Annotated in this window: 102 protein-coding genes and 1 tRNA gene (2 of these 103 running past the window's edge); 43 read left to right on the forward strand and 60 right to left on the reverse strand. The window is 70.5% G+C overall.

Annotated features, from left to right (window positions below):
* Positions 1 to 97, reverse strand: the beginning of a protein-coding gene (locus R9Z33_RS00250) for a Fur family transcriptional regulator (RefSeq protein ID WP_318649285.1). 350 nt of this gene lie to the left of the window's left edge; the window shows 97 of its 447 coding nt (coding positions 1-97); the start codon lies at positions 95 to 97; its stop codon lies off the left edge, out of view.
* A gap of 82 nt (positions 98 to 179) precedes the next feature.
* A complete protein-coding gene (locus R9Z33_RS00255; RefSeq protein ID WP_318649286.1) occupies positions 180 to 599 on the reverse strand; it encodes a MucR family transcriptional regulator in 420 nt (139 codons plus the stop codon).
* 106 nt (positions 600 to 705) lie between these two features.
* Here R9Z33_RS00255 and R9Z33_RS00260 point away from each other — a divergent pair, with 106 nt between their 5' ends.
* Entirely contained in the window at positions 706 to 936 is a 231-nt protein-coding gene (locus R9Z33_RS00260; RefSeq protein WP_318649287.1) for a sulfurtransferase TusA family protein, read from the forward strand.
* 39 nt (positions 937 to 975) lie between these two features.
* On the opposite strand, the gene R9Z33_RS00265 is transcribed toward R9Z33_RS00260, so the two are convergent.
* On the reverse strand, positions 976 to 2,376 hold the full coding sequence (locus R9Z33_RS00265) for an NAD(P)H-dependent flavin oxidoreductase (protein WP_318649288.1): 1,401 nt from the start codon (positions 2,374 to 2,376) through the stop codon (positions 976 to 978).
* 112 nt (positions 2,377 to 2,488) lie between these two features.
* Positions 2,489 to 4,693 carry a polyribonucleotide nucleotidyltransferase gene (pnp, locus tag R9Z33_RS00270; RefSeq protein ID WP_318649289.1) on the reverse strand — a complete coding sequence of 735 codons (2,205 nt, stop codon included), beginning with the start codon at positions 4,691 to 4,693 and terminating at the stop codon, positions 2,489 to 2,491.
* Positions 4,694 to 5,110: 417 nt separating this feature from the next.
* On the opposite strand from pnp, the gene R9Z33_RS00275 reads away from it, so the two are divergent.
* Positions 5,111 to 6,085, forward strand: coding sequence for a Bug family tripartite tricarboxylate transporter substrate binding protein (locus tag R9Z33_RS00275; protein WP_318649290.1), 975 nt, complete (start codon positions 5,111 to 5,113; stop codon positions 6,083 to 6,085).
* A gap of 14 nt (positions 6,086 to 6,099) precedes the next feature.
* Here R9Z33_RS00275 and R9Z33_RS00280 read toward each other — a convergent pair whose 3' ends face one another.
* From R9Z33_RS00280 to R9Z33_RS00290, 3 genes are read right to left on the reverse strand one after another with little or no spacing between them, the layout of a single operon-like run.
* Entirely contained in the window at positions 6,100 to 6,402 is a 303-nt protein-coding gene (locus tag R9Z33_RS00280; RefSeq protein ID WP_318649291.1) for a DUF2312 domain-containing protein, read from the reverse strand.
* A gap of 42 nt (positions 6,403 to 6,444) precedes the next feature.
* Positions 6,445 to 6,783 (reverse strand): DUF1244 domain-containing protein, encoded by a 339-nt coding sequence (locus R9Z33_RS00285; protein WP_318649292.1) that lies wholly within the window; start codon positions 6,781 to 6,783, stop codon positions 6,445 to 6,447.
* A 58-nt stretch (positions 6,784 to 6,841) separates the two neighbouring features.
* Entirely contained in the window at positions 6,842 to 7,822 is a 981-nt protein-coding gene (locus R9Z33_RS00290) for a Bug family tripartite tricarboxylate transporter substrate binding protein (protein WP_318649293.1), read from the reverse strand.
* Between the two features lie 133 nt (positions 7,823 to 7,955).
* Here R9Z33_RS00290 and R9Z33_RS00295 point away from each other — a divergent pair, with 133 nt between their 5' ends.
* The gene (locus R9Z33_RS00295; protein WP_318649294.1) at positions 7,956 to 8,654 is read left to right on the forward strand and encodes an isochorismatase family protein; all 699 of its coding nucleotides are present in this window, start codon (positions 7,956 to 7,958) and stop codon (positions 8,652 to 8,654) included.
* 36 nt (positions 8,655 to 8,690) lie between these two features.
* Positions 8,691 to 9,068, forward strand: coding sequence for a hypothetical protein (locus R9Z33_RS00300; RefSeq protein WP_318649295.1), 378 nt, complete (start codon positions 8,691 to 8,693; stop codon positions 9,066 to 9,068).
* An 81-nt stretch (positions 9,069 to 9,149) separates the two neighbouring features.
* Here the strand turns inward: R9Z33_RS00300 and R9Z33_RS00305 are convergent, their stop codons facing one another.
* From R9Z33_RS00305 to R9Z33_RS00315, 3 genes are read right to left on the reverse strand one after another with little or no spacing between them, the layout of a single operon-like run.
* Positions 9,150 to 9,800 carry a DNA-3-methyladenine glycosylase family protein gene (locus R9Z33_RS00305; protein ID WP_318649296.1) on the reverse strand — a complete coding sequence of 217 codons (651 nt, stop codon included), beginning with the start codon at positions 9,798 to 9,800 and terminating at the stop codon, positions 9,150 to 9,152.
* Between the two features lie 4 nt (positions 9,801 to 9,804).
* Positions 9,805 to 11,196, reverse strand: coding sequence for an L-lactate permease (locus tag R9Z33_RS00310; protein ID WP_318649297.1), 1,392 nt, complete (start codon positions 11,194 to 11,196; stop codon positions 9,805 to 9,807).
* Positions 11,193 to 12,068, reverse strand: coding sequence for a DMT family transporter (locus R9Z33_RS00315; protein WP_318649298.1), 876 nt, complete (start codon positions 12,066 to 12,068; stop codon positions 11,193 to 11,195). Before R9Z33_RS00315 ends, R9Z33_RS00310 begins: the two co-directional genes overlap by 4 nt.
* Before the next feature lie 76 nt (positions 12,069 to 12,144).
* Between R9Z33_RS00315 and R9Z33_RS00320 the strand changes: the two genes are divergently transcribed.
* The 3 genes from R9Z33_RS00320 to R9Z33_RS00330 are packed head-to-tail and all read left to right on the forward strand — an operon-like array spanning position 12,145 to position 16,413.
* Entirely contained in the window at positions 12,145 to 14,022 is a 1,878-nt protein-coding gene (locus R9Z33_RS00320) for a propionyl-CoA synthetase (protein ID WP_318649299.1), read from the forward strand.
* Complete coding sequence (locus R9Z33_RS00325; RefSeq protein WP_318649300.1) at positions 14,019 to 14,789, forward strand: enoyl-CoA hydratase; 771 nt, start codon at positions 14,019 to 14,021, stop codon at positions 14,787 to 14,789. Before R9Z33_RS00320 ends, R9Z33_RS00325 begins: the two co-directional genes overlap by 4 nt.
* Before the next feature lie 4 nt (positions 14,790 to 14,793).
* Positions 14,794 to 16,413 (forward strand): acyl-CoA synthetase, encoded by a 1,620-nt coding sequence (locus tag R9Z33_RS00330; RefSeq protein WP_318649301.1) that lies wholly within the window; start codon positions 14,794 to 14,796, stop codon positions 16,411 to 16,413.
* Positions 16,414 to 16,619: 206 nt separating this feature from the next.
* On the opposite strand, the gene R9Z33_RS00335 is transcribed toward R9Z33_RS00330, so the two are convergent.
* Positions 16,620 to 17,375, reverse strand: coding sequence for a hypothetical protein (locus R9Z33_RS00335; RefSeq protein WP_318649302.1), 756 nt, complete (start codon positions 17,373 to 17,375; stop codon positions 16,620 to 16,622).
* A complete protein-coding gene (locus R9Z33_RS00340) occupies positions 17,372 to 17,782 on the reverse strand; it encodes an ABA4-like family protein (RefSeq protein WP_318649303.1) in 411 nt (136 codons plus the stop codon). Before R9Z33_RS00340 ends, R9Z33_RS00335 begins: the two co-directional genes overlap by 4 nt.
* An 84-nt stretch (positions 17,783 to 17,866) precedes the next feature.
* Between R9Z33_RS00340 and R9Z33_RS00345 the strand changes: the two genes are divergently transcribed.
* Positions 17,867 to 18,481 carry a TetR/AcrR family transcriptional regulator gene (locus R9Z33_RS00345; protein ID WP_318649304.1) on the forward strand — a complete coding sequence of 205 codons (615 nt, stop codon included), beginning with the start codon at positions 17,867 to 17,869 and terminating at the stop codon, positions 18,479 to 18,481.
* Here the strand turns inward: R9Z33_RS00345 and R9Z33_RS00350 are convergent.
* The 3 genes from R9Z33_RS00350 to R9Z33_RS00360 all read right to left on the reverse strand — a co-directional run bounded on the left by R9Z33_RS00350 (position 18,471) and on the right by R9Z33_RS00360 (position 22,935).
* On the reverse strand, positions 18,471 to 19,151 hold the full coding sequence (locus R9Z33_RS00350; RefSeq protein WP_318651592.1) for a metallophosphoesterase: 681 nt from the start codon (positions 19,149 to 19,151) through the stop codon (positions 18,471 to 18,473). The genes R9Z33_RS00345 and R9Z33_RS00350 overlap by 11 nt on opposite strands.
* An 84-nt stretch (positions 19,152 to 19,235) precedes the next feature.
* A protein-coding gene (gene prfB, locus R9Z33_RS00355; RefSeq protein ID WP_318649305.1) for a peptide chain release factor 2 occupies positions 19,236 to 20,367 on the reverse strand; the annotation gives its coding sequence in 2 pieces (ribosomal slippage) (positions 19,236 to 20,297 and positions 20,299 to 20,367; 1,131 coding nt in all).
* Positions 20,368 to 20,373: 6 nt separating this feature from the next.
* Positions 20,374 to 22,935: a penicillin-binding protein 1A gene (locus tag R9Z33_RS00360; protein WP_318649306.1), complete on the reverse strand. Its 2,562-nt coding sequence runs from the start codon at positions 22,933 to 22,935 to the stop codon at positions 20,374 to 20,376.
* Positions 22,936 to 23,099: 164 nt separating this feature from the next.
* Between R9Z33_RS00360 and R9Z33_RS00365 the strand changes: the two genes are divergently transcribed.
* From R9Z33_RS00365 to R9Z33_RS00400, 8 genes are all read left to right on the forward strand, one after another.
* Positions 23,100 to 24,689, forward strand: a complete 1,590-nt coding sequence (locus tag R9Z33_RS00365; protein WP_318649308.1) for an ABC transporter substrate-binding protein — start codon at positions 23,100 to 23,102, stop codon at positions 24,687 to 24,689.
* Complete coding sequence (locus tag R9Z33_RS00370) at positions 24,686 to 25,660, forward strand: ABC transporter permease (protein ID WP_318649309.1); 975 nt, start codon at positions 24,686 to 24,688, stop codon at positions 25,658 to 25,660. Before R9Z33_RS00365 ends, R9Z33_RS00370 begins: the two co-directional genes overlap by 4 nt.
* A complete protein-coding gene (locus R9Z33_RS00375; protein WP_318649310.1) occupies positions 25,657 to 26,568 on the forward strand; it encodes an ABC transporter permease in 912 nt (303 codons plus the stop codon). The genes R9Z33_RS00370 and R9Z33_RS00375 overlap by 4 nt, the downstream gene beginning before the upstream one ends.
* Positions 26,565 to 27,545 carry an ABC transporter ATP-binding protein gene (locus R9Z33_RS00380; RefSeq protein ID WP_318649311.1) on the forward strand — a complete coding sequence of 327 codons (981 nt, stop codon included), beginning with the start codon at positions 26,565 to 26,567 and terminating at the stop codon, positions 27,543 to 27,545. The genes R9Z33_RS00375 and R9Z33_RS00380 overlap by 4 nt, the downstream gene beginning before the upstream one ends.
* A complete protein-coding gene (locus R9Z33_RS00385) occupies positions 27,542 to 28,537 on the forward strand; it encodes an ABC transporter ATP-binding protein (protein WP_318649312.1) in 996 nt (331 codons plus the stop codon). Before R9Z33_RS00380 ends, R9Z33_RS00385 begins: the two co-directional genes overlap by 4 nt.
* 76 nt (positions 28,538 to 28,613) lie before the next feature.
* Entirely contained in the window at positions 28,614 to 29,198 is a 585-nt protein-coding gene (locus R9Z33_RS00390) for a hypothetical protein (RefSeq protein ID WP_318649313.1), read from the forward strand.
* Positions 29,195 to 30,364 carry an MFS transporter gene (locus tag R9Z33_RS00395; protein ID WP_318649314.1) on the forward strand — a complete coding sequence of 390 codons (1,170 nt, stop codon included), beginning with the start codon at positions 29,195 to 29,197 and terminating at the stop codon, positions 30,362 to 30,364. Before R9Z33_RS00390 ends, R9Z33_RS00395 begins: the two co-directional genes overlap by 4 nt.
* Positions 30,364 to 30,909, forward strand: a complete 546-nt coding sequence (locus tag R9Z33_RS00400; protein WP_318649315.1) for a hypothetical protein — start codon at positions 30,364 to 30,366, stop codon at positions 30,907 to 30,909. The genes R9Z33_RS00395 and R9Z33_RS00400 overlap by 1 nt, the downstream gene beginning before the upstream one ends.
* 18 nt (positions 30,910 to 30,927) lie before the next feature.
* Here R9Z33_RS00400 and R9Z33_RS00405 read toward each other — a convergent pair whose 3' ends face one another.
* The 7 genes from R9Z33_RS00405 to R9Z33_RS00435 all read right to left on the reverse strand — a co-directional run bounded on the left by R9Z33_RS00405 (position 30,928) and on the right by R9Z33_RS00435 (position 39,023).
* Positions 30,928 to 31,185: a hypothetical protein gene (locus tag R9Z33_RS00405; RefSeq protein ID WP_318649316.1), complete on the reverse strand. Its 258-nt coding sequence runs from the start codon at positions 31,183 to 31,185 to the stop codon at positions 30,928 to 30,930.
* Between the two features lie 118 nt (positions 31,186 to 31,303).
* Positions 31,304 to 32,275, reverse strand: a complete 972-nt coding sequence (locus R9Z33_RS00410; RefSeq protein WP_318649317.1) for an MBL fold metallo-hydrolase — start codon at positions 32,273 to 32,275, stop codon at positions 31,304 to 31,306.
* A 97-nt stretch (positions 32,276 to 32,372) separates the two neighbouring features.
* Positions 32,373 to 33,353, reverse strand: coding sequence for an MBL fold metallo-hydrolase (locus R9Z33_RS00415; RefSeq protein WP_318649318.1), 981 nt, complete (start codon positions 33,351 to 33,353; stop codon positions 32,373 to 32,375).
* 37 nt (positions 33,354 to 33,390) lie between these two features.
* Positions 33,391 to 34,650, reverse strand: coding sequence for a class I SAM-dependent RNA methyltransferase (locus R9Z33_RS00420; RefSeq protein ID WP_318649319.1), 1,260 nt, complete (start codon positions 34,648 to 34,650; stop codon positions 33,391 to 33,393).
* Positions 34,651 to 34,804: 154 nt separating this feature from the next.
* Positions 34,805 to 36,007: an acyl-CoA dehydrogenase gene (locus tag R9Z33_RS00425; protein WP_318649320.1), complete on the reverse strand. Its 1,203-nt coding sequence runs from the start codon at positions 36,005 to 36,007 to the stop codon at positions 34,805 to 34,807.
* 134 nt (positions 36,008 to 36,141) lie between these two features.
* Positions 36,142 to 36,987, reverse strand: coding sequence for a c-type cytochrome (locus R9Z33_RS00430; protein WP_318649322.1), 846 nt, complete (start codon positions 36,985 to 36,987; stop codon positions 36,142 to 36,144).
* 71 nt (positions 36,988 to 37,058) lie between these two features.
* The gene (locus R9Z33_RS00435) at positions 37,059 to 39,023 is read right to left on the reverse strand and encodes a DEAD/DEAH box helicase (RefSeq protein ID WP_318651593.1); all 1,965 of its coding nucleotides are present in this window, start codon (positions 39,021 to 39,023) and stop codon (positions 37,059 to 37,061) included.
* Between the two features lie 203 nt (positions 39,024 to 39,226).
* Here R9Z33_RS00435 and R9Z33_RS00440 point away from each other — a divergent pair, with 203 nt between their 5' ends.
* Complete coding sequence (locus R9Z33_RS00440; protein ID WP_318649323.1) at positions 39,227 to 39,928, forward strand: alpha/beta fold hydrolase; 702 nt, start codon at positions 39,227 to 39,229, stop codon at positions 39,926 to 39,928.
* On the opposite strand, the gene R9Z33_RS00445 is transcribed toward R9Z33_RS00440, so the two are convergent.
* Complete coding sequence (locus R9Z33_RS00445; RefSeq protein WP_318649324.1) at positions 39,906 to 40,313, reverse strand: hypothetical protein; 408 nt, start codon at positions 40,311 to 40,313, stop codon at positions 39,906 to 39,908. The two genes, R9Z33_RS00440 and R9Z33_RS00445, sit on opposite strands and share 23 nt — an antisense overlap.
* A gap of 112 nt (positions 40,314 to 40,425) precedes the next feature.
* Here R9Z33_RS00445 and R9Z33_RS00450 point away from each other — a divergent pair, with 112 nt between their 5' ends.
* The gene (locus R9Z33_RS00450; protein WP_318649325.1) at positions 40,426 to 41,268 is read left to right on the forward strand and encodes a DUF4189 domain-containing protein; all 843 of its coding nucleotides are present in this window, start codon (positions 40,426 to 40,428) and stop codon (positions 41,266 to 41,268) included.
* Positions 41,269 to 41,277: 9 nt separating this feature from the next.
* Here R9Z33_RS00450 and R9Z33_RS00455 read toward each other — a convergent pair whose 3' ends face one another.
* From R9Z33_RS00455 to hppD, 8 genes are all read right to left on the reverse strand, one after another.
* A complete protein-coding gene (locus R9Z33_RS00455) occupies positions 41,278 to 42,240 on the reverse strand; it encodes an alpha/beta fold hydrolase (protein WP_318649326.1) in 963 nt (320 codons plus the stop codon).
* 30 nt (positions 42,241 to 42,270) lie between these two features.
* Complete coding sequence (locus tag R9Z33_RS00460) at positions 42,271 to 43,149, reverse strand: ABC transporter permease (protein WP_318649327.1); 879 nt, start codon at positions 43,147 to 43,149, stop codon at positions 42,271 to 42,273.
* Positions 43,146 to 44,093: an ABC transporter permease gene (locus R9Z33_RS00465; protein WP_318649328.1), complete on the reverse strand. Its 948-nt coding sequence runs from the start codon at positions 44,091 to 44,093 to the stop codon at positions 43,146 to 43,148. The genes R9Z33_RS00460 and R9Z33_RS00465 overlap by 4 nt, the downstream gene beginning before the upstream one ends.
* Before the next feature lie 4 nt (positions 44,094 to 44,097).
* Positions 44,098 to 45,612 carry an ABC transporter substrate-binding protein gene (locus R9Z33_RS00470; protein WP_318649329.1) on the reverse strand — a complete coding sequence of 505 codons (1,515 nt, stop codon included), beginning with the start codon at positions 45,610 to 45,612 and terminating at the stop codon, positions 44,098 to 44,100.
* Positions 45,609 to 46,637, reverse strand: a complete 1,029-nt coding sequence (locus tag R9Z33_RS00475; protein ID WP_318649331.1) for an ABC transporter ATP-binding protein — start codon at positions 46,635 to 46,637, stop codon at positions 45,609 to 45,611. The genes R9Z33_RS00470 and R9Z33_RS00475 overlap by 4 nt, the downstream gene beginning before the upstream one ends.
* Entirely contained in the window at positions 46,634 to 47,599 is a 966-nt protein-coding gene (locus R9Z33_RS00480) for an ABC transporter ATP-binding protein (protein ID WP_318649332.1), read from the reverse strand. The genes R9Z33_RS00475 and R9Z33_RS00480 overlap by 4 nt, the downstream gene beginning before the upstream one ends.
* On the reverse strand, positions 47,596 to 48,297 hold the full coding sequence (locus R9Z33_RS00485; RefSeq protein ID WP_318649333.1) for a DUF1028 domain-containing protein: 702 nt from the start codon (positions 48,295 to 48,297) through the stop codon (positions 47,596 to 47,598). Before R9Z33_RS00485 ends, R9Z33_RS00480 begins: the two co-directional genes overlap by 4 nt.
* A 144-nt stretch (positions 48,298 to 48,441) precedes the next feature.
* A complete protein-coding gene (gene hppD, locus R9Z33_RS00490; RefSeq protein WP_318649334.1) occupies positions 48,442 to 49,542 on the reverse strand; it encodes a 4-hydroxyphenylpyruvate dioxygenase in 1,101 nt (366 codons plus the stop codon).
* A gap of 116 nt (positions 49,543 to 49,658) precedes the next feature.
* Between hppD and R9Z33_RS00495 the strand changes: the two genes are divergently transcribed.
* Positions 49,659 to 50,135: an Lrp/AsnC family transcriptional regulator gene (locus R9Z33_RS00495; protein WP_318649335.1), complete on the forward strand. Its 477-nt coding sequence runs from the start codon at positions 49,659 to 49,661 to the stop codon at positions 50,133 to 50,135.
* A 55-nt stretch (positions 50,136 to 50,190) separates the two neighbouring features.
* Complete coding sequence (locus R9Z33_RS00500; RefSeq protein WP_318649336.1) at positions 50,191 to 50,604, forward strand: globin family protein; 414 nt, start codon at positions 50,191 to 50,193, stop codon at positions 50,602 to 50,604.
* Here the strand turns inward: R9Z33_RS00500 and R9Z33_RS00505 are convergent.
* The 14 genes from R9Z33_RS00505 to R9Z33_RS00570 form a co-directional block, all read right to left on the reverse strand.
* Entirely contained in the window at positions 50,592 to 51,602 is a 1,011-nt protein-coding gene (locus tag R9Z33_RS00505) for an NAD-dependent epimerase/dehydratase family protein (protein ID WP_318649337.1), read from the reverse strand. The two genes, R9Z33_RS00500 and R9Z33_RS00505, sit on opposite strands and share 13 nt — an antisense overlap.
* A gap of 17 nt (positions 51,603 to 51,619) precedes the next feature.
* Complete coding sequence (locus R9Z33_RS00510) at positions 51,620 to 51,793, reverse strand: hypothetical protein (RefSeq protein WP_318649338.1); 174 nt, start codon at positions 51,791 to 51,793, stop codon at positions 51,620 to 51,622.
* Positions 51,794 to 52,042: 249 nt separating this feature from the next.
* A complete protein-coding gene (locus R9Z33_RS00515; protein WP_318649339.1) occupies positions 52,043 to 53,029 on the reverse strand; it encodes a branched-chain amino acid ABC transporter permease in 987 nt (328 codons plus the stop codon).
* A gap of 3 nt (positions 53,030 to 53,032) precedes the next feature.
* Positions 53,033 to 53,917 (reverse strand): branched-chain amino acid ABC transporter permease, encoded by an 885-nt coding sequence (locus tag R9Z33_RS00520; RefSeq protein WP_318649340.1) that lies wholly within the window; start codon positions 53,915 to 53,917, stop codon positions 53,033 to 53,035.
* Between the two features lie 84 nt (positions 53,918 to 54,001).
* Positions 54,002 to 55,237 carry an ABC transporter substrate-binding protein gene (locus R9Z33_RS00525; protein ID WP_318649341.1) on the reverse strand — a complete coding sequence of 412 codons (1,236 nt, stop codon included), beginning with the start codon at positions 55,235 to 55,237 and terminating at the stop codon, positions 54,002 to 54,004.
* Between the two features lie 63 nt (positions 55,238 to 55,300).
* Positions 55,301 to 56,548, reverse strand: coding sequence for an ABC transporter substrate-binding protein (locus tag R9Z33_RS00530; RefSeq protein WP_318649342.1), 1,248 nt, complete (start codon positions 56,546 to 56,548; stop codon positions 55,301 to 55,303).
* Between the two features lie 63 nt (positions 56,549 to 56,611).
* Positions 56,612 to 57,856: an ABC transporter substrate-binding protein gene (locus R9Z33_RS00535; protein ID WP_318649343.1), complete on the reverse strand. Its 1,245-nt coding sequence runs from the start codon at positions 57,854 to 57,856 to the stop codon at positions 56,612 to 56,614.
* A 22-nt stretch (positions 57,857 to 57,878) separates the two neighbouring features.
* The gene (locus tag R9Z33_RS00540; protein WP_318649344.1) at positions 57,879 to 59,114 is read right to left on the reverse strand and encodes an ABC transporter substrate-binding protein; all 1,236 of its coding nucleotides are present in this window, start codon (positions 59,112 to 59,114) and stop codon (positions 57,879 to 57,881) included.
* Between the two features lie 56 nt (positions 59,115 to 59,170).
* Complete coding sequence (locus R9Z33_RS00545) at positions 59,171 to 59,875, reverse strand: ABC transporter ATP-binding protein (RefSeq protein ID WP_318649345.1); 705 nt, start codon at positions 59,873 to 59,875, stop codon at positions 59,171 to 59,173.
* Positions 59,868 to 60,653: an ABC transporter ATP-binding protein gene (locus R9Z33_RS00550; protein WP_318649346.1), complete on the reverse strand. Its 786-nt coding sequence runs from the start codon at positions 60,651 to 60,653 to the stop codon at positions 59,868 to 59,870. Before R9Z33_RS00550 ends, R9Z33_RS00545 begins: the two co-directional genes overlap by 8 nt.
* 91 nt (positions 60,654 to 60,744) lie before the next feature.
* Positions 60,745 to 63,033 (reverse strand): xanthine dehydrogenase molybdopterin binding subunit, encoded by a 2,289-nt coding sequence (gene xdhB / locus R9Z33_RS00555; protein WP_318649347.1) that lies wholly within the window; start codon positions 63,031 to 63,033, stop codon positions 60,745 to 60,747.
* The gene (locus R9Z33_RS00560; RefSeq protein WP_318649348.1) at positions 63,033 to 64,391 is read right to left on the reverse strand and encodes an FAD binding domain-containing protein; all 1,359 of its coding nucleotides are present in this window, start codon (positions 64,389 to 64,391) and stop codon (positions 63,033 to 63,035) included. Before R9Z33_RS00560 ends, xdhB begins: the two co-directional genes overlap by 1 nt.
* Positions 64,392 to 64,431: 40 nt before the next feature.
* The gene (locus tag R9Z33_RS00565) at positions 64,432 to 65,010 is read right to left on the reverse strand and encodes an amino acid synthesis family protein (protein ID WP_318649349.1); all 579 of its coding nucleotides are present in this window, start codon (positions 65,008 to 65,010) and stop codon (positions 64,432 to 64,434) included.
* A complete protein-coding gene (locus R9Z33_RS00570) occupies positions 65,007 to 66,161 on the reverse strand; it encodes an amidohydrolase family protein (RefSeq protein WP_318649350.1) in 1,155 nt (384 codons plus the stop codon). The genes R9Z33_RS00565 and R9Z33_RS00570 overlap by 4 nt, the downstream gene beginning before the upstream one ends.
* A gap of 70 nt (positions 66,162 to 66,231) precedes the next feature.
* Here R9Z33_RS00570 and R9Z33_RS00575 point away from each other — a divergent pair, with 70 nt between their 5' ends.
* The 7 genes from R9Z33_RS00575 to R9Z33_RS00605 all read left to right on the forward strand — a co-directional run bounded on the left by R9Z33_RS00575 (position 66,232) and on the right by R9Z33_RS00605 (position 75,165).
* Positions 66,232 to 66,987: an FAD binding domain-containing protein gene (locus R9Z33_RS00575; RefSeq protein WP_318649351.1), complete on the forward strand. Its 756-nt coding sequence runs from the start codon at positions 66,232 to 66,234 to the stop codon at positions 66,985 to 66,987.
* Complete coding sequence (locus R9Z33_RS00580) at positions 66,984 to 69,662, forward strand: molybdopterin-dependent oxidoreductase (RefSeq protein WP_318649352.1); 2,679 nt, start codon at positions 66,984 to 66,986, stop codon at positions 69,660 to 69,662. Before R9Z33_RS00575 ends, R9Z33_RS00580 begins: the two co-directional genes overlap by 4 nt.
* 64 nt (positions 69,663 to 69,726) lie before the next feature.
* Positions 69,727 to 71,232 (forward strand): 6-hydroxynicotinate reductase, encoded by a 1,506-nt coding sequence (locus R9Z33_RS00585; RefSeq protein WP_318649353.1) that lies wholly within the window; start codon positions 69,727 to 69,729, stop codon positions 71,230 to 71,232.
* Positions 71,229 to 72,116 (forward strand): UPF0280 family protein, encoded by an 888-nt coding sequence (locus R9Z33_RS00590; protein ID WP_318649354.1) that lies wholly within the window; start codon positions 71,229 to 71,231, stop codon positions 72,114 to 72,116. The genes R9Z33_RS00585 and R9Z33_RS00590 overlap by 4 nt, the downstream gene beginning before the upstream one ends.
* Before the next feature lie 76 nt (positions 72,117 to 72,192).
* Complete coding sequence (locus R9Z33_RS00595; protein WP_318649355.1) at positions 72,193 to 72,930, forward strand: hypothetical protein; 738 nt, start codon at positions 72,193 to 72,195, stop codon at positions 72,928 to 72,930.
* 153 nt (positions 72,931 to 73,083) lie between these two features.
* Positions 73,084 to 74,148, forward strand: a complete 1,065-nt coding sequence (locus R9Z33_RS00600) for a hypothetical protein (RefSeq protein WP_318649356.1) — start codon at positions 73,084 to 73,086, stop codon at positions 74,146 to 74,148.
* 30 nt (positions 74,149 to 74,178) lie between these two features.
* Positions 74,179 to 75,165, forward strand: a complete 987-nt coding sequence (locus R9Z33_RS00605) for a tripartite tricarboxylate transporter substrate binding protein (protein WP_318649357.1) — start codon at positions 74,179 to 74,181, stop codon at positions 75,163 to 75,165.
* A 4-nt stretch (positions 75,166 to 75,169) separates the two neighbouring features.
* Here R9Z33_RS00605 and R9Z33_RS00610 read toward each other — a convergent pair whose 3' ends face one another.
* Complete coding sequence (locus R9Z33_RS00610; protein WP_318649358.1) at positions 75,170 to 75,787, reverse strand: DUF1194 domain-containing protein; 618 nt, start codon at positions 75,785 to 75,787, stop codon at positions 75,170 to 75,172.
* Between the two features lie 134 nt (positions 75,788 to 75,921).
* Here R9Z33_RS00610 and R9Z33_RS00615 point away from each other — a divergent pair, with 134 nt between their 5' ends.
* On the forward strand, positions 75,922 to 76,341 hold the full coding sequence (locus R9Z33_RS00615; protein WP_318649359.1) for a CBS domain-containing protein: 420 nt from the start codon (positions 75,922 to 75,924) through the stop codon (positions 76,339 to 76,341).
* 6 nt (positions 76,342 to 76,347) lie between these two features.
* Here the strand turns inward: R9Z33_RS00615 and R9Z33_RS00620 are convergent, their stop codons facing one another.
* Entirely contained in the window at positions 76,348 to 77,460 is a 1,113-nt protein-coding gene (locus tag R9Z33_RS00620; protein WP_318649360.1) for an NADH:flavin oxidoreductase/NADH oxidase, read from the reverse strand.
* Positions 77,457 to 78,293 (reverse strand): DUF2272 domain-containing protein, encoded by an 837-nt coding sequence (locus tag R9Z33_RS00625; protein WP_318649361.1) that lies wholly within the window; start codon positions 78,291 to 78,293, stop codon positions 77,457 to 77,459. The genes R9Z33_RS00620 and R9Z33_RS00625 overlap by 4 nt, the downstream gene beginning before the upstream one ends.
* A gap of 58 nt (positions 78,294 to 78,351) precedes the next feature.
* On the opposite strand from R9Z33_RS00625, the gene R9Z33_RS00630 reads away from it, so the two are divergent.
* Positions 78,352 to 79,788 carry an FAD-dependent oxidoreductase gene (locus R9Z33_RS00630; protein ID WP_318649362.1) on the forward strand — a complete coding sequence of 479 codons (1,437 nt, stop codon included), beginning with the start codon at positions 78,352 to 78,354 and terminating at the stop codon, positions 79,786 to 79,788.
* Here the strand turns inward: R9Z33_RS00630 and R9Z33_RS00635 are convergent, their stop codons facing one another.
* The 4 genes from R9Z33_RS00635 to aroA all read right to left on the reverse strand — a co-directional run bounded on the left by R9Z33_RS00635 (position 79,789) and on the right by aroA (position 84,791).
* Entirely contained in the window at positions 79,789 to 80,517 is a 729-nt protein-coding gene (locus R9Z33_RS00635; RefSeq protein ID WP_318649363.1) for a response regulator transcription factor, read from the reverse strand.
* Between the two features lie 330 nt (positions 80,518 to 80,847).
* Positions 80,848 to 82,566: a 30S ribosomal protein S1 gene (gene rpsA / locus R9Z33_RS00640; RefSeq protein ID WP_318649364.1), complete on the reverse strand. Its 1,719-nt coding sequence runs from the start codon at positions 82,564 to 82,566 to the stop codon at positions 80,848 to 80,850.
* A 231-nt stretch (positions 82,567 to 82,797) separates the two neighbouring features.
* Positions 82,798 to 83,433 carry a (d)CMP kinase gene (gene cmk, locus R9Z33_RS00645; RefSeq protein ID WP_318649365.1) on the reverse strand — a complete coding sequence of 212 codons (636 nt, stop codon included), beginning with the start codon at positions 83,431 to 83,433 and terminating at the stop codon, positions 82,798 to 82,800.
* Entirely contained in the window at positions 83,430 to 84,791 is a 1,362-nt protein-coding gene (aroA, locus tag R9Z33_RS00650) for a 3-phosphoshikimate 1-carboxyvinyltransferase (RefSeq protein ID WP_318649366.1), read from the reverse strand. The genes cmk and aroA overlap by 4 nt, the downstream gene beginning before the upstream one ends.
* Positions 84,792 to 84,876: 85 nt before the next feature.
* Between aroA and R9Z33_RS00655 the strand changes: the two genes are divergently transcribed.
* From R9Z33_RS00655 to R9Z33_RS00695, 9 genes are all read left to right on the forward strand, one after another.
* The gene (locus R9Z33_RS00655; protein WP_318649367.1) at positions 84,877 to 85,203 is read left to right on the forward strand and encodes a TIGR02300 family protein; all 327 of its coding nucleotides are present in this window, start codon (positions 84,877 to 84,879) and stop codon (positions 85,201 to 85,203) included.
* Between the two features lie 69 nt (positions 85,204 to 85,272).
* The gene (locus tag R9Z33_RS00660) at positions 85,273 to 85,815 is read left to right on the forward strand and encodes an invasion associated locus B family protein (RefSeq protein WP_318649368.1); all 543 of its coding nucleotides are present in this window, start codon (positions 85,273 to 85,275) and stop codon (positions 85,813 to 85,815) included.
* Entirely contained in the window at positions 85,812 to 87,017 is a 1,206-nt protein-coding gene (gene rlmN / locus R9Z33_RS00665) for a 23S rRNA (adenine(2503)-C(2))-methyltransferase RlmN (RefSeq protein WP_318651594.1), read from the forward strand. Before R9Z33_RS00660 ends, rlmN begins: the two co-directional genes overlap by 4 nt.
* Positions 87,014 to 88,189, forward strand: a complete 1,176-nt coding sequence (locus R9Z33_RS00670; RefSeq protein ID WP_318649369.1) for an MFS transporter — start codon at positions 87,014 to 87,016, stop codon at positions 88,187 to 88,189. Before rlmN ends, R9Z33_RS00670 begins: the two co-directional genes overlap by 4 nt.
* Before the next feature lie 190 nt (positions 88,190 to 88,379).
* Positions 88,380 to 89,015: a hypothetical protein gene (locus R9Z33_RS00675; protein ID WP_318649370.1), complete on the forward strand. Its 636-nt coding sequence runs from the start codon at positions 88,380 to 88,382 to the stop codon at positions 89,013 to 89,015.
* A 181-nt stretch (positions 89,016 to 89,196) separates the two neighbouring features.
* Entirely contained in the window at positions 89,197 to 90,432 is a 1,236-nt protein-coding gene (locus tag R9Z33_RS00680; RefSeq protein WP_318649371.1) for an argininosuccinate synthase, read from the forward strand.
* A 30-nt stretch (positions 90,433 to 90,462) separates the two neighbouring features.
* A complete protein-coding gene (locus tag R9Z33_RS00685) occupies positions 90,463 to 91,080 on the forward strand; it encodes an FMN-binding negative transcriptional regulator (protein WP_318649372.1) in 618 nt (205 codons plus the stop codon).
* A gap of 4 nt (positions 91,081 to 91,084) precedes the next feature.
* Positions 91,085 to 91,849: a short-chain dehydrogenase/reductase gene (locus R9Z33_RS00690; protein ID WP_318649373.1), complete on the forward strand. Its 765-nt coding sequence runs from the start codon at positions 91,085 to 91,087 to the stop codon at positions 91,847 to 91,849.
* 64 nt (positions 91,850 to 91,913) lie between these two features.
* Positions 91,914 to 91,989, forward strand: a tRNA-Glu gene (locus tag R9Z33_RS00695).
* 203 nt (positions 91,990 to 92,192) lie between these two features.
* On the opposite strand, the gene R9Z33_RS00700 is transcribed toward R9Z33_RS00695, so the two are convergent.
* From R9Z33_RS00700 to R9Z33_RS00730, 7 genes are all read right to left on the reverse strand, one after another.
* Positions 92,193 to 93,905, reverse strand: coding sequence for a formylglycine-generating enzyme family protein (locus R9Z33_RS00700; protein ID WP_318649374.1), 1,713 nt, complete (start codon positions 93,903 to 93,905; stop codon positions 92,193 to 92,195).
* Positions 93,898 to 95,103, reverse strand: a complete 1,206-nt coding sequence (locus R9Z33_RS00705; protein ID WP_318649375.1) for an FtsX-like permease family protein — start codon at positions 95,101 to 95,103, stop codon at positions 93,898 to 93,900. The genes R9Z33_RS00700 and R9Z33_RS00705 overlap by 8 nt, the downstream gene beginning before the upstream one ends.
* Positions 95,100 to 95,804, reverse strand: coding sequence for an ATP-binding cassette domain-containing protein (locus R9Z33_RS00710; RefSeq protein ID WP_318649376.1), 705 nt, complete (start codon positions 95,802 to 95,804; stop codon positions 95,100 to 95,102). Before R9Z33_RS00710 ends, R9Z33_RS00705 begins: the two co-directional genes overlap by 4 nt.
* A complete protein-coding gene (locus tag R9Z33_RS00715) occupies positions 95,804 to 97,762 on the reverse strand; it encodes a vWA domain-containing protein (RefSeq protein WP_318649377.1) in 1,959 nt (652 codons plus the stop codon). The genes R9Z33_RS00710 and R9Z33_RS00715 overlap by 1 nt, the downstream gene beginning before the upstream one ends.
* The gene (locus tag R9Z33_RS00720) at positions 97,762 to 98,721 is read right to left on the reverse strand and encodes an SEL1-like repeat protein (protein ID WP_318649378.1); all 960 of its coding nucleotides are present in this window, start codon (positions 98,719 to 98,721) and stop codon (positions 97,762 to 97,764) included. The genes R9Z33_RS00715 and R9Z33_RS00720 overlap by 1 nt, the downstream gene beginning before the upstream one ends.
* A gap of 93 nt (positions 98,722 to 98,814) precedes the next feature.
* Positions 98,815 to 101,454, reverse strand: coding sequence for a virulence factor SrfC family protein (locus R9Z33_RS00725; protein WP_318649379.1), 2,640 nt, complete (start codon positions 101,452 to 101,454; stop codon positions 98,815 to 98,817).
* Between the two features lie 25 nt (positions 101,455 to 101,479).
* Complete coding sequence (locus R9Z33_RS00730) at positions 101,480 to 104,440, reverse strand: virulence factor SrfB (RefSeq protein WP_318649380.1); 2,961 nt, start codon at positions 104,438 to 104,440, stop codon at positions 101,480 to 101,482.
* Between the two features lie 143 nt (positions 104,441 to 104,583).
* Between R9Z33_RS00730 and R9Z33_RS00735 the strand changes: the two genes are divergently transcribed.
* From R9Z33_RS00735 to R9Z33_RS00755, 5 genes are read left to right on the forward strand one after another with little or no spacing between them, the layout of a single operon-like run.
* The gene (locus tag R9Z33_RS00735; RefSeq protein WP_318649381.1) at positions 104,584 to 106,380 is read left to right on the forward strand and encodes a S1 family peptidase; all 1,797 of its coding nucleotides are present in this window, start codon (positions 104,584 to 104,586) and stop codon (positions 106,378 to 106,380) included.
* A 21-nt stretch (positions 106,381 to 106,401) separates the two neighbouring features.
* Positions 106,402 to 107,688: a hypothetical protein gene (locus R9Z33_RS00740; RefSeq protein WP_318649382.1), complete on the forward strand. Its 1,287-nt coding sequence runs from the start codon at positions 106,402 to 106,404 to the stop codon at positions 107,686 to 107,688.
* A gap of 37 nt (positions 107,689 to 107,725) precedes the next feature.
* Positions 107,726 to 108,883: a hypothetical protein gene (locus tag R9Z33_RS00745; protein WP_318649383.1), complete on the forward strand. Its 1,158-nt coding sequence runs from the start codon at positions 107,726 to 107,728 to the stop codon at positions 108,881 to 108,883.
* A gap of 20 nt (positions 108,884 to 108,903) precedes the next feature.
* Entirely contained in the window at positions 108,904 to 109,407 is a 504-nt protein-coding gene (locus R9Z33_RS00750; RefSeq protein WP_318649384.1) for a hypothetical protein, read from the forward strand.
* Positions 109,408 to 109,431: 24 nt separating this feature from the next.
* Complete coding sequence (locus tag R9Z33_RS00755; RefSeq protein ID WP_318649385.1) at positions 109,432 to 110,115, forward strand: glycine zipper domain-containing protein; 684 nt, start codon at positions 109,432 to 109,434, stop codon at positions 110,113 to 110,115.
* A 92-nt stretch (positions 110,116 to 110,207) separates the two neighbouring features.
* Here the strand turns inward: R9Z33_RS00755 and R9Z33_RS00760 are convergent, their stop codons facing one another.
* Positions 110,208 to 110,982, reverse strand: the 3' portion of a protein-coding gene (locus R9Z33_RS00760; RefSeq protein ID WP_318649386.1) for an NAD(P)-dependent oxidoreductase. Its footprint extends 161 nt past the window's final position; the window shows 775 of its 936 coding nt (coding positions 162-936); the start codon falls outside the window, past its right edge — the gene reads right to left on this strand; its stop codon occupies positions 110,208 to 110,210.

The raw sequence follows: 110,982 nt of genomic DNA on the forward strand, positions 1-110,982 counted from the left end.
GGCCTGTCATCTTCAGGCCGCGCTCCACGCACATCTGCTCGATCCGGGACATGCGGTCGCTGATGGTCCCGCCCTCTCTGCCTTCCTGACCCGACATCACCGGGCGCGCTTCAGCCCATAGAGCAAGTCGGCGCCTGAATGAAGCCGCCCCGGCCCGTCGGGCCGGGGGGCGGCGCGCATCAGGCGCCGGGCTTGCGGGATTGCGTGCCGAGGCCGATCTGCTTGGCGAGCGACGAACGATGCTTCGCATAGTTCGGGGCGACCATCGGGTATTCGGGCGGCAGGCCCCACTTGTCGCGATACTGATCGGGCGTCATGCCATAGGAGGTCTGCAAGTGGCGCTTCAGCATCTTGAGCTTCTTGCCGTCCTCGAGACAGATCAGGTAGTCCGGCGTGATGGATTTTTTCACCGGAACCGCGGGCATCTTCTTTTCCGCCTCAACCCGCGCCGGAACCGTGCCGAGCGATGCCAGCGTGCGGTGCACTTCGACGATCAGCGTCGGCAAATCATTCACCGAGACCGGGTTGTTCGAAACATGCGCAGATACGATTTCGGCGGTCAAACCCAAGAGATCGCCGCCGCTTGAGACATCGGACATGGTTTTTCTTTCCAGAATCAATCCCACAAGTGATTAGCGAGTTCTTCTGTCGCTTTGCAAGATGCTTTCGTAGCGTTTCCCGGCAAGAAGCCAGAAATCAGCAAGGATGAATCCCTTGGTCATCGACGTTACAGCCGACACCTGCCCCATGACCTTCGTTCGCACTCGGTTACAATTGGACAAACTACCGATCGGTGCAGTCCTCGACATTCTCTACAAGGGTGAGGAACCGCGTCAGAACCTCGCGCGCAGCCTCACCGAGCAGGGGCACGCGATCCTGGAGCAGGAGCATGGCGCGGACGGCCACGGGCGGCTGCGCGTGCGCAAGGGCGGCTGAAGCCGCCCCGCCGCTGGCCATGCGAAACGCGGACGGGCCTCAGCGGCCCGTCATGATGCGCTCGACCAGCTGCTTCACCGTCGGCACGAAGCCGTTGGAATAGAAGGGGTCGGAGCTGAAACGATAGGCGTTGTGCCCGGCGAACATCAGGTTGTTCTCCAGGCTGCCGTCATGCGCGATGTCTTGCAGCGTCTTCTGGATGCAGAAGCTGCGCGGATCGGCCTTCTTGCCCGTGCTGAAATCGGGCTCGACCTGCGTCCAGTTGCTGAAGCGGCAATGGCTGAGGCAGCCCATGCAGGCCACCTGGTCGGCCAGGATCTCCTGCGCGTTGGGCGGCGTCACGAAGATCAGCGTGGAATCCGGCGTGCGCATGGCTTCCGTGAAGCCGGCCTGGGTCCAAGCCTGGGCGCGGGCGCGGTCACCCGGCGTCAGCCAGACCAGGCGCTTGCGCGGGCCCACGCCGAATTCGGCCGTGTGCTCGCCGACCGGCTCGGAGGTATAGGCCACCTGGCGCTCGTTCCGGGCTTCCAGGTCCCGCAGGAAGTCGTTGCGGACGGCGGAGGAGTAGAAGCCGGTCGGCGAGAAGGGCTGCAGCAGCACGTCACCCGGCTGAAGCTGCGTCAGGCGCTGCTTCCAGGCCTCGCTGATCGGGCTTTCCTTGGTCAGCAGCGGGCGGGTGCCGAACTGGAAGGCGATGGGGCCAAGCTCGGGGTTGTCGATCCAATCGGACCATTCCTCGAGCCACCAGACGCCGCCCGCCATGATGATGGGCGTCTCGTCCAGGCCGAAGGCGCGCATCTGCTCCCGCAACTTGCGGACGCGCTCATAGGGCGCCTCGGGCTTCTTCGGATCCTCGCTGTTGGACAGGCCATTGTGGCCGCCGGCCAGCCAGGGATCCTCATAGACCACGCCGCCCAGCCATTCGCTGACCTTGGAGTAGCTGCGCTTCCAAAGCGCGCTGAAGGCCCGGGCGGAGGAGACGATGGGGTAGTAGTGGACGCCGAAATCCTTGGCGATCTCGGCCAGGCGATAGGGCATGCCGGCGCCGCAGGTCACGCCGTTGACGAGACCCTTGGCCCCTTCCAGCACGCCGCGGATCACACGTTCCGCGCCCCCCATCTCCCAGAGGATATTGGCATGGATGCGGGCATTCTTGCCGCCCACGTCCCGCGCCTCGCGCGCCTGGGCGATGCCGCCGGCGATGCCATAGGCCACCAGCTCCTCATGGCGGTCGCGCCGGGTCTTGCCGGAATAGACCTGCCGGATGGTTCGGCCCTCGCTGTCATAGCTGTCAGCGTTCACGGCGGAGAAGGTGCCGACGCCGCCGGCCGCCGCCCAGGCGCCCGCCGTCAGGCCATTGCTCACGGCGACGCCCTTGCCACCCTCGACGAGGGGGAGGACGTCCACGCCGCCCATGCGGATGCTGTTGATCGCCTTCACTGCTGCCGCCTCTGCCGTGCCGAATTCTTGAAATGTTAAGTTATGGCGAAACCGTCCGGCGCAAGAAAGCACCGGACGGTTTCCTTGTTCAAGTCACCTGGTGACCCCGGACTCAGTCGTCCCGGCTGCGGCGCGGGCCACGGTCACGGCCCTCGCGGCGGGGGCGGTCCTCGCCCTCACCTTCCGCACGAGGACGGCGCTCGCCCACCTGCTCGGTGATGTCCGCGCCCGTGGCCTGGTCCACCACGCGCATGGAGAGCTTCACCTTGCCGCGATCGTCGAAGCCGATGACCTTGACCTTCACCGCATCGCCTTCCTTGACCACGTCGGTCGTGCGGTTCACGCGCTCGTTGGCCAGCTCGCTGATGTGCACGAGGCCGTCCTTGGCGCCCAGGAAGTTCACGAAGGCGCCGAATTCGGCGGTCTTCACGACCTTGCCATTGTAGATCTGGCCGATCTCGGCCTCGGCCGTGATGCCCTTGATGCGGTCGATCGCGGCCTGGGTCGCCTCGGGGTTGCTGGACGCGATCTTGATCGTGCCGTCATCCTCGATGTCGATCTTCGTGCCGGTCTGCTCGACGATCTCGCGGATCACCTTGCCGCCGGTGCCGATCACGTCGCGGATCTTGTCCTTCGGCACCTGGATCACGGTGATGCGCGGCGCGGTGGCCGCCATCTCGCCGCGGGCGCCGGAGATCGCCTTGGCCATCTCGCCCAGGATGTGGAAGCGGCCATCCTTCGCCTGCTCCAGCGCGGTGCGCATGATGTCGAAGGTGATGGAGGTGATCTTGATGTCCATCTGGAGGGCGGTGATGCCCGCCTCCGTGCCGGCCACCTTGAAGTCCATGTCGCCGAGGTGATCCTCGTCGCCCAGGATGTCGGAGAGCACGGCGAAGCCGCGGTCTTCCTTGATCAGGCCCATCGCAATGCCGGCCACCGGGCGCAGCAGCGGGCAGCCCGCATCCATCAGCGAGAGCGAGGTGCCGCAGACCGTCGCCATGGAGGAGGAGCCGTTGGACTCCGTGATCTCGGACACCACGCGCATGGTGTAGGGGAACTTGTCCTTCTCCGGCAGCACCGGATGGATCGCGCGCCAGGCGAGCTTGCCATGGCCGATCTCGCGGCGGCCGGGCGAGCCCATGCGGCCCGTCTCGTTCACCGAGTAGGGGGGGAAGTTGTAGTGCAGCATGAAGTTCTCGCGGTACTCGCCCGCGAGCGCATCAATGATCTGCTCATCCTGACCGGTGCCGAGCGTGGCAACGCAGAGCGCCTGCGTCTCGCCGCGCGTGAACAGCGCGGAGCCATGGGCGCGCGGCAGCACGCCGACTTCGGCCAGGATCGGGCGGACCGTCTTGGTGTCGCGGCCGTCGATGCGCAGACCGGTGTCGAGGATGGCGTTGCGGACCACGTCCGCTTCCAGCTCCTTCATCAGGCCCTTGGCGGCGGCGACGTCGGCGCCCTCCGCTTCCAGCGCCGCGATGACGGCCTTCTTCGCCTCGCCCACGGCCTTCTGGCGCGCGAGCTTCTCGGTGATCTTGTAGGCCTCGGCCATCGGCGCGGTGCCGAGCTCGGCGATGCGGGCCTTCAGTGCGGCCGCGGCCGGATCCTCCAGCGCGACGTCCCAGGGCTCCTTCGCGGCCACCTCGGCCAGCGCGATGATGCCGTCGATGACGGGCTGGAAGCCCTCATGGCCGAACTTCACGGCGCCCAGCATGATGTCTTCCGAAAGCTCGGAGGCCTCGGACTCCACCATCAGCACGCCCTCGGCCGTGCCGGCGACGACCAGGTCGAGCTTGGAGAGCTTGCGCTGCGCGGCGGTCGGGTTCAGCACATAGGCGCCGTCGATGTAGCCGACGCGGGCGCCGCCCACCGGGCCGAAGAAGGGAATGCCCGAGAGCGTCAGCGCGGCCGAGCAGCCGACGAGGGCGACCATGTCGGGGTCGTTCTCCAGGTCATGGCTGAGGACGGTGGCGATGACCTGCACCTCGTTGCGGAAGCCCTCGGGGAAGAGCGGGCGGATCGGGCGGTCGATCAGGCGGGAGATCAGGGTCTCCGCCTCGGAGGGGCGGCCTTCGCGCTTGAAGAAGCCACCCGGGATCTTGCCGGCCGCAAAGGCCTTCTCCTGGTAATTCACCGTGAGCGGGAAGAAATCCTGGCCCGGCTTCACGCTGCGGCTGCCCACCACGGTGCAGAGCACGATGGTGTCACCCAGGCGGGCCATCACCGCGCCATCGGCCTGGCGGGCGATCTTGCCCGTCTCCAGGGTGAGGATCTGCCCACCCCAGGAAATATCCTTGCGGAAGTAGTTGTCGAACATGCGTCGTCCTTCTGCCCCCAGACCGGGGGCGTCCTTCTTGCCCCGCACAAGGGCGGGGGCTGTGATTTGCGACGCGGCAGGAAGGCAGTCCAACCACCGGGGCACCCTTGGGAAGGGAGGCTTCCGGCGTCTCGGGCGACATGGAGGCCGGGGATCTTCACCCCGCGGCGGTGCCATGTGGCCGGAAACGCCGCCAGACCCATCATCCGTTCAGGAGGGCTCGGAGGCTCTGACAACCCGCCGCAGGCGCAAGCGGTTTGAACCGCCCTGGGCCATGCCCGGGGCGGTTCCCGGCGTTATGGACCGGAAATCGCCCGGGCGCCAGCGCGATTTGCGCGCGGCGGCCGGGCAGGTTTCGCTTGGCCGATGCCCGGCCCTGGCCAATGATGGGGTCCCAACCGAAGGAGCGGCTTCCTGGTGCGACGGTTCATCCCCCTTCTCCCCCTCGGCCTCTGCCTTGGCCTCGCCGCCCTGGCTCAACCCGCCTCGGCCCAGGCCTGGCCCGACCGGCCGCTGCGCCTGCTCGTGCCCTTCGCGCCCGGCGGCGTGACCGACAGCGTGGGCCGGCTGAGCGCCGAGGCGCTCGGGGCCAGGCTCGGCCAATCGGTCGTGGTGGAGAACCGCACCGGCGCGGGCGGCGCCATCGCGGTGGAGGCGGTGGCCCGCAGCCGGCCGGATGGCTACACCCTGCTGACCGCCAGCGCCTCGCAGATGGTGATGCTGCCGGCGCTGACACGGGTGCCCTATGACGCGGCGCGGGATTTCGCGCCCATCTCGATCATCGGCGCCAATCCGCAGGTTCTGGCCGTCTCGGCGCGGATCGGGGTGAACAGCCTGCCGGAATTCATCGCCTATCTGCGCGCCAATCCGGGGCGGGTGAATTATTCCAGCGGGGGCAACGGCTCCTCCAACCACCTGGCCATGGCACTGCTGCTGCACCGCGCGGGCGTGGCCGCCGAGCATGTCCCGTATCGCGGCGGCGCGCCCGCCATGCAGGCGCTGCTGGCGGGCGATGTCGGGGCCTATTTCGGCAACCCCTCCGACATCATCCCGCACCAGGGCACCGGGGCGATCCGCGTGCTGGCGGTGGCGGGGGCGGAGCGCATGGCGGCACTGCCGGGCGTGCCGACCGTGGCCGAGCAGGGCTTCCCCGGCTTCCGCGCCGAGACCTGGAACGGCATCGCCGCACCGGCCGGCACGCCGGAGCCGGCGATCGCCCGCATGGCGCAGATCCTGGGCGCGGCCTGCGGCGAGGCCGCCTTCCGCGCGGCGCTGGAGCGGATGGGCACGGTGCCGGTCTGCTCCACCCCTGCGGAATTCCGCGCCGCGATGGAGCGCGACGGGCCGCAATGGGCGGAGCTGGTCCGGGTGGCGGGGCTGAAGCTGGAGTAGGTGTCGGCCGGCGCCTACATTCCCAACGCGCGGCGGTAGAGGTCGAGCAGCGTCTCCTGCTCCTCCACCTCGGCCGGTTCCTGCTTGCGCAGGCGGATGATCTGGCGGACGACCTTCACGTCGAATCCGGCGGATTTCGCCTCGGCGTAGATGTCCTTGATGTCGTCGGCCAGCGCCTTGCGCTCTTCCTCGAGGCGCTCGATGCGCTCGACGATGGAGCGCAGCCGGTCGGCCGCGATGCCGCCCGTATCGGGCTCGGCGGCCTGGCGGGCGCGGCTGGCCCCCGCCTTTGCCTTGTCGTCTTCGGTGTCTGACATGGTGTCTCTCGCAAGCGGGATAGGGGCCGCGTGGTAGCGCCTCTACCCGTGCTTGGCCATGGCCGCCCCGAAGGCCGCCTTCTGCTCGGCCGTCGCTTCCTTCTGGTTCGCTGCCTGCCAGGCCTTGTAGTCCATGCCGTAGATGATCTCGCGTGCCGCCGGGGTCTCCAGCACCGTGCCCGCATCGGCCGCGGCCTCCTGGTACCAGCGGCTCACGCAGTTCCGGCAAAAGCCGGTGAGGTTCATCATGTCGATGTTCTGCACGTCCGACCGCTCGCGCAGATGGGCGACCAGCTTGCGGAAGGCGGCGGCCTCGATCCGGTCGCGCGTGGCGGCGTCGGCATCGAGCTTGAGTTCGGCTTCGGGCTGCGGGATCGGCATGGCGGGGCTCCTTCGTTCGATCCTAGATGCGCCCGCGCCTGGATCCCTTCAAGCCGCCTCAGTCGGGCCGGATGTTGCCGTCGCGGATGACGCGCGCCCAGCGGGCACGGTCCTCGGCGATGCGGGCCTGGAAGGCGGCCGGCGTCATCGCCAGCGGGTCCGAGCCCTGGGCCGACATGCGCTCCTTCAGCGAGGGCTTTTCCAGCAGCGCATTCACCTCGCGGTTCATGCGGGTGACCAGCGCCTCTGGCGTGCCGGCGGGCGCGGCCATGCCGTACCAGCCCACCGCCTCGTAGCCGGGCACGCCCGACTCGGCGACGGTCGGCACATCGGGCAGGGCGGGGTGGCGCTGCGCCGTGGTGACACCGACCGCGCGCACCCGCCCCTCGCGGATATGCGGGAGCGCCAGCGGCAGCGTGTCGCACAGGATCTGCACGCGGCCGGCGATGGTGTCGGTCAGCGCCGGCCCGCCGCCGCGATAGGGCACGTGCTGGATGTCGAGGCCCGCCATCTGCTTCAGCATCTCGCCGAACAGGTGCTGCGCCGTGCCATTGCCGCCCGAGGCGTAAGAGAGCTGGCCCGGCCGGGCGCGGGCCAGCGCGATCAGCTCGGCCATGTTGTTGGCCGGCACGGCCGGGTTCACCACGAAGATCGAGGGCACGATCGAAACCATCGCCACGGGAGCCAGGTCCCGCGCCGGGTCAAAGTTCAGCCGCACCAGCTCGGGCGTGATGGCGAAGGGGCCGGTGCTGGCCAGGAGCCAAGTGTAGCCATCGGGCGTGGCGCGGGCCACGAACTCGCTGCCCACGGCGCCGCCCACGCCGGTGCGGTTCTCCACCACCACGCTCTGGCGCAGCACGCCGGTCAGCTCCTCCGCCATGATGCGGGCGGTGAGGTCGGCGGCACCGCCCGGCGGGAAGGGCGAGACGAGGCGGATCGGCCGGTTCGGCCAGTCGGCGACCTGGGCGCGCGCGGAGAGAGACGGGGCCGTGAGGGGCAGGGCGGCGGCGGCAAGGGCAAGGTGGCGGCGGCGGATCATGGCGTTCTCTCCCGGCTTCGCGCTGGCGGCGGCGCCACCTATCCTGAGACCGGCCGCGACGGGCGGTCAATCAGCGAGGCGCCGCATGACCGAGAGACCCCCCACGGAGAGACCCGCCATGGAGAGACCCGCCATGGAGAGACCCTGGGATCACTTCCTCACCGAGCAGGACCGCGCCGTGCTGGCCAAGGGGCGCTTCGGCCGCCGCATGGGATTCGGCCGCCGCCCCGCCGTGCTGGTCATCGATGCCCAGCGCTACATGGTCGGCGCGGAGGGGCAGGATCATCTCTTTCCGTCGAGCTGCGGCGCCATCGGCCGCGCGGCGCTGGCCGCTGCCGCCACCATCGTGCGCGCCGCCCAGGCGGCGGGCGTGCCCTGCGTCTTCACCCGCTTCGCGCTCGACCCCTCGGGCGCGGATATCGGCGTCTATGGCCGCAAGCGCGACCTGCTGGAGAGCCCCAACTGGTGCCTCGAGGGCACGCATGGCGCGGAACTGGCCGAGGGCATGGCGCCCGGACCGAACGACCTGGTGCTCGTCAAGAAGAAGCCCAGCGCCTTCCACGGCACGCCCGTGCTCGGCCACCTGCTGGATCGCGGCGTGGACAGCGTGATCGTGCTGGGCGGCGCCACCAGCAACTGCGTGCAGGCGACGGTCTTCGACGCCTCCTCCTTCAACCTGCGCGTCTGCGTGCCGCAGGAGGCGGTGTTCGACCGCATCCCCATCAGCCACGCCATCGCCCTCTTCGACATGGACCGCCAATTCGCCGATGTGGTGCCGATGGCCGAGGTGCTGGACTTCCTGGGCGGATTGCGCGACGGCGGCGCGCGATAGACATTCGCCCGACAAGAACGGATCGAGGATACCTCCATGCGGCACCTGCTCCTGCTCTCCCTGGTCCTGGCCCCGCTCGGCGCCGCGGCGCAGAACCGCCCGGCGGCCACGCCCGCGCCCGACACCACGGGAGTGCCGAGCTGCAACGAGCAGGTGCGCGACTGGCGCGCCTGCATCGCCGCCTCGAACAAGTCCACGCCCGAGAAGAACACGGCCTATGCCGAGGTGAACCGCTTCATCAATGATGTGCGGAACGCCACGGGCCAGAACCGTGCCGGCCTCGCGCGCGCCTGCGGGCCGGCCAGCGCCGGCTATCGCCGCATGCTCGCGGAAGGCGCCTGCGCCCGGGGCCAGACCGGGCTCTATGACGACCTGCGGCAGTCCAGCACGCCGGCGCCCGCCCTCCGGCGGTGAGGAGTTCTTCCAACCTTCAGGCGGCGGGCGCGGCCTCGGCCGTTCGGACCGCGATGGGCCTCCCCGGCGCCATGCGCGCCCTCACACGGCGCTGACCTTCACCTTCTTGCCCTCATCCGCCGCGCGCCAGAGATACCAGGCGGCGATGCTGCGCCAGGGCGCCCAGGCCTCACCGATCGCGGCGAGTTCCTTCGGCTTGGGCTGCGCCTCCAGCCCGTTCAGCAGCTTCCACCCCTCGCGCACACCGAAATCATCCACCGGCAGGATGTCGGGGCGCCCGAGGGTGAAGATCAGCAGCATCTCCACCGTCCAGCGACCGACGCCGCGGATGGCGACCAGCCGCTCGATCAACTCGGCGTCGCTGAGACTGCCCGCCTCCTCCAGCGTGGGGACGAGCCCCTCACGCGCCTTGGCCGCGATGTCCTGGATGGCGAGCACCTTGGAGCCGGAGAAGCCGCAGCCGCGCAGCGCCTCCGGCGGCAGGGCGAGCACGAAATCGGCGTTGGGGAATTCCTCGCCCTCATGCAGCGCGCGGAAGCGGTTCAGCATCGCCTCCGCCGCGCGGCCATGCACCTGCTGGTGCGCGATGGCGCGGACCAGCGCCTCATAGGGCTCGCGCTGAAGCGGCACGAGGGTGCAGGGGCCGATGCGCTTCACCAGCGGCTTCAGGATGGGGTCCCGTGCCAGCTTGCGTTCGGCCTTGGCCCAGCCGGATTTCATCTCTTCGGACATGGCGCTACCTCATGAGAATCAGCGCCAGCGTGCCGCAGAGCAGCACCAGCGCGATGGATGGCAGCATCAGCCGCCAGACTTGAACCGGCCGCGTGCCATCGGCGAGCAGGGCGCAGAGCATGGCGGTGCCGGCGATGCTCATGCCCGCGCCGGCTGCGCCCGCGAAATTGTGCAGGGCAGGCGCCAGCAGCACGGGCAGCCCCAGCACCTGGCCAAGCGCGGCCTGCACCGGCATCAGCGCGGCATTGGCGCCGACATTGCTGCCGGTGATGAAGCCCGAGGCGAAGCCGAGCGGCACCATGGCATAGGCGGCGAGATCCCCCTTCCCCGCGGTCAGCGCCGTCGCCAGCGCGAGTGCGACGCCGCTGCCCGCCAGCCAGCGGCCGAGCGTGACATAGAGCAGCATGGCCAGCGCCGGCTTCTGCGCCCGCTTCAGCGCCGCCCCGGCCCGCGCCCAGGCATCGCCCCGCGCCAGCAGCAGCCCGGCCGAGACCAGCCAGAGCACGACGGCCACATGCGTCATCGGGAAGGCGGGGAGTTCCGCGAAGGGGCGCAGGGCCGGCGGGTCCGGCACCAGGCGCGCGCCGAGAAGCGCGATCGTCAGCAGCAGATAGGGCCAGCTCATCCCGAAGGCCGCCTTCAGGTCGCGCGGCGGATCGGCCCGCCAGAGCGCCCAGATGGTGACGAGGCCCGAGGCGACGACGCCGATCACCTCGAAGGGCAGGATGGGGTGCAGCGCCACCAGCAGCACGCCCAGCACGGCCAGCATCAGCGCCTGCATCGCCTTCTCGCGCCCGCTCACCGTGACGCCGGCGCGGGCCTGCAGCCACCACATCACGGGCGTGAGCGCGAAGATCCAGGCGGCATTGGGCCAGGCGGTCAGCGCCACGGCATCCTGGGCGGGCACGCCCGCCAGCACGGCGCCCAGCGCGGTGCCGGGGCCGAGCCCGCCCCAGGGCACCATCACCAGCGCCTGGAGCGAGAGTGCCACGGCGACCGCCCCGCCAATGCCCATGGCGCGCAGCGCGGCCAGCGCGAAGACGGCGCCGACGGCGAAGCCCGTGACCGATTCCAGGAAGCAGCCCATGGGCAGGGTGACGGCGAAGATGCGCGCCGCATTGGCCTGCCGCGCCGCGCCATCGGCCGATTGCTGGACCGCCGCGTGGAAGAGCAGCCCGCCCGCCACCACCGCCATGGGCTGCAGCGCGAGGAAGGCAGCGCGCAGCGTGGCATCGCCGAGGAAACCCAAGAGGTTCGCGCCCTCGGGCAGGCTCACCGCGATGGCGGGCACGGCGAGAGCCAGCGCCACGCCGCAGGCGGCGAGCGGGCCCATGCGCCCGGTGGCGAGCAGGAGCAGCAGCGCCAGGAGCGGCGCGGCCTGGAGAAGCAGCGTCACCGCCGGCGCGCCTCGCTGATGGTGATGATCACGGCGCCGCTCAGGATGACCAGCGCGCCGAGCCAGGTCCAGCCATCCGGCACCTCGCCGAAGAGCACCCAGCCGAAGGCCGCGATGACGACGAGGCGCAGGTATTGGAAGGGCGCGACGGCGCTCGCCTCGCCCGCGCGCAGCGCCTCGGTCACCAGCCAGATGATGCCGGGCGTGACCAGGCCGAAGACAGCGAGGATCAGCACGTCCACCATCCCGATCGGCGCCCAGAAGGCGATGGCGAAGGGCGCGACGCAGGCGCTGGTGATGATGCCGACCCAGGCCAGCACCGTCTGCGTGCTCTCGGTGCGGGAGAGGCTGCGCGAGGTCAGCGTGATGCCGCACCAGGAAAGGGCCGCGGCCAATGCGACCAGCGCGCCGAGCAGCGGGATGTCGGTGCCGGGCCGCAGCATGACGGCGATGCCGATGAAGCCCAGCACCGTGCCCGCCCAGCGCGCCGCATCCACACGTTCGCCCAGCACGGGCTTCGCCAGCAGGGTGGTGAACATGACGTTGGTGAAGGAGAGGACGGTGGCGGTGGTGAGGTCCAGGAAGGCGAAGGAGAGGAAGTAGAACCCCCAGGTGGCCGCCGAGCAGCCGCCGCGCAGCAGGTGCATCCCCGGCCGCGTGGTGCGGAACACGGCCAGGCCACCAGCGAGGATCAGCGGCAACACCCAGATGAGCTGGCCGATGGAGCGCGCGAAGAGCTGGGTGGTGACTGGGATGCCGCGGTCGCTCATCCAGCGGATGAACAGCGCCTCAATGGCGAAGAGCACGCCGCCGAGCGACATGAGGATCGCACCCCTGAGATTGCCGGGCAGGGCCGCGAAACGGGTTCTCATGCTGGGATGGTGCGGCGGTCCCGCTTGCGAGGCAACGCCCATGGGCGCATTTTCGGGGCAAAGAGGGAGACCAGGGATGACGGCCTACGATGCCGCTGTGGCGCAATGGCGCAATGACCCCGAGGGATATTGGCTGAAAGCCGCCGCGGGCCTGGCCTGGAGTCGGCCGCCGAGCCGTGCGCTGGACGCATCCCAGGGCCTCTTCGGCCGCTGGTTCGCCGATGGGGTGCTGAACACCTGCCACAACGCGCTGGACCGCCATGTGGAGGCCGGGCGCGGCGCGCAGACCGCCATCCTCTACGACAGCCCGATCACCGGGGCGCAGCTGAAGATCTCCTACGCCGAGATGCGTGACCGCACGGCGCGGCTGGCCGGCGCGCTGGCGGCACGCGGCGTCACCAAGGGCGACCGCGTGATCATCTACATGCCGATGGTGCCGGAAGCGGCCATCGCGATGCTGGCCTGTGCCCGTCTGGGCGCGATCCATTCGGTGGTGTTCGGCGGCTTCGCGGCGGCGGAGCTGGCGGCGCGCATCACGGACGCCACGCCCAAGGCCGTCATCACCGCAAGCTGCGGGCTCGAGCCGGGGCGCGTCATCGCCTACAAGCCGCTGCTGGATGCCGCCATCGGCATGTCAGCGCACAAGCCCGATTTCTGCCTCGTGCTGCAACGTCCGCAGGCAGAAGCCGCAATGACCGCCGGGCGCGATTTCGACTATGCGGCGGAGGAAGCCGCGGGCGCGCCACACGCTTGCGTGGATGTGGCGGCGACCGATCCGCTCTACATCCTCTACACCAGCGGCACGACGGGAAAGCCCAAGGGCATCGTGCGCGACAATGGCGGGCATGCGGTCGCACTCCACCACTCCATGTCCATGATCTACGGCATGACGGCGGGGGACGTGTATTGGGCGGCCAGCGATGTCGGCTGGGTCGTCGGCCATTCCTACATCGTCTACGCGCCGCTCCTGGCGGGCTGCACCTCGATCCTGTTCGAGGGCAAGCCGGTGGGCACGCCCGATGCGGGCACCTTCTGGCGTGTCTGTGCGGAACATGGCGTGAAGCTGCTCTTCACCGCACCCACCGCCATCCGCGCCATCCGCAAGGAGGATCCCGAGGCCGCGCTGATGCGGAAGCATGACCTCTCCAAGCTGGAGGCGCTCTATCTGGCGGGCGAGCGCTGCGATCCGCCGACCGCGCTTTGGGCGGCGGAGCAACTCGGCATCCCCGTGGTGGATCATTGGTGGCAGACCGAAACGGGCTGGCCGATCACGGCGGGCTTCCGCGGCTTCGGCCTGTTCGAGCCGCGCCCGGGTTCCGGCGGCAAGCCCACGCCGGGCTTCGACGTGCGCGCGCTGGATTCCGAAGGGAATGAGGTGCCGCGCGGCGAGAACGGCGCGCTGGTGGTGAAGCTGCCGCTGCCACCTGGCTGCGCGCCCACGCTGTGGAATGCGGAGCAGCGCTACCGCGAGGCCTATCTCTCCACCTTCCCCGGCTTCTACGACAGTTCCGACGCCGGGATGGTGGATGCGGAAGGCTTCGTCTGGGTGATGGGCCGCACGGATGACATCATCAATGTCGCCGGTCATCGTCTTTCCACGGGTGCGATGGAGGAGGTGCTGGCCGCGCACCCCGATGTGGCGGAATGCGCCGTGGTGGGCATCGCCGATGCGCTGAAGGGCCAGGCACCGCTCGGCCTCGTCGTGCTCAAGGCGGGTGCCGCGCGCGATGCGGATGAGGTGGCGAAGGAGCTGGTGAAGCTGGTGCGGGACCGCATCGGCCCCGTCGCCGCGTTCAAGGAGGCCCGCGTGGTGCAGCGCCTGCCCAAGACTCGCTCGGGCAAGATCCTGCGCGCCACCATTCGCAAGATCGCCGATGGCGAGACCTACGCCGTGCCGCCCACGATTGATGATCCGCTCATTCTCGACGAGATCGCGGGAGTGCTCGGCCGATGATCGTCACCGAACGCCACAACAACGGCGTGGCGTTGATCACGCTGGACCGGCCGGCGGCGCGCAACGCGCTGAGCTTCGCGCTGCTGGAAGCGCTGCGCGAGGCGCTGCACGCCGCCGAGGATGCGCGCTGCGTGGTGCTGGCGGCGAACGGGCCCGCTTTCTCCGCCGGGCATGACCTGCGCGAACTCACGGCCGCGCGCGCCGAGGCCGATGGCGGGCGCGCCTTCTACGCCCGCACCATGGCGCTGTGCAGCCAGGTGATGCAGCGGGTGGTGAACCACCCCGTCCCCGTGATTGCCGCCGTCGAGGGCATCGCCACCGCGGCGGGCTGCCAGCTCGTGGCGAGCTGCGACCTCGCCGTCGCCACGCCCCAGAGCCGCTTCTGCACGCCGGGCGTGGACATTGCGCTCTTCTGCTCCACGCCCGCCGTGGCCGTGGCCCGTGCCATCCCGCGCAAGGCGGCGATGGAGATGCTGCTGACCGGCCGCTGGGTGCATGCCGAAGAGGCGCGCGCGCTGGGTCTCATCAACCGCATCGCCGAGGATGCGCGGGCCGAGGCACTCACGCTCGCTGGTAGCATCGCCGCGCGCTCGGCCGTGACGGTGCGGATGGGCAAGCGCGGCTTCAACGCCCAATGCGGATTGCCGTTGGCAGAAGCCTATGACGCGGCGAGCGCGGTGATGGTCGAGAACATGATGGCGGCCGACGCGGAGGAGGGCATCGGGGCCTTCCTCGGCAAGCGCGCGCCGGTTTGGCAGGACAGGTAAGAACATGGCCGCTTCCGACTACGATGCGCTTCCCCGCGTCGCCGCCAACCACCAGCCGCTGACGCCGCTGCTGTTCCTGGAACGCACGGCCGAGGTGTTTCCCGGCCATGTCGCGGTGATCCATGGCGCGCTGCGCCGCTCCTATGCCGAGCTGCGGATGCGCTGCGTGAAGCTGGCGCATGCGCTGCACAAGCGCGGCCTCGGGCGCGGCGATACGGTGGCGGCGCTGCTGCCCAACACGCCCGCGATGCTGGAATGCCATTACGGCGTGCCCATGGCCGGCTGTGTGCTGAACACCATCAACACGCGCCTCGATGCCGCGACGATCGCCTATATCCTCGACCACGGCGAGGCGAAGATCCTCATCGTGGATCGCGAATTCATCCCCGTGCTGCGCGCGGCGCTGGTGCAGTGCGCGAACAAGCCCACCATCATCGAGGTGAATGACAGTGAAGCCCCCTCCGAGGACACGATCGGCGGGCAGGACTATGAGGCGCTGCTCAGCGAAGGCAGCGAGGAATTCGCCTGGCCGCTGCCGCGCGACGAATGGGATGCCATCGCGCTGAACTACACCTCCGGCACCACGGGCAAGCCGAAGGGCGTGGTCTACCACCACCGCGGCGCGCAGCTTCTCGCCATCGGCAATGTGCTCTCGGCGGGGATGGGGCGGCATCCGGTCTATCTCTGGACGCTGCCCATGTTCCACTGCAACGGCTGGTGCTTCCCCTGGACGATCACGGCGATGGCGGGCACGCATGTCTGCCTGCGCGCGGTGCGCGGTCCCATCATGTGGTCGCTCATCGCGGAGCATGGCGTGACCCATATGTGCGGCGCGCCCATCGTGATGGGCACGCTGCTGGCAACACCCGAGGCCGAGAAGCGCGCTTTGCCCGGCTCCGTCACCTTCGTCGTCGCCGGTGCGCCACCGCCCGAAGCCGTGCTGGCCGCGATGCGCGCGGCGGGATTCGCGGTGCTGCATGTCTATGGCCTGACAGAGGTCTATGGCCCCGCCGTCACCAATGAATGGCATGCGGAGTGGGACAATGCGCCGGCGGCGGAGCAGGCGAAGCTCATGGCGCGGCAGGGCGTGCGCTATGTGCCGCTGGAAGGGCTCGACGTGATGGACCCGGCCACCATGCAGCCCGTCGCCGCCGATGGCGTCGCGATGGGCGAGGTCATGTTCCGCGGCAATGTCGTGATGAAGGGCTATCTGAAGGACAAGGCGGCGACCGACGCCGCCTTCGCCGGCGGCTGGTTCCACTCGGGCGACCTCGCGGTGAAATACCCGGATGGCTACATCCAGCTGCGCGACCGCTCGAAGGACATCATCATCTCGGGCGGCGAGAACATCTCCTCCATCGAGGTGGAGGACGCCTTGTACAAGCATCCGGCGGTCGCTTTGGCAGCCGTGGTCGCGCAGCCGGACGAGAAATGGGGCGAGGTGCCCTGCGCCTTCGTCGAGTTGCGGGCGGGGATGAGCGCGACCGAGGCCGAGATCATCGCGCATTGCCGCACCATCCTGGCCGGGTTCAAGGCGCCCAAGCGCATCCTCTTCCAGGAGCTGCCCAAGACCAGCACGGGCAAGATCCAGAAGCATGTGCTGCGCAGCGGGATTCGGGCCTGACGAATTCCCTTGCGCGGCACGGCGCCGATCGCCACGCTCACCTCGTCAACAACCGAAAGGAGGTGATCCAGTGTCTCATTGCAGCTTGGCCGACGCCGTTTCCGTGGCCTGGATGACCGCCCCCATGGGGGTGCCTGGCTGAAGGCGGCAACGCCACACGCAATGCCTTGAAGGGGGGCCCGGCGGAGCGATCCGTCGGGCCCTTTTCACGCGGCGCGCGCGAGCACTAGCGCGCCCCAGGTCATTCCCGCCCATCCGGCGGCCGCACCCCAGGCCACCGCCCCGCGCGGCCAGAGCCAGACGGCGAGCGGAATGGCCTGCATGGCGTGGATGGCGAGGAAATGCGCCACGCGCAGATCGCCCGCCGCGAAGCTCCAATAGAAGGGTGGCCAGCCGCCCGCATTGCTGCACGCCGCCACGCAGGCCGAGCCCTGCCCGCTGATGGCGAAGCCTGTGACGCCCCCCAGCACGCCCGTCACCAGCAGCCCCAGCCCGGCGGCGAGCCGCGCCGCGCGCGGGATTTCGCGGCTGCCGCGCCAGAGGATCATCAGCCCCAGCAGCCCCGCACCCGCCACCAGCAGCGTGGCGCCGAGGCCCATCAGCGCATAGACCACGCTGCCCAACCCATCCCGCGCGAAGTGGGACGGCGCGCCCCAGGCGGCGCGCCAGGTGATCCAGCCCTGCTCGAACAGAGCCATGGCCAGCATCACGCCCACCACCGCCCGCGCCACGCGCCCCGCCTGCTGGTCCGGCGAAAGCGCCGGCCAGAGCCAGGCCAGCGTCCAGAACCAGGCGACGAAGGAGGCGGCGAATTTCGCCGGCTTCACCCAGACCGAGACGCCGTCGAACAGCCGCGGGTCCAGCACGGCCAGCACCAGGCAGGCCAGAAGCCAGGCCAGCGCCACCCAGCCGGCCAGGGCGAATTCAGGCTGGCGGCGATGCAGCTGGGCCAGCGGGCTCACCGCGCCCCCCGCCGCAGGGCAAGGAAGACCAGCAGGCCAAGTGGTCCGAGCAGGAAGGTGGGCGGCAGGGCCAGCCAGAGGATCCAGCGCGGCAGCGCCTCGGCCGTCGCGCGCCGGGCCATCCAGGCGCCGAGGAAGAGATCGAAGGCCAGGTAATGCAGCCACCCGGCCAGCAGCACCCAGGGTGAGGCGAAGAGCGCCGCCACGCCCGCGAGGCTGGAGAAGCCACCCTCGGCGCCCGGCATGGCGAAGGCCAGCACGGCGACATAGGCGAGCGCGAAGGCCACCGGCAGCGCGACGCCGCAGAGCGCCCAGTTCACCGCGCTCTGGCGTGGAAACAGCAGCAGCGCGACCCAGCCGGCCAGGGCGAGCGTATTGGCGAGGGTGAAGAGCGTCTCGGGCGTCATGGGCTGTCTGTCCAATGGTAAGTTCGGGATAGCGGCGCAAACTGACCATTGTCAAGTTTCTCCGTCGGCGCGATAGGAAGGAGCATGGCCGTCACTCCCAAGCCGCCCGGGCGCTTCCACCATGGCGATCTGCGCCGCGCCCTGCTCGATGCCCTGGCCGAGGCGCTGCGCGAGCACCCGCCCGAGGCGCTCTCGCTCCGCGATCTGGCGCGTCGCGCGGGCGTGGCGCATAGCGCGGCCGCGCCGCATTTCGGCGACAAGCGCGGCCTGCTGACCGCCTTCGCGACCGAGGGCTATACGCGCCTCGCCAAAGCGCAGCGCGCGGCCATGGAAGCGGCGCCCCGTGATGCGGCGGCGCAACTGGCGGCCTCGGGGCGTGGCTATCTCGGCTTCGCGCGGGCCAGCCCCGGCCATTTCCGCCTGATGATGCGGGCCGATCTGGTGGATGGCGCGAACCCCGCCCTCTGCGCCGCCCAGGAGGCTGCCTGGCAACCCTTGGCCGAGGCCATCACCGCCGGGACGCCGCATCTGGACGCCACGCAGCGGCATGCGCGCATGATCCTCGCCTGGTCGGGCGTGCATGGGTTCGCGGCGCTGACGGCGGAAAAGGCGGAGGCGGTGCTGGCCGGCGCCTCAGGCCTGGATGCGGCCGAAGCGGCGCTGGTGGAGGGCCTGGTCGCCGCCTGCCTCAGGCGGTGAGCAGGCCGATTCGGTCTTCCTCGAAGACGCCGCAGGTCAGCACCCCGCCGAAGACGGCGCCGGTGTCGAGGTTGATGCGGTTCTCGCGCAGATCGGCCACGCGCTCGCGCACCGGGGTGTGGCCATGCACGATGAAGGCGCCGTGATCGGCCTCGCTGTCGAGGAAGGCGCCGCGGATGCGCATCAGGTCATCGGGCGATTGCGCCTCCAGCGGCACGCCAGGGCGCACGCCGGCATGCACGAAGAAACAGGGGCCGACGCGGTGTGAGAGCGTGAGGCCGCGCAGGAAGGCGATGTGATGCGCCGGGATGCCGGTGGCCCAGCTTTCGCGCGGCGCGTGCTCGGCCAAGCCCCAACTGACCAGCGCCTCGCGCCCGCCATAGTACATCCAGTCCGTGGCACTCGGCGCATCGCCGTCCAGCGCGGCCAGCAGCGTCGCCTCGTGATTGCCGCGCAGGTTCACCACCGGGCAGGCATCGAAGCCCATGGCGAGCTCGATGGCGCCGGCGCTGTCCGGCCCACGGTCGATGAAGTCGCCCAGATGAATGAGCAGCGCGCCGGAGGTGGGGTTTTCGGTCAGGTCCGCGCGGATCATCGCGTGAAGTTCGCGCAGCTTCTCCGCGCAGCCATGCACATCACCGATGGCATAGACGCGCTTGCCCCGCGGCATGACCACGGGTGACTTCAGCCACTTCACAGAACGGGGGTGCAGGAACCTGAGGTTCCTGCCGGGGTCCAGGGGCGGAGCCCCTGGCTAGCGCGCATTGGCGCTGGCATCCGAGCGCGTGTTGCCGACGCGCGCCGCCAGCGCGGCGGCCATGAAGTCATCCAGGTCGCCATCCAGAACGGCCGAGGGATTGCCCTTCTCAAGGCCGGAGCGGAGGTCCTTCACCAACTGATAGGGCTGGAGCACGTAGTTCCGGATCTGGTGGCCCCAGCCGATATCCGTCTTGCCGGCCTCGATGCCGTCGGTGATGGCCTCGCGCTTGCGGAGTTCCAGCTCGTAGAGGCGCGCCTTCAGCATATCCATCGCGATGACGCGGTTGCGGTGCTGCGAGCGGTCCTGGGTCGAGGCGGCGACGATGCCGGTCGGGATATGCGTGAAGCGGACGCCCGATTCGGTCTTGTTCACATGCTGCCCGCCGGCGCCGGAGGCGCGGAAGGTGTCGGTCTTGATGTCGGCCGGGTTGATCTCGATCTCGATCTTGTCGTCGATCACCGGATAGACATAGACGCTGGCGAAGCTGGTCTGGCGCTTGTCATTGCCGCCGAAGGGGCTGATGCGGACCAGGCGATGCACGCCGGTCTCGGTCTTCAGCCAGCCGAAGGCGTTGTCGCCGGTGACCTGGAGGGTGGCGGATTTGATGCCCGCCTCCTCGCCCTCGGACTGCTCGGTCAGCGTGACCTTGTAGCCGCGGCGCTCGGCCCAGCGCATGTACATGCGCATGAGCATTTCGGCCCAGTCCTGCGCTTCGGTGCCGCCGGCGCCGGCATTCACTTCGAGGTAGGCGTCGTTGCCATCGGCCTCGCCCGAGAGAAGGCTCTCGATCTCACGGCGCTTGGCCTCGGCGGCGAAGCCGTGCAGGTCGGCGACGGCCGCATCGGCCGTCGCGCCGTCATCCTCGGCCTCGGCCAGTTCGATGAGTTCGAGCGCATCCGCCACGCCCTGCTCGAGGCGCTGCACGCCCTCGATCTGGTCCGCCAGGCGCGTGCGCTCGCGCATCAGCTTGGTGGCTTCGGCGGCGTCATTCCACAGGGAGGGGTCTTCGGCCTTCGCGTTCAGTTCGGCGAGGCGAATGAGGGAGGCATCCCAGTCAAAGATGCCTCCTCAGCAGGGACACCGAAGCGGTGATCTGCTCTTGGAGCTGGAGGGCGTCTGCGCGCATGGGGGCTCAGTAGAGCCCGCCCAGCCCGCTGTCCACCCGGGCGGCGGCGCCAGAGCCCATTTCGGTGGGCATGGTGGCGGAATTCTCCGTCCCCGGCCGGAAGGCCTCCAGGATGGTCTCGCCCCGGTCGGTCTGGATGCGGACCAGCGCCACGCCCGGCGGCGCGCGGAAGGGCACGGCCGGGCTGCCCTGCAGGGCGGCGGCCAGCACCTCGCGGAAGATCGGCGCGGCATTGGTGCCGCCCGTCTCGCCCTGGCCCAGGCTGCGCGGATCGTCATAGCCGACCCAGACGGCGATCACGATGTCCGGCGTGAAGCCGACGAACCAGTTGTCCTTGTAGTCATCCGTCGTGCCGGTCTTGCCGGCGACGGGGCGGTTCAGCCCGGCGCCCGCGCGCGCACCCGTGCCGCGCTGCACGGCGCCCTGGAGAATGCTGGTGATCTGGAAGGCGGCGATGGGGTCCGCGATCTGCCGGCGGTTGTCGGTGAAGCGCGGCGGCCCGCCCTCGGGGCCCGAGGCGCAGCCCGCGCATTCGCGGTTGCTGCTGCGCCAGATCACGCGGCCGCGCTGGTCCTGCACGCTGTCGATCAGCGTCGGCTCCACGCGCTTGCCGCCATTGACGAAGCTGGCATAGGCGGCGGCCTGGCGCAGCACCGTCGTCTCGCCGGCACCGAGGCTCATGGAGAGGAAGCGCGGCATGTTCTCGATCACGCCGAAGCGGGCCGCCGTCTCGCTCACGCGGTCCATGCCGACATCCTGCGCGATGCGGACGGTGACGAGGTTGAGGCTGCGCTCCAGCGCGTTCCGCATCGTGACGTAGCCGCCCGAGGAACCGCCGCCGTAATTGCCCGGCCGCCAGACGCCCTGCGGCGTCGCGACCTCCACGCCGCCATCCAGGAAGCGCTGGTTGGGCGGGATCCCCTGCTCCAGCGCCGCGATATAGACGTAGGGCTTGAAGGAGGAGCCGGGCTGCCGCAGCGCCTGGCTCGCGCGGTTGAACTGGCTGCGCTCGAAGCTCCAGCCGCCGGCCATGGCCAGCACGCGGCCGGTGTTGGGATCGAGCGCGACCACCGCGCCCTCCACATCCGGGATCTGGCGCAGCAGCACGCGGTCGGCCCGCGCGGCGGGGGCATTGCGGGCGGGCGCGGTCCCGGCGGCCGGGGCCGCGCTGGGCGCCGGCTCGATCATGATCACATCGCCCAGCGCCAGCACATCGGACATGCGGCGGGGCGCATTGCCCAGGCGCACCGGCTGGACGCCCTGGCTCGGCAGCACGGGGCGCGCCCAGGCGAGGTCCTCCAGCAGGATGGTGCCGGTGCGCGGCTCGGCCGGCGCGCGGGAATGGGCGCGCTCGAACCAGCCGACGCGCGCCTCGCGCTCGCGCAGCTCGATCACCACGGCCTGGCGCCATTCGGGCAGCATGCCGGGCGGGCGGCCGAAGGCCTCCAGCGCGGGAAGCCATTCCGTCGCGCCATGCGCGCTCTTGGCGAGCGGGCCGCGCCAGCCGCCGCGGCGGCGGTCGAAGGCGAGAAGGCCGTTGCGCAGCGCCACCTCCGTCGCCGCCTGCAAGGCCGGGTCGAGGCTGGTGCGGACGACGAGGCCGCCACCCTGCGTCTGCTCCTGCCCAAAGCGGGAGATCAGCTCGCGCCGCACATCCTCGGTGAAATGGCCGCCCACGGGCACCACTTCGGGCCGGCGGAAGGGGCGGGCCAGGATGGTCTCGGCGCGGGCGGCACTGGCCTCGGCGGCGGTGATCACGCCGTCATCCAGCATGCGGTCCAGCACCCAGTTGCGGCGGATTCGCGCCTGCTCGGGGAAGCGCAGCGGGTTGTAGTTGTTGGGCGCCTTCGGAAGTGCCGCCAGGAAGGCCATCTCGGAGGTGGTGAGTTCCTCCAGCGATTTGTTGAAGTAAGCCTGGGCGGCGGCGGCCACGCCATAGGCCTGGGCGCCCAGGAAGATCTCGTTCAGGTAGATTTCCAGGATGCGCGACTTGGGCAGGGCGTTCTCCAGCCGCATTGCCAGCAGCGCCTCGCGCGCCTTGCGGAGCACGGTACGGTCGCTGCCGACCAGCATGTTCTTCGCCACCTGCTGGGTGATGGTGGAGGCGCCGACCATGCGGCGGCCGGTGCCGTATTGCTCGATGTTGGTGATGATGGCGCGCATCACCGCCACCGGGTCCACGCCGCGGTGGCTCTCGAAATTCTGGTCCTCGGCGGAGATGAAGGCCTGTTGCAGGCGGCGCGGGATCGCCTCGATCGGCACGAACACCCGGCGCTCGGCCGCGAGCTCGGCCATCAGGCGGCTGTCGCCGGCGTAGATGCGGCTCATCTGCGGCGGCGAGTAGTCGGCGAGCCAGCGATAGTCGGGCAGCCCCGCCTCCAGGCTGCGATAGAGCCCATAGGCCGCGACGGAGCCGCCCAGCGCCACCACGGCGGCCAGGATGAAGAGGCTGCGCAGGAAGCCGCCGAACAGCCGGAAGGGCGGCCGCTTGGGCGGGGTCGGGGGCGCGATCTTGTCCGGCCGCGGCGGGACGACCGGGGCCTCGATGGCGGGCGGAGGCGTATTCATGTCGGCCCTCTAGCACAAAATCCGAACGAATCGCGCGCCTTCTGCGCGGGTCGGGGATGCGGCGGCCTCGGTGAAGCGCAAGAAAGGTGAAGCCCACCTAGCTTGCGGCGTAATCTTGCTGCTACACAGCCCGCTTCATCTGATGGCCCCGCGGGAGAACAAACATGGCCTGGACCCGGAGCATTTTCGCCCTGCTGGGGGCGCTTTCCGTCGCGGCGACGGCCCCGGGGCCGGCCGCAGCCCAGACGGCGGCGCCGACCCTGAACATGGCCGTCGGCGCGCCCGTCACCTCGCTCGACCCGCATTTCCACCAGCTTTCGCCCAACAATGCCGTGGCCGCGATGATCTTCGACCGGCTGATCAACACGGACGGCCAGGCCCGCATGCAGCCCGGCCTCGCCGAAAGCTGGACGGCCATCGCCCCGGATGTCTGGGAGTTCAAGCTGCGGCGCGGCGTGCGCTTCCACAACGGCAATGAGTTCACCGCCGAGGACGTGGTCTTCACCTTCCAGCGCGTGCCGAACGTGCCCAACAGCCCGTCCAGCTTCGCCGCCTTCGTCCGCCCGATCCGCAATGTGGAGGTGGTGGACAGCCACACGCTGCGCATCACCACCAACGGTCCCTACCCGCTGCTGCCGCAGGACATGACGAACCTCTACATCCTGGACCGCGAAACGCATCAGGGTGTCACAACCGAGGATTTCAATGCCGGCCGCGCCGCCATCGGCACCGGCCCCTACCGCATGGTCAGCCACCGCATGGGCGACCGCATCGAGTTCGAGCGCAACGAGCAGTATTTCGGCGAGCGCCCGGCCTTCGCCCGCGTCAACTACCGCATGATCACCAATGACAGCGCCCGCACCGCGGCCCTGCTGGCCGGCGATGTGGAATTCATCGACCAGGTGCCGACGGCCGACCTCGCGCGCCTGCGCCAGGACCAGCGGCTGGCCATGAGCGAGGTGACGGGCCTGCGCCTGATCTACCTCGCCTTCGACCACCACCGCGATGACGCCTCGCCCTTCGTGACCGATGCGGAAGGCCGCCCCATCCCGCGGAACCCGCTGCGCGACCTCCGTGTGCGCCGCGCGCTCTCCATGGCGATCGACCGCCAGGCCATCGTGGACCGCGTGATGGAAGGGGCCGGCACGCCCTCCGCGCAGTTCTTCCCGCCCGGCATTTTCTCCTTCATCCCCGATTTCCCGGCGCAGCGCCCCGATGCCGAGGGAGCGCGCCGCCTGCTGGCCGAGGCGGGCTTCCCGCAAGGCTTCCGCATCACCCTGCATGGTCCCAATGACCGCTACCCCAATGACGGCCGCGTGATCCAGGCGATCGGCCAGATGTGGACGCGCATCGGCGTTCGCACCGCGGTCGAGGCGCAGCCCTGGACCACCTTCGTGGCCCGCGCCGGCCGTGGCGAGTTCTCCGCCTTCCTGATCGGCTGGGGCTCCAACCCCGAGGGCTCGCACCCGCTGCGGAACCTCATCGCGACGCAGGACCGCGAGCGCGGCTGGGGGGCCAGCAACCGCGGCCGCTACAGCAACCGCGCCATCGACGCCCAGCTGGAGCAGGCGCTGCGCGAGATCGACGATGCGCGGCGCGAGCAGCTGCTGATCGCCGCCCAGCGCGCCGCCTTCGAGGATGTTGCCATCGTCCCGCTCTACATCCAGACCAACATCTGGGCGATGCGGCGGAACCTGCAGCATGCCTCGCGCGCCGATGAGCTGACGCGCGCGCAGGACATCCGTCCCCGATGACCGTCTATCTGCTGCGGCGGATTTCCCAATCCTTCCTCGTGCTCGTCGCGATGAGCATGATCGTCTTCGTCGGCGTCTATGCCGTGGGCGACCCGGTGGAGATCCTGATCTCCCCCGATGCGGACCAGATGGAGCGGGAGCGCGCGATCCAGGCCCTCGGCCTCGACCTGCCGCTCTGGGAGCAATACGGCGTCTTCGTCTGGCGCGCCCTGCACGGCGATCTCGGCCGCAGCTTCGTCTACAATGAACCCGCCTTGCAGCTCATCCTGCAGAAGATGCCGGCGACGCTAGAGCTCGCCTTCGGCTCCATGTTCATCTCGGTGCTGATCGGCCTGCCGCTCGGCATGTATGCCGGGTTGAAGCCGGATAGCGCCGGGTCCAAGGTGATCATGGCGGGCAGCATCCTCGGCTTCTCGCTGCCCACCTTCTGGGTGGGGCTGATGCTCATCATGGTGTTTGCCGTGCAGCTCGGCTGGCTGCCCTCCACCGGGCGGGGCGAGACCGCCCATTTCCTCGGGCTGCAATGGTCTTTCCTGACCGCGAACGGCCTTTCCCACCTCGTCATGCCGGCGATCAACCTGGCGCTGTTCAAGATCAGCCTGGTCATCCGCCTCACGCGCTCCGGCGTGCGGGAGACGATGCTGATGGACTATGTGAAGTTCGCCCGCGCCAAGGGTCTCTCGCCCGCGCGCGTCACCTTCGTGCATGTGTTCAAGAACATCCTGATCCCGGTCGTGACGGTCGTGGGCCTTGAGCTCGGCTCCACCATCGCCTTCTCGGTGGTGACGGAGAGCGTCTTCGCCTGGCCGGGCATGGGCAAGCTGATCATCGACAGCATCAACGTGCTCGACCGCCCGGTGATCGTGGCCTACCTCATGATCATCGTGTTGATGTTCATCACCATCAACCTGATCGTGGACCTGCTCTATTCCGCGCTGGATCCGCGCGTCCGGCTGGAGGGCAAGGCATGAGCGACGTGACGCTCCCCGCCCCCGCGGCGGTGAAGGAGGAAACACCCTTCCGCCGCTTCGTCTCCGAATTCATGGCGAGCAAGATCGCGGTCGGCGGGCTGGTGGTCTTCACCATCATCGCGCTGCTCGCGATCTTCGCACCCTGGATCGCACCGCAGAATCCGTACGACCTGGCGCAGCTCGACATCATGGATGGGCGGCTGGAGCCGGGCGCCGTGGGCGGCTCGGGCATCACGCATTGGCTCGGGACCGATGACCAGGGGCGGGACATGCTCTCGGGCATCATCTACGGGCTGCGGATTTCGCTGACCGTCGGCGTGGGCTCGGCGCTGATCGCCTGCCTGGTCGGCGCCTCGCTCGGGCTGCTTGCCGCCTATGCGGGCGGGCGGACGGACAGCGTGATCATGCGGCTGGTGGACCTCCAGCTCTCCTTCCCGACCATCCTTGCGGCGCTGATGATCCTGGCCTTCCTCGGCAAGGGCATCATGAATGTCGTGATCGCGCTGGTGATCGTGGAATGGGCCTATTACGCGCGCACCGTGCGCGGCTCGGCGCTGGTCGAGCGGCGGCGCGAATACATCGAGGCGGCACAGTGCCTGGCGCTCCCCACCTCGCGCATCCTGTTCCGGCATCTGCTGCCCAATTGCCTGCCGCCGCTCATCGTGGTGGGCACCATCCAGATCGCGCGCGCCATCGCGCTGGAAGCGACGCTCTCCTTCCTTGGCCTCGGCGTGCCGATCACCGAACCCTCGCTCGGCCTGCTGATCGCCAATGGATATGAGTACATGCTGAGCGGGAAGTACTGGATCAGCTTCTATCCCGGCATCGCGCTGCTGATCACGATCGTCAGCATCAACCTGATGGGCGATCATCTCAGGGATGTCCTCAATCCGAGGCTGAAGAAATGAGCGGCCCCACGCTGGAGGTGCGGAATCTCCGCACGCATTTCTTCACCCGCGCCGGCATCGTGAAGGCGGTGGATGGGGTGAGCTTCACCGTCGGCCGCGGCAAGGTCTTGGGCCTGGTCGGCGAATCCGGCTCGGGCAAGACCGTGACGGGCTTCTCCATCATCGGCCTGGTGGACCCGCCGGGCCGCGTGGTGGAGGGCGAGATCCTCTACCAGGGCCGCAACCTCGCCACGATCAGCGAGGAGGAGATGCGCCACCTGCGCGGCAACCGCATCGCCATGATCTTTCAGGACCCGATGATGACGCTGAACCCGGTGCTCCGGGTGGACACGCAGATGATCGAGACGGTCCTGGCGCATGAGAAGGTCAGCAAGGACGAGGCCCGCCAGCGTGCGCGTGATGCGCTGGGCATGGTCGGCATCCCCTCGCCCGATGAGCGGCTGAAGTCCTATCCGCACCAGTTCTCGGGCGGCATGCGCCAGCGCGTGGCCATCGCCATCGCGCTGCTGCACCGGCCCGAACTGATCATCGCGGATGAGCCGACCACGGCGCTGGACGTGACCATCCAGGGCCAGATCCTGGCCGAGGTTCAGAAGCTCGCCGCCAATACCGGCACGAGCCTGATCTGGATCACGCATGACCTCTCGGTCGTCGCCGGCCTCGCCGACGATATCGCGGTCATGTATGCCGGCCGCGTCGTCGAGGACGGGCCGGTTTCCGAAGTGCTGGATCGCCCGCTGCACCCCTACACCCATGGGCTGATCGGCTCCGTCCCCAGCCGCAACAAGCGGGGCGAGCCGCTGCGGCAGATCCCGGGCATGACGCCCTCGCTGCTCAAGCTGCCGGCCGGCTGCGCCTTCCGCACGCGCTGCCCGCGCGCGGATGACGCCTGCCTCGCCGAGCAGCCGCTGCGCGAGTTGCGGCCCGGGCGCCAGGCGCGCTGCATCCACCCGCATCTGGACGAGGTGCCCGCATGAGCGAGCAGCCCATCATCGAGCTGCGCGGCATCACCAAGCGCTTCGAGAAGAAGCTCGACTTCGCCGGCAAGATCGCCAAGCGCCTGGGCGCCCCGGTGCGCGAGGAGATCGTCCATGCCGTGGATGGCGTGAACCTCTCCATCCGCAAGGGCGAAGTGGTCGGCCTGGTCGGTGAATCCGGCTGCGGCAAGTCCACGCTGGGCCGCGTCGTCGCCGGCATCATGCCGCCTTCCGAGGGCACGGTGCTCTGGCGCGGCACGGATGTGAACGCGCTGACGGGTGCCGCGAAGAAGGAGGCGCAGCTCCGCGCCCAGATGATCTTCCAGGACCCCTACGCCTCGCTCAACCCGCGCATGAAGGTGCAGGACATCGTGGGCGAGGCGCCCTTGGTGCATGGCATCACGACGCGCGGCGGCTTCGACGAGTATGTGGATGAGCAGATCCGCCGCGCCGGCCTCGATCCCGCCTTCAAGAAGCGCTACCCGCACCAGTTCTCGGGCGGGCAGCGGCAGCGCATCGGCATCGCCCGGGCGCTGGCCGTAAAGCCGGAATTCATCGTCTGCGACGAGGCGGTGGCGGCGCTGGACGTCTCGATCCAGGCGCAGATCCTCAACCTCTTCATGAAGCTGCGCGCGGAGCTGGATCTCACCTATCTCTTCATCAGCCATGACCTTGGCGTGGTCGAGCATCTCTCCGACCGCGTGGTGATCATGTATCTCGGCCGCGTCGTCGAGCAGGCGCCGAGCGAGGAGGTCTTCGCCCGGCCGAACCACCCCTACACCTCCTCGCTGCTCTCCTCCGTGCCGCGGATCGAGGCGCGCAAGCGGGCCTTCGCGGTGGTGCAGGGCGAGATCCCCTCGCCGCTCAACCCGCCCAGCGGCTGCCATTTCCACCCCCGCTGCCCGCATGCGACGGAGCGCTGCAAGGTGGAGGTGCCGAAGCTCAGGGAGATCGCGCCGGGGCATTTCTCCGCGTGCCATCTGAACGGGTGAGATGCGGCGGCGCCTCGCCCTGCTCGGCCTCCTGGCCGGCTGCACGAGGCCAGCGCCGCCATCCCCGGAGGACCCCTTGATCCCGCCCTATTTCGCGCAGTGGGAATCACCCGATCTGGTGGGCGAGTTCCTGGAGGGCCGCGACGCCGCGACCGACCCGCGCTGGGCGGATTCCGGCGCGGTGGATGTCGCCGAATATGCCCGCTGGGCCGAGCATCTCTGCGGCATGGCCTGCCTCAGGATGGCCATGGCCGCGCGTGGCCGGCGCCACACCATCCATGACCTGCGGCGCGGCGTGCAGCCGCTGGGCGGCTATGTGGAGGAGCCGGACGGCTTCATCCGAGGCCTGATCTATGCGGGCGCGGTGCGCTGGCTGAACGATCGCGGCATCGCCGCGCGCATCGTGCTGGACGAGCCGATGCCGCGCCTCGCCCCCGGTGAATTCTACATCGCCTCGGTGCATGCCGGCATCCGCACACCGGAGGTGGAGCCGCCGCGCAGGGGCGGGCATCTCGTGCTGGTCTTCGGCACGGATGAGGCCGGGCGCTGGCGCTTCCATAACCCCTCGGGCATTGGTGCGGCGCAGCAACGCGATGTGCGACTTTCGCCCGAGACCTTCTCGCGCTTCCACGCGGATCGGGGCATCCTCATCCCGTTGTGAACCGCACCTCCGATCGCGCCCTCATCCTGGGCACGGCCCTGACCCAGACCATCGGCTGGGGCACGCTCTTCATCCCCTTCGCGCTGATGGTGCAGCCGATGGAGGCGGCCCTCGGCTGGAGCCGGGCGGAGATCAACGGCGCCTTCACGCTGGGCATCCTGCTCTCCGGCATCCTGGCCATCCCCGTCGGCCGCTGGGTGGACCGGCATGGCGGCCAGGCGCCGCTCGCCTGGGGCAGCGTGCTGGGCAGCGCCATGCTGGCGCTCTGGGCGATCACGGACCAGCTCTGGCTGTTCTACCTGATCTGGATCGGGCTTGGCGTCGCGCATGCCACGGCGCTCTGGGGCCCGGCCATGGCGGTGGTGGTGGCGCTGGCGAAGCAGCCGATGCGCGTGATCACCGCCATCACCTTCGTGACTGGCTTCGCCGGCACGATCTTCGTGCCGCTCGTGGCCGCGCTGATCGCGGGCTTCGGCTGGCGCGGCGCGCTCTGGATCCTCGCCGTCGTGCAATTGCTGCCGGCGGCCACCGCCTGGTGGCAATTCGCGGGCACGCCGCCGCGCACGACCCACCAGGCGCGGGACAGCGAGGAAGCCTATCGCCGCACGCTCCGCCGCCCCGCCTTCTGGGGCCTCGCGCTCTGCTTCGCGGCGCATGCCTTCATCGGCGTGGCGCTCGGCGCGCATCTGGTGCCGCTGCTGCGCGAAGCCGGGCTGCCGGAAGCGAGCGTCATCCTCCTCGTGGCCCTGCACGGACCCTTGCAGGTGGCGGCACGCGGCGGGCTCTACATCGCGGGCCCGCGCGCCTCGACGCGTTGGGTGGGCCTGGGCGCCATGCTGCTGCTGCCCATCGCGCTGCTCTGGCTGGGCGGGGCGCCGGCCAGCTTCCTCTGGCTGCTGCCCTTCGTGCTCTGCTGGGCGGTGGCGGATGGGCTGCTCACCATTGTGCGCGCCGCCGGCACGGCCGAGATCCTGGGGCGCGAGGGCTATGGCGCGGTCACTGGCGCGCTCAGCCTCATCGCCGTGCTGCCGCGCACCCTGGGGCCGATCACCGTGGCCCTCATCTGGCAGGCCGATGGCGGCTATGGTGCCGTGCCCTGGATCCTGGCTGCCGTGGGCTTTCTGGGGGCGGCCAGCTTCGTGCTGGCCCTGAGGGACAAGGATTGATGCGCGCTCTTCTCCTGCTGCTACTGATGATGGGCCCGGCCTTGGGCAACACGCTCACCCTCCCGGGAGAGGCGCGCTTCGGCGATGACCGCCGCGCCGTGCGCTTCACCTTCCTCTGCTCCGAGAATGCCGGGCCGCAGGTGACGGGCGTGCTGGGTGTGGAACTCGCCATCCCGCGCCATGACACGCTGCGCCCGCATTTCGATTTCGATGCCTTCGAGGGGCCGGATGCGCGGGCCGGGCGGCGGACCCATCTGGAAAGCCAGGCGGGCGGCGCCGCGGCGCGGATGCAGTCACAGGTGAGCGGGTCGCTCGGCGCGGGGGATGATGCGCCCTTCGTCTTCGGCCTCTACGCCGCGCGCCGGGGCGAGGTGGCACGGCTCGGCGAGCTGTCCCGGCTGCTGGCGCCGCTGACGCTGGGCCAGGCGCAGCTCGGCTGGACCCAATGGCAGCCGCGCGGCGCGGCGATCGAGGCCCGGCTTGCCGTTTCCGCCGCGGATGCCGCACGGCTGCGCAGCCTCCTCGCTCCCTGCTTCCCCCGCTGAGGTTCAGCGGGCGCCCCCTCAGCGGCTCGCCGTCCGGCGGATCGGCGTGCCCGGGAAGTTCTGGTTGAACTGGGCCTGCCGGGCGGCGCGGGCCGCGCGGTCGGCGGCGGAGCCGGAACCCTGGGTGGCGGTCATGCGCTGCAGGGTGGAGAGGTCCTGCGGCAGGTTCCAAGACTGGCCGTACATCACGCCGTTGGAGGAGATGCCCTGCGCGGAGGCGCCACCAGCGAAACCGGCGATCAGCAGGGCGGCGGTGGCGATGGTGATGCGGCGCATGGCGGTGGTCCTTCTCTCAGGGGCGGGAGGGTGTCCCCCGCCGGTGAGAGAAGAATTAACGCGCCGGCTCCAATAGGCGTGAGACCGTAAAAACGATCTTCACAATAGGCAAAACCGATTATAGGGCGTTGGTCCAATCCGCCGGGACGAAGCGGAATCCCTCGCCCATGCGCTGGACGAAGCCATTGGCCGGGAAGGGGAAATGATAGGCCGTCATGCGCGCCCGCTCGGCCGCGATGCGGTCGAAGATGGCGATGCGGCTCGCCGTCGCGGCCGGGCCGTCAATGTCGAAGATGCTGGTCCAGCCGGGATTGCGCAGGAAGAGCTCGGGGCGGGATGCGGTGTCGGCCGTGACGAAGAGCTGATCCGCGCCATCCGCCACATGGAAGACCGTATGGCCCGGCGTGTGGCCATAGGCCGCCACCGCGCGCACGCCGGGCAGGATCTCGGCGCCGGCGGCGAAGCGCTCCACCTTGCCCTGGTAGGGGCCGAAGCGGCGCGAGACATTGGCGAAGGTGCCGCGCTGGAATTCCGGCACGCGGCCGCTGTTCGAGGAATCCGTCCAGAAGGCCCACTCCACCTCCGGCACGAAGACCTGCGCATTGGGGAAGACGGCGGCGTTGTCGGCGGTGGTGAGGCCGGTGATGTGGTCGCCATGGAAATGGCTGACCAGGATGCGGGTGACGCGCGCCGGATCAATGCCGGCGGCGGCCAGGTTCTCGCGCATGCGGCCGGCGGTGGGGGCGAGCTGGCCGCCCGTGCCGCTGTCGAACATCGTCAGCCCGGCCGGGGTCTCGAGGAAGGTGACGATGAAGGGGTTGTCCAGCCGCGTGGTGGAGAGCATCGCATCGCGCAGCGCGCCCTCGACCGCCGCCTGCTCGGCATTCACGATCCAGCCGCGGCCAGGATTCTGGCGCGGCGCGAAGCCGTCCCACACGGTGGTGGCGACGAAGCCGCCGACGCGGAAGCGGTAGAAGCCGGGCGCCTGGGCAGGCGCGGGCGCGGCGGTCTGCGCGGCCGCGCCGCCGATCAGAGCGGGGGCGGCGAGCAGCGCGCCGGTGGCGGCCAGGAGGTGGCGGCGGTCTGTCATGACATGTCTCTCCAGGCGGGGTCTGATGTCTGGCAAGGCCGGCCGCGTCCTGGCCGGGAGAAGGCCCGCCCGGGCGATGCCGGGCGGGAAGGGGCACTCAGACGGCGCTGGACCAGTCGGCCGGCACGAAGCGGTAGCCCTGGCCGTCGCGCGTGAAGAAGCCGTTCGCCGGGAAGGGGAAGTGATAGCCCGTCACGCGCACGCGGTCCGTCGCCACCATGTCGAGGACGCGGCGGCGGGTGGCGGCGGCGGCGTCGCCGTCGAAGTCGAAGATGATCTGCCAGTCGGGCCGGCGGGCCATCAGCTCGGGCCGGTTGGTCACGTCGGCCAGGAAGACCAGCTGATCATTGCCGTCGCTGATGCGGTAGATGGTGTGGCCGGGCGTATGGCCATGCGCGGCGATGGAGCTGATGCCCGGGATCACCTCGCCGCCCGGCGTGATCTGCCGGACGCGGCCCTGATAAGGCCCGAAGCGGCGCGCGGCATTGGCGAAGGTGGGGCGCTGGCCCTCGGGGCTGCGCGTGCTGTTGCCCTCATCCGTCCACCAGGCCCATTCGGGGGCGGGGACGATGATCTCGGCATTGGGGAAGGCGCGGCCATTCTCGGCGTTGAGCAGGCCGTTGATGTGGTCGCCGTGGAAATGGCTCTGGATCACGTGGGTAACGCGCGCGGGATCGATCCCGGCGGCGGCCATGTTCGCGATCATGCGGCCATTGGTGGCGCCGGCCGCCGTCACGCCATTGCCGGCGTCGAAGACCACCAGCGTGTCGCCGCGCTGGGCGAAGGTGATGGTGAAGTTGATGGTCAGCGCATCACCGGGCAGGAAGCTCTCGGCCATCACGGCCTGCACCTCGGGCAGCGGCGCGTTGCGCACGAAGCCCTCGAGAGGGCGGCGGAAGAAGCCGTCATGCACGGTGGTAACCAGCCAGCCGCCGACGCGGAAGCGGTAGAAGCCGGGCGCCTGCGTCCCAGCAGCGGGAGCGGGAGCGGCAGCCTGCTGCGCCGCGGCGGGCAGCGCCAGCGCGGAGGCGACGGCGGCGGAGCCGGCGAAGAGCATGCGGCGGTTGGACGCGATCATCTGATTATCTCCCTGGAATGATCAGGTAGATAAATTGTCAACGCGCAAATACAACCACGCTTTCCAGATGCGGTGACCAGAGGAACTGGTCCACCGGCGTGGCCGAGACCAGCCCGAAGCCCGCCTCGCGCAGCATGGCCGCATCCCGGCCGAGCGCCGCCGGGCTGCAGGAGACGTAGATGAGATGCGGCAGGGCGCTGCGCGCGATCTGCGCCACCTGCTCGGCGGCACCGGCGAAGGGCGGGTCGAGCACCACGGTCGCGAAGTTCTTGAGTTCGGCCGGCAGCAGCGGCTGGCGCACCAGGTCCCGCCGTGTGGGCTGCACGCGCGACGCCTGGGCGGCGTTGACGGCCAGGCGCAGCGCCTCGGCCGCCGCCGGATCGCCCTCATAGGCCTGGACGACGTGACGGGCGGCCAGCGGGAAGGAGAGCGTGCCGATGCCGGCATAAAGATCGGCGATGCGCGCGCGGGGCGACATCTTCTTCGGCAGCCCGGCCAGGACGGCGGCGATGATCGCCGCCTCGCCCTCGGCACTCGCCTGCAGGAAGGCGCCGGGCGGCGGTGAGACGGTGATGCCCGACAGCAGGTGGCGCACCGGCTTCACCTGAGCGGCGACCTCGGCGGGCGCGCCCTTGCCGGCCCAGGCGATGCGCGGGATGCCCGCGCGCCCGGCGAAATCCGCGAGCATCTTGCGATCCGCCATGGTGAGCGGCGCATCGGTGCGCAGCAGGATGTCCGGCCCCGTGTCGAGCATGTTGATGACGGCCGAGCCGAGCCGCTTCAGCGCGTTCAATCCGCGCAGCGCGTCCTGCAAGGCCGGCAGCAGCGCCACGAGGGATGGCAGCAGCACATGGCATTCACGCATCGGCACGAGATGCGTCGCACCCCGTTCGTGGAAGCCGATCTCGACGCGGCCATCCGTCAGCCGCTCCAGCCCCAGATCGGCGCGCTGGCGCACGGCGCGCGGCGTGGCGACCATCGGCGCCACATCGGGGTCGGCATAGCCGGCGCGCGAGAGGGCCTCGGCCAGGCGCCCGCGCTTCCATTCGGCATAGGGCGCATCCGCCCAATGTTGCAGCGCGCAGCCGCCGCAGATGGTGAAATGCCGGCAGGGCGGCTCGACGCGGTCCGGGCTGGCGGCAAGCACGCCCTCCATCACCGCGCGATCCTTGCCGGTCACACGCGCCGCAACGCGCTCCCCCGGCAGGGTGAAGGACACGAACGCCGACCCACCCTCCGGCAGCGGCGCGATGCCGTCCCCCGCCGCCCCCATCTGCGTGACCGTCAATTCAACCATCGAGCCGGGCACACCTTTTCAGAAGACGCGACACGCGCAACGGCGCGCCCGCCAGGATCCTCATGTGGCTTTGCCACATGAGGATGAGCCAATCCCCCAGGATCAGCACCAAGCCGGGGCCCCCGGAAAAACGCCGAAGGCGTTCTTATGGGGATCAGCCGAAGGCATTCAATCCGGTGATGGCGCGGCCGAGGATCAGCGCATGGACGTCATGCGTGCCCTCATAGGTGTTCACCGTCTCGAGGTTCATGACGTGGCGGATCACGTGATACTCGTCCACGATGCCGTTGCCGCCGTGCATGTCACGCGCCACGCGCGCGATGTCGAGCGCCTTGCCGCAATTGTTGCGCTTGATCAGGCTGATCATCTCTGGCGCGGCCTTGCCCTCGTCGAAGAGGCGGCCGACGCGCAGCGCGGCCTGAAGGCCGAGGGTGATCTCGGTCTCCATGTCGGCCAGCTTCTTCTGGATGAGCTGCGTCTGCGCCAGCGGCTTGCCGAACATCTTGCGGTTCAGCGTGTAGTCGCGCGCCGCGTGCATGCAGAACTCGGCCGCACCCAGCACGCCCCAGGCGATGCCGTAGCGCGCGCGGTTGAGGCAGGAAAACGGCCCGGCCAGCGAGCGCACGCCGGGCAGGCGGTTCTCATCGGGGACGAAGACCTCATCCATCATGATCATGCCGGTGATGGAGGGGCGGAGCGAGAACTTGCCCTCGATCTTCGGCGTGGTCAGGCCCTTCATGCCGCGCTCGAGCAGGAAGCCGCCCAGCGTGCCCTCGTCATCCTTGGCCCAGACCAGGCAGACATCGGAGATGGGGGAGTTGGTGATCCAGGTCTTGGAGCCGGAGACGAGCCAGCCGCCATCCACCTTCTTCGCGCGGGTGCGCATGGAGGAGGGGTCGGAGCCGGCATCGGGCTCGGTCAGGCCGAAGCAGCCGACCCATTCGCCGGTGCGCAGCTTGGGCAGGAACTTCTGCTTCTGCGCCTCGGAGCCATAGGCATGGATCGGGAACATCACCAGCGAGGACTGGACGCTGAACGCGGAGCGATAGCCGCTGTCCACGCGCTCCACTTCGCGCGCCATCAGGCCGTAGGCGACGTAGCTGACGCCGGCGCAGCCATAGCCTTCCAGCGTGGCGCCCAGGAAACCCTGCTCGCCGAAGGCGTTCATGATGGAGCGGTCGAAGGTCTCGTGCCGGTTGGCCATCAGCACGCCGGGCATCAGGCGGTCCTGGCAGAAGGCGCGGGCGGCGTCGCGGATCATCCGCTCGTCTTCGGTGAGCTGCTCATCCAGCAGGAAGGCGTCGTCCCACTGGAAGGGCGCGGGCTTCGACTTGATGGCGGGCGAGACGACGTTCATGAGCTTCTTCCTTCCGGCGGCTTGGCGCAGGCGCTGGCTTTAACATGCCTGAGTTGGGCAGGGCCATAAGCCCTGCAAGCCCAGGAGCCTGATCCGCCGAGGTGGAACACCGAGGCGGTCAATCTTCCTCCCAGCTAGTCCAACGGCGGCAGACTGCGGAAATAGGCGAAAAGATCGGCGATGTCCTGATCCGTCATCGCGGCCCAGACCCGCCCGCGCCCCATGGGTGGCATGAGCGGCCGGCCATCGCCGCCGATCTCCTCGCGGAGCGCCCGGGTGAATTGCGCCAGCGTCCAGTTGCCGATGCCGGTGGTGGTGCTGGGCGTCAGGTTGCGCGCCACCACGGTGCCCCAGGGGCCGGTGAAGGAGAGGCCCTGCGCGCCCTCCCGGCCCGGGATAATCCGCATGTCGGGGCCGCGACCGGAATGGCAGTCCAGGCAATGCGCGATGGGCCCGGCCAGGTAGGCGCCCCGCGCGACGGGGGTGTCGGCCGGTGGCGGCACATTCGCCACCGCCGGATGGGCCGGCACCGGGAAGGGATAGCTGGAGCGGCCCTGCACCGCGTTGCGCACGGGTGGCACGCTGCGGAGATAGGCTGCCATGGCGGCGGCATCGGCGTCAGAGATGCGGCTGTAGAAGTCGATCGGCATGGGCCAGCCGATATTGCTGCCATCCGGCCGCTTGCCCTCGCGGATGGCGCGGATGATCTGCGCCTCGGTCCAGTTGCCGATGCCGGTCTCGCGGTCCGGCGTGATGTTGGGGATGACGGCCCGCATCGGGCCTTCCTCGATCACCCAGCCGCCGGCCAGGCCGCGCCCGGCGATGGGTTGGCCGTCAGCTCCTCGGCTTGCGTGGCAATTGGCGCAATGCCCCACGACCTCGACCAGGTAGCGGCCACGCTCGAGCGATTGGGGGGTGGGCTGCGCCCCGGCCGTTCCGGTCCAGAGCGCGAAAACTCCGGCCAGCATCCACCACCGCATTCCCAACCTCCCTTCATCTCGTTGTCGGAAGGTTAGGAAGGCGGGCGCGATAGGTGCAAGCAAAAGCCGCCTCAGGCGGCGGCTTCGGTGCCCTCGGCCACCGGGGTGACAACCTCAGCCGGGATCTCGGCAGCGGTCTCGACCACGGGCTCGCCCCGGGCCTCGGCAGCGAGGCCTTCGGCAGCGGGGGCCTCGGCCGCCGGGCGCTTCGGGCGCGGGATCGGGATCAGCATGAAGGCTGGGATGCTGTCACCGAAGCCACGCACCGCGGGGCCCATGTCGTCACGGTCGCGGCCACGCGGCGCGTCATCGCGGTCGCGCGCGCGGGGGGCGTCATCGCGATCGCGACCACGCGGGGCCTCGTCACGGTCGCGGCGCGGGCGCGGGGCCTCGTCGCGCCGGAATTCCTCGCGCGGCGGGCGGGCATCGCTGCGGCGCGGGCGGTCGTCGCGACGGGGACGCTCCTCGACGGCGGCCACCTCCTCCGGCGCGGCGGCGGGCTCGGCGTCGCGGCGCGGCGCGCGGCCACGGCCCTCGCCCCGACCTTCGCCCCGGCCCTCGCTGCGGCCGCCGCGATCCCGGCCACCACGGCCCGCCTCGGGCCGGCCACCCGGGCGGGCGCCACCCCGGCCACGCCGGCGCGTCGCCGCCTCGGCGATCTCTTCCTCGGTCACGACGTCGAGACCCTCGACCTCCATGCGCGGGATGGGCGCGCCGGTCAGCTTCTCGATGGCTTGGACGAGCTTGCCGTCATCCGCCGTCGCGATGGTGTAGGCATGGCCCTCGCGCCCCGCGCGGCCGGTGCGGCCGATGCGGTGGACGTAATCCTCGGAGTGGAAGGGCACGTCGAAGTTGAAGACATGGCTGAGCCCACCGATGTCGAGGCCGCGCGCGGCCACGTCGGAGCAGACCAGCAGCCGGATCTCATTCGCCTTGAAGGCGTTCAGCGTGGCGAAGCGGGCCGACTGGTCCATGTCGCCATGCAGCGCGCCGACCGAGAAGCCATGCCGCTTGAGCGACTTGTAGAGGATGTCCACCTCGATCTTGCGGTTGCAGAAGATCAGGGCGTTCTGCACCTGCTCGCGCCGGATCAGGCGGCGCAGCGCCTCGCGCTTGTCGCGCTCCTGCACGTAGAGCACGCCGGTCGTGATCGTCGTCGCCACCGTCGCGGGGCGGGAGACGGTGATCTCCTTCGGGTTCTGCAGGAAGGCATCGGCCAGCTTGCGGATCTCCGGCGCCATGGTGGCGGAGAAGAACAGCGTCTGCCGGAGGCGCGGGATGATCTGCACGATGCGCTCGACATCGGGGATGAAGCCCATGTCCAGCATGCGGTCGGCTTCGTCGATCACCAGCAGCTTGCAGTCGGCCATCAGGATGCGGCCGCGATCAAACAGGTCGAGCAGACGACCTGGGGTCGCGATCAGCACGTCCACGCCCTTCTCGAGCACGTCGCGCTGGTCGTTCATGCTTTCGCCGCCGATCAGCAGCGCATGGTTCAGGTTGAGGTACTTGCCATATTTCACGAACTGCTCGGCGACCTGCAGCGCGAGCTCGCGCGTCGGCTCCAGGATCAGGCTGCGCGGCATGCGCGCCTTGGCGCGGCTGCCGGAGAGGATGTCCATCATCGGCAGCGTGAAGCTGGCCGTCTTGCCGGTGCCGGTCTGCGCGCAGCCCAGCACGTCGCGGCCCATCAGCACGATGGGGATCGCCTGTTCCTGGATCGGCGTGGGGTGGGTGTAGCCCGCCTCGGTCACGGCGCGGACCAGCTCGTCCGACAGGCCGAGATCGGCGAAGACGGTCCGCGGCGGGGCGGCTTCCTCGGGCGCGTCATCCTCGGTGGCGTCGGCGGCTTCCGCTTCGGGTGCCTGGGCTTCCGGCGCTTCGGCGATGGGCGCTTCGGCGATGGGCGCTTCCGTCACGACGGCTTCCGCCGCGAGGGGCTCGGCCTCGGCGGCCGGAGCTTCGGCCTGGACGACGGCCGGCGATTCTTCGATGGCAATGGCCGCGTTGGCGGCGGGAAGGCTCTCTCCGGGCATGTCAGTCGCCGCGGCGGCGTTCGGGGTGGTCTCGTTCAAAATGGGGCATCCTGGCCTAAGGGGGCCCGCGCGAAAGGCGCAGGGCCGCTCGGGCGGACCTGCCGCCCTCTTCATCAACGGCGGGGATATGCGCCCGAAACGGGCCGCATGCAACCGGAAACCGGGCGATTGCGCCCGCACGGCGCGCGATTTATGCCCGTTCGATGCCGATTCCCCTCCTGCTGCTCCCCGGTCTGCTCTGCGATGCGCGCCTCTGGCGCGATTGCCTGCCCGCAGGCGCCCAACCCCGCATCGCCGACCTGACGCAGGATGACAGCGTGGGCGCCATGGCCCGCCGCGCGCTGGAGCTGGTCGTGGATGCGCCGCATTTCGCCGTCGCGGGCCTCTCCATGGGCGGCTATGTGGCGCTGGAAGTCTGGCGCCAGGCGGGCCCGCGCGTGACGCACCTGGCCCTGCTCGACACCTCCGCACGGCCCGATACGCCGGAGCAGACGCAACGCCGGCTCGACCTCATCGCCCTTTCGGGGCGCGGCGCCTTCAAGGGCGTGACGCCCCGCCTGCTGCCGCTGCTGCTGCATCCCTCCCGCCTCGATGGCCCGCTCGCCGGCGCGGTGATGGAGATGGCCGAGCGCGTGGGCGTGGAGGGCTTTCTCCGGCAGCAGCGCGCCATCATGGCGCGGCCGGATTCCCGGGGCGACCTGCCGCGCATCGGCGTGCCCACCCTGGTCGCCTGCGGCGATGCGGATGCGCTGACGCCGCCCGCGCTGCATGACGAGATGGCCGCGCTGATCCCCGGCGCGCGGCAGGTGAGCTTCGCCGGCTGCGGCCACCTGCCGACGATGGAGGCGCCCGCCCTGGTGCGCGCCGCGCTGGAGGATTGGCTCAGCCCGCCACGCAGCGCGTGACATTGGGCTGATCCCGCGCCGGGATGGCGGTGGTGCCCGGCGGGCAGGGCAGTTGGGCGCGGGTGGGCGGCGGCAGGCCCTGGTCCCAGTCGCGCACCGCCGGGTCGTCACCCAGCCAGCCTGTGCCGGCGGCGCCGATGCCGGGCCCGCGCGTGCAGCGCCCGCGTCCCTGCGGCGTGCCGCCATGCGGGCAGAGGAAGGCGCGCGCGGAAGCGAGCGCGGCGGCACTCGCGCGCGGGCTGCGCGGCTGGCCCACGGGCCGCGATTCCACCACGCGCCCAGCGCCGCGCGTCTCCGTGCGGGGGCCGGTCGGGTTGCGCGGCATGTCCTGCGCTGCGGCGGCGCCGCACCAGGTCAGCGCAAGAAGGACGGCGAGGGGGCGCATCTGCGTCCATCCTAGAGCATGCGCATCCATGATGGGATCAACCGGCGCAGCACCGGCCCGGATCACGCGGGGCCCGATTGCGCTGGACGCATGGCTGCCGCATCCTTCCCATATGGGAAAATCGGCCGACCCGACACTGCTGCTGGAGCGGTGCCAGTCCATGGGCGGCATGGACTGGGCAGCCGACCGCGTGGCATGGGTGCAGGCCTGCTTCCTCCTCCTCGTCACCCTGTTGCTCGCAGTGCCGGCGGCGGCCCAGCAGCAGCCGAACAACGCCTGCCGCATGGCCTGCCGCGTCGGCCAGGCCCCGCCCTCGCCCGACCAGCGGCAATGCCTCGCGCAATGCATGGCGGGCCAGCCGATCACCCGCGACGCGCCGGGCCAGGCGCGGCCCGCCGGTTCGCAGGCGGGCAGCCCCTCGGCGGCGATGCGACCGCAACAGCCGCCCCCGCAACAGCAACCGCAGCCGCAGCAGCAAGCCAGGGCGCAGCCCAACCCGCCGCAGCAGCAGCGCGGCCGGGGCGCGGCGCCGCCCCCCGGCTCAGCCCAGGCCGCCAGCCCCGCCGTGCCATCGCCGCAGCCAAGGCCCGGCGCGCTCTACGGCGCCTTCTACATCGGTATCCCACCCAGCATGAGCTACGGCATCGCGGTCGCGCAGCGGGACCGTTCGCAGGCGCATCGCCTCGCCGAGATCGCCTGCCGCGGCCGGGGCGGCAATTGCTCCCTGCAGACAGAGTTCAGCGAGATCTGCGTGGCCGTGATGGAGGGCGTGCGCCGCGCGCCCAGCGCCTTCTTCATGACGAGCGACCCGCGCACCTACATCGTGCGCGCCGTCACGCTCGGCAATGCGAGCAACCCCGCCGATGCCGAGCGCAGCGCGCGCGATGCCTGCATGGCGCGCGAGCGCGGCGCGCTCACCTGCCGCATCGTGCATGCGGAGTGCGGCGCGCGCTGAGGCGCGCGCTCAGCGCCGCGCCGAGCGGACCAGCTCCGCCAGTTCCCGGTTGAAGCGCGGCGCATCCTCCCAGAAGGGCGCATGGCCGATGAAGGGAAATTCGCTGAGCCGAGAGCCCGGAATGAGCGCGGCGGTATGCCGCCCCATCGTGATGTCCGAGACCTTGTCCAGCACGCCATGCGTCACCAGCACCGGCACATCCACCGTGCGAAGCCGCCCCTCGAAGGTGATGGGCCGGCCCCCCAGGCCGATCCGCACATGGCGCGGCACCATCATGTTGAAGGAAAGCATCACCTCGAAGTCATTGGCGCTGGGCTGCACTTCGAAGCAGTCGCGCAGGAAGGCGATGGTGGCGGCGATGGCCGTCGCCGGGTCCGGACTGCCCATCGGGCCCAGGTGGCGCAGCGCGCGGCCATAGCGGGACGTCTCCGCGGTGGAGGAAGTGGCGGCGACCCAGTTCATCGCGCCAATGGCGCCCGTGCCGTACTCGGCCACATAGTCGCCCATCAACCGCCCGGCATAGGACCAGCCGACCAGGGTGGGCCGCGCCAGCTGGAGCTGGTCGATCACCGCCTTCACGTCATCGGCCCAGAGCTTGCTGTTGCGGTAATGCTCGTTGCCGACCGGCTTGTCGCTCATGCCATGGCCGCGCAGATCGAGCGCCACCATGCGGAAGTCGCGCGCCAGCGCCGGGTCGCGCGTCTGCCGGTCCCAGCAGAGAGCGGCCTGGGCATAGCCGTGCAGGAAGAGGATCGCGGGGCCCTGCGGGTTGCCATACTCATACGCAGCGAGCGTCAGCCCATCCGGCGTGCGGATGCTGTGCGGGCGATAGGGCAGCGCCGGCCCGGCGGGTGCCGCGGGCGCCGGCGTTGCGGGGGCCTGGGTCGCGGGGGCTTGGGCGAGCGTGACGCCGCCCGGCAGCGCGGCGGCGGCGGCGAGACCGGCGGTCAGGGTATTGCGGCGGCTGGGCATGAGCGTCCTCCCTTTGGATTTGGGAGGAGGCTAACGCTTCTGGCTCCGCGGATCGAGGGCGTCTCGCAGCCCGTCGCCCACCAGGTTGAAGGCCAGCACCACCAGGAAGATGGCGAGGCCAGGGAAGATGGCGAGCCAGGGCGCGCTCTCGATGAAGCGCTGCGCCGAATTCAGCATCGAGCCCCAGGAGGGGTTGGGCGGCTGCTGACCGAGGCCGAGGAAGCTGAGCGAGGCTTCGGCGATGATCGCCTCCGCAATGGCCAGCGTCGCCTGCACCAGCAAGGGCGGCAGGATGTTGGGCAGCACATGGAGCAGGCCGATGCGCCAGGGCGGGTTGCCCATGGCGCGCGCCGCTTCCACCCAGTCGGTGCTGCGGGCATCGAGCGCCATGCCGCGCGCGAGCCGCACGAAGATGGGCGAGGCGGAGATGGCGATGGCGAGCATCGCATTCTCCAGCGCGGGCCCAAGGAAGGCGGCGAGCGCGATCGCGAGGATCAGGAAGGGAATGGAGAGCATGGCATCGGCCACGCGGCTGATCACCATGTCCATCCACTTGCCGCCGAGCCCCGCCAGCAGCCCGATCGGCACGCCGATGAGTGCCGCGCCGCCGACCGCGATGACGCCCGCCATGAGGCTGGCGCGCGCGCCGTGCAGCACGCGGCTCAGCACGTCCCGCCCGTTCTCATCGGTGCCGAAGGGATGCGCCCAGGAGGGCGGCTGGCGCAGGCGGGACCAGCTGGTCTCCAGCGGATCATAGGGCGCGATCCAGGGGGCGAAAACCGCCGCCACCACGAAGATGACGACGACGACGAGCCCGAACATGGCGAGCTTGTGCTGCGCGAAGCGCCGCAGCGCGCGGCGGCCGGGGCTCTCGCCCGTCTCGATCGCGATCTGTCCGGCGCTGCTCATGCGGTTCGCAGCCTAGGATTGATGGCCATGTAGAGCATGTCGGCGATCAGGCTGAGGGTCACGAAGATCAGCGCGGTGGCCATCACCACGCCCTGCACCACCGGGTAGTCGCGGTTGAACACCGCATCCACCACGAGCTTGCCGAAGCCGGGGATGGAGAAGATCTGCTCGGTCAGCACGGCGCCCGCCAGCAGGCGGCCGAACTCGATGGTGCCAAGCGTCACCACCGGAATCAGCGCGTTCCGCAGCGCATGCTTGCCGACCACGAATTTCTCGGAAAGGCCCTTGGCCCGCGCGGTCCGCACGTAATCCTGGCTGAGCGCGCCCAGCATGGCGGCGCGGGTGTGGCGCATCAGCACGGAGGCCACGCCGGTGCCGAGCACGAAGGCCGGCATGATGGTCGTCTCCAGGCTCATCACCGGGTCTTCCCAGAGCGGCACATAGCCGCTGGGCGGCAGCCAGCCGAGCTGCACGGAGAACAGCAGGATCATCATGATGCCGAGCCAGAAATTCGGCATGGAGATGCCGAAGAGGGCGATGCCGTTGATCGCCCAATCCGCTGGCCGGTCACGCCAGACGGCGCTCAGCACGCCGCAGGGCACGCCAATGACCACGCCGATGACGAAGCTCATCGCCGCCAGCTGGAAGGTGACCGGCAGCTTCTCCAGGATCAGCTCGCCCACCGGCATGCGGATGCGCCAGGAGAAGCCGAAATCCCCATGCAGCACGCGCCAGAGCCAGTGCAGGTATTGCTCCACCAGCGGCCGGTCGAGCATGAGTTCGGCGCGGATCTGCGCCAGCACCTGCGGGTCGCCCCGCTCCTCCCCCGCCAGGATCAGCGCGGGGTCGCCAGGCATCAGCTGCTGCAGCCCGAAGACCAGCACCGAGAGGATGAGCAGCGTCGGGATCACCTGCCCGAGGCGGCGGAGGAGCCAGAGCCACATGATGCTATTGCAGGCGCATGCCCTGCGGGCGGATCAGGCCGTCGGGCACGCTGACGAAGCCGTTGAGCCGCGCCGTGTGCGCCACGATGTTCTTGCGATGCCACAGGTAGATGCGGTGGCGGTCCTGCCGGAAGGCGATCTGGTAGGCCTGGGCATAGAGCGCGCGGCGGGCATCCGCACTGGGCTCGATGCGGGCGGCATCCAGCAGGCGGTCCACCTCGGGGTTGCTGTAGCGCCCGTCATTCTGCGCGCCGCGCGAATGGGTGAAGGCCCAGAAATTGCCGTCGATGTCCACGCGGCCGGACCAGGCGACGAGATACAGCTCGAACTCGCCGCGCGTCGCGGCCTGCAGCGAGGTGGCGAATTCCGTCGCGTTCAGGCGCAGCTCGAAGCCGGCTTCGCGCACCATGGCCTGGATCACCTCGCCCACCTGGCGGAGATCGGGGTTGTTCGGCACGGTCATTTCCACGCGCACCGGCGTGGTCACGCCCGCCTCGCGCAGCAGGGCGCGGGCGCGCTCGATGTTGCGCGGCTCGGGGCGGAAGTCGCGGATGTGCATGGGGTTGGCCGGCGGCACGGGCTGGGCCGTGGGCGCGAACATCCCCTCATAGACCACGCGGTTCACCGCATCGCGATCAATGGCGAGTTCGAAGGCCTCGCGCACGCGGGCATTCTGGCCGATCGGCGTCTGCGCGCGCGCGCCATTGCCGGTGTTGATGGTGATGCCCTGGTAGCCCAGCTCATCGCTGATGGAGAGGCGCAGACGGCTGTTGCGGCGCACCGCCGGCACGTCATCGGGGTCGATGGTCTGCACCATCTCGAGCGCGCCGGATTGCAGGTTGGCGAGGCGCACCGTGCTATCCGGGATCGGCAGGTAGGTGATGCGGTTCAGGTGGATGGCGCCGGCATTCCAGTAGTCCGGGAAGCGCTCCACCACGATGCGGTCCTGTGCCACGCGCTCGACGAAGCGGAAGGGACCGGCGCAGACCGGGCGGTTGCCGAAATTGCGGCCGGCGGCCTCAGCGGCGCGCGGGCTGACGATCATGCCGGCACGGTCGGTGAGCTGGCTGAGGAAAGGGGCGGAGGGCGCCGTCAGCTTGATGCGGATCTGCGTCGGGCTCACCACCTCCATCGCCTCGATGGTGTTGATCTCGCTGCGGCGGAAGCTGCCCTGCATCGTCAGGTGGCGGTTCAGGCTGTAGCGCACGGCCTCGGCGTCCATCACCTCGCCATCATGGAAGCGCACGCCCTCGCGCAGCGTGATGAGCAGGGTGCGCGGGTCCTCCCAGGTATAGCCGGTGGCGAGCTGGGGGACGATTTCCAGCTTGTCGTTGATGTCGAAGAGCTTGTCGCAGAGGCTCGCGAAGACGATGCGGCCGACGAAGGTGCGCGCGAGCGTGGGGTCGAGGATGTCGGGATCCTCGCGCAGCCCGATGCGGAGGTTTTGGGCCTGCGCCTCGGCGATGCCGGCGGAGAGGCCGATGGCGGCGCAGGCGGCCAGAAGGATGCGGCGGATCATGCGGGTTGCTCCGTGAAGAAGGCTTGCAGTCGGGCGAGGCGCTGATCGGCCGCGGCCTCGCGGATCGGGGTGGCGGCGGGCAGGCTCTCCTGCAGGTGGCAGGCGGCGCGGTGCGCTTCGCCTTGCAGAAGCGGAACCTGCTCGCGGCACAGGTCCTGGGCGAAGGGGCAGCGCGTGTGGAAGCGGCAGCCCGGGGGCGGCGAGACGGGCGAGGGCACGTCGCCCTCCAGCAGCTTGGCCGTGCTGCCCTGGCCCGGCACGGCGGCGAGCAGCGCGCGGGTGTAGGGGTGGCGCGGCGCGTGGAACAGCGTCTCAGCCGGGCCCTGCTCCACCACCTGGCCCAGATACATCACCGCCACCTCATCCGCGATCTGCCGCACCACGCCGAGATCGTGGCTGATCAGCACGAAGGTGAGGCCGAGGTCGCGGATCAGGTCGCCCAGGAGGTTCACCACTTGCGCCTGGACGGACACATCCAGCGCGGAGACGGGCTCGTCGCCAATGATCAGGCGCGGCTCGCTCGCCAGCGCGCGAGCAATGGCGATGCGTTGCCGCTGCCCGCCGCTGAACTCATGCGGCCAGCGGCGCGCCAGTTCGGGGCGCAGGCCCACGCGCTCCAGCAGCTCCGCGACGCGCGCGCGCTCGCGGCCGCGATGCAGCTTGTGCAGGATCAGGGGCTCGGTGATCGCCGCCTCGACCGTCATGCGCGGATCGAGACTGGCGAAGGGGTCCTGGAAGATGAGCTGCATCTCGCGCCGCTTGGCGCGCAGCGCCGCCGGGGAGAGGGCCAGCACATCCTCGCCATCGAAGCGCAGCTGGCCTGAATCGGGCTCGATCAGCCGCAGCAGCAGGCGGCCAAGGGTGGATTTGCCGCAGCCGCTCTCGCCCACGATGGCGAGCACGCGGCCACGCGGCACGGCAAGCGAGACGCCATCCACCGCGCGCACCGCGCCGCGCATGCGGCCGAGGCTGTCGCGGAAGGGGAAGTGCTTCACCAGCCCCTGCGCTTCCAGAAGCGGGGTCATGCCGCGAGCACCTGATCCAGCGGCGCGCGATGGCACGCCACCAGATGGCCAGGCGTCACCTCGGCCAGCGGCGGCAAGGCCTCGCAGGCGGCGATGGCGAAGGGGCAGCGCGGCGCGAAGCGGCAGCCGGGCGGCGGGCTGCGGAGATCGGGCACCGTGCCCTCGATGGAAGCGAGGCGCGCGCGGCGCGAATCCAGGCGGGGTGCCGCGCCCAGCAGGCCGATGGTGTAGGGATGCTCGGGCCGGGCGAACAGCTCCGCGGCGGGAGCGCGCTCGGCGAGGCGCCCGGCATACATCACCGCCACCTCATCGGCATGGTCGCGCACCACGCCGAGATCATGGGTGATGAGCACCACTGCCGTGCCGGTCTCGCGCTTCAGTTCGTCCAGCAGGGCCAGGATTTGGGCCTGGACCGTGACATCCAGCGCGGTGGTCGGCTCGTCTGCGATCAGCAGCTTGGGTTTGCAGGCCAGCGCGATGGCAATCATCACGCGCTGCCGCATCCCGCCCGAGAGCTGGTGCGGATACTGCTTCGCGCGCCGCGCCGCCTCGGGGATGCGCACGCGCTCCAGCATGGCGATGGCGCGGTCCATGGCATCGCGCGCATTCAGCCCCTCATGCAGGCGCAGCGCCTCGGCCACCTGCTCGCCCGCGGTGAAGGCGGGGTTCAGGCTGGTCATCGGCTCCTGGAAGATCATGGCGAGGTCGCGCCCGCGCGCGGCGCGCTGGCCCGCCGGCGTCAGCGGCTGGCCAGCCAGGCTGAGGCGGCCCGAGACCTCCGCATTCTCCGCCAGCAATCCCAGGATGGCGAGGGCGGTGGCCGACTTGCCGCAGCCGCTCTCCCCAACGATGGCGAGCGTGCGGCCCGGAGCCACCGCGAAGGAGAGGCCATCCACCGCGCGCACCACGCCGCGCTCCGTGTGGAAATCAATGCAGAGTCCGTCCACCTCCAGCGCGTTCATGCCACCCCCGCCGCCTTGAGCGCCGCGTTGATCACGTTCCGGTCGAAAACGCCAGGATGGTCCGCCCCCGGCAGGAAGCGCCGGAAATGCACGAAGCGCTGCTGCGCCACCCCATGCAGGCGGCGGAGTTCGGCCAGCGGGTCGGCATGGTCGTCCACACGCAGGTCGAGATCGGGATAGGGGTCGTTCGAGGTGACGACCAGCGCGGCCGATTGCTTGCCACGCGCATCGCCGCCCGCCGCCTCGCCCGCTTCCATCGCCTGGATCAGGCGCAGCGCCAGCGGCAGATGCGGCGCCGCGAGGAAGGCGGCCAGCGTGTCCTCGACCACGCGCGGGCCCGCCAGCATGTTGCCGGCGACCGAGACATTCTCCGCCCGCACCGCGCCGCACCAGGGCACGCAATCGGCGCCGGTGTGCTGGGCCATGCGGCCATCGGCGGCAAGGATGTGGCATTGACGCGATTCGCGCCCGGCATCGGCGGCGAGCAGGGCGTCCAGCGCCGCTTGCGGCGCCATGCCCGCGCGGAGCGCATCCAGGCCACGCGGCGCGTAGAGCGGGTTGATCAGCGCCTGTGTGGCCAGCGCGCCCAGTCCGCCCTCGGCGCGCGGGCAGAGCGCACCCATCGCGAAGAAGCGCGTGGCGACGATGACGCCCAATTCTCCGCTCTGCGGATCGCGGGCGAGGAGGGACCAGGTCATGGCAGGCGTCATGCGGCGGCACGCCGCGGCATGCAAGGGGCGCCCCCGGGGCCCCGCACGTCAGCCCTGCCCCGCTGCCCGCGAAAGCGGCGATTGCCGGCCCTGGCTGCGCCCCCGGCGCGCAGCCAGGGCGGCCGCCCGGCGCTACTCCGCCGCCGGCTTCAGAACACCGCGCCGCACCTGGTCCAGCTCGATGCTCTCGAAGAGGGCGCGGAAATTGCCCTCGCCGAAGCCCTGGTCGCCCTTGCGCTGGATGAGCTCGAAGAAGATCGGCCCGATCACCGTGTTGGTGAAGATCTGCAGGAGCCGCCCGCCGGAGGGCGAGCCGTCCATCAGGATGCGGTTGCGCTGCATCCGCGCGAAATCCTCATCCGTGCCCGGCAGGCGGCCGGGCAGCAGCTCGTAATAAGTGTCGGGCGTGTCGAGAAAGGCCACGCCCTCGGCGCGCAGGCCCTCGACGCTCGCGTAGATGTCCTTGGTGCCCATGGCGATGTGCTGGATGCCCTCGCCGCCATAGGCGCGCAGATATTCCTCGATCTGCGACTTGTCGTCGCTGCTCTCGTTGATCGGGATGCGGATCTGGCCGCAGGGCGAGGTCATGGCCTTGGACTTCAGGCCGGTCAGCTTGCCCTCGATGTCGAAGTAGCGGATCTCGCGGAAGTTGAAGAGGCGCTCGTAGAAGCCAGCCCAGGCATCCATCCGGCCGCGATGCACGTTGTGGGTCAGGTGGTCGATCACCGTCAGGTCATGGCCGCGGGGGTGCGGGTCCACGCCGTCGATCCAGCGGAAATCCACGTCGTAGATCGAGCCCTTGGCGCCGTAGCGATCCACGAAATAGATCAGCGAGCCGCCGATGCCCTCGATGGCGGGGATGTTCAGCTCCATCGGCCCCACGCGGCCATGGAAGGGGCGGGCACCGAGGCTGATCGCGCGCTCGAAGGCGGCGGCCGCATCGGCCACGCGGAAGGCCATGGCGCAGGCGGAGGGCCCATGCACGCGGCCGAAGGATTGCGCGAAGCTCGCCGGCTCGGCGTTCAGGATGAAGTTCACCTCGCCCTGGCGCCAGAGCGTCACGTCCTTGCTGCGATGTCGCGCTACCATGGCGAAGCCGAGGCGGGCGAAGACGTCGCGCAGATGCGCCGTGTCGGGACCGGTGAACTCGACGAATTCGAAGCCATCCGTGCCCATGGGATTCGCCTCGCAGATGCGGCCGGCGATGTCGGTGCGGTCGGGCGGGATGTCCATGGACGCTCTCCTGGAGGGGTTTTCCGGCTTGTAGCGTCGCTTTGGCGGTGAAACTCACCGAATACGCTGCTAGGTCTGGGCACAGCAGCAATGATCCGCTCACAGAGGGAAGTTTCATGGCTAAATCCACCACGATCCCGTTGGATGCGGCGGATCGGCGCATCCTGCGCGCCCTGCAGCGGGATGGCCGCATGCCCATCACCGCCCTGGCCGAGGCGGTGGGCCTCTCGGCCACGCCCTGCCAGCGCCGCGTGAAGCGCCTGGAGGATGCGGGCGTCATCGCCTCCTACGCTGCGCGCATCAGCGCGGCCCGGGTCGGCCTCCCCTTGCAGGCCTTCGTACAGGTTGCGCTGGAAAGCCATTCGGAGGAGGTGGCGGAGCGCTTCCACACCGCGCTCGCCGCCCGGCCCGAGGTCATCGCCGCCTACACGATGAGCGGCGAGATGGACTACCTGCTGCACGTGCTGGCGCCCGACATGGAGGCCTTCGGTGAGTTCGCCACACGAGCCCTGCTGCGGATGCCCGGCGTAAAGGAGACGCGCAGCAGCTTCGTCCTCGCCACGCTGAAGGAGGCGGGCGAGGTCCCGGTCTGACTGGCGTGGGAGGGCTCTCCCCGCCTATATGGCCCTGCCACGGCAAGGAATGCCTATGACGCCCGACCAGATCACCCTCGTTCAGCGCAGCTTCCGGCAGATCGAGGCGATCCAGGAGAGGGCCGCCGGCCTGTTCTACGATAGGCTGTGGCAGGTGGATCCCTCGACCGCGCCGCTCTTCTCGAAGAGCGACATGGCCTTGCAGGGCCACAAGCTGATGGCGGCCATCGCGTTGGTCGTGAACGGGCTGAACCGGCCCGAAGTGGTGATCCCGGTCGCGCAGGACATGGCGCGCCGGCACGTCGCCTATGGCGTCACCCGCGCGCATTACGCGAGCGTGGGCGCGGCGCTGCTCTGGACGCTGGGCCAGGGCCTGGGCGAGGGCTTCACGCCGGAGGTCGAGGGGGCCTGGACCGCCGCCTACGAGTTGCTCAGCGCCATCATGACCGAGGCTGCCTACCCCGGGTGATGCAGGGCGCGGCCGCCCATCGTGGCGGCGGCGCGCGGGGGGCGGGCCGGCATGGGGGCGCGCCGCACCCATTCCAGGGCCGAGGGGGGCGGCGCGGGGAAGAGGCTGCGCAGCCCGGCCTCCAGTTCCGTCCCGGCCTCGACGCCGAGCACATGGATGGCCTCGTTCGGGTCGCCCAGCACGGCGCGCAGGTCATTCGCGCGGCGCGGGCCGAACTGAACAAGCGGCACACGGGCGGTGACCACGCCGATCAGGTCGGCCAGGCCGCGGATCGTCGTTCCCCGGCCGGTGCAGAGGTTGAGCGCCAGGGCCTGCGGCTGCAGCTGAAGCATCTGCATCCCGGCGAAGAGGTGCCGCACCACATCCGCGACATGGACGAAGTCGCGCACCTGCTGGCCATCGCCATGCAGGGTAACGACCTGGCCCGCCAGGATGCGGTCGGCGAAGATGGCGACGACGTCGCGCCGGTGCCCTTCGGCGCGCGGGCCATAGGCGTGGAAGATCCGCAGACCGAGATTGGGCACGCCATGCTGCGCGAAGGCGAGGGCGGCGTGATGCTCCGAACCGAGCTTGTCGGCGCCCAGATGGCCTTGCGGGCGCGGGCGCGCCGCCTCCTGGACCGCGCGCGGCCCCTGCTCGCCATAGATGGCGGCGGAGGATGCGTAGCAGACCGGCAGGCGCCCGGCTTCGCGGGCGGCTTCCAGCACGGCGATGGTGCCGCCCTGGTTGACCCGGTGCGAGCGCGACCAGTCCTGCTGGCAGCGGGGCTCCTCGGTGATGGCGGCAAGGTGGAAGATGCCGGCGCAATCCGTGACGGCGCGGCGCATCAGCGCGGCATCGGTCACGTCGCCCTCCAGCAATTCCACCGCGGGGTCGGCGGGGCGCGACCCGGCGGAGAGGTCATCCACGATACGGACCTGGTGACCGGCCCGGAGCAGGGCCTGGGTCAGGTGGGTGCCGATGAAGCCGGCGCCGCCGGTCACGAGATAGCGGGACATGAGGTCCTCCTCCGGCGTCAGGCGAAGGGGGCGAGGAGCGCCCGGGCGGCGGCCTGGAGCCCGAGGGGCACGGCCGGCACGGCGGCGAAGAGCGAGATCAGGACGAAGGCTGTCGCCATGGCGTATTCGAGGGGCGTCATTTCCTCGTAACCGGCGCGCGACGGGCGCGGAGCGGCGTGAAGCCGGTACATGTTCGTTCCTCAACGAGCAGGCTCTGGCCCTGCCCTTGACCGGGGGCGCTGCGCGGGGGGTCGCGAACACTCATCCGATGTGACGTTTTTTAGACTGCGTTGCGTCTCCTCGCAAGCATTTTGTGCCAAAAATTAGCGTTTGCGATATTTATATTCACGGCCCGACAGGGGCGACGGCTATGGCGCAAAAAAACCCCGGGCCGCCCCCTTCGGAGGGGAGGCCCGGGGCTGTTCCGCCGTGGCGCGCGCTCAGAGGCGGACGCGCAGCCAGTTGCCGATTTCACCCACCACGCCGCGCCGGAAGGCGAGCACGCAGAGCACGAAGATCACGCCCTGGATCACCGTGACCCAGGCGCCGAACTCGGCCAGGTAGTTCTGCATGGTGATGATCACGGCCGCGCCGACCACCGGCCCGAAGATGGTGCCAAGGCCGCCGACCAGCGACATCAGCACCACCTCGCCCGACATGGTCCAGAAGACGTCGGTCAGGGTCGCGATGCCGAAGACGATGGACTTCAGGCCACCGGCCACGCCGGCCAGCGCGGCGGAGAGAACGAAGGCCATCAGCTTGTAGTCATCCGTCCGGTAGCCGAGCGAGGTGGCGCGCGGCTCGTTCTCGCGGATGGACTTCAGCACCATGCCGAAGGGCGAGTGGACGATGCGATGGATCAGCAGGAAGCCGGCGAGGAAGATGCCCGCCGTCATCCAGTACATGGTGAGGTCGGCCGTCAGGTCCACCACGCCGAGCAGCTTGCCGCGCGGGATGGACTGGATGCCGTCCTCGCCGCCGGTGAAGGGTGCCTGGACGCAGAAGAAATACACCATCTGCGCGAAGGCCAGCGTGATCATCGCGAAGTAGATGCCCTGCCGCCGGATGGCGATCCAGCCGATGACGAGGCCGAGGACGGCACCGGTGGCGCCGCCGATCAGGATCGCGACCTCGGGCGTGAAGCCCCAGACCTTGGCCGCATGGCCCGCGAGATAGCCGCCCATGCCGAAATACGCCGCATGCCCGAAGCTGAGCAGGCCGACATAGCCGATCAGCAGGTTGAAGGCGCAGGCGAAGAGCGCGAAGCACAGGAGCTTCATCAGGAAGACGGGATAGAGGAAGAAGGGGCTGATCGCGATGAATGCCACCATCGCGAGGAAAGCCAGGAACTGCGCCTTCGTGAAGCCGAGGAGGAAGGCTTCCTCCTGCTTGAAGTCGGTGCCGCTGAAACCGCCGGGAGCCGCCATCGCTCAGCTCCTCCCGAACAGGCCGGCGGGACGCGCCAGCAACACGATCGCCATGACGACGAAGATCACGGTGGATGATGCCTCCGGGTAGAAGACCTTGGTGAGACCCTCGATCACCCCCAGCGCGAAGCCGGTGATGACGGAGCCGAGGATGGAGCCCATGCCGCCGATGACGACGACGGCGAAGACGATGATGATCAGGTTGGCGCCCATCTGCGGGTTCACCGAGTAGATCGGCGCCGCCAGCACGCCGGCGAAGGCGGCCAGCGCCACGCCCGCGCCGTAGGTCAGCGTCATCATGCGCGGCACGTTGATGCCGAAGGCCTGGACCAGCGCCGGGTTCTCCGTCGCGGCGCGCAGGTAGGAGCCGATCTTGGTCTTCTCGATGACCAGCCAGGTGGCCAGGCACATGACGAGGGCCACGACGACGACCCAACCGCGATAAATCGGCATGAACATGAAGCCGAGGTCCCAGGCGCCGGTCAGCTCGGGCGGGATGCGGTAGGGCATGCCGGAGGAGCCGAACTCATTGCGGAACAGGCCCTCGATGATCAGGCCGACGCCGAAGGTGAGCAGCAGCCCGTAGAGGTGATCGAGCTTGTACAATCGGGCGATCATTGTTCGTTCGAGGATCACGCCGGTGATGCCGACGATGAGCGGCGCCAGCAGCAGCGCCCCCCAGTAGCCGATGCCCAGGTAGTTCAGCAGCATCCAGGCCACGAAGGCGCCCATCATGAACTGGGCGCCATGGGTGAAGTTGATCACGTTGAGCATGCCGAAGATGACGGCGAGCCCAAGCGAGAGCAGCGCATAGAAGGCCCCGTTGATGAGGCCCAACAACAGCTGCCCGAACAGCAGCGGCGTGGGGATGCCGAAAATCTCTTCCATGCCTAATCCGTTTCCTGGATGCATTTGCGGCCGGCCCCGAGGGTTGCGCTTGGGCCGGCCGCGAGTGGGGAGAAGGCGCCGTCCTCAGGTGCGGAGGAAGGCGCAATTGCCCTCGGCGAGAGGGCGGAAGGCCTCCTCGGCGGGGGTGGTCTGCAGCAGCTTGTAGTAGTCCCAGCGCCCGCGGCTTTCGCGCGGGGACTTCACCTCGAAGAGGTAGGAGGGGCAGAGCTTGCGGCCATCGGCGCGGATCGTGCCGCGGCCGAAGGCATCATCGTCGCACGGCATCGCCTTCATGCGATTGATCACCTCGACGCCCGAGGCCTTGGCCGCAGGCACGCCCATGTCGGCGATCGCCTTCAGATAGTGCAGCGTGCAGGAGTAGTTGGCGGCCGAGGCCATGTTCGGCACCACGTCACGCAGGCGCGGGCGCATGCGCTCGGTGAAGGCACGGGTGCGGTCGTTCAGGTCCCAGTAGAAGCTCTCGGTCAGCACCAGGCCCTGCGCCGTGTCGAGGCCGATCGAATGCACGTCGGGCAGGAACATCAGAAGGGCCGCGAGCTTGGTGCCGCGCCGCGTCACGCCGAACTCGGCGGCCTGCTTGATGCTGTTGATGGTGTCCGCACCCGCATTGGCGAAGCCGATCACCTTGGCGCGGGAGGCCTGCGCCTGCACCAGGAACGACGAGAAGTCGGTCGTCGCCGGGAAGGGGTAGCGCACGGCGCCCAGCACGCGGCCGCCGGCCGAGCGCACGAAATTGCCCGTGTCCCGCTCCAGCGCATGGCCGAAGGCGTAGTCCGCGGTGATGAAGTACCAGCTGTCGCCGCCCGCGCGCACCATGGCGGCGCCGGTGGACTTCGCCAGCATGTAGGTGTCGTACATCCAATGGATGGTGTTCGGGCTGCACTGCGCGCCCGTCAGGTCCGAGGTGGCGGAGCCCGTGTTGAGATAGGCCTTGTTCTTCTCGCGCGCGACATTGGCGACGGCGAGGCCGACCGAGGAGGTGGGCACGTCCACGATCACATCCACGCCCTGGTCATACCACTGGCGGGCGATGTTGATGCCGACATCGGGGCGGTTCTGGTGGTCGGCGTTGATCACCTCCACGTTGAAGCCGCGATTGCCGAATTCCGCCACCGCCTGCATGGCGCATTGCACACCATAGGGGCCCGAAATGTCCCGGTAGGGGCCCGACTGGTCGTTCAGGACGCCGATGCGGATGGTGTTCGCCGCCTGCGCACGGGCGCGCGAGCGCGGCAGTGCACCAAGGGCCGCCGTGGCGGCGACCCCTCCCATCAGGCTACGACGGTTGAATTCGGTCATGGAACTTGACTCCCTCGGTGGTGGAGGTGGCGGGTCTCGCGCCCGCTCACCCCCGTTTGCGGGTCAGGTGCGCAGGAAGGCGCACCCGCCCTCGGCGATCGGGCGGAATGCCTCCTCGGCCGGAGTGGTCTGCAGCAGCTTGTAGTAGTCCCACGGGCCGCGGCTCTCGCGCGGGGACTTCACCTCGAAGAGGTAGCTCGGCTGGATGCGGCGGCCATCGGGGCGGATGCTGCCCTGGCCCATCGCATCATCATCCGTCGGCTGCGCCTTCATGCGGTTCACCGTGTCCACGCCGCTGGCGCGCGCGGCGGGCACGCCCATCTCGGCCACCGTCTTCAGGTAGTGCATGACGGCCGAGTAGCAGCCGGCCTGGCCCATGCCGGGGCGCAGCGAGCCGCCCGGCATGTTGGGCAGCACGCGGCGCGTGAAGGCGCGGGTGCGGTCGTTCAGGTCCCAGTAGAAGGTCTCGGTGCAGACCAGGCCCTGCGCGGTCTCGAGGCCCAGCGAATGCACGTCCGAGATGAACATCAGCAGCGCCGCGAGCTTGGTGCCGCGGCGCGTGAGGCCGAACTCGGCCGCCTGCTTGATGGAGTTGATGGTGTCGCCGCCCGCATTGGCGAGGCCGACGACCTTGGCGCGCGAGGCCTGAGCCTGCACCAGGAAGCCCGAGAAATCGGTGCCCGGGAACGGCGTGCGCACGCCGCCGACCACGCGGCCGCCGGCCTGGCGGACGAAGTTCGAGGTGTCGCGCTCCAGCGCATGGCCGAAGGCGTAGTCGGCAGTCAGGAAGAACCAGGTGTCGCCGCCTGCGCGGACCATGGCGCCGCCCGTGCTCTTGGCGAGCATGTAGGTGTCGTAGGTCCAGTGGATGGTGTTGGGCGAGCACTGCGCCCCCGTCAGGTCGCTCGTCGCGGCCGAGGAGTTCAGGAAGATCTTGTTCCGCTCGCGCACGATGGTGTTCACCGCGAGGGCGACCGAGGAGGTCGGCACGTCGAGGATCACGTCCACATTGTCGCGGTCGATCCACTGGCGGGTCAGCGTGGCGCCGACGTCGGGGCGGTTCTGGTGGTCACCCACCACCACCTCGACATTGATGCCGCGCGCCGTCACTCCGGAATCCTGGATCGCCTGGCGCACGCAGGCGACCGAGCCCGGGCCGTTCACGTCACGATAGAGGCCCGACTGGTCGTTGAGCACACCGATGCGGACGGTGTTCGCGGCCTGGGCGCGCGCCTGCCAGGTCGGCAGGGCGCCGAAGGCGGCGGTGGCGGCGGCGCCCGTCAAAAGGGTGCGGCGGTTGAAGTCAGTCATGGAACGAGGCTCCCGTAAGGGGGGTGGCGGGTCTCGCGCCCGCTCACCCCGGCAAATGATGGATCAGGTACGAACCAGCGCGCAGTTGCCTTGCGCCATGGGGCGGAAGGCTTCCTCGGCCGGCGTGGTCTGCAGCAGTGTGTAGAAATCCCAGGCGCCGCGGCTTTCCTGCGGGGTCTTCACCTGGAACAGGTAGGCGGGGTGCAGCTTGCGGCCATCCGGGCGGATGGTGCCGGCACCGAAGGCGTCGTCATCCGTCGGCATGGCCTTCATGCGGTTGATCACGTCCACGCCGCTGGCCTTGGCATTGGCCACGCCCATGTCGGCCACGGCCTTCAGGTAGTGCAGCGTCGCGCTGTAGCAGCCGGCATGGCCCATGGAGGGGCGGTTGCCGCCGGGCGTGCCGTTGGCCACGATGCGCTGGCTGACGGCGCGGGTGCGGTCGTTCAGATCCCAGTAGAAGGTCTCGGTGCAGACCGAGCCGCCGGCGATCTGCAGGCCCATGCTGTTCACGTCGTTCACGAAGACCAGCAGGCCCGCGACGCGCTGGCCGCGCCGCATCAGGCCGAACTCGCCCGCCTGCTTGATGGCGTTGATCGCGTCCACGCCGGCATTGGAGATGCCGACGATCTGCGCGCGGCTCGCCTGCGCCTGGAGCAGGAAGGAGGAGTAGTCCGTCGTGCCCGGGAAGGGGTGGCGGACGCTGCCCACCACGCGCCCGCCGGCGGAGCGGACGAACTCCATGGTCTGGTTTTCCAGGCTGTGGCCGAAGGCGTAGTCCGCCGTGATGAAGAACCAGCTCTGGCCGCCGGCCCGCACCAGCGCGCCGCCGGTGCTGCGCGCCAGCATCCAGGTGTCGTAGGTCCAGTGGATGGTGTTCGGGCTGCACTGCCCGCCCGTCAGCTCCACCGTCGCGGCGGTGCTGTTCAGATAGACCTTGTTGCGCTCGCGCATGACGGAGTTCACCGCCAGCGCGACGCCCGAGCTCGGCACGTCCACCACCACGTCCACGCCGTCGCGGTCGATCCACTGGCGCACCAGCGAGACACCGACATCGGGGCGGTTCTGGTGGTCGGCCACCAGCACTTCCACGTTGAAGCCGCGATTGCCGAAATCCTGCACCGCCGTGCGCGTCGCCACCACGCTGGTCGGGCCCGAAATGTCACGGAAGGGGCCGGACATGTCGGTCAGCACGCCGATGCGGATGGTATTGGCCGCCTGGGCGCGCGCGCCCGTCATGGGGGTCGCTGCGGCAAGGCCGAGAGACCCGGTGGCGGTCAGGAAGTTGCGGCGGCTGCTTTCGATCATGTGGCTTTCCCGTAGGTGTGGATCAGGTTCGGACGAGGCTGCATCCACCCTCGGCGAGGGGGCGGAAGGCCTCCTCGGGCGTCGTGGTCTGGAGCAGCTTGTAGTAGTCGTGCTGGTAGCGGCTCTCGGCCGGCGACTTCACCTCGTAGAGGTAGGCCGGATGGAGCTTGCGGCCATCGATGCGGATGCTGCCGGCGCCAAAGGCGTCGTCCTGCGTCGGCATCGCCTTCATGCGCTCGACGGTGGCACGGCCGCTGGCCTTGGCATTGGCGACGCCCATGTCGGCCACCGCCTTCAGGTAGTGCAGCGTGCCGGCATAGTCGCCCGCATGGCTCATCGCGACCGGCGTGTCGCCGCCGGCCAGGGCGCGGATGCGGCGGGTCAGCGCGCGCGTCTGGTCGTTCGCGTCCCAATAGAAGGTGTTGGCGCAGATCAGCCCCTGCGCGACCTGCAGGCCGAGCGCATGGACATCGGTGATGAAGAGCAGCAGCGAGGCGATCTTGATGCCGCGCCGGGTGATGCCGAACTCGGCCGCCTGCTTGATGGAGTTGATCGTGTCCACGCCGGCATTGGCGAGGCCGATGACCTTGGCGCGGGACGACTGGGCCTGCAGCAGGAAGGAGCTGAAGTCGGTCGTGCCCGGGAAGGGCGTGCGAACGCTGCCGACCACGCGGCCGCCCGCGGCGCGCACGAAGTTCGAGGTGTCACGCTCGAGCGCATGGCCGAAGGCGTAGTCCGCCGTCATGAAGAACCAGGTGTCGCCACCCGCCCGCACGGTGGCGAGGCCGCTGGTCTTGGCCAGCATATAGGTGTCGTAGACCCAATGGATGGTGTTCGCGTTGCAGGCGCGGCCCGTCAGATCCGAGGTCGCGGTCGAGGTCGCGATCGCCACCTTGTTGCGCTCGCGCGCCACGTCGGAGACGGCGAGCGCCACGGAGGAGGCGGCGAGGCTCGTCACCACGTCCACATTCTCGCGATCGAACCACTGGCGGGCGATGTTCACGCCGACATCGGGGCGGTTCTGGTGGTCGGCCACCACCACCTCGACATTGAAGCCGCGGCCCGCGAATTCCTGCGCGGCGAGGCGCGTGGCGGCGACGGTGTTCGGCCCGTTCAGGTCACGGAAGGTGCCCGAGAGGTCGGTCAGCACGCCGATGCGGATGGTGTTGGCCGCCTGGGCGCGCGCGGAAAGCGGTGCCGCCGCCAAGGGGGCAGCGGCGATGCCGCCCAGGAGGGTGCGGCGTGTGGCTTCGGTCATCGTCTCAGCTCCCTGTGGTCATTTTTTTCATCGGACGTTTTTTTCATGATCCCGGGTCAGACGCCCAGGTATTCGTGCAGACGGTCGAGCGAGGACATGAGCTCGGAATTCGGCACCATGTCCACGACATGCCCGTGCTCCATGACGTAGTGGCGGTCGGCCACCGTCTGGGCGAAGCGGAAGTTCTGCTCCACCAGAAGCACGGTGAAGCCGCGCGTCTTCAGCTCGCGGATCGTGCGGCCGATCTGCTGCACGATCACCGGCGCGAGGCCCTCGCTCGGCTCATCGAGCAGCAGGAGCTTGGCGCCGGTGCGCAGGATGCGGCCGATGGCGAGCATCTGCTGCTCGCCGCCGGAGAGCTTGGTGCCCGGGCTGCGCGCGCGCTCCTTCAGGTTCGGGAAGAGCGTGTGGATCTCGGCCACCGAGAGGCCGCCCGGCCGGATGACCGGCGGCAGCATCAGGTTTTCGGTCACGTCGAGCGAGGCGAAGATGCCGCGCTCTTCCGGGCAATAGGCGATGCCGGCACGGGCGATCAGGTCCGAGCGGAGGTTGATCGTCTCCTGCCCCTCATAGCGGATGGAGCCCGAGCGGCGCCCGACCAGGCCCATGATGGCGCGCAGCGTGGACGTCTTGCCCGCGCCATTGCGGCCGAGCAGGGTGATGACCTCGCCCTCGTGGATCTCGAGGCCCACGCCATGCAGGACATGGCTCTCGCCGTACCAGGCCTCCAGGCCCTCGACCTTCAGCAGGGGCTCAGCCATGGGCGGCGCTCTCCGGCACGCCGACCGAGGCCGGATCGGTGCCCAGATAGGCGGCCTGCACATCGGGATTGCGACTGACGGCCATGTAGTCCCCTTCGGCCAGGACCTCGCCGCGGGCGAGGACGGTGATGTTGTCGCAAAGCCCTTCGACAACCTTGAGATTATGCTCCACCAGCAGCACGGTGCGGCCCTTCGAGACGCGCTTGATGAGCGTCACGATGCGGTCCACATCCTCATGCGTCATGCCGGCCGTGGGCTCGTCCAGCAGCATCATGGTGGGTTCGAGGGCAAGCGTCGTCGCGATCTCCAGCGCGCGCTTGCGGCCATAGGGCAGCGAGCCTGCCTGCAGCTCGGCATATTCGGTCAGGCCCACATCGGCGAGCAATTCGCGGGCGCGGCCGTCGAACTGCTTGAGCACCGAATCGGAACGCCAGAAGTCGAAGCTGCTGCCGCGTGCCCGTTGCAGCGCGACGCGCACATTCTCCAGCACCGTCAGGTGCGGGAAGACGGCCGAGATCTGGAAGGAACGGACCAGGCCGAGGCGCGCGACCTCGGCCGGCTTCATGTTGGTGATGTCCCGCCCGTCATAGGTGATCTTGCCGCGCGTCGGGATCAGGAACTTGGTCAGCAGGTTGAAGCAGGTGGTCTTGCCGGCGCCATTGGGGCCGATGAGACCATGAATCGTGCCGCGACGAATGGTAAGGTTGACGCCCTGCACCGCGAGAAAGCCGCGGAACTCCTTTGTCAGCCCTTGCGTTTCAAGGATCGTATCGCTCACCCGGACCTGTCCCCTGCATATCTGGGTTGCCACATTTGCGGGCCACCTTGCTGCCTGTATGGCGAGGCAGGAAGCGGCTTGCAAGCGGCATTCATGTCCCGGTTTCTTGTGCCCGCAAATTGAGCAGAACCCGCTCCGGCGTCGCGGGCAGGTCAAGGCGGGTCACCCCGGCCGCGGCCCGGAGGGCGTTCACCACGGCGGTGGCGAGCAGGAGCGGCGGCTCCCCCACGGCCTTGCTGCGGAAGATGGTGGCGGCGCGGTTCGGCGCGCCCGCCAGCAGCCGCGTCCGCAGCAGGGGCGGCACATCGCGCGAGCCCGGGATCTTGTAGGTGGAGGGGCCGAGGTTGCGCTGCCGGCCCTCGGAATCCCAGAACAGCTCCTCGCTGGTCAGCCAGCCCAGGCCCTGGACGAAGGCGCCCTCGATCTGGCCGAGATCAATCGCCGGGTTCAGGCTGCGGCCGCAATCCTGCACGAGATGGGCCGAGAGGCAGCGATGCTCGCCGGTCAGCGTGTCGAGGATCACCTCGGCCACGGCGGCGCCGTAGCTGAAATAGAAGAAGGGTTCGCCGCGCATGGCGCGCGCGTCCCAATGGATGTCGGGCGTCCTGTAGAAGCCGGTGGCCGAGAGGCTGACCCGCGCCTTCCAGCAGAGCTTGGCCAGATCGCCGAAGCTCAGGCGTTCATTGCTGCCGGGCCTGGCGGGGAAGACGGCCCCGTTCTCGAAGACCACCTCCTCCGGCGCGCAGCCGAAGCGGTCGGCGGCCACGCCGGCCATGCGGTCGCGCAGCGTGGTGGCCGCCGCATGCGCGGCCCAGCCATTGAGGTCGCTGCCCGTGCTGGCCGCGGTGGCGCTGGTGTTGGGGATCTCGGCGGTCGTCGTGGCGCTGATGCCGACCTGCTCCACAGGGACGGAAAACACCTCGGCCACCACCTGCGCGACCTTGATGAAGAGCCCCTGCCCCATCTCCGTCCCGCCATGGGCGAGGCGGATGGAGCCATCGGTGTAGATGTGCACCAAGGCCCCCGCCTGGTTCAGATGCGGGATGCCGAAGCTGATGCCGAAGGCGCAGACGAAGCTGCCCAGGCCCCGCCGCAGCGTGGGATGCGTGGCGTTGAAGGCGGCGATCTCGGCCTGCCTCTCCGCCCAGCCGGCATCGCGCTTGGCTTCCGCATGCACGCGGCGGATGAGGCCAGCTTCCAGCGCCTGGCCATAGGGGGTGCGGTCGGCGAAGTTGATCGCGCGGACCTCCTCCACGTCGAGCCCCAGATGGGCGGCGATGGCGGCCAGTACCTCCTCCATCAGCAACGCGCCCTGCGGGCCGCCGAAGCCGCGGAAGGCGGTGTTGCTGACATGGTTGGTCTTCACCGCGCAGGCCGTCAGCGTCACATCCGGCACGGCGTAGCAGTTCAGCGCATGGGTGACGGCGCGGAACACCACGCCGCCGGACATGTCCACACTGTGTCCGCCATCGCCGGCCAGCAGCGCGTCCAGCGCCAGCAGCTTGCCCGAGGCGTCAAAACCCACATCCCAACGATAGAGGAAGGGGTGGCGCTTGCCCGTCGCGGCCATGTCCGCGCGGCGGGGCAGGCGCAGCTTCACCGGGCGCCCGGTCAGCGCGGCGGCGGCAGCGGCGGCGGCGGCCACCCAGCTCGCATTGCTCTCCTTGCCACCGAAGGCACCACCCATGCGGCGGCACTGCACCGTGACGCGGTGATAGGGCACGCCCAGCACGCGCGCGATGACGTGCTGCCCCTCCGTTGGGTGTTGGGTGGAGGAATGGACCAGCATCTCGCCATCCTCGCCGGGAATGGCGAGGGCGATCTGGCCTTCGAGGTAGAAATGCTCCTGCCCGCCGGCATGGAACTCACCCTGCAGACGATGCGGGGCAGCGGCCAGCGCCGTGGCGGCATCGCCCTCGCGGATCACCTGCGGCGGGATGATCCACGCCTGCCGCGCGAGCCCTTCCTCGATGCTGAGAACCGGCGGCAGCGTCTCGATGCGTGGCGTGATGGCGGCGGCGGCGCGCAGCGCGGCGTCCCGCGTCTCGGCCACCACCAGGGCGAGCGACTGGCCGTGATGCTCGACGACGCCATCGGCCAGCATCGCCTCGCCGCTGCCGATGGGCGCGATGTCGTTCTCGCCCGGCAGGTCGGCCGCGGTGATGATCCGCACCACGCCGGGCATGGCGGCGGCGGCGGTCGTGTCGAGCCCGAGCAGCCGCCCATGCGCGACAGGCGAAAGGGCAAGGGCCGCGTGCAGCGTGCCGGACGGCTCGGGCATGTCGTCCAGGAAGCGGGCCTGGCCGGTCGCGTGCTTCAGGGCGCTGTCATGGCGCAGCGCCTGGCCGGCGAAGCGCAGCGGGGGCGTCGCGTCATCCATCAGGCGTGCACCTCGGCCGCCACCTCGGGATGGGTGTGCCGCAGGGCCACGCGGCGCAACAAGCCGCGCGCGGCCTCCAGGCGATAATCCGCGCTGGCCCGGGCATCGCTGAGCGGCGTGAAATGCAGCGCGGCGCCGGCGGCCCGCATCGCCGCATCATCCAGCACGCGGCCGACCAGAACGGCCTCGGCCATCGGCGCGCGCTCGGCCTTGGCCGCCATGCCGCCGAAGGCGAGGCGCGCCCGGCGCACCACGCCCTCCTCCAGCGTGAGGCAGGCGACGAGCGAGACGGCGCTGATGTCCTGGTCATGCCGGCGCGAGAGCTTCTCCGCCGCCAGCAGCCCGCCCATGGGCGGGCGCGGCAGATGGATGGCGAGGATCAGCTCCTCCGGCGCCAGGGCGTTGCGGCGATAGCCGGTGAGGAAATCCTCCACGCGCATCCGCCGCGTGCTGTGTGGCGCGGCCAGCTCCACCTCCGCCTCCAGCGCCAGCAGGATGGGCAGGGCATCGCCGATGGGCGAGGCGGTGCCGAGATTGCCCGCCACCGTGCCCAGCCCCCGGATCTGCCGCGAGCCGAGCCGCGCGAGATAGGGGGCGAGCGAAGCGAAATCCTCATCGGCGCGGCAGGTGGCCAGCAGCTCGGCATAGGCGGCGGCGGCGCCGATCCGCAGTCCTTCGGCCGTGCGGGTGATGCCCTGCATCTCCGCCACGTTCAGCAGGCAGATCACCTCCGCCGGATGCTCGCGATGCTCCGAGAAGCGCAGGCCGAGATCGGTGCCGCCCATGAGCAGCCAGGCGCCGGGATGGGCGGCGCGCAGGGCCAGCGCCTCGCCCAGTGTGGCGGGCAGGTGGAAGCCGCCGAAGCGCGCGCTGGTGGCGGGGCCCAGCGCGGGCGGCGTGGCCTCCTCGGCGGCGAGGCCGGCCATGGCGTCGAGGATGGGACGATACCCGGTGCAGCGGCAGAGATTGCCGGCCAGCGCCTCATGCGCATCGCCGCCCTCCACCGCATGTGCCCAGGCGGACATGACGATGCCGGGCGTGCAGAAGCCGCATTGCGTGGCATCCGCCTCGGCCAGCGCGCGCGGGATGGGGTGCTCCGTGCCCAGGCCTTCCACGGTGCGGACGGCGCGGCCATGCAGCTGGCCCAGCGCGCAGAGGCAGGCATTGATGGGGGTGCGACTGCCATCGGCGCCCTCCAGCACCACGGTGCAGGCGCCACAATCGCCCTCGGCGCAGCCTTCCTTGGTGCCGGTCAGGTGCTCGGCGCGCAGCCAGTCGAGCAGGGTGGTGGTGGGGCGGGTCTCGCGCGGCAATTCGCGCGAAACCCCGTTCAGGATGAGGCGGATGGCGTCATTCATGCGGTGCAGCATAAATGACGCTTACGAAAAGTTCACCCGATTATCGGAGGCCGTCCTGGCCGATGATCTGGTCGGTGGTCAGCCCGCCCACGCGCGGCAGCGGCCGTCCCCCGGTGGTCAGCGCCAGGCAGAGCAGGATCTCGTCACGCAGGGGCGCGTCGGTGATGCGCGCCTCGATCGCGTCGAAATGGCTGCGAACGAAGGCGGCGTCCTTGTGGCCCAGGGGGATGTCGATCGGCGTGCCCGGCCCGCCGCGCTTCTTGGCGGAGGGGATCAGCGCCGGGCCCTTGCCGAGCGCGCTGCGGACCGGCGCGCCCATCTTGGGGTGCAGCAGGGCGGCGGCGTGTTCCAGTTCGCCATCCTCGCCCACGATGGCGGCCTTGCCGAAGCTGTGGACCGCATCGCCCGGGATGCCGAGCGCCGCGATGGCGCGCTGCGCGAGTTCCGCGCCGAGCGGCACGCTCGCCTCGATCAGCTCCGAGAGGTCCTCCACGTAGCGGCCGGCGAAGGGGTTCTTCAGCACCATGGCGGCGATGGCGCGACGGATGGGGGGCGAGACCTCGCGTCCCATTTCGAGATGCGTCTCCTCGACGCTGACGAGGACCTTGCGGATGATCATGACAGCACCGTGGGGATGCGCGCGGCCGGGGGCGTGTTGCGGCTGCGCATGGTCTTCACCTCGCCATCCACCATGACCATGCCGATGCCGGGCAGTTCGCCAAAGGTGAAGGCCTCGTCGGCATGGCGGCCGGCGCCGCCGATGGGGGCATCCAGGAACACGAGGTCCGCCGCCGCGCCAAGCTTGATCACGCCGGCCTGGATGTTGCGCCAGCGCGCCGTGTTGCCGCCCGCCGCCGCGATGGCGATGGCCGGGTCCAGCCCGCCCAGCGAACAGAGCAGCGAGATGGTGCGCATGACGCCCAAGGGCTGCACGCCCGAGCCGGCCGGGCTGTCCGTGCCCAGCACCAGGCGGTCCAGCCGGCCCATCTCGGTCAGCACCTTCAGCGCATGAATGGCGTTGCGTGGGTTGCCGTTGTGGACGATCTCGATCGCGCGCTTCGTGCCCGCTATCACCTTCGTCAGCTCGGCGGCCGGCAGCGAGGTCGGGCCGCCATTGATATGCGCCACGATGTCGGCATCGGCGGCGATCACCACCTCGGCCTGCATGAGGTTGGAGCCGGCGATGGAAGGGCCGCCGCAATGGATCATGGCGTTGAGCCCGGCCTTGCGCGCCCAGCCCATGGTCTCCACCACCTCATCCGCTTCCTTGAGCGTGCCGAGGCCGATCTCGCCCAGCAGCGTGACGCCGCCGGCGGCCATCTCCTGGTAGTCGGATTCGCGAAAGCCGCGCTCGGGCACGGGGGCGCCGGCGAGCACACGGGCGCCCATGGGGCGGAAGGCGGCGAAGCATCGCTGGGCGGCGATGGCGAGCGCCTTCACGCCCACCGCATCCTTCGGGCGGCCGGGGAGATGCACCTCGCCCGCCGAGATCAGCGTGGTGGTGCCGCCATGCACCATGGCCTCGATGAAGCCGAGCTGGTTCTGCCGCGGCGTCCAATCGCCGAAGGCGGGGTGGACATGGTTGTCGATGAGGCCGGGCATGACGGCGCAGCCCTGCGCGTCGATGGTGGTTTCGGCCTCGAAATCCTTGGCGGTGCCGATGCCGGCGATCTTTCCGCCCTCGATGAGGATCGCATCCGCATCGAGACGCGGTTGCGCGAAATCACCGGAAAAAACCAGGCCGAGGCCCTTGATCAGTATGCGCGCCATCGCGGGCTCCCCTAAACTGTGACAGCAGGTTAATGGGCGGGGCAGCATCGCGCCAAGTGGGAGACCGGAATTGGGTTCGTATCGAAGGCCGGATGGATTGGACGAGGCGCTGGCGCTTCTGGCCCAGGGCGGCTGGCAGGTGATGGCGGGCGGCACGGATGTCTTCCCCGCGCGCGCGCATCGCGTGGCCTGGGGCAACCCCACCGATGCCGCTTGGCTGGATATCACCGCCATCCCTGAGCTGCGCGGCATCTCGCGCCAGGGCGATTCCTGGCGCATCGGCGCCGCCACCTCCTGGGCCGCGCTGCGCGATGCGGATCTGCCGCCCGGCTTCGACGCCCTGCGCGAATCGGCGCGGCAGGTGGGCGGGCGCCAGGTGCAGGCGCGCGGGACGATCGGCGGCAATCTTTGCAACGCCTCCCCGGCGGCCGACGGCGTGCCGCCGCTGCTGGTGCTGGATGCGGAAGTGGAGCTGGCCAGCGCGCGCGGCCGGCGCCGCCTCAAGCTGCATGACTTCATCCTGGGCAATCGCCGCACGGCGCGGGCGGCGGATGAGCTGCTGGTGGCGCTGCATGTGCCGGCCGAGCGCGCCCAATCGCGCTCGGTGTTTCTCAAGCTGGGGGCGCGGTCGCATCTCGTGATTTCCATTGTCATGGTCGCCGCCGATGCGGCGGGGCGCGTCGCCGTCGGCTCCTGTTCGGAGGTCGCGCGGTTGTGGGGTGACGGCGCGCTGACGCCGATGGATGATGTGCGCGGCAGCGCCGCCTATCGCCATGCTGCGGCGGCGGAACTCGTGGCCCGCGCCCAGGCGAGGCTCGCGGCATGACGGCGCTTCTGGTGAATGGCGTGCCGCGCGACCTGGCGCTGGATGGCGGCACGCGGCTGGCCGATGCGCTGCGGGACAGCCTCGGCCTGACCGGCACGAAGCTCGGCTGCGACGCGGGCGATTGCGGCGCCTGCACCGTGCTGGTGGATGGCGCGCAGGCCTGCGCCTGCCTGACGCCCCTCGGCCAATGCGCCGGCGCCGAGGTCGAAACGGTGGAGGGCATCGCGGCCACACCCGAGGGCCAGGCGCTGATGGCGCGCTTCCATGCGCATGGCGCGGCGCAATGCGGCATCTGCACGCCGGGCATGCTGGTCGCCGCCACGGAATTGCTGCGGCGGAACCCGACGCCGTCCGAGGCCGAGGTGGAACAGGCTCTGGGCGGCGTGCTGTGCCGCTGCACCGGCTATCGCCGCATCATTGACGCGGTGCGCGGCGTGGAAGCCAGTGCCGAGACCGGCACGGTCGGCGCCCGCCTGCCGCGCGTGGATGGCGGGCCCAAGCTGGACGGCACCGAGCGCTATGGCGCGGACCTGGCGCCGGCCGATGCGCTCTGGCTGCGCGCCATCCGCAGCCCGCATGCCCATGCGCGGTTCACCTTCGGCGATGTGGCGGGCTTCCTCGCCGCGCATCCCGGCATCGCGCGCTTCCTGACGGCGGCCGATGTGCCCGGCCGCAACGGCTATGGCATCTATCCGCACATCAAGGACCAGCCGGTCTTCGCCGAACACACCGCGCTCTATCGGGGCGATGCGGTGGCCGCGGTGATCGGCACGCGCGAAGCCCTGGAAGCGCTGCGCTTCGAGGCACTGCCCATCCTCTGGGAGAAGCTCGACGCGCTGGATGATCCCCGGGCGGCGCTGACCGCCCCCGCCCTGCACGCGCAATTCCCCGACAATGTCCTGGCCGAAGGCTTCGTGCGCCGCGGCGATGTGGAGACCGCGCTGCGCGAGGCCGCCCATGTCGTGGAAGGCGATTGGCAGACCAGCTTCGTCGAGCACGCCTATATCGAGCCCGAGGCCGGTTATGCGCGGCGGGTCCGGCCGGAGGCCGGCAAGGAACATCTCGGCGACCGGATCGAGCTCTGGTCCAGCACCCAGGCCCCCGCGATGGATCGCGAGGAGGTGGCCGGCGTGCTGGGCCTCTCCATGGATGCGGTGCGGATCATCCCCTCGGCCTGTGGCGGTGGGTTCGGTGGCAAGCTCGATGCCGGCATCCAGCCCATGCTGGCGGTCGCGGCCTGGGTGATGGAGCATCCGGTCCGCGCCATCTGGTCCCGCACCGAGAGCATGGCGGCCAGCACCAAGCGCCACCCGGCGCGCATCACCGCGCGCGCGGCCTGCGATGCGGAGGGACGTCTGCTCGCACTCGACTTCGAGGGGATCTACGACACCGGCGCCTATGCGAGCTGGGGCCCGACCGTCGCCGGCCGCGTGCCGGTGCACGCCACCGGCCCCTATCGCGTGCCGAATGTCCGCGCCCGCGCGCGGGCCGTGCACACGCACCAGCCACCCTCCGGCGCTTTTCGTGGCTTCGGCGTGCCCCAGGCCGCCATCGCGCAGGAGGCGCTGTGGGACCGGCTCGCCGATGCCTGCGGGCTGGATCGGCTGGAATTCCGCGTCCGCAACGCGCTGGCCGTAGGCGATGTGACCGCCACGGGGCAGCTTCTGGAACACTCCGCCGGGCAGCGCCTCTGCCTGGAGGCGCTGCGCCCGGCCTGGACGGAACTGCGGGCCGAAGCCGCCGCACGCAATGCAAGGGGCGGCGTGCTGCGGCATGGCGTGGGCGTCGCGGGCATGTGGTACGGCATCGGCAATACCGGCATGTCCAACCCTTCCGAGATGCGGCTCGTGCTGGGCACGGATGGGCGGATCACCTTCTTCAACGGCGCGGTGGATATCGGCCAGGGTTCCTCCACCGTGCTCGCGCAGATCGCGGCCGAGGCGCTCGGCCTGCCGGTTTCGGCGCTGCGTCACGTGAATGGCGATACGGCGACGACGCCCGATGCCGGCAAGACCAGCGCCTCGCGCCAGACCTTCGTCAGCGGGCGGGCCGCTATGGAGGCCGCGCTCGACCTGCGGGCCAAGATCCTGCGCGGCAGCAATGGCGTGCTGGGGTGGAATGGCGCCCTCACACTGGATGGCGCGCCCTTCCGGCCCGCGGCCCCCATCGAGGGGCATGGCCGCTTCGACCCGCCGACCATCCCGCTCGACGCCAATGGCCAGGGCATTCCCTACGCCACCTATGGCTTCGCCGCGCAGCTCTGCGCGCTGGCGGTGGATGTGAAGCTCGGCACCGTGCAACTGCAACGCATCGTCGCCGCGCATGATGTGGGGCGCGCGATCAACCCGACGCTGGTCGAGGGGCAGATCCATGGCGGCATCGCCCAGGGGATCGGCCTTGCGCTGATGGAGGAATATCTCCCCGGCCGCACCGAGAACCTGCATGACTACCTGATCCCGAGCTTCGGCGATGTGCCGCCGATCGAGACGATCCTGATCGAGGAGCGCGAGCCGCTCGGCCCCTACGGCGCCAAGGGCGTGGGCGAGCCCGCACTGGTGGCGACCGCGCCCGCGATCTTCTCGGCGATCCGCGACGCGACGGGGGCGGAGTGCCATCGCATTCCGGCGCTGCCGCATCGGGTGCTGGAGGCGCTGAAGGAGACCGGCCGATGGTAGAACAGCGCACCCCCAGTCCTGGGGTCTGGGGCCTTGCGGCCCCAGCCGCCGGAGGCCTCTTCTCATGGTAGACCGCACCTCCATCTTCGGCGCCGCCGAGGCCGATGGCATTGTCCGTTGCGACGCCTGCCCTGTGCTGTGCCGCATCCGCCCCGGCCGTGCCGGTGCCTGCCATCGCTATGCGAATGAAGACGGCCGCCTCGTCCGTACCGACCCGCTGGTGCTGCTGACCCAGACGGAACAGCCGCTCGTGCCCTTCCTGGAGGGTGCGGAGGATTGGGATGGCGGCATCACGCGCCCCACCTTCGTCACTGCCATCGGCGCCGGCACCACCTATCCCGACTACAAGCCCGCGCCCTTCATCGTCAGCAGCACGCATGCGGGCGTGGACACGGTGACGGTCGTGACCGAGGGCATCTTCAGCTATTGCGGCCTCAAGGCGAAGATCGACACGGACCGGCACCTCGGCCCTGAAGCCGCCCGCGTGATGCATGAGGGCGAGCAGATCGGCCATGTCACCACCGCCGAATACGGCTCGCAGATGCTCAGCCTCGGTGGCGTGCGGCATCTGACCGGCGGCTCCAAGCGCGAGGGCAATGTCACCTGCGCCGCCATGCTGGCCCTGTGCTCCAAGCAGGCGATCGAGGTGGAGATCGAGGGCGGCTCGAAGCTCATCCTCCAGGCCGGCGCCGCGCCCATCGTGAACGGCGTGCCGGAGACGCGGATGCGCGTCGGCTGCGGCAGCGCGGCCGTGGGCATCTTCGCGCAGCAATGGCAGGGGCATGTGGATGAGGTGATCGTGGTGGATGACCACATCACTGGCGTGCTGACCGAGCACCAGGCCGGCAAATGCCTGAACATGCGCGCCTCCGGCATCCGCGTGCGCGGCCGGCGCTCCACCCCCGGGCGGTATTTCCAGGTGGCGCATCCCGGCAGCGGCTGGGGCGGCACCGATGTGACGGACCCGCTCTCGCTCATCGAGAGCATCGACCCCAAGCTCGCCTGGCCTGGGCTGCGCCTGCTGCTGACCAGCACGACAGGCGAGGATTTCCTCTATGTCGAGCTCGATGAGGCGCTGCGCCCCGTCCCCGCCCCGGTGCCGGCCGCCGTGGCCGCCACCGTGGCGCGCATCGGCGAGAATTGCGAGCCGGCGCTGACCTCCATCCTGTTCATGGCCGGCGCGGGCGGTTCGCTGCGCGCGGGGGTCACGGAGAATCCGATCCTGTTGACGCGGGCCGTGCAGCGTGGCGAGGTTACGGTCACGATGGGGGGTGCGCCCTGCTACCTGTATCCGGGAGGCGGCATCACGATCATGGCGGACGTCCTGCGCCTGCCGGACAAGGCCTTCGGCCATGTGCCGACGCCCGCCCTCGTGGCGCCGCTCGAATTCACCCTGCGCGCCGATCTCTACGCCGCCCTGGGCGGGCATGTGGACCAGGCCATCAGCCTTGCCACCCTGCTGGAGCAGGAGGGGAATGCCGCGCTGCGCGGCGAGTGGCTGCGCGATAATCCCTGGCCGGGGGCCCCCGGGCCCTGGCCGGGCGCCCCCGGACGACAGAGCCCGGGATGACCGAGGTCGAGTGGCCCCCGCCGCGCCGTGCCCTGCTGCCCGATGGGCGGCTGCACCTGCAGGACGGGCCCATTGACCTCGTCATCGGGCTGGAAGGGGCCCGCGCCGCGGTGATCGAGGCGCGGGAGGCGGCCTGGCAGGGGCTGCATGGCGTGCTGCCCGGCCTCTCCCGCGAATTGGCCCTGCTGCGCGCGCCGCTGATGGGGCGCATGCCCGCCTTCACCCATCCGGTCGCGAAGCGCATGGCCGAGGCCGCCTGGCCGCACCGCATGCATTATGTGACGCCCATGGTCGCGGTGGCCGGCGCCGTCGCCGAGCATGTGCTGCGCGCCATCATCGCGGTGCCGGGCATCAGCCTCGCGCATGTGAACAATGGCGGCGACATCGCGCTGCACCTCTCGCCCGCCAGCACCCTGCGCGTCGGGCTCGTCGAGGATCCGGCGCGGCCGGAGCCCAGCGGCCTCGCGGTGATTCGCGGCGGCGATGCGGTGCGCGGCATCGCCACCTCGGGCTGGCGGGGGCGCAGCTTCAGCCGGGGCATCGCCGATGCGGTGACCGTGCTTGCCGCCCGCGCGCCGGAGGCGGATGCGGCGGCCAGCATCATCGCCAATGCGGTGGATGTGGACCATCCGGCCATCTCCCGCGCCCGGGCCTGCGAACTCGACCCCGACAGCGACCTGCGCGACCTGCATGTGACGGTGGAGGTGGGCGCCCTGCCGGAAGAGGCGGTGGGCACGGCGCTGGATGCGGGCGAGCGCTGCGCCGAGGGGCTGCTGGCGCGCGGCCTGATCCTGGGCGCCTGCCTGCGCCTGCAAGGTCGGCTCCGGCTGGTGGGGGCGGCCGGCGTGCTGGCGGCGATGGAGCAGGTGGTCGTCCCGCCCTGACGCAAAAATCCGCCTCCGTTGCGCGTGCAATCCGAGCGGTGCCAGCGTAGAATCCCTCCCGATTGAGGAGGCACGCATGACAGAATTCGACCCACGGCTTCGCCGCCGCTTGCTGGTGGTGAACCTGGTGGCCCTGGGCAGTGCGGCCTCGGGCGCGGGGGCCCTGGCACAGGGCACGAAATCCGGCCCCCGCCCGCCGCAAAGCGGCCTGACCGACGCCGACCCGAACGACCCCGCCGGCAATGGCCGTGGCGGCAACGCGCCCCGGCCGGGCCAGCAGGGCCGCAGCGATTCCGATCCGACGGATCCGGCAGGCCAGGGCCGCGGCGGCAATGCCCCGCGCGGCCAGAGCGACTCCGACCCGACCGACCCGCCCGGACAGGGCCGCGGCGGCAATACGCCACGCCAGGGCCAGAGCGATTCCGACCCGACCGACCCACCCGGGCAGGGTCGCGGCGGCAATGCCCCGCGCGGCCAAAGCGATTCCGACCCGACCGACCCACCCGGACAGGGCCGCGGCGGCAATGCGCCACGCCAGGGCCAGAGCGATTCCGACCCGACCGACCCGCCCGGCCAGGGCCGCGGCCGCGGCAATGCGCCCCGCCAGGGCCAGAGCGATTCCGACCCGACCGACCCACCCGGGCAGGGTCGCGGCGGCAATGCCCCGCGCGGCCAGAGCGATTCCGACCCGACCGACCCGCCCGGCCAGGGCCGTGGCGGCGCCCGGCCGGCGCCGGCCGGGCCGACCGACAACGACCCGAGCGACCCCCCCGGGCGCGGGCGCGGCGGCAGGCCGGAGCAGAAGGGCGCCTGACCCGGCGCCTACCGGACCCGGCATGCACCGGGCGGCGGAAATCCCGCCGCCGCCCACCGCCAGCGAAATTACCAGATTGTGAGACAGCGCATTCCCTGCTTCTCTCCCGCGCGGGCGATGTCCAGACCCGCGTCTTCCAAGGAGGCTTCTGCAATGCGCAGCCATCACGTCACGCTCACCCGGCCGGCGCTGCGCGCGGCTGCCCTGGCACTGTTCGCCGCCCCTCTGCTCGCCGCGGCGCCGGCCGCCGCCGTCGAGTATGACGGCAACTGGCAATTCACCATGAGCTGCACGGCCAGCGGCAACCAGGCCGCCTTCACCGAGCGCTTCACCGCACCCGTCACGCAGAATGCCGCGACCCGCAGCCGCAGCGGCCGCACCGCGCAGGGCCTGGATGAGAGCAGCCGCTTCAACGCCCGCATCGAGAACGGCCAGATGACGGCGACGGTGGAGCGCAGCCGCGGCAATGACCGCTGGAGCCTGCGCTTCGCCGGCCCTGCCACCTCCGACACGCGCTTCGACCTGGCCGGCGGCATCTTCTCGGGCGACCGCCAGCTCCGCACTTGCCGCCTGGTGGCCGAGGCGGTCAGCTCCGCCCCCGGCAGCCTCGCCGCCACCGCGCCCGCCCGCGCCGAGGCGGCGCGCCAGCAGCTGGCCCTGGCCGTCGCCGCGCTCGCCGCGCTGGAGGCCAATGCCGCCGCCGAGATCCAGGCGCTGCGCACCGACCTCGACCTTGCCCGCTTCGAGAGCGTCGCCATGCGCGCCGAACTCGACCAGCGCGGCGCCGCCATCCAGGCGCTGGAGACGCGGCTGCGGACCGCGGAAGGCGTCGCCACCCAGGCGCAGGCGGCGCTGACCCAGGCGGTCGCCACCGCCACGGCCGAGATCGGCCAGCGCGACCAGCGGTTGGCCGCCGCCGCCGGTGAGCGCACCGCCCTGCAGACCCGCCTCACCGCGGCCGAGGCGGCCGTGGCCCCGACTCAGGCCCAGGCGCAGGCGCAAGCCCAGGCCGCCGGCACCGAGCGCACGGCGCTGCAGGGCCGCCTCACCGCCGCCGAGGCCGCGCTGGCCCAGGCCCAGTCGGCCGCCACCGCCGAGCGCACCGCGCTCCAGGGCCGCCTCACCGCCGCCGAGGCCGCCGCCGCGCAGCTTCGAACCGCGCTTGAGACCGCACAGCGCGAGCTGACGGAGGCCCGCGCCGCCCAGCCGCCGCGCTAGGCCAAGGCGGGAAGGGGGGAGGCGAAGATCATGGCGCGTTTCAGCCGTCGCGGCGCCCTCGCCCTCGCCGCCGCCACGCTCCCGGCCCCCGGGCTGCGTGCCCAGGGCATCTGGAACCCGACGCGGCCGATCACGCTCGTGGTCGGCTTCCCCGCGGGGGGGCAGACGGATTTCGCAGCCCGCGTGGTCCAGTCGGGCTTGCAGAAGGCGCTCGGCGTCTCCGTCGCCATCGACAACCGGGCCGGGGCCGGCGGCAATCTGGGGACTGAGGCGGTGATGGCCGCCCGGCCAGATGGCTATACGCTGCTGGCGGGCAACATCTCGCCCATGGTGATCAACCCGCACACCATGGAAGGCATGATGATCGACCCGCGCGAAATGGTGCCGATCGGCCTCATCCTGCGGTCCTCGCTCATCCTCTGCACGCATCCCTCGCTCAATGTACGGAATCTGGCGGAGCTGCGCGCCTGGATCGCCGCCCAGCCGCGCGGCTCGATCCAGTATGGCTCCACCAGCACGGGCAGCCTGACCCATATCGCGATGGAGCTGTTCCGCGAGCGCCTGGGCAAGCCCGAGATGACGCAGATGGCCTATCGCGGCTCGGGCCCGGCGATGGCGGATTTCGTCGCCGGGCGGTTCAGCCTGATGTTCGACGGCGCCTCGGTGGTCGCGCCCCTGGTGCAGGCCGGGCAGCTGCGCTGCGTCCTGGCCACCGGCCGGACGCGCAGCCCCGCCTTTCCCGACCTGCCCACGGCGGAGCAGCAGGGCCTCAACGACTTCGCCTTCTACACCTGGACCGGCCTCTTCGCGCCGCGCGGCACGCCGCCCGAGATCGTCGCCCGCCTCAATGCCGCGCTGAACGCCGCCCTGGGCGAGCCTTCCATCCGCGAGCGCATGACCAGCCGCGGCGCCGAGCCGGGCGGCGGCAGCGCGGAGGAGATGGGTCGGCTCATGGCGGAGGACTATGCCCGCTGGGGCGAGGTGGTGCGCGTGAACCAGATCCGCGTGGAGAGCTGAGGCCTCACGACTCGAGGGCCGGCCCGCGCATCTCGCGCACCAGCTTGCGGCCGATCGCCTCGGCGAAATCGGCGTAGTCGGCGCAGGGCATGGCGAAGCTGCCGGGGCCGCCGATCACCTCCGCCGCGTAGTGCTGCAACAGGTCCGGCTCCTCGTTCAGCACGGCGAGGCCGTTGATGACCACGCCCGCCGCCACCGCCACATCCCGCACCGGGCCCGAGGCGCGGCCGCGATTGCCCGCGCCATCGCCCGAGAGGTCCACCACCTGGCGGTTGGCCGGCGCCGGGCAGCGGCCGAGCAGGGTGAGGGCGGCGACCAGCCCCTCGCCCAGGGCCGTGGCACCAGCCCGCGGCAGCCGGGGGGCCGCCAGCAGGGCCGCGGCGATGGCCGCGCCGTCCTCGGCGGTAGCGAGACGCGTCCAGGGCAGCGCCACCTCCTGCGCTTCGGACCAGAAGAGCGCGGCCACCGCCACCGCGCCGCGCGGGCCGCCGGTTGCGGCGGCGATCACGGCCGCATCCTCGAAGGCGGTGGCGAGGCCGCCCAGCATCAAGGCGAATTCATCAAAATCCACGCTGGCCGAGACATCCACGGCGAGCACCAGGGCCAGATCCACCGCCTCCATCGGCCCTTCCTCGCATCATCGCCGCCGGGCCGCCAGCCTTTCCGCGCTCCGGAATCCGGCGCAGGGTTGCGCCACCGCAAGGCGGCGGCCGCGTTGTCATGGCAATGTCATCCGCAACGCAGAGGATCTGACCCATGCAGACGCGCACCATGGCGGAGATGGTCCGCCACCAGAATCCCCTGACGCTGGGCCCCGGCGCCACGGTGCAGGAGGCCTGCGCCGCGATGCACAAGCGCCGTGTGGGCGCGGTGCTGATCGTGGAAGGGCACCGCCTGCTCGGCATCTTCACCGGGCGGGACGCGGTGCATGCGCTGGCCGTCGGCCTCGACCCCCAGCGGACGCTGGTGGGCCAGGTGATGACGGCCGAGCCCTGCTGCCTCAGCCCGCATGACCGCGCGCATGACGCGCTGCGCCTGATGACCGATGGCGGTTTCCGGCACCTGCCCGTCGTGGAGGACGGGCATCTGCTCGGCATCGTCTCGCGTTACGACTTCCGCACCCAGGAGCACCGCCGGATGGATGAGGAGACGGGCTTCTTCGAGGTGCTGCGGTAGCCCGGCCTAAAGCGGGGGCAGCGGCTTGCCGATCGCCGGGTCGGTCTTGAACTTGGCGAGGCTGCCCCAGGCGCGGTCATATTGCGGCGGGATCTTCAGCGCCTCGATGCGGCCCAGCGCCACTGCGGCATTCACCACCCAATAGGGGTCGCGCAGGAAGGCGCGGGCCAGCAGGATCATGTCCGCCTTGCCCTCGTCCAGGATGGCCTGGGCCTGCGCCGGCTCGGTGATGAGGCCGACCGCCATGACGGGGATGCCGGCCCCCTTCTTCACCGCCTCCGCCCCAGGCACCTGGTAGCCCGGGCCGAGCGGGATCTTCTGGCCGGCATCGAGGCCGCCCGAGCTCACATCCACCACATCCACGCCCAGCGCCTTGAGGCGTTCGGCCAGCATCACGCTCTCCTCGGTATTCCAGCCACCTTCCACCCAGTCGGTGTGGGAGATGCGGACGCCAAGCGGCATGGAATCCGGGATCACGGCGCGGGTCGCGCGGGTGATCTCGCGCAGCAGCCGCGTGCGGCCCTCGAAATCGCCGCCCCAGGAATCATTGCGGAGGTTGGAGATGGGCGAGAGGAACTGATGCACCAGATAGCCATGGGCGGCGTGCAGCTCGATGAAGGTGTAGCCCGCCTTGACCGAGCGCACCGCCGCATCGGCGAAGGCCTGGATGGTGCCGAGGATCTCGGCCTCGCTCATCGCGCGCGGCGTGGCGTAGCCCTGGAAGGGCGTGGCACTCGGGGCCAGCGCCTCCCAGCCCGGCACGGCGGGGCCGGTTTCCCAGGCCGGCAGGCGGCTGCCCTTGCGGCCGGAATGCGCGAGCTGGATGGCCGGCACCGTGCCCATCGCGGCCATGGCGTTGACCAGGCGGGTATGCCCGGCCAGCTGGTCATCGCTCCAGATGCCGAGGTCACCTGGGCTGATGCGGCCTTCCGGCGTCACCGCGGCGGCCTCGGTCATCACCATGCCCGGGCCGGCGACGGCGCGGGAGACGAGGTGCGCCATGTGCCAATCCGTCGGCTTGCCGTCCTCGCCCGCGCAATACTGGCACATGGGCGAGACGCCGATGCGGTTGCGGAAGGTGACGCCGCGCAGGGTGAGCGGGCTGAACAGATCGGTCATGAGCGGGGATCCTGGAGTGAAGAAGACGCAAAGGGCGGCGTGCGGCCGAGGCGGTTTTCCATGATGACGAGAAACGGCCGGGGCTCGGGCAGCAGGCGCCCTTCCCCATCCGTCGCCCAGCGCGCCAGCGCCACCGTGTCGCTCACATTGCCACCCACCGCCTCCACCACGCCAGGGGCGGCATGGACGACGATGTCGCAATGCATGGGGCGGAATCGGCCGCGCTCCTCCGCGCGCTCGGCCCAGTCGCGCAAGGGCCGGCTGGAACGGTCGCGGCAGACGAGGTCGCCCGGCGCGGGCGCGTAGAGGGCGGGGTCGCGCGGCAGGAAGGGCGCCTGGGCGGGCCAGGCGGCGGCCAGCGCATCCAGGTGGTCGAGATAGCGGGCATGCGCGGCATCGGGCGCGAATTCCGGCGCATCCACGCCGGCCGCGCCGATCACCCAGGAGATGAAGGCCGCGGACCAGAAGGGCTCGGCCCAAAGGGGGGTTCCTGGATTGCCGCCGCCGGTGCCCTCGAGCGCGCGTTGGTAGCGCGTGCGGTTGGCCGGGATCGCCTCGCCCGATTGCGGCACGGCGCGCCAATAGGCGAGCACGCGGGGGAAGTTCTCCGGCGCGCTTTCGGGGCGTGCCGCCTCGCGCGGCGCACAGGGCAGGCCCGCGGGGCCTGGCAGGCCCACCGTGACGCAGCCCCAATCCTGCCATTCGGCGAGCGCCAGGCGCAGCATCCGCTCGCGCGCGGCCGGCGGGTAGCTCAGCGGCTGGGGCAGCTGCGCCGCGGGCGGCGGCGCCGCGCAGGCCGCAAGCAAGGCCAGCAGGGGCAGGAGACGGAGCACCCCCTGTCTCTGCCAAAGCCTATCCTTGCGGGCAAGACGGCCTATGCTGCGCCCCGCCATGTCACAAACGCCAGAGACCGAGGGCGGGCGCCTCTTCTTCCGCAGCGAGACCTTCGCGGCGGATCCCCGGCGCACCCGCCGCACGCCCACCGATGAGACCGTGCCCGAGCCGGGGCGGGACATTCCGCTGCATGCGCGCTGCGACGTGCTGGTGGTGGGCGGCGGGCCCTCCGGCGTCGCGGCCGCGGTGGCGGCGGCGCGGCAGGGCGCGCGGACCATCCTGCTGGAGCGCCATAACCACCTGGGCGGGCTCTCCACCGGCGGGCTGGTGATCTGGATTGATCGGATGACCGACTGGTCGGGCCGGCGCGTCATCCGCGGCTTCGCCGAGGAGTTCCTGGATCGTCTGCCCAAGGGCGCGGTCAGTGGGCCCTCCCCGGCGCTCTGGGGCGCGCGCGACGCCGCGACGGCGGCCTGGTGGGCGGCGCGGACCAGCGCGTTTCACGGCATCGTCACCCATTCCCCCACCTGCGACCCGGAGGCGATGAAGCTCGCCGCGCAGGAAATGGTGCTGGAAGCGGGCGCCGAGCTGATCTTCCACGCCTGGGGCGCGGAGCCCATCCTGCGGGAGGGTGCGGTGCGCGGCGTCTTCTTCGAGTCCAAGCAGGGGCGGCGCGCCATCCTGGCCGGCGTGACCGTGGATGCGACGGGCGATGGCGACCTCTTCGCCCGGGCTGGCGCCGCCTACAGCGACGACATTGACGAGCGCGACATCCATCACTGCATGAACACAAGCTGGCTCTTCGGCGGCGTGAACATGCCGCGCTACCAGCGCTGGCGCGCGGAGCAGCCCGGGGCGTTCAGTGCCTTCCTGCAGGCGGGGCGCGAGCGGCTGCGCTTCTTCGACAAGGCCTTCGCCTCCTGGCGGGACGATGTGGCGCTGTTCATGGGCCCGCGCCTCTCGGGCTATTCGGCCGTGGATGTGGATGACCTGACGGCGGTCGAGATCCAGAGCCACCGGCTGATGGCGGAGCACCTGGCGCTCTACCGCGCGGGCGCGCCGGGTTTCGAGAACGCCTACCTGATGCTTTCGGCGCCGCAGCTCGGCGTGCGGCATGCGCGGCGCCTCACCGGCGTGGCGGCGGTGACGCGGGGCGACTGGGACGGGCGGGTGTGGGCGGATGAGATCGGCGTCTCGCCCAGCCTCTCGCCGAAATTCCCCAATGTCTCGGTGCCCTATGGCGCGCTCGTGCCCGTGGCGCTGGACGGGCTGCTGGCGCCGGGGCGGCACCTGAGCTGCGATGCGAACAGCCATTCCTTCCTGCGGGAGATCCCGCAATGCTGGATGACCGGCCAGGCAGCCGGGACGGCGGCCGCCCTGGCGGTGGCGGGCGGCGTGGCACCGCGCGCGGTGCCCATCCCGGACCTGCAGGCGACGCTGCGGGTGGGCGGGGCCCACCTCTCGCCGCCCGCACCGGAGCGGGCCACGGCCTGATCAGGCGGTGGCGAGGCGGCTTTCGCCAAGGCCAGCACGGGCGGCGGCACTGCCGGCCGCGGCATCGCGGATGATGTAGCCGCGGCCCCAGACCGTGCCGATCACATTGTTGGCGCCGGCCGTCTGCAGCTTCTTGCGGAGCTTGCAGACGAAGACGTCGATGATCTTGCTGTCCGGCTCATCCATGCCGCCATAGAGGTGGTCCAGGAAGTTCTCCTTGGAGAGGACCGTTCCGCGCCGCATCAGAAGCAGCTCGAGGATGGCGTATTCCTTGCCCGTCAGGTGGACGGTGCGGCCCTGGACCGCGACCTCCTTCGCGCCGAGGTCGAGCGAGAGCGGGCCCATCTGGATGCGCGGTTGGCTGAAGCCCTTGGAGCGGCGGATCATCGCCTGCAGGCGGGCCACCAGCTCCTCCGGCTCGAAGGGCTTGGCCAGGTAGTCATCGGCGCCGACCGAGAGGCCGCGCACCTTGGCCTGGGTCCGCGCCACGGCGGAGAGCATCAGCACCGGCGCCTCGATGCGGGAGGCGCGGAGCTTGGTGACGACGTCATACCCCTCCATGTCCGGCAGCATCAGATCCACCACCACGGCGTCATAGTCGTAGAGGCGGGCGAGCTCGAGAGCCTCGGCCCCGCAATCGGCCACGTCCACCACCATGCGGTGCTGCTGGAGCTGGAAGGTGATCCCGCGGGCGGCGGAGCGGTCGTCTTCGACGAGGAGGATACGCATTTCGGGGTCATCTCCACACGTTTTGCGTGTGGAGAGTTACCACCATGACGCGAGCCCGCCAAGGGAAATTCAGCTTTTGGTGTGTCTTTAAAAAAATAAAGTTCATATAACGGGACCAAATGCGCCTTTTCCCGTGAAAATCCTGACCGGGCGAGTCAGAAACGTCCCTCCTGCGAAGAACGTTAATGAATTTGCCGCAGGCTGGTCTCGTGTTGCGAAAACCGGCCCGCTGTCCCGTCTATCGAAACATTCCGGCGCGCCGCCGCAACAAAAAAGGGCGCCCCTTGCAGGGCGCCCTTCCTGTTTCCGTGCAGCCAGGGCTGCGCGGAATTACTCCTCGCCGGCCATCTCGCGGCGGCGGCGGATGGCCGCGCCCAGGATGTCGCCCAGCGACGCGCCGCTGTCGGCCGTGCCGAACTCCTTCACGGCCTCGCGCTCCTCCTCGATCTCCTTGCCCTTCACGGTCAGGGAGAGGCGGCGGGCGGCGCGGTCCACAGCGGTGATCTTCGCATCGACCTTCTCGCCCACGGCGAACTTGTCGGGGCGCTGGTCCTGGCGATCGCGCGCCAGCTCCGCACGGCGGATGAAGCCGGTCAGCACCTCGTCGATCTTCACCTCGATGCCGTTGGCCTCGATCTTGGTCACGGTGCAGGTGACGATGTCGCCCTTCTTCACCTTGTCCAGGACCTCGGCCGCCGGATCGGCGGCGAGCTGCTTGATGCCGAGCGAGATGCGCTCCTTCTCGACATCCACGTCGAGAACCTTGGCCTTCACCACATCGCCCTTCTTGTAGCCGGCGATGGCGGTCTCACCAGGCACGTCCCAGCTCAGGTCGGAGAGGTGGACCATGCCGTCCACATCCGGGCCCACGCCGATGAACAGGCCGAACTCGGTGATGTTGCGGATCTCACCCTCGATCTCGCTGCCCAGCGGGTGGTTCTGCAGGAACAGTTCCCACGGATTGCCCTGGGCCTGCTTGAGGCCGAGCGAGATGCGGCGCTTCGGCTCATCCACGTCGAGGATCAGCACGTCCACCTGCTCGGAGGTCGCGACGATCTTGCCGGGGTGAACGTTCTTCTTCGTCCAGGACATCTCGCTGACGTGCACGAGGCCCTCGACGCCCGCTTCCAGCTCCACGAAGGCGCCGTAGTCGGTGATGTTGGTCACGCGGCCGGAGAACTTGCCGTTCACCGGGTACTTGATCGCGACGCCGTCCCACGGATCGGACATCAGCTGCTTCATGCCGAGGCTGATGCGCTGCGTGTCGCTGTTGAAGCGGATCACCTGCACCTTCACCGGCTGGCCGATCGTCAGGGCCTCGCTCGGGTGGTTGATGCGACGCCAGGCGATGTCCGTCACGTGCAGCAGGCCGTCCACGCCGCCCAGGTCCACGAAGGCGCCGTAGTCGGTGATGTTCTTCACCACGCCATCGAGCACCATGCCTTCCTTCAGGCCCTGGACGAGCTCGGCGCGCTGCTCGGCGCGGGTCTCTTCCAGCACCGCGCGGCGGCTGACGACGATGTTGCCGCGGGCGCGGTCCATCTTGAGGATCTGGAAGGGCTGCGACTGGCCCATCAGGGGGCCGACGTCGCGCACGGGGCGGATGTCCACCTGGCTGCCCGGCAGGAACGCGACCGCGCCGCCGAGATCCACGGTGAAGCCACCCTTCACGCGGCCGAACAGCACGCCGTTCACGCGCTGGTTGGCGGCGAAGGCCTTCTCGAGGTTGGTCCAGGACTCCTCGCGGCGCGCCTTCTCACGGGAGAGGACGATCGAGCCGTCCTTGTCCTCGTAGCGCTCGACGAACAGGTCCACCACGTCGCCGGGCTTCACCTCGGGCTTCATGCCCTGGGGCGCGAATTCCTTGAGGGGAACGCGGCCTTCGCTCTTGAGGCCGACATCCACGACGGCATAGTCGTCATCGATGCGGATGACCTTGCCGGTGACGACGGAACCGGCGAAGCCGGTGTTGGCGCCCAGCATCTCATCGAGGAGCGAGGCGAAATCTTCGGAAGCCGCGCGCGTGGCGGGGCTGTTGGCACTTGCCATGTAGAGTTTGTGTCCTGGGTCTTGTGCGGGGGCTGGCCCCGCATGCCGGTCTTGCGCCACGCCCCGCCCGCGGCGGAACATCACGGCTTGCGGCGCCGGTTCCTGATCATCAGGGGGGAGGGCGACCGCCAGGTCTGGGGCGCGTGACGGTCCACCCCGGTCCGGCCAATGGCCTGATCGGGCCATGACAGGCGCTACATCTGCCGAAGTCGGCGGAGCGTCAAGCGAAAATCACTGGACGCGCAAGGATTCCACGATTCGCAGCGCGGCGGCGAAGGCGGCCTCGGCGTCCAGGGCGCTGGTGTCGAGCGTCACGGCATCCGCCGCCGGCCGCAGCGGCGCCACGTCCCGCGCGGAATCCCTGGCGTCGCGCGCCGCCATCTCGGCCGCCACCTCCGCGAGGCTGGGGGCCGCGCCGCGCGCGGCCAGCTCGGCATGGCGGCGGCGGGCGCGCTCCTCCGGGCTGGCGGTCACGAAGAGCTTCACCGGCGCCTCGGGGAAGACCACGGTGCCGATGTCCCGCCCGTCCAGCACGGCGCCATGCGCCTGGCCGAAACGGCGCTGGAAATCGAGAAGGGCCGAGCGCACGCCGGGAATGGCGGCCACCTGGCTCGCCGCCGCATCGGCCGGCGGGCCGCGGAGGTCGTCGCGCTGGAGGTCGGCGGGGTGCAGCGCCTCGGCCGCGGCGGTGGCATCCGCCGGGTTGGCCGGATCGCCGCCCGCATCCAGCACGCGGCGGCCGGTGGCGCGATAGAGCAGGCCGGTGTCGAGATAGGGCAGGCCCAGATGCGCGGCCAGCCGCCGCGCCAGCGTGCCCTTGCCCGCCGCCGCCGGCCCATCCACCGCGATGATGAGCGGCCGGCTCATGCCGCGCCGATCGCCTCGGCCCCCGCCGCCTGGTTCATCAGCGGGATGAAGTTCGGGAAGCTGGTCGCGATGAAGGCACCGTCATCCACCCGCATCGGCGCGCGGCAGGCCAGGCCCAGCACCAGGGCGCTCATCGCCAGGCGATGGTCCATCTGCGTCGCGACCAGGCCGCCGCCCGGGGGCGCGCCGCCGCAGCCCTGCACCAGCAGGTCATCGCCCTCGATCGCGCATTCCACGCCGGCGGCGCGCAGCAGCTCGGCCGTGCCGGTCAGGCGGTCGCTCTCCTTCACCTTGAGCTCGGACAGGCCCCGGAAGCGGCTGGTGCCGGTGGCGCAGGCGGCGGCGACGGCAAGGATCGGGTATTCGTCGATCATGCTGGGCGCGCGCTCGGCGGGCACCTCCACGGCCTTGAGGTTGGTGGCGCTGACGGTGAGGTCGCCCACCGGCTCGCCGCCCTCCAGGCGCGGGGCGCCCACCTCCAGCACCGCCCCCATCTCGCGCAGGGACTGGAAGAGGCCGGTGCGCAGCGGGTTCAGGCCGACATTCTCGATCACCAGCTTCGAGCCCGGGACGATCAGCCCCGCGACCACGAAGAAGGCGGCGGAGGAGGGGTCGCCCGGGACCATCACGGGGGCGGCGCGCAGCTCGGGCTGGCCGTCCAGCTCGATCACGCGGCCATGCCCCCCGGGGTGGTCACTGACGGTGACGCGCACCGTGGCGCCGAAATGCCGCAGCATGTTTTCCGAATGGTCGCGCGTGGCCTCCGGCTCCACCACCCGCGTCACGCCGGGGGCACAGAGCCCGGCCAGCAGGCAGGCGCTCTTCACCTGGGCGGAGGCGACGGGCAGCGTGTAGTCGAGCGGCAGCGGCTCCCGCGCGCCCTGGATGGCCAGCGGCAGGCGGCCGCCCTCGCGGCTCCAGAAGCGGGCGCCGGTGGCGGCCAGCGGCTCGGTCACGCGCTTCATCGGGCGGCGGCGGAGGCTGGCATCGCCCGTCATCACCGCGAAGATGGGGTGGCCCGAGAGCAGGCCGCAGATCAGCCGCGCCGCCGTGCCGGAATTGCCCATGTCCAGCACATCGGCCGGCTCCGTCAGGCCGCCAATGCCGCGGCCCGCCACCCGCCAGCGGCCGGGGCCGAGATGCTCGACCTCCGCGCCCAGCAGGCGCATGGCGGCGGCGGTGCGGAGCACATCCTCGCCCTCCAGCAGGCCCTCGATCTCGGTGGTGCCAATGGCCAGCGCGCCGAACATCAGCGCGCGGTGGCTGATGGATTTGTCGCCGGGCACGGAGAGCCGCCCGGAGAGGCCCTGGCGGGCCGGGAGGGAGCGCAGCGGGGTGGGGTTGGAACCGTGGGACATGAGGCCGGGTTTGACACCGATGCGCGGCCCGTGGCAATGCGCCCCGCCCGCCGTCGGGGAGTGGGCAAAAGGAACAGAGGGCTCCATGGCAAAGCCTGATCTCGGTATGAAGCGCGTCTGCGTCTCCTGCGGCGCCAAGTTCTACGACATGACGAAGGTGCCGGCCGTGTGCCCGAAATGCGGCACCGAGCAGCCGGCAGAACAGCCGCGCCTGCGCCGCTCGGCCAACATCACCCCGGATGACAAGCTCAAGAAGCGCGCCGCCGCGGCCACGGAGGTGGATGCGGACGAGGTGGAGCTGGACGATGTCGAGGCCGATGCCGGCGTCGAGGATGCGGACGAGCTGGAGGACGAGGACGACGCGATCGATGCCGAGATCGAAGTCGAATCCGACCGCGAGGAAGAGGGCTGATCGCCCCTGTGTGAGCAGGGTTGCGCGCTTCGCCGTTGCGATGCGCGCCGCCCGCTCGTAAGGAGCGCCATGCGCCGTCTTCTCCTGCCCGCCGCCCTGTTGATGTTCGCCGCGCCGCTGGCCGAGGCGCAGCAATCGAATCGCGCGCCGGCCAATGCGCCCCGCCCCTCGCGCCTGGGCGACTACCAGTCCTGGACCGCCGCCGCGCACACCGAGAGCGGCCAGAAGGTCTGCTACGCCTTCACCCGTGCGCGCAGCATGGAAGGCGTGGGCGGGCGCGATGCCAACAACGTGATGCTGCTGGTGACGCACCGCCCCGGCGGGCGGGACCAGGTGGCCGTGCGGGCCGGCTACAACTTCCCGCGCGGGGCCGAGACCAAGCTCTTCATCGGCCAGAACGAATTCGCCTTCTTCACCGCCAGCGACAATTCCTTCGCGCGCGATGGCCGCGCCGTCGTCGCCGCCCTGCGTGCGGGGCGGGAGGCGGTGCATCGCGGCCCCGGCCCCAATGGGCGCGGCCAGGCGACCGATACCTTCGCGCTGGCTGGATTCTCCCAGGCCTATGAGGCGATCGGCCGGGAATGCCCGCCGCCGGCGCCCGCCCGGCGATGAGCGCCACCACCAGCAAGGCCTTCACGCCGCATTCCCGCGTCGCCACCAGCGACGGCCTGACCGAGGCCGAGCGGGACCGGATCCTGGCCAAGGCCGCGCTCTTCGCGCCGCCGCCCATGGTGGATGCCGAAGGAAGGCGCGAGCTGGTGGGGCTCACGCGCGAGGAGCTGGCCGAGGAAATGGCCGCGATCGGCGAGAAGCTCTTCCGCGCCAAGCAGCTCTGGCATTGGATCTATCATCAGGGCGTGCGCGACTTTTCCGCCATGAACAGCATCGCGAAGCCGCTCCAGGCCAAGCTGGCGGAGCGTTTCGTGATCGGCCGCCCTGGCATCACGACCGAGCAGACCAGCACGGACGGCACGCGGAAATGGCTGTTCCAGTGGCGCGACGGCCAGCAGGTCGAGACCGTGTACATCCCCGAGAGCGACCGCGGCTCGGTCTGCATCTCGACGCAGGTGGGCTGCACCCTCTCCTGCACCTTCTGCCACACCGGTACGCAGAAGCTGGTGCGCAACCTGGGCGTGGCGGAGATCGTCGGCCAGTTCCTCGCGGCGCGCGATTCCTACGGCGAATGGCCGACGCCCAAGGGCGAGGAGGGGCGGCGGCTCTCCAACATCGTCGTCATGGGCATGGGCGAGCCGCTCTACAATTACGAGAACATCGCCCGCGCGCTGACCATCCTGATGGACCACGAGGGCGTGGCGCTCTCGCGCCGGCGGATCACGCTCAGCACCTCGGGCGTGGTGCCGATGATGGACAAGTGCGGCGCTGAGCTGGGCGTGAACCTGGCCGTCTCGCTGCATGCCGTGCGCGATGAGCTGCGCGACGTGATCGTGCCGCTGAACCGGAAGTATCCCATCGCCGAGCTGCTGGACGCCTGCCGGCGCTATCCCGGCGCCTCCAATGCGCGGCGGATCACCTTCGAATACGTGATGCTGCGCGGCGTGAATGACAGCGAGGCCGAGGCGCATGAGCTGGTGCGGCTGCTGCGTGGCATCCCGGCCAAGGTGAACCTGATCCCGTTCAACCCCTGGCCCGGCTCGCCCTACCAGACCTCCACGCCCGAGGCGCTGCGGAAATTCGCCGCCATCGTGAATGATGCGGGCTATTCCAGCCCGATCCGCCGGCCGCGCGGGCGGGACATCCTGGCCGCCTGCGGGCAGCTCAAGACCGAATCCGAACGGGCGAAGCGCGGCGCGTGAGCCCCCCGGCGCCGCAGGTCTCGATCTGGCTGGTGGCGCTGGCGGGCTTCGCCTCGGGCTCCGGCATGCGGATCATGGACCCGCTGATGCCGTTGGTGGCCGCCGATTTCGGCGTGACCGTCTCGGGCGTCGCCATCCTCATCGCGGCCTTCATGCTGACCTATGGCGGTGGGCAGGTGGCCGTCGGGCCGCTGGGCGACCGCCTGGGCAAGCTGAGGGTGGCGGCGGTGGCGCTGATGCTGTTCGGCACCTTCACGGTGCTGGCGGAATTTGCGACGAGCCTGACGCAGCTCACCCTGCTGCGCGCGGCGGGCGGGCTGGTGGCCGGCGCCGTCATCCCGCTGCTGCTGGCGCATATCGGCGATACGGTGCCCTACAACGAACGCCAGGCGGTGATCGGGCAGTTCCTGATCGGCAATGTCATGGCGCAGATGCTGACGGGGCCGATCTCGGGCATCCTGGGCCAGCATTTCGGGTGGCAGACGAGCTTCCTGGTGTTCGGCTGCTTCACCGCCTCGGTCGGGCTGCTGCTGGCCGCACGGCTCGGCCCGCAGATGTGGCGCGGCACGCCGGATGGGGCGCGCGGGCAATCGGGGCTGATGGCCTATGCGCGGCTGCTGCGGAACCCCAATGCGCGGCGCCTGCTGCTGGCGGCCTATCTGGACGGCGCGCTGCTGTTCGGTGGGGCTTTTCCCTTCATCGCCTCCTTCCTCATCGAGGATTTCTCGCTGAGCGCGGGCGAGGCGGGGCTGATCGTCGCCGGCTTCGGGCTGGGCGCGCTGGCCTATACGCAGATCGCGCGGCGGATGGTGCGGCGCTTCGGCGAGCGGGGGCTGCTGCTCTGGGGCGGGCTGGGGCTGGCGGCAGGGCTGGCACTGACGGCGGTGGCGCCGGGCTGGGGCGTGGTGCTGGCGCTGCAATTGCTGCTGGGGTTCTGCTTCTACAGCTTCCATGGCGTGCTGCAGGCGCGGGCGACGGAGGCCATGCCGGAGGCGCGCGGGACAGCCGTCTCCGCCTTCGCGATGGCGCTGTTCATGGGGCAGACGAGCGGGAGCCTGGTGTTCGCGGGCGTGATCGCGGCGACGGGCTATGCGGGGGCCTTCGGCATCGCGGCGGCGGGGATGGCGGTGTTCGCGGTGTGGGTGCGGGGCCAGGGGCCGCGCGCCGCGTAGCTTCGGCCCCCACGACAGCGCCGTCCCGGAGATGCAACGGCCCCCTTGAACGGCCTGTTCAAGTTGATCAAACTTGAGCGCCAGAATTCTCCTGGCTCCATGCGGGTCCGTCGGATGGGCAGCCAATCCGCGCCCCGCAGCGTCATCGTGGCGTGATGGGCCAAGGGGTCGGACCGAAGGAGGCGGATCGTTGGCGAGTCAGGCATGGATCGTCGCAGCGCTGATCATCTCCCTTGCCAGCCCGGCATCGGCCCAGACCCGCACCATCGCGCAGGCGGGCGGTTGGACGGCCTTCGGCGGGACGACCGAGCGGGGAACGCCGACATGCGGTCTTGACGCCCAGGACGCCAACCGGACGCGCCACTTCCTCATCCAGTTCTACCAGGGCAACCGCCATCTCGACGTGCGCCTGATCCGACCGCATTGGGCGATTCCGGCGAACACCGACATCCCCGTGCGGATCGTCATCGATGGGAATGCCCCCTGGTCCGCCACCGCATCCGGGACCAACCGGGAGGTCAAATGGACGATCCCGACGGGGCCGGTCATGGCGCGGTTCGAGGCCGCCTTTCGCCGGGGCAACGCGATGCGGGTGGAGTTCATGACCGGCACCGAGCCGCCCTGGACGTTCAACCTGGCCGGGACGAACGCGATCATGGAGGCCTTCGTGACCTGCCTTCGCGCCCTGCCGGCGGGCTCCGCGCCCTCGCAGCCTTTTGACGGGCCGCGGCCCTCGGCGCCGACCCAGCCCTTCAGCAACCCGCCCGCGCCGGCCCGGCCCGCACCGCCCCCCGGGAAGCCGCTTGCGCCCCTGACGCAGACCTGAAGCCTGATCGTCTTTGGTGGAAACACCCAAGACGTGAATCCGCCTCACAGCGAATGGCTGGATCGTGACCAATCCCCGTTGATCAAGATCCAGCGAGCAGCCGCGGGGCCACCTTGCCCCGCCCGCCATCCCCTGGCATCCACCTCCGCAGAAATTCGTTCCGCGAGAAGGTTGCCCTCCCATGCGCGTCAAGGACGTCAAGAAAGTCGTGCTCGCCTATTCCGGCGGCCTCGACACCAGCGTGATCCTGAAGTGGCTCCAGACCACCTACAATTGCGAGGTCGTGACCTTCACGGCGGATCTCGGCCAGGGCGAGGAACTCGGCCCGGCGCGGGACAAGGCGCTGCTGCTCGGCATCAAGCCGGAGAACATCTTCATCGACGACCTGCGCGAGACCTTCGTGAAGGATTTCGTCTTCCCGATGTTCCGCGCCAATGCCCTCTATGAGGGGCAGTATCTGCTCGGCACCTCCATCGCCCGCCCGCTCATCTCCCAGCGGCAGATCGAGATCGCGGAGCAGGTCGGCGCCGATGCCGTCGCCCATGGCGCGACGGGCAAGGGCAATGACCAGGTGCGCTTCGAGATCAGCTATTATTCGCTGAAGCCCGACATCAAGATCATCGCCCCCTGGCGCGAATGGGACCTCACCAGCCGCACCGCGCTGATCGCCTTCGCCGAGCAGCACCAGATCCCCATCGCCAAGGACAAGCGCGGCGAATCCCCCTTCTCGGTGGACGCCAACCTCCTGCACAGCAGCTCCGAGGGGAAGATCCTGGAGGAGCCCTGGGATGCGCCGGATGAGATGGTCTGGCAGCGCACGCTCAGCCCGATGGACGCGCCCGATGTGGCGACCGAGATCACCATCGCGTTCAAGAACGGCGACCCGGTGGCCATCAATGGCGAGGCGATGAGCCCCGCCACGCTGCTCACCAAGCTGAACGCCCTGGGCAAGGCGAATGGCATCGGCCGGCTCGACCTGGTGGAGAACCGCTTCGTCGGCATGAAGTCGCGCGGCTGCTATGAGACGCCGGGCGGCACCATCCTCTGGCAGGCGCATCGCGCGATCGAGAGCATCACGCTCGACCGCGAGGCCGCCCACCTGAAGGACAGCCTGATGCCGCGCTATGCCGAGTGCATCTACAACGGCTTCTGGTTCAGCCCGGAACGCCGCATGCTGCAGGCGCTGATCGACACCTCGCAGGCCTCGGTCGAGGGCACGGTGCGGATGAAGCTCTACAAGGGCAATGTCATCGTCACCGGCCGCCAGTCGCCCAACAGCCTCTACTCGATGAAGCACGTCACCTTCGAGGATGACCAGGGCGCCTATGACCAGTTCGACGCCCAGGGCTTCATCAAGCTGAACGCGCTGCGCCTGCGCCTCGGCGCCATGGCGGGCCGCAAGGGCGGCGGGCTTTAAGCCTTCCGCAACGCTGCTAGGCTGGGGGGCATGTACACGCCCCCTGCCTTCCGCGAGGACCGCCCGGAGGTCCTGCTCCGCCTCATGCATCAGTCGCGCCTGCCGCTGCTCGTCAGCAACGGCGCGAATGGCCTGCCTGACGTCACCCACCTTCCGCTGCTGACCGATGGCACGCGCATCGTCGGCCACCTGGCGCGCGCCAACCCGCACTGGAAGGCCCTGCGTGAGGCCGGCTGCGCCATCGCCATCTTCCCGGGGCCGGAGGGTTATGTCTCGCCCTCCAGCTACCCCTCCAAGGCCGAGCATCACCGCGTGGTGCCGACCTGGAACTACGAGGCGGTGCATGCCCATGGCCCCATCGAGATCATCGAGGATGCGGGCCGGCTGCATGAGATCGTCTCGACCCTGACGGATCATCACGAGAAGCCGCGCGCGGCGCGCTGGAAGGTAGATGACGCGCCCGCGGATTTCATCGCGGGGCAGCTCAAGGGGATTGTCGGCGTGGTGCTGACGATCGAAGCTTTGATCGGCAAGCGGAAACTCTCGCAGAACCGGCCGGCCGCGGATCGCGATGGCGCGCTGGAGGATGTGGGGCAGCACAACGCCGCGCTGGCTGATGCCATGCGCGCGGCACGGGAAGGAAACTAGACCCATGGACATGCAACTCGCGGGCAAGCGCGTCGTCGTCACCGGCGCGTCCAAGGGCATCGGCTATGCGTGCGCGGAGGCCTTCGCGGCGGAGGGGTGCGACATCGTCCTCGCCGCCCGCCAACCCGATGCGGCGGCGGCAGCGCTGCGGGCGAAGTACCAGGTGCGGGTGGAGGCGATCACGGCCGATCTCTCCCGCGCGGAGGACCGCGCCAGCCTGCATGCGGCGGTGCCGGAGGCGGATATCCTGGTGAACAATGCGGGCGCCATCCCCTCGGGCGGCATCCATGACATCTCGATGGAGAAGTGGGCCGAGGCCTGGCAGCTCAAGGTCTTCGGCTATTTCCACCTGACCCAGCTCTACATGGGCAGCATGTGCGCGCGGAAATCGGGTGTGATCGTGAACATCATCGGCATGGCAGGGCGGGCCTGGAAGCCGGCCTATATCGCCGGCACGGCGGGCAATGCGGCGCTGATCGCGTTCACCTCGGCCGTCGGTTTCGACGCGCAGAAGGATGGCGTGCGTGTCTTCGGCATCAACCCGGCCGTGACGCGGACCGAGCGCATGGAGACGCAGGCGCGCTGGCGGGCCGAGCAGGCGCTGGGCGACCCGAATCGCTGGCCCGAGATGGTGAAGGGCCTGCCCTTCGACCGCCCGATCGAGCCGCGCGAGATCGCGGAGATGGCCGTCTTCGGCGCCTCGCCGCGCGGCGGCTATCTGAACGGCACGGTGATCGACATTGACGGCGCTGGGCAGTTCAAGGGGTGAGAATTCGGGCGGCGCGGCAGGATTGACCTGCACGCGCTTCGCCCCTATTCCCGCGCCACTGACTGTCCCGTTCGTCTAGAGGCCTAGGACACCAGCCTTTCACGTTGGCAGCACGGGTTCGAATCCCGTACGGGACGCCATCTCCTTACAAACTCAGAACCAGACCGGCCACGGTCCACCGGACCCACGGTCCTGCTCCGCTCGAGCAGCGCACATTCTGAGCCCGCGATCTCGTTCTCTCTGTCGTCCACAGCGCCCTGCCGATGGCCGGGCGGGTGAAAGCCCGCGGCAGCTCCCAGCGCCCCCATGAAGTGCGCCGCAGCTGCCCCACAAGCGATCCGCGTCAGCGCGGCCGTGGTGGGGCGGGCGCGTTCATCAGGCGGGTGGCCTCGGCCTGCAATTCCTCAACCACACGGTCCCGCTCAGGCACCCGCCCCGCGGCCGCCGCGGTGATGTGGCGCAGCGCGATGGCCTGCGCCTCGGGCAGCCAGAGCGGTTGCGGGCGCTGCCCGTTCTCGCGCGCCAGCACCTCCGCCTCCCGCGTGAGGCGTGCAGCGGAGAATCCCGTGCCCAGCGTGCGGATCGTGCGCAGATAGCCATCCGCCAGGTCCCGCATCTGCGCCGGCGCCTGGCCAATGGCGACCGTCAATGCGGTGGCCGCGCTTTCGAGGTCGCTCCGTAAGGTCCGCATGTCGCGCTCCTGCGCCGTGAGGCGGGATTGCAGCGCACCCTGGCTCGCGGCGGCGAGGCGCGCCTGCTCGGCCGCGATCACGCCCTGGTTCCGCGCCACATTGGAAAGCCGCTCCACCTGGGCGGTGTTGATGGCCCGGCGCGCCTCGGCCGCCATGATCTGGCGCGCGATATGGCCCGCCGCTTCCATCTGGGCGCGGATCGCCTGGCTCTCCTGGTCGGTCCGCGCGCGGCGGTCGGATTGCAGCGTTGCCTCGATGCGGGTGAGACCGGTGCGCAGCGGCCCTTCGGGCATGTCGCCGCGCAAGGCCTCGATCAGCCGGGCCGGATCATCCGCGACGGTCTCGCTCCGGCGCGCCTCCTCCGCAAAGGCTCCGCGCAGGGCCACGGGCGCGTTGTCATCGGCGATGGCGACGCGGGTCAGCACGGGGCGCAGCCCCACGCTGTCCAGGCGGAGGGGCTCGAATGTGCTCGGGTTCAGCGGCGCGTATTCCACGCGCATGGCGGTGCGCAAGGCGTCCTCTGGCGTGCGGAAATCCCCGCCGCGCGCGACATTGCCGCCCGCCAGGCCATGCGGCCTGCCGACACGGTTGAGGCGATAGGGGCCAAGCGCCCATTCGGCCAGGTTGCCGAGCATGTCATGCAGACCAAGCGGATTGGGCTCGAGCCGCCCGATCGCCTGGGCGCGGCCATTGGCGGATCGCTGCCCCTGGAACCAGGCGTGCCGGCTCATGCCGCCTTCCATGGGATAGACGCGGCCGGTGAAATCGGCGTCGGGCACCGCGGTCCCGCCGCGCGCGGCGAATTCCCACTCATCCTCCGTCGGCAGGCGCAGGAAGGGGATGGCGCGCGCCTCGGGCTCGGGCAGGCGGGCCCGGGCATGCTGCGCGAGCCAGGCGCTGGCCCTCAGCGTGAAGCCCACCGCCTCCTGCCAGCTCACCTGGGCGCGGGGCAGGCGCCCGCCGGCGCCCGAGGGCAGCTCCGGACAGGTCTCGGCCATGACGGCTGTGAACTGGTCCGTCGTCACCTCGTATTTGGCGATGAAATAGTGCTGGCTCCCCGGGCGGCCGGCCTCCTGGAAGGGACCGACGAGATAGGCCTGGCGCAGAAATTCGCTGTAATCGGTCTGCGGGTCCGGATTGCCGAGGCTGGCGGCGCGATCGGCCAGCGCGGAGGGCGGCGCGGGGGTGTCCACGCGGCGGAAGGCGATGCCGCCACCGCAGGGCAGGGGCAGGATGAGGTCTCCCTCGGCCGGCCTCGGGTTCCAGGTCGCCTCGGGCCAGGTGATGGCGGGCGTCTCGGCCGCGAGCGCCGGCAGGGAAAGGCCCAGGGCCAGCAGAAATGCGCCATATGCTTTCCTAGCCATCGCGAATCCCCTCGGCCGGCACGACCCGCCCTGCCCGGCGCGCCGCGAAGCCAGCGGCCAGCGCCGCGCCCAGCAGCGTGACACAGAGCGCCACCAGCAGATGCCAGGGCCGGATCACCGCCACTGCGCGCGGCCCGGCCCCGGCCAGGTTGAGCCCATTGATGAGCTGGGCTGCGCCCAGCGCCACAAGCGCCGCAAGCATGGTGCCGACCACGCCCACCACCAGCGCCTGGATCAGCGGCAGCAGCACCACCTCGCCCCGCCGCAGGCCAAGCAGGCGCAGCTGCGAGAGCTGGCGCTGCTTGCGCTCCACATTCGCGTAGAGCCCGACGGCGAGCGACAGCAGGTAGCCGGCACCCCCCAGCCCCGCGATCAGCGCGAAGAGCAGCGCGAGGCTGCGGTCGAGCTGCAGCAGGCTCGCCACCTCCACCGCGCGGGTTTCGACATCCACGCCGGCGGCGCGCAGCTCGGCATCCAGGCGCGGCACATCCTCCAGGCGGCGGGCATGGGCGCGGAAGCCGGCATAGGGCGTGGTGGCGCGGGGCGGGATGGCTTCGGGCGCGATGGTGGCAGGCAGCTCACCATTGAGGAAGCCATCCACCAGCCGCAGCACGCGCATCTCGACGAAGGCCGCGGGCCGGTCGAGCGCGGCGGCTGGCGCCACGCCAATGAGGCGCAGGGGCAGGTTCAACACCTCGCGCCGCCCATCCGCATTGACGCGAATGGCGCGCAGCGTCACCGCCTCGCCCGGCTCGGCGCCGCTGCGGGCCGCCAGCGCCCGGGTGAAGACCACGTCCCGCGTCTCGCGCGGTCGCGCCTCGCCCAGCAGCGGGTCGCCGGGGCCGGTGGCCCAGAGCTCGGCCAGGGTCGGTTCGTTGGGGCGGGCCGCCGTGAGGAAGCGCGCATCGGCGTTGAGCGAGCGGATGCGGCCGATCGCGAAAGCGACATCGGGCCGGGCGGAGAGCTGTTCCAGGAAGCTCTCCGGAAAGGCGCGGTTGGCCTGGTTCACCACCATGCGGCTGCGCGGATTCTCGATCAGCTCCTCGCGCAGCCCCTGCATCACGCCATGCTTCAGCGCGAAGAGCAGCAGGAGCGGCAGCAAGACGGCAGCGAGGCCGATGAAGGAGCAGACGGCCAGCCGGCGCTCATGCAGCAGATCCCGCAGCGCGAGCCGGAGGACGAGGCGCCAGCGCATCATGCGCGCAGCACCGAGCGTGCGGCGCCGCCCGGGTCCGGAAACAGGGGCAGCAGCCGGAACCCTTGGCGCTGGGCACGCTCAGGGTCGTGGGTCGCGAGCAGCAGTGCGGCCCCGGCGGCGGCGGCCTCCTCGCGCAGCAGGGCCATGACGGTGTCGGCCATGCCCGGATGCACACTGGCGGTGGGCTCGTCAGCGAGGACGATATCGGGCGTGTGGACCAGGGCGCGCGCGATGGCGACGCGCTGCCGCTGGCCGACCGAGAGCGTCGCCGGCATGCGGCCCAGCAGCGGCGCGATCTCCAGCCGCTCGGCCAGCGCGCGCAGCCGCCCCTCGGCGCTGCGGCCCAGGAGGGCCAGTGGCATCTCGATATTGGCGCGGACATCCAGGAAGGGCAGCAGCCCGCCCTGCTGCAGCACGTAGCCATAGTGGCGCGCGCGCGCATCCGTGATGGCGCGGTCCTCTCCAGCGAGCCACAGCGCGCGGAGATCGAGCGGCGCATCCTCGCGCGGGGTCAGCGTGAAATGCGCCGCCACCTCGGGGGCGCGGGCCAGGGCCAGCAGGTCCAGCAGGGTGGATTTCCCCGCACCCGAGGGCCCGTGCAACGCAACGGCCTCACCGCGCGTGAGGTTCAGCCCCTCGACCTCCAGCACGAAGCCCGCATGCCACGCGCGCAGGCCCGAGAGGCTGAGCGCGACGCTCATCAGGGCAGCGCGTCGAGTGGGACCGGATAGACGGCCTCATTGGGATTGCGGCCGCCATCCAGGTTGACCCAGACCGGCATGGCGTTGATCGCCTCGTAGAGGGCGAGCTTGCGCTCCAGGTTGTTCGCGATCTGCGAGCGCGCGGCGGGGCCGCTGTCCATCCATTGCTGCTGGCTGATGTCGGCGATCTCGCTGGTATAGGGCAGATCCTGCAGGAATTCGGCGAAGACGCCCCCCAGCCGCTGGAACTCGCCCAGGCGGCGCGGATCGCGGATGGTCGCCGCCGCCGCCCCGCGCACCCGGCTGAAGAAATCCTCAGGGCTGAGGCGCGTGGCGGCCTGGGCCTGCAGGATGGCGCGCACCGTGTCGCGCAGGTCGGAGAGCTGGTTGCGGGTCAGCAGCACGCGCACGTCGAGCGGCGCGAAGCCGGGCTCCTGGCGCACGAAGTCGCGGTCGAGCACGAAGCTGCGCACCACATCCGGCGCCGCCTGTTCCCGCACGCGGCCGAGATAGGCGAGGCGCATGGCCGCGCCCACGCGTTCCAGCTGCTCGGCCATGCGGCGCTGCGCCTCATTCGCGGGGGGGCGGATCCCGCCGATGGCGCGGCCGGTGACCGCGGCCACCTCGCCCAGCACCCAGTCGCTCAGCGCGTCCACCGTCTCGCCGAAATGCTGCACATCGCCGTTGGGCACTGGGTAGTAGAGGGAATTGCCATCCGGTCGCCGCGTCAGCTCGCGATATTGCCGCTCGGCCCGGGCATGGTTGTTGCGGCCCTCCGGCGTGCGCAGATGCACGGCGATGATCGCGACCTGCCGCGCCTCGCTGGCGGCCAGGAGGCGGATCTCCGGGATGCCGAGGGCGGTGGCGGCCAGCGGGTCATTGCCGTCCCGCGTGCCGGCATCGGTGATGAGGATGATGAAGCGGCCGCCGAAGCCGCTCCAATCCACTTCGTCCAGCGCGGTCTTGATGCCGGCGATCGCGTCCTCGTCGAAGCCCTGGTTGCTCGCGCCCGCCTCGCGCACCACGGCGAGGCGCTCCAGCACGGCGTCGGGTGCGGCGGCGAAATCGGGCGCGCTGACCAGCTGCGTGACGTATTCGAGGTTCGGGTTGCCACCCATGTTGTCGCGATAGGCGACCATGCCGAAGCGGAAGTTCTCCCGCACCGCCGTGTCCTGGATGCGGCCCACGGCACGGCGCACCGCCTCGCGCGTGCGGTCGATATAGGGCGCCATGCTGATCGTGGTGTCGATCACGAAGACCACCGCGCCGCGGTAGTTCCGCAGCGCGTCGGGGTCGGCCATCTGCGTCCGCGGCGCCTGGGCGGGGGCGGAGATCACCTCGAGCAGCCGGGCCTCGTTGCCGGCCTCGTTCTCGATGCGGCGCGCGCTGAGGATGGGCAGCAGGTAGAATTGGCGCGTGATGTCCACGAAGGCTTCGGGCTCCAGCGCGATGACCGGGCCGTCCTCGTTGCGCTCGGCCGCCTGGCGCAGCGCCTGGGCGCGGGCCGCGCCGCCGCGCGTGTCGAGCCAGACCTGCTCGGGCAGGGCGGCGTCGCGAAAGAACATGGCGCGCTCGCGCTGCTCGCGCGGGGTGAAGGCGGCGACGAGGTTGTGGCGCCAGTCGATGGCACGGTCGGCGCGTAGCCAGCCCAGGGTGCGGCCATCCATCGCCTCGCCCACCTCCAGCCAGCCATCCGCCCCGGCTCCGCCCCCTGACCCCACCTGGCGGGCATAGACGTAGAAGACGCTGAAGGCCGGGATATCGCGGCGCGGCGCATTCGCCTCCGCCCGCTCGTAGATCCCCGCGCCGGGGCGGGTGATGACGCGCTGGAAGAGCTGCGTGCGCCCCTCGACCGTCAGCGGCGCGCGGGTGGCCTGCGGCGCGGCGGGGCGCTGCTGCGCCTGGGCCTGCGGGACCAGGAGCAGGCCCAGGGCGAGAAGAAGGGCGCCAAGACGCATCACCAGAACTCCCTGAGGGTGGTGGCCGCGCTGGCCTGCCCCGCATCGGCCTGCTGCTGCAGCCAGGCGCGCAGCGCCGCGCGCAAGGGCAAGGCGGCGGGGTCGCCGGCACGCTCGGCCTCGGCGTATTGCCGGGCCGCTGCACGCGGATCGGGCGTGCGGAAGGGCCGGCCGGGCTGGAAGCCGATCGGGTCATAGAGGCGGCCCAGCGCCGTCATCGCGGGGGCATGGCCGCGCGCCGCCGCCTCCTCCAGCAGGACCAGCGCGTCATCGTGCCGCCCCGCCGCCTGGCGGCGCAGCGCCACGGCGAAGATGGCGGCTGCATCGGCGGCGCGGCCCACCACGTCGCGCAGGGCGAGGTCATCGGTGCCATCCGGCCAGACCGCCGCCTGCGGCTGCGCCGGCCGGGCAGGCGGTGGCACCGTGGGTGCAGCCTGCGGCGGGGCGAGCGGGGCTGCCGGGGGCGCATCCCTCCCCCAAAGCCACCAGGCGCCACCGCCGGCGGCCAGCAGCAGCAGGAGGCCAAGCCCACCCCACAGCGCCACGGGCGCGCCACGGGCGGGTGCCGGAGGGGCGGCGGGCGGCGGGGGGGATGACGCTGCGGGGGGCGGCACCGGGCGAGGGACAGGCGGTGCGTCCGGCGTGGGCGCGGGCGGCGGCACGGGACGCTCGGCGGGGATCACGGGGTCGGGCGGCAACTCGCCGTCGAACACCTCGATCGTCTCGGGCCAGAAGAGGCCGGTCTCGCCCAGGCCCGGCAACACCAGATGGACCGGCCCCGGCTCCATGTGGCGCGTGATGCGCGGGCCGAGGATGAAGACGATCTCCTCCCCCTCCGGCTCCACCGCGATCGGGTGCAGCACCTCCTCGCTCACCTGCCAGCCACGCTGGCCGAGATTGCTGGACTGGTAGCCCTCGCGGTGGATGCGATAGCCGCTTTTGGCCGCGGCTGGGCCCACGCCGCGCAGGATCAGCCGCGCATGCCCCAGGGACCTGCTTCCATCCGGCTCCGCTCTTGCACTCAGCGCCATGCGGCCATTCCCCAGCACATGTCAGCGCAGCGCGGCCAGGATGCGCCCAAGCTTCTCGTTCAGCGCGACATCCCCGACCAGGCCGCTCGCGGCCCTTGCATTCTCCTCGACCAGGCGGCGATAGCTGACCGCCCAGTCTACATAGAAGTCACGCTCGAAGGGCTGCGCGCGCTCGCCGAGATCGGGCCATTGCTCGGCGGCTGGCGGCCGGGTGAAGACCGGGCGCGGCGTGGGGCGCCCGGCGGTGGGGCGCGCCTCGGGCGTCAGGCGATCCATGTCGAGCCAATAGACGAAGTCGTTGATCACGCGCTCGGCGATCAGGACGGGCTTGAGCAGCCGCTCGCCGATCTTCTCGTGATAGGAGGCGCTGGCGCGGATGCCCTGGGCGATGCGCCCGCGCAGCCCGACGCGGCGGGAGGCCGCGCCCAGTTGGCCGGTGAGGCTCGCCAGCGCCTCGCGCGTCAAGCCGAAGAGCGGCTCCAGATCCTCGCGCGAGGCCAGCCCATGCAGCACCTCATGCCAATGGGACAGCGCCGTCTCCGCGAAGACGTCGGCGAGGTCGCGGGCCTGTTCGCGGGGCGCGGCCTTGGGCGCCGGCGCGTCACCGAAGATGTCGGCCAGCTCGTCGTCCAGATCGGCCGCGTCGAGCGTGGTGCCCACCGGGCCCGCGACGGCCGAGGGCAGGTCGGAGACGCTGAGTTGCCGCGCGCGCAGCACATCGGCGAGGGTGTCGGCCCGCACCTGCATCTCGTGCAGCAGCAGGCCGAAGGCCTGGCGCCGCGCCGTCTCGTTCAGCGCGGCCACCACGCCGCGTGCCTCGGCGAGGCGCTTCTGCAGCTCCGCCTCCACATCGCTCGAGACGTAGTAGGGCCGGAGGCTGCCTGCCAGGCCCTGCGCCTGCTGCGCCAGCAGCGCGCGCACCTGCCGCCGCTTGGTCTCCGGATTGCAGACGGGGCGCAGCTTGCGCGCGATATGGCCGAGGCCACCATCGTTCAGCGTCATCGCCTCGTCCCAGGCGGTGGCGGGATCGGCGAAGAAGCGGCGCACCTCGGAATTCTCGAGGAAGCGCGCGCGCAGCATGTCGAGCCGAGGGCGATTGCGGAAGTTGAGCTCCCGCCGGGTCTTCTCGGCATCCGGTGGCGCGTAGTCGAGCAGCCCCTCGTCATAGGCGTTGGGATTGCGCAGCCAGAAGATGTTGTTGAAGGGCTGCCCAGGCGTCCACTGATAGGGCCAGTCGTGATCGAGCGCGAGGAAGCTCTTGATGGTGGTGTCGAGGCGGGTGGACCAGCGCTCCACATTCTCGTCATCGGCGCCCGCCTTGGCGACGAATTCCTTGTCGAACTTGGTGAGGACGAGAAACAGCGCGGCATCGGGATGCGCCGCGCGCGCCTCCGGCGTCGCGCCATGGGTGCTGTCGATCCAGTCCTTCACCATCGCGGGCAGGGTGCGGACCTCCTGGTTGCTGTCGCCGAGGCAGAGCAGCATGGAGGTGAGCTCCTGCTCGGCCAGGTAGCGCTGGTAGAGATAGGCGACCTTGCCGCGGATATAGAGGTGATAGAGGTTGGCCGCCGCCGTGCGTTCGGCATCGCGCCCGTCATACCGCTCGCGCGAGCGCGCGCCGGGGAAATCCAGCAGGTCCGTGTGGTCGAAGAAGTCGAACGGCTTCTCGGCCAGCTGCAATTGCAGCTCGGCCACGATGGCCGTGATCACCGGCCGCGGCATCTGCGCCCGGCGCCCCGCGCGGGTGCCGATGGCCACGCGGTCGCTCTCATCCTTGCCGAGGTTGAAGAGCGTCGCCACGTCGATCACGCTGCGCGCCTTGGGCACCATGGCGTCCAGCGCGCAGAAGGCCTCGCCCGCGAAGTCCAGCTCGGCAAGCGCGGTGAGCAGGCGCGCGCAGAGCTGCGTCAGCTCCGGCACATTGTTCCAGAGCAGGCCGAAGAGCCGCGCGCGTTCGGCGATGGGCAGGCGCGGCGCCAGCGTCTCGATCTCCCGCCAGGGCGCGGGGGTGAGGGCGAGATGCGTCGGATGGTTGCGGAAGTAGCGTTCGAAATACTCGAACAATTCCTGCATGTCGTCTTCGGTCAGAACATCGACCGGCGTGGGGCGCGCCTTGCCGCGCAGCTGGCCGATCACCGCGGCCACCTCGTCACGCGTCAGCGGCACCACCGTGTCCCGGTTGAAATCCTCCATGAAGGCATTGGCGATGATGCGCACGATGTCGGTCTGCGAGAGCAGACGCAGCGCGACCGGCAGGCCGGGCAGCGAGGGCGTGGGCCGGATGGAGAAGCGCGTGACCAGCCCCGTCGCTTCCTTGCCGCCCTCCGGGTTGATGTCGCGGACGATGTCCAGCTCCTGCCCGGCGAAGACGACCTTGGCCGGCCGCTGCTCGCGCCGCGCGAGCGCGGAGATCAGGTAGCTCTTGCCCGATTGGCTGGGCCCGAAGACGGAGACGCACATGGGCCGCCGCGCGGCATGGGCGAGCTTGCGCGCGCGGATGGCGCCGCGCCGCAGTTCGCGCGCCATGGCGGGCCCGTCCTCCCGCACCTCGGCCGCGGCAAGGCCCACCCATTCGACGCCCGCCGTCGCGGCATCGGCCACCGCCTCGCAGGCGCGGGCCAGTGCCTCGTTCTCGGCATCCGTGGCGGGGGTGTCGGTCATGCGGGTCTTTCAGGCCGGAGGAGGGTCACGGAAGGGAGAGCGCGCCGGTGTCCCGCCAGTAGCCGGCCTCCTGCTTCTCGGTCTGCAGGCGCAGCCGCACCGTGCTGCTGCGCTGGGGCGCGCCGTCGGCGTCGAGGATCTCCTCGATCTGGAAATCCTCGCGCAGCGCCTCGGCCTTCGCGCCTGCATCCTCGGAGATGTCGGCGCGGCGGATCTTGAGCGTGAGCGGCAGGGAGAGGCGCGGCACGTCGTCGGGGTTGGCGTATTCCAGGATGTAGAGGCGCGAGGCGTTCCAGCGTTCGAGGTCGAGCTGCCGGAAGCCGAGGAAGGTCGGCGCGCGGAACTCCATGGTGAAGCTGATGTCCTGCGCGTCACCGCCCTTGCCGGGCAGGCGGTCGGGGTCCTCCAGCAGCACGTTCTGCCGCAGCATCTGGCCGCTGAGCTCGAGCCGGCCGAAATACCGCGCCGTGGATTTCATCGCGAGCTTGCTGGACCGCAGCAGGAAGCCCTCCAGCCGCCCCTCGGCCAGGGCGCAGAGCATGGCGCCGACGGCGGCCGTGGTCTTCGGGTCCTCGACGCGGCCGGCGGGATCACGGAAGGGATACCAGCCGCCGGCCGGATAGCCGTTCATGGCGACGATGCGATGCGGCGGCACCGGCATCTTGGCGCGGATGATGTCCTGCACGGCGCGCAGCCGGGACGGCCGGCCCGAGAGCAGCAGCCAGTCGCAATCGAAGGCGTGCACCGCCTCGCACAGATCCGCCAGCACTTGGCCCACGGCGCTCTGCACCACGGCGTCCACCTTGCCGGAGAAGGCCGTGATCTCGATCGCGGCCAGCGGGAAGTCGGCGAGGCCGGAGCGGGCGATCCGCTGCTCGAGATAATGCAGCGGCGCCTTCACCTCATGCCCGGCCAGGATGTCGCCCAGGCTGCGGCGCAGCACCTCGTGATTGGCCCTGCCCTCACTGCGCTCATAGGCGTGCAGCACGGCGAGGCCCAGCCGCTCCAGCACCTGGCTGACGAGCTGCCGGCGCAGATGTCGCTCCGCCTCGCTCTGCGCGCCCTTGTCCCCGCCGAAGACCTCCTGCAGCAGCGCCTTGGCATTGGCGAGGCCCGCCTCGCGCAGCGCCTTCTCGATCTGCGGCAGGACGATGCTCTGGATCACCTCCTGCAGGACCTCATCGCCCGCGATGCGGAAGCCCTCGCGGAAATTCTGGTGCGGCTCCACCTCCTGCCCCTCACGCGTGGTGTAGGTGCAGATCATGAGGTCCGTCGTGCCACCGCCGATGTCGATGCTCGCGACGCGCAGCGAAGGTTCCCGCCCGTATGTCTCGCGCAGGCGGCCGGTCAGGCTGAAGAAGGTGCCCGGGCTCGCGCGCAGCCGCTCGGTGGACTCCGTGTAGAGGAAGACGAGCTGCGTCGCCGTCGCCTCGTCCAGGTTGGCGATCACCCGCGGCTCGATGGGTGCCGCGATGCCCGCCTGGCTCCAGCCCAGCATGTCCCAGGCGAGGCGCACCGCGGCCTCCACACGGTCCCGGAAGATCCCTTGCTCCACCAGCGGCATGGCCGGCGGCATGGTGAGCAGGATGCGGCGCAGGCGGCGCGGCACATCGGCGAACTTCGTGGCGTAGCGCGTCTCGACGGCGTTGATCTGGGTCTGTGCCTGCATCAGCAGTTCGGCGAGCAGGAAGGTCATCATGGAGGAGCGGCTGAACAGCGCGCGCATGGCGGGGCTCAGCGCGCCGCCGCGCCGCCGCCGCGTGCCGCGCAGCACCTCCCCTTCCTCCGAGACGAGCGTCATCAGGCTACCGCTGACCGGTGGCTCGGTCGTCGTGCCGTCGCTGCCCATGCCGTTCCAGCGCCAGACCTGCGAGGTGGCCCGCTCATCCCAGAGATAGCGCTTGGGGGAGGAGAGGCCCGTCGCGCCCTCATTGCCGCGGGACAGCGCGGCGAGGCGCATCGCCTCCGTGCCGACGCGCACGGGCGCCAGCCACTGGAAGGCGTTGCCCCGGCCCGAGCGGCGGCTCAGCATGTCCTTGCCGAAGGTCGCGCGGCTGAACTCGACGCGGCTTTCGAAGGCCTGGGCGTAGCTCAGATGCGGCTGGCCGAGGTCGCGCAGCTTCAGCGGGTAACTGTTGTTGAGGTTGATCTGCGTCTCGCGCCGGTCCTCGATGAGGATGCCGCAGGTGCGCGAATTGCCGATGTCGAGCACGAGGTCCACCTGGATCGGCTCATAGGGCTTCACCTCGGAGACGACGTCCACCAGCTTGATGCGCGGCAGGAGGTCGGCCTCGCTCAGCAATTCGAGGAAGGTGATGTAGCGCGCCCAGTGCTCACAGGCGCGGCCCTCGGGCACGGCGGCGCCGCGCGGGCCGGATCGCGCCACGCGCATCTCGCGCTGCAGCTCCTCCAGCCATTGCGCCATCCAGGCCTCGTTCATGAACCAGGCATTGGCGTCGCGGCGCGCCACGAGGACGAACTCGCCGGCGCCCTTGCTGTCATCGGGCGAGATGGCGGTGTAGGGGCGCGCCTCCTCCCGCGCGCGCAGGGCGGTGTCGAAGGCCAGCACGGCGTGGTGGGTGTGGCCGTCATGATCGGGCGCGGGCAGCGGCACGATGCGGATGCGCGCCCAATTGGTCGGCCCCTTGTCATAGACCTCCTGGCCGCCCGCCATCAGCGTCGCGATGCGCAGGAAGGGCAGCGGCACCCAGCGGTCCAGATAGGGCTCGAGCGCCTGGTTGCGGCCGATGTTGTAGGTTTCCTCCTCCGGCGGCGTCACGCCGGATTCGAGGTCGATCAGCGCGTCATGCGTCTCGGTCAGCACCCGCAGGTTGACGAGGTTGGGCGCCGCCTCCGCACCTTCGGGCATGGGGCGTTCCCAGAAGCTGCGCAGGATGCGGGGCAGCTTGTCCAGGGTGAAGCGGATGTCGATGAATTGGACGCCGCTCTGGGGCACCAGGCTGACGATACGCGGCAGCACCTGCATCAAACATTGCCCTGTGATCTCTATAATATTGCATGGTGCCCGACGCCCCCCGGCGATTCAAGGGCCGCGGCGGTGCGTGGCGCTTCCCCACTTGGCAGCTGCATGAAAGCGGAAATACTCTGCACCAGGGGTTGGGGGTCGCCATGGCTGAACCGCTGTTCATCGGCAAGGTCGAATTCACGACCGCGGAACCCGTCAATCTGGGCCCGACGCCCGTCATCCGGCTGCATGGCGAGCTGGTCGTCATCCTGAACGAGCTGGGCGCCCCTGCCGCGGCCCGGCTGTTTGCCGAGCCCGTGGTGGGCAGCAGCGCCGTCAGCCTCTACGCCGAAGGCTCGGGCGATCCGCAGCGCTTCGCCACCCTCTCGCCCACCCGCCGCGCCGAGGCGGAGGCCGTGCTGCGCGCGCGGCTGAACGAGCTGCTGCCCGCGCTCGACCACCCGACGGCCGGCCCGCTGCTGCGCCGCGCCCTCTGCGTCGGCATCGATGACGGGCTCTACGCGCTGGATGACGGCGTCGTGATCGTGGGCTGGGGCATGATCCCGGCCGGGACGCCGCAGGATGAGGCCGCGATCGCCGATCGCGTCCGCGCGGTCTTCGCCCGGTTCAGCCCGCCCTTGGCCACGGCCGGGGAAGGCTGGCTGAGCGGGCGGCCGCTCACCGCGCCACCGCCCGCCGCCGCCCGGGCCCGCCCCGCCGCGGCGCCGCCCCCGCGCGCCGCCGCGGCCCCTGCCGCCGCGGCGGCCGCCGGCGTGGCCGGGATCGCGGTGCCCCCCAGGCCGCGGCCGCCGGCCTCGGCGCTCTGGCTCGTGCCGCTGATGATCGCGGTCGGCGCCGTCTTCCTGCTGCTGGGCGCCTGGCTCGCCTGGCTGCATTTTTCCCGCGACGCCGCCCGCCAGCCCACCACCATCTCCCTGCTCGACGAACGCGCGACGCAGGAGGCGATCCGGATCCAGCAGGAAACCAATCGGGCGCTGGAGGCGGAGCTGGAACGCGCCCGCCGCGCCGCGGCCCAGCCCGAGGTCTGCGCCGCCGAGGGCCCGTTGAGCCTGCCCCCGGCGCCCGAGCGCCAGCGCATCCCGCCCGGATCGGTGCCGCCACCCGTGCCGCAGCAGCAAGGCCAGGCGCCGCAGCCCTTCAACGGTTCGCTGGCGCAGCTGCTGGAACGCGGCGTGGTGATGGTGGTGACGGCGGGGCAGCGCGGCATCGGCCACGGCACGGGCTTCTTCGTCGCGGGCGACACGATCGTGACCAATTCGCATGTGGTGGAAGGGGCCGACCCGCAGCAGGTCTTCATCACCTCGACCAGCATCGGCCGGGTGATCCGCGCGCGGGTGGTGGCGCAGACGCGTGGCGCCGGCGGCGGGGCGGTGGAACCGGGCGAACTCGACCTCGCCATCCTGAAGCTCGACCAGCCCGTGCCGGGCGCGCAGCCCTTGGGCTTCACCCGCACGGCGGAGCGCCTGACCGATGTGGTGGCGGCGGGCTACCCGGCCTCGGTCGTGCAGGTGGAGCAGGGCATGCAGGAGCTGCGCCAGGGCCGGCTCCAGACCCCGCCGGAGATCGTGCTGACCCGGGGCACCATCAGCACCTTCCAGACACTGGGCAACAACTTCACCGTGATGCCGCACACCGCCGACATGTCGCCCGGCAACAGCGGCGGGCCGCTCGTGGATCTCTGCGGCCGGGTGGTAGGCATCAACACCTTCATCAGCCGCGCGACGGCCGTCGCGGACCGGGTGAAATACGCCCAGAAGACCGACAGCCTGTTGGCTTGGCTGCAGCAGAACGGCGCGCCCGTGGATCTGCGCGAGGGCGCCTGCCAGCCCGCCCTGCCCGGCCTGCCGCTGCAGCCCAGCCCGCCCGCACCGGCCGCACCCGCGGCTCCTGCTCCCGCTCCTGCTCCTGCTCCTGCCCCGGCTCCGGCCGGGCCCAGGTAGCGGGCGCGGAGCGCGCGCGGCATGGAAGCCTCCCTGATCGCCACGACGCGCAATGCGGATCTGCGTCCGCTCGCGACCGGCGGCCAGGTGGCGACCGAGGTCTGGCAGCAGATCGCGGGGCACCTGCGGCAGAGCCTGAGCCCCGCCCATGCCGCGCTGCTGGCCGAACCCCAGCCGGCCCCCGACCGCGGCCTCACGGATTGGTACTCCTCCGCCCAAGGCCCGGCCCTTGTGCTGGAGGAAATGGCCGAACCAGCGCGCGAGGCCGCGCGGAACGCCCTCTCCCGCCTCGTGCAGGACGTGAACGGCGAGATCGCGAAACTGCGCGCCAGCCGCCGGGACGCGGACAAGCTGCTGGCGGAGCTGCTCGCGCTGGCGCTGATCACCCCCTCGGCTGACAGCGTGCGGGTGATCGGCGGGCAGCCCGTGCTGGTCGCCTGGGGGCATGCGGCGGTGAACGCGGCGCCCGCGCCCGAGCTGTTGCTGGGCCAGTTGAGCCGGCCGCCCGGCACGCTGGGCTCCGGCAACATGGAGATCGTCGGCCCACCACCCGCCGAGCCGCCGCGCCAACCCTGGGCCGCCATCGGGGCCCTGCTGCTGGCCCTGCTTCTGCTGCTGCTGGCCTTGCTGCTGCTCTGGCGCGATCCCTTCGGCTGGTTCCATGCCCCGCCGCAACAATGCGTCGTGGCGCCGGGCGATCTCGAGCTGGCGGAACGGCTGCGCGCCGAGCAGGAGCGCGAGGGACGCCTCAGGCAGGAGATCCTGCAGGAGATGCAACGCCTGGCCGCGCGCCGCCTTGCCTGCCCGCCGGTGGTGCGCGCGCCCGAGCCGCCGCGACCAGCGGTGCCGGCGCCGGTGCCAGCGCCTGCCACGCCACCCGCCGCACCTCCGCCCCAGCCGCCGAACCAGGATGCGGAGCGCGCGCGGGAGGAAGGGGCACGCACCGGGCGGATCCAGGTCATCCTCGCCTGGGACGATGTGAACGACCTGGATCTCTCGATCCTCTGCCCGGCCGGCCAAGCCCGGATCTATTTCGGCCAGACCACCGCCTGCGGCGGCACGCTCGACGTGGACCGCAATGCCGGCGGCGCGCCGACCCCGCGGCCCGTCGAGAACATCGTCTTCTCCCAGGATCCGCCCCCGGGCACCTACACCATCGTGGTCACGCATTACGCGACCCATGCGGGCGGCCCGCGCGTCTCGCCCTGGCGGGTCACGCTCCGCCGCGAGGGGCGGCCGGAGCAGCGCTTCTCGGGGCAGGTCGCGACGGGGCAGAGCGTGACCGTCACGACCTTCACCGTGCCATGAGCGGATCCTTCGCCATGATCCGGGCCGGGGACGCGCCATGCAGCAACTGAGCGAGTTCCCCGCCGCCACCCATGTCGCGCTGCTGCCGGCCGGCCTCTCGCATGCCACCGCGCTGGCGACACTCTCCGGCATGCTGGCCACCCATGCCGGGCCGGAGACCGCCAGGCTCTTTGCCGCCGTCCAGGAAACGCCGGAGGGCTGGGCCTTCCTGGCACCGATGGGCCGGCTGGCGCGCTTCGACCAGCTCGACGCCGAAGGGCGCGCGCGGTTGCGGGCCGAGATCGGCCGCCTCGCGCAGCTGCTGCGCCAGGTGGCCGAGGTGGCGGCCCGGGCGGACCCCGTGGCGCATGGCGGGCTGCCGGCGCTGGTCGCCGCCGCGCTGGAGGTGCCCTCCTTCGAGCATGTCTTCGCCCAGGCGGGGCGCCCCGTGCTGGCCGGCTGGGGCCTCGCCCCCGCCAACCAGCCGCAGGGGGCCGGGCTGCTGCGTCCGCTGGATGACGGCCGGCCGGCCGAGCATGGCAGGGCCATGCCCTGGCTCGCGCTGGGGCTGGGCGCGGCCGGCCTCGCGCTGCTGGGCGCGCTGGCGGCCGTCGCCATCCCCATGCTCGAGCGCGGGGAACGCCAATGCCGCATCGAGGAAGGCGACATCACCGCCTTCCTGCGGCTTGAACAGGAGCGCGAGCGGGAGCAGGGGCTGCGGGCCGAGATCGCCAGGCTGCTCGGCGATGTGGCGCAGCGGCAGAGCCAATGCCCGCTGCGCGAGGTCAGGCCGCCGCCACCGCCGCCGCCACCGGCCGAGCCACCACGGCGCGAACAGCCACCCCCGCGCGAGGCACCGCCGCGTCCGCCGCCACCACCGCCGCAGCGCCCGGCCAATGCGGCGCCCTGCAGCGAGGAGACCAACAGCGGCGGGCAGGGCGTCACCGTCACGCGGCATTACCTCGGGCCAACGCGCGGCCGCGTCATGCTGAAATACGATGCGCGGATGGAGCCGGACAGCTTCGAGGTGCTGTATCGCGGGCGGCGGCTCGGCTCGTCCGATGGCTTCCAATCCGGCAATGGCGCCTTCAGCTTCGACTGGAATCCTCCCCCGAACGGGACGGCGGAGGATTACGTGGTGGAGGTGCGGGTGGTCGGCAGGCCCGGCTCCTCCAGCACCGTCTGGCGCTACAGCCTCGATTGCCCGGTCCGATGAGGAACACCACATTGAAAGGCATGCACGAACCCCGCGCCCTCGCCAGGACCCTGCTGCTCGCGCTGCCGCTCACCGCCTGCGCGGTGGAGGGGCAGAATGCCGACCAGCGAGGCTTCTTCACCGGGATCGGAGCGGCGGTGACGGGCGCCGATGTCCGCAATGTCCAGCGGCTGGAGGCGACCGCGCAGCAATCCGAGCTGGAAGCCCGCCTGGCCCAGCGGCGCCAGGAGAGCGCGGCACAGGCCGCGAGCCTTTCGAGCCGGCAGGTCAGCGCCGCGGAGCGACGGCTGGCCGCCGTCCAGCGGGATATCGCGCGCAACCGCGCGACCTTGGCGCGGCTGCGGCAGGAGTTGCAGGCCGGCACGCCGCGCGCGGCGGAGGCCAACCGCCTGGAGCAGGAATTGTCGGCGCTGGAGCGGGAGCGCCGCGCGGCGGCGGCGCAGGCCAGCGCGGATGAGGTGCAGCGCGTCGAGGAGCGATCCCGCGCGCTGGATGCCGAGGTGCGCCGCTTCGGCGCAATGTGAGACAGGCAAGCCAGGGAGACAGCCGTGAAGCTATCGAGACCGATCCGCGCGGCCATGCTGGCCATGGTGGCCACGCTCAGCCTCGTGGGCTGCGCGTCCACCGCCTATGACCCGAGCCTGACGCCCCAGCAGAACGCCATGCGCCAGCAGGCGGGCCGCTGGAACGCGACGGTCGCGACCGGGGCGCTGGTGGGTGCGGCCGGCGGTGCCGCGCTCGGCGCCGCGGTGGGCGGGCGGAACCGCGGCACGGCGGCGCTGATCGGCGCCGGGGCGGGCGCGCTGGCCGGATTGGTGGCCGGAACCATGGTGGCCAACCGCAACCTCGCCTTCGAAAATCAGGAAATGCCGCTGCGGGACCGCATCGCCGATGCGCAGGCCCGCACGGTGGAGCTGCAGCGCTCCGCCCAGGCGGCGAATGAATTGACGGCCGACAATCTGCGCCGGCTGGACGCCCTGGAAGCCCAGTATCGCCGCGGGCAGATTTCCGCCGCCTCCTATCAGGCGCAGGTGCGCTCCATGCAATCGGATGTGGACCTCCTGCGGACCGAGCAGAGCGGCGCCCAGGATTTCGTCAATCGCCTGAGCCGCAGCGCGCAGACCACACCACAGCTGCGCGCCGAGGAGGGCAAGGCGCGACATTCGGCGGAATCCATCCAGCGCTCGGCGGATCAGCTGGAAAACCGGCTGGCCCGGGCACCGGCCGCCTGAGGGGGTGAACCCCCTCGACGGGCCAGGCGCCCGGACGCGGGGAGGACTTGTGTGGGGTCCCCATCATCATCCCGTGCGGGCCGCGAGCCCCCTCATCCCTCGCGATCCGCATCGAGCACCGCCTGGATCGCCGCCGGGTCGCATTTGATCTTCACCCCCGCGCGCTCGAGCTGCAGCTGCATCGGCGCGCGGCTGTCCAGCTCGCCCCAGCCACGGTTCAACGCCTCGTTCATCTCCTCCAGCGTCAGCTGGCAGAAGCGCATCGGCACGCCGAGTTCGCGCGCCATGGTGACGGCCAGCGTCACATCCTTGTGGGCCAACTTCAGCGCGAAGGCGGGCGGCTCGTACTGGTCGGTCAGGAATTGGTCGGCAAGCCGGTCGAAGGTGCGCCGCCGGCCATACGCGCCCTGGCGCACGGCGGCCCAGAGATCGAGCGGGTCCATGCCGCCCTTCACGCCCATGGAGAAGACCTCCGCCAGCACCACCTGGATCGCGTAGCCCGCCATGTTGTGCACGAGCTTGGCGACGGTCGCGCTGCCGATCGGGCCGAGATGCGCCGCCTGGTCGCCGATCGCGTCCAGCACGGGCTTGCAGCGCTCGTACACCGCCTTGTCGCCGCCCACCCAGATGGCGAGCTTGCCGGTCTCCGCCCCCTTGGGCCCGCCGCTCACCGGCGCGTCGAAGCCGAAGGCGCCCTTCGCGGCCATCGCCTCGCCCACGCGGCGCATCAGGGACTGCGCGTTGGTCGAGAGGTCGAAATAGGCCGCGCCGGGCTGCACCCCGGCGAGCAGGCCCTCGGGCCCGAAGACCACCGCCTCCACCTCCTTCGGGCCGGGCAGCGAGGTGAAGATCACCTCGCATTGCGCG

This window comes from Sediminicoccus rosea, from assembly GCF_033547095.1.
Classification (GTDB): Bacteria; Pseudomonadota; Alphaproteobacteria; order Acetobacterales; family Acetobacteraceae; genus Roseococcus; species Roseococcus rosea.

Excerpts from the sequence above, each read along its gene's own strand:
- R9Z33_RS00255 (WP_318649286.1), bottom strand. The coding sequence starts at position 599 with ATGTCCGATGTCTCAAGCGGCGGCGATCTCTTGGGTTTGACCGCCGAA.
- R9Z33_RS00260 (WP_318649287.1), top strand. The coding sequence starts at position 706 with ATGAATCCCTTGGTCATCGACGTTACAGCCGACACCTGCCCCATGACC.
- pnp (WP_318649289.1), bottom strand. The coding sequence starts at position 4,693 with ATGTTCGACAACTACTTCCGCAAGGATATTTCCTGGGGTGGGCAGATC.
- R9Z33_RS00280 (WP_318649291.1), bottom strand. The coding sequence starts at position 6,402 with ATGTCAGACACCGAAGACGACAAGGCAAAGGCGGGGGCCAGCCGCGCC.
- R9Z33_RS00285 (WP_318649292.1), bottom strand. The coding sequence starts at position 6,783 with ATGCCGATCCCGCAGCCCGAAGCCGAACTCAAGCTCGATGCCGACGCC.
- R9Z33_RS00290 (WP_318649293.1), bottom strand. The coding sequence starts at position 7,822 with ATGATCCGCCGCCGCCACCTTGCCCTTGCCGCCGCCGCCCTGCCCCTC.
- R9Z33_RS00295 (WP_318649294.1), top strand. The coding sequence starts at position 7,956 with ATGGAGAGACCCTGGGATCACTTCCTCACCGAGCAGGACCGCGCCGTG.
- R9Z33_RS00300 (WP_318649295.1), top strand. The coding sequence starts at position 8,691 with ATGCGGCACCTGCTCCTGCTCTCCCTGGTCCTGGCCCCGCTCGGCGCC.
- R9Z33_RS00305 (WP_318649296.1), bottom strand. The coding sequence starts at position 9,800 with ATGTCCGAAGAGATGAAATCCGGCTGGGCCAAGGCCGAACGCAAGCTG.
- R9Z33_RS00315 (WP_318649298.1), bottom strand. The coding sequence starts at position 12,068 with ATGAGAACCCGTTTCGCGGCCCTGCCCGGCAATCTCAGGGGTGCGATC.
- R9Z33_RS00320 (WP_318649299.1), top strand. The coding sequence starts at position 12,145 with ATGACGGCCTACGATGCCGCTGTGGCGCAATGGCGCAATGACCCCGAG.
- R9Z33_RS00325 (WP_318649300.1), top strand. The coding sequence starts at position 14,019 with ATGATCGTCACCGAACGCCACAACAACGGCGTGGCGTTGATCACGCTG.
- R9Z33_RS00330 (WP_318649301.1), top strand. The coding sequence starts at position 14,794 with ATGGCCGCTTCCGACTACGATGCGCTTCCCCGCGTCGCCGCCAACCAC.
- R9Z33_RS00340 (WP_318649303.1), bottom strand. The coding sequence starts at position 17,782 with ATGACGCCCGAGACGCTCTTCACCCTCGCCAATACGCTCGCCCTGGCC.
- R9Z33_RS00345 (WP_318649304.1), top strand. The coding sequence starts at position 17,867 with ATGGCCGTCACTCCCAAGCCGCCCGGGCGCTTCCACCATGGCGATCTG.
- R9Z33_RS00350 (WP_318651592.1), bottom strand. The coding sequence starts at position 19,151 with ATGCCGCGGGGCAAGCGCGTCTATGCCATCGGTGATGTGCATGGCTGC.
- R9Z33_RS00360 (WP_318649306.1), bottom strand. The coding sequence starts at position 22,935 with ATGAATACGCCTCCGCCCGCCATCGAGGCCCCGGTCGTCCCGCCGCGG.
- R9Z33_RS00365 (WP_318649308.1), top strand. The coding sequence starts at position 23,100 with ATGGCCTGGACCCGGAGCATTTTCGCCCTGCTGGGGGCGCTTTCCGTC.
- R9Z33_RS00370 (WP_318649309.1), top strand. The coding sequence starts at position 24,686 with ATGACCGTCTATCTGCTGCGGCGGATTTCCCAATCCTTCCTCGTGCTC.
- R9Z33_RS00375 (WP_318649310.1), top strand. The coding sequence starts at position 25,657 with ATGAGCGACGTGACGCTCCCCGCCCCCGCGGCGGTGAAGGAGGAAACA.
- R9Z33_RS00380 (WP_318649311.1), top strand. The coding sequence starts at position 26,565 with ATGAGCGGCCCCACGCTGGAGGTGCGGAATCTCCGCACGCATTTCTTC.
- R9Z33_RS00385 (WP_318649312.1), top strand. The coding sequence starts at position 27,542 with ATGAGCGAGCAGCCCATCATCGAGCTGCGCGGCATCACCAAGCGCTTC.
- R9Z33_RS00400 (WP_318649315.1), top strand. The coding sequence starts at position 30,364 with ATGCGCGCTCTTCTCCTGCTGCTACTGATGATGGGCCCGGCCTTGGGC.
- R9Z33_RS00405 (WP_318649316.1), bottom strand. The coding sequence starts at position 31,185 with ATGCGCCGCATCACCATCGCCACCGCCGCCCTGCTGATCGCCGGTTTC.
- R9Z33_RS00410 (WP_318649317.1), bottom strand. The coding sequence starts at position 32,275 with ATGACAGACCGCCGCCACCTCCTGGCCGCCACCGGCGCGCTGCTCGCC.
- R9Z33_RS00415 (WP_318649318.1), bottom strand. The coding sequence starts at position 33,353 with ATGATCGCGTCCAACCGCCGCATGCTCTTCGCCGGCTCCGCCGCCGTC.
- R9Z33_RS00420 (WP_318649319.1), bottom strand. The coding sequence starts at position 34,650 with ATGGTTGAATTGACGGTCACGCAGATGGGGGCGGCGGGGGACGGCATC.
- R9Z33_RS00425 (WP_318649320.1), bottom strand. The coding sequence starts at position 36,007 with ATGAACGTCGTCTCGCCCGCCATCAAGTCGAAGCCCGCGCCCTTCCAG.
- R9Z33_RS00430 (WP_318649322.1), bottom strand. The coding sequence starts at position 36,987 with ATGCGGTGGTGGATGCTGGCCGGAGTTTTCGCGCTCTGGACCGGAACG.
- R9Z33_RS00435 (WP_318651593.1), bottom strand. The coding sequence starts at position 39,023 with ATGCCCGGAGAGAGCCTTCCCGCCGCCAACGCGGCCATTGCCATCGAA.
- R9Z33_RS00440 (WP_318649323.1), top strand. The coding sequence starts at position 39,227 with ATGCCGATTCCCCTCCTGCTGCTCCCCGGTCTGCTCTGCGATGCGCGC.
- R9Z33_RS00445 (WP_318649324.1), bottom strand. The coding sequence starts at position 40,313 with ATGCGCCCCCTCGCCGTCCTTCTTGCGCTGACCTGGTGCGGCGCCGCC.
- R9Z33_RS00450 (WP_318649325.1), top strand. The coding sequence starts at position 40,426 with ATGGGAAAATCGGCCGACCCGACACTGCTGCTGGAGCGGTGCCAGTCC.
- R9Z33_RS00455 (WP_318649326.1), bottom strand. The coding sequence starts at position 42,240 with ATGCCCAGCCGCCGCAATACCCTGACCGCCGGTCTCGCCGCCGCCGCC.
- R9Z33_RS00460 (WP_318649327.1), bottom strand. The coding sequence starts at position 43,149 with ATGAGCAGCGCCGGACAGATCGCGATCGAGACGGGCGAGAGCCCCGGC.
- R9Z33_RS00465 (WP_318649328.1), bottom strand. The coding sequence starts at position 44,093 with ATGTGGCTCTGGCTCCTCCGCCGCCTCGGGCAGGTGATCCCGACGCTG.
- R9Z33_RS00470 (WP_318649329.1), bottom strand. The coding sequence starts at position 45,612 with ATGATCCGCCGCATCCTTCTGGCCGCCTGCGCCGCCATCGGCCTCTCC.
- R9Z33_RS00475 (WP_318649331.1), bottom strand. The coding sequence starts at position 46,637 with ATGACCCCGCTTCTGGAAGCGCAGGGGCTGGTGAAGCACTTCCCCTTC.
- R9Z33_RS00480 (WP_318649332.1), bottom strand. The coding sequence starts at position 47,599 with ATGAACGCGCTGGAGGTGGACGGACTCTGCATTGATTTCCACACGGAG.
- R9Z33_RS00485 (WP_318649333.1), bottom strand. The coding sequence starts at position 48,297 with ATGACCTGGTCCCTCCTCGCCCGCGATCCGCAGAGCGGAGAATTGGGC.
- hppD (WP_318649334.1), bottom strand. The coding sequence starts at position 49,542 with ATGGACATCCCGCCCGACCGCACCGACATCGCCGGCCGCATCTGCGAG.
- R9Z33_RS00495 (WP_318649335.1), top strand. The coding sequence starts at position 49,659 with ATGGCTAAATCCACCACGATCCCGTTGGATGCGGCGGATCGGCGCATC.
- R9Z33_RS00500 (WP_318649336.1), top strand. The coding sequence starts at position 50,191 with ATGACGCCCGACCAGATCACCCTCGTTCAGCGCAGCTTCCGGCAGATC.
- R9Z33_RS00505 (WP_318649337.1), bottom strand. The coding sequence starts at position 51,602 with ATGTCCCGCTATCTCGTGACCGGCGGCGCCGGCTTCATCGGCACCCAC.
- R9Z33_RS00510 (WP_318649338.1), bottom strand. The coding sequence starts at position 51,793 with ATGTACCGGCTTCACGCCGCTCCGCGCCCGTCGCGCGCCGGTTACGAG.
- R9Z33_RS00515 (WP_318649339.1), bottom strand. The coding sequence starts at position 53,029 with ATGGCGGCTCCCGGCGGTTTCAGCGGCACCGACTTCAAGCAGGAGGAA.
- R9Z33_RS00520 (WP_318649340.1), bottom strand. The coding sequence starts at position 53,917 with ATGGAAGAGATTTTCGGCATCCCCACGCCGCTGCTGTTCGGGCAGCTG.
- R9Z33_RS00525 (WP_318649341.1), bottom strand. The coding sequence starts at position 55,237 with ATGACCGAATTCAACCGTCGTAGCCTGATGGGAGGGGTCGCCGCCACG.
- R9Z33_RS00530 (WP_318649342.1), bottom strand. The coding sequence starts at position 56,548 with ATGACTGACTTCAACCGCCGCACCCTTTTGACGGGCGCCGCCGCCACC.
- R9Z33_RS00535 (WP_318649343.1), bottom strand. The coding sequence starts at position 57,856 with ATGATCGAAAGCAGCCGCCGCAACTTCCTGACCGCCACCGGGTCTCTC.
- R9Z33_RS00540 (WP_318649344.1), bottom strand. The coding sequence starts at position 59,114 with ATGACCGAAGCCACACGCCGCACCCTCCTGGGCGGCATCGCCGCTGCC.
- R9Z33_RS00545 (WP_318649345.1), bottom strand. The coding sequence starts at position 59,875 with ATGGCTGAGCCCCTGCTGAAGGTCGAGGGCCTGGAGGCCTGGTACGGC.
- xdhB (WP_318649347.1), bottom strand. The coding sequence starts at position 63,033 with ATGGATGACGCGACGCCCCCGCTGCGCTTCGCCGGCCAGGCGCTGCGC.
- R9Z33_RS00560 (WP_318649348.1), bottom strand. The coding sequence starts at position 64,391 with ATGAATGACGCCATCCGCCTCATCCTGAACGGGGTTTCGCGCGAATTG.
- R9Z33_RS00565 (WP_318649349.1), bottom strand. The coding sequence starts at position 65,010 with ATGATCATCCGCAAGGTCCTCGTCAGCGTCGAGGAGACGCATCTCGAA.
- R9Z33_RS00570 (WP_318649350.1), bottom strand. The coding sequence starts at position 66,161 with ATGGCGCGCATACTGATCAAGGGCCTCGGCCTGGTTTTTTCCGGTGAT.
- R9Z33_RS00580 (WP_318649352.1), top strand. The coding sequence starts at position 66,984 with ATGACGGCGCTTCTGGTGAATGGCGTGCCGCGCGACCTGGCGCTGGAT.
- R9Z33_RS00585 (WP_318649353.1), top strand. The coding sequence starts at position 69,727 with ATGGTAGACCGCACCTCCATCTTCGGCGCCGCCGAGGCCGATGGCATT.
- R9Z33_RS00590 (WP_318649354.1), top strand. The coding sequence starts at position 71,229 with ATGACCGAGGTCGAGTGGCCCCCGCCGCGCCGTGCCCTGCTGCCCGAT.
- R9Z33_RS00595 (WP_318649355.1), top strand. The coding sequence starts at position 72,193 with ATGACAGAATTCGACCCACGGCTTCGCCGCCGCTTGCTGGTGGTGAAC.
- R9Z33_RS00600 (WP_318649356.1), top strand. The coding sequence starts at position 73,084 with ATGCGCAGCCATCACGTCACGCTCACCCGGCCGGCGCTGCGCGCGGCT.
- R9Z33_RS00605 (WP_318649357.1), top strand. The coding sequence starts at position 74,179 with ATGGCGCGTTTCAGCCGTCGCGGCGCCCTCGCCCTCGCCGCCGCCACG.
- R9Z33_RS00610 (WP_318649358.1), bottom strand. The coding sequence starts at position 75,787 with ATGGAGGCGGTGGATCTGGCCCTGGTGCTCGCCGTGGATGTCTCGGCC.
- R9Z33_RS00615 (WP_318649359.1), top strand. The coding sequence starts at position 75,922 with ATGCAGACGCGCACCATGGCGGAGATGGTCCGCCACCAGAATCCCCTG.
- R9Z33_RS00620 (WP_318649360.1), bottom strand. The coding sequence starts at position 77,460 with ATGACCGATCTGTTCAGCCCGCTCACCCTGCGCGGCGTCACCTTCCGC.
- R9Z33_RS00630 (WP_318649362.1), top strand. The coding sequence starts at position 78,352 with ATGTCACAAACGCCAGAGACCGAGGGCGGGCGCCTCTTCTTCCGCAGC.
- R9Z33_RS00635 (WP_318649363.1), bottom strand. The coding sequence starts at position 80,517 with ATGCGTATCCTCCTCGTCGAAGACGACCGCTCCGCCGCCCGCGGGATC.
- rpsA (WP_318649364.1), bottom strand. The coding sequence starts at position 82,566 with ATGGCAAGTGCCAACAGCCCCGCCACGCGCGCGGCTTCCGAAGATTTC.
- cmk (WP_318649365.1), bottom strand. The coding sequence starts at position 83,433 with ATGAGCCGGCCGCTCATCATCGCGGTGGATGGGCCGGCGGCGGCGGGC.
- aroA (WP_318649366.1), bottom strand. The coding sequence starts at position 84,791 with ATGTCCCACGGTTCCAACCCCACCCCGCTGCGCTCCCTCCCGGCCCGC.
- R9Z33_RS00655 (WP_318649367.1), top strand. The coding sequence starts at position 84,877 with ATGGCAAAGCCTGATCTCGGTATGAAGCGCGTCTGCGTCTCCTGCGGC.
- R9Z33_RS00660 (WP_318649368.1), top strand. The coding sequence starts at position 85,273 with ATGCGCCGTCTTCTCCTGCCCGCCGCCCTGTTGATGTTCGCCGCGCCG.
- rlmN (WP_318651594.1), top strand. The coding sequence starts at position 85,812 with ATGAGCGCCACCACCAGCAAGGCCTTCACGCCGCATTCCCGCGTCGCC.
- R9Z33_RS00680 (WP_318649371.1), top strand. The coding sequence starts at position 89,197 with ATGCGCGTCAAGGACGTCAAGAAAGTCGTGCTCGCCTATTCCGGCGGC.
- R9Z33_RS00685 (WP_318649372.1), top strand. The coding sequence starts at position 90,463 with ATGTACACGCCCCCTGCCTTCCGCGAGGACCGCCCGGAGGTCCTGCTC.
- R9Z33_RS00690 (WP_318649373.1), top strand. The coding sequence starts at position 91,085 with ATGGACATGCAACTCGCGGGCAAGCGCGTCGTCGTCACCGGCGCGTCC.
- R9Z33_RS00700 (WP_318649374.1), bottom strand. The coding sequence starts at position 93,905 with ATGGCTAGGAAAGCATATGGCGCATTTCTGCTGGCCCTGGGCCTTTCC.
- R9Z33_RS00705 (WP_318649375.1), bottom strand. The coding sequence starts at position 95,103 with ATGATGCGCTGGCGCCTCGTCCTCCGGCTCGCGCTGCGGGATCTGCTG.
- R9Z33_RS00710 (WP_318649376.1), bottom strand. The coding sequence starts at position 95,804 with ATGAGCGTCGCGCTCAGCCTCTCGGGCCTGCGCGCGTGGCATGCGGGC.
- R9Z33_RS00715 (WP_318649377.1), bottom strand. The coding sequence starts at position 97,762 with ATGCGTCTTGGCGCCCTTCTTCTCGCCCTGGGCCTGCTCCTGGTCCCG.
- R9Z33_RS00725 (WP_318649379.1), bottom strand. The coding sequence starts at position 101,454 with ATGACCGACACCCCCGCCACGGATGCCGAGAACGAGGCACTGGCCCGC.
- R9Z33_RS00730 (WP_318649380.1), bottom strand. The coding sequence starts at position 104,440 with ATGCAGGTGCTGCCGCGTATCGTCAGCCTGGTGCCCCAGAGCGGCGTC.
- R9Z33_RS00735 (WP_318649381.1), top strand. The coding sequence starts at position 104,584 with ATGGCTGAACCGCTGTTCATCGGCAAGGTCGAATTCACGACCGCGGAA.
- R9Z33_RS00740 (WP_318649382.1), top strand. The coding sequence starts at position 106,402 with ATGGAAGCCTCCCTGATCGCCACGACGCGCAATGCGGATCTGCGTCCG.
- R9Z33_RS00745 (WP_318649383.1), top strand. The coding sequence starts at position 107,726 with ATGCAGCAACTGAGCGAGTTCCCCGCCGCCACCCATGTCGCGCTGCTG.
- R9Z33_RS00750 (WP_318649384.1), top strand. The coding sequence starts at position 108,904 with ATGCACGAACCCCGCGCCCTCGCCAGGACCCTGCTGCTCGCGCTGCCG.